This is a genomic window from Xanthomonas protegens (assembly GCF_038442435.1).
In the GTDB taxonomy this organism is placed as follows: domain Bacteria; phylum Pseudomonadota; class Gammaproteobacteria; order Xanthomonadales; family Xanthomonadaceae; genus Xanthomonas_A; species Xanthomonas_A sontii.
In genome coordinates this window covers 56,852-169,647 of the sequence record NZ_JAQJCQ010000004.1, presented here as the reverse complement: position 1 = coordinate 169,647, position 112,796 = coordinate 56,852, and the positions used below count along the sequence as shown (strand labels likewise).

General features: G+C 70.1%; 95 protein-coding genes, 1 other RNA gene and 1 riboswitch (1 of these 97 cut by a window edge). Of the genes, 50 read left to right on the top strand and 46 right to left on the bottom strand.

What is annotated here, in order from left to right:
• Positions 1-165 precede the first annotated feature (165 nt).
• On the bottom strand, positions 166-2,811 hold the full coding sequence (locus tag PIQ37_RS06950; RefSeq protein ID WP_342072892.1) for a hybrid sensor histidine kinase/response regulator: 2,646 nt from the start codon (positions 2,809-2,811) through the stop codon (positions 166-168).
• Between the two features lie 316 nt (positions 2,812-3,127).
• Positions 3,128-4,300: an OprO/OprP family phosphate-selective porin gene (locus PIQ37_RS06945; protein WP_342072891.1), complete on the bottom strand. Its 1,173-nt coding sequence runs from the start codon at positions 4,298-4,300 to the stop codon at positions 3,128-3,130.
• A 448-nt stretch (positions 4,301-4,748) separates the two neighbouring features.
• Here PIQ37_RS06945 and PIQ37_RS06940 point away from each other — a divergent pair, with 448 nt between their 5' ends.
• Both PIQ37_RS06940 and PIQ37_RS06935 read left to right on the top strand, forming a co-directional pair.
• Positions 4,749-6,113: a dicarboxylate/amino acid:cation symporter gene (locus PIQ37_RS06940; RefSeq protein WP_342072890.1), complete on the top strand. Its 1,365-nt coding sequence runs from the start codon at positions 4,749-4,751 to the stop codon at positions 6,111-6,113.
• A 148-nt stretch (positions 6,114-6,261) separates the two neighbouring features.
• Positions 6,262-8,547 (top strand): NADP-dependent malic enzyme, encoded by a 2,286-nt coding sequence (locus tag PIQ37_RS06935; RefSeq protein WP_048490875.1) that lies wholly within the window; start codon positions 6,262-6,264, stop codon positions 8,545-8,547.
• 464 nt (positions 8,548-9,011) lie between these two features.
• Here PIQ37_RS06935 and PIQ37_RS06930 read toward each other — a convergent pair whose 3' ends face one another.
• On the bottom strand, positions 9,012-9,260 hold the full coding sequence (locus PIQ37_RS06930; protein ID WP_255325562.1) for a helix-turn-helix domain-containing protein: 249 nt from the start codon (positions 9,258-9,260) through the stop codon (positions 9,012-9,014).
• Between the two features lie 194 nt (positions 9,261-9,454).
• Here PIQ37_RS06930 and PIQ37_RS06925 point away from each other — a divergent pair, with 194 nt between their 5' ends.
• Genes PIQ37_RS06925 through PIQ37_RS06915 form a run of 3 tightly spaced genes read left to right on the top strand, consistent with a single transcriptional unit; the run spans position 9,455 to position 12,111 of the window.
• Positions 9,455-9,652, top strand: a complete 198-nt coding sequence (locus PIQ37_RS06925; protein WP_010344507.1) for a zinc-finger domain-containing protein — start codon at positions 9,455-9,457, stop codon at positions 9,650-9,652.
• A gap of 10 nt (positions 9,653-9,662) precedes the next feature.
• Positions 9,663-10,775, top strand: coding sequence for a glycosyltransferase (locus PIQ37_RS06920; RefSeq protein ID WP_342072889.1), 1,113 nt, complete (start codon positions 9,663-9,665; stop codon positions 10,773-10,775).
• The gene (locus PIQ37_RS06915) at positions 10,756-12,111 is read left to right on the top strand and encodes an O-antigen ligase family protein (protein WP_342072888.1); all 1,356 of its coding nucleotides are present in this window, start codon (positions 10,756-10,758) and stop codon (positions 12,109-12,111) included. Before PIQ37_RS06920 ends, PIQ37_RS06915 begins: the two co-directional genes overlap by 20 nt.
• Positions 12,112-12,115: 4 nt before the next feature.
• Here the strand turns inward: PIQ37_RS06915 and PIQ37_RS06910 are convergent, their stop codons facing one another.
• Positions 12,116-13,057 (bottom strand): LpxL/LpxP family Kdo(2)-lipid IV(A) lauroyl/palmitoleoyl acyltransferase, encoded by a 942-nt coding sequence (locus PIQ37_RS06910; RefSeq protein ID WP_342072887.1) that lies wholly within the window; start codon positions 13,055-13,057, stop codon positions 12,116-12,118.
• A gap of 103 nt (positions 13,058-13,160) precedes the next feature.
• Between PIQ37_RS06910 and waaA the strand changes: the two genes are divergently transcribed.
• Entirely contained in the window at positions 13,161-14,480 is a 1,320-nt protein-coding gene (gene waaA, locus PIQ37_RS06905; RefSeq protein WP_342072886.1) for a lipid IV(A) 3-deoxy-D-manno-octulosonic acid transferase, read from the top strand.
• Positions 14,481-14,947: 467 nt separating this feature from the next.
• Here waaA and PIQ37_RS06900 read toward each other — a convergent pair whose 3' ends face one another.
• The 3 genes from PIQ37_RS06900 to PIQ37_RS06890 all read right to left on the bottom strand — a co-directional run bounded on the left by PIQ37_RS06900 (position 14,948) and on the right by PIQ37_RS06890 (position 17,718).
• Positions 14,948-16,315, bottom strand: coding sequence for a TolC family outer membrane protein (locus PIQ37_RS06900; RefSeq protein WP_342072885.1), 1,368 nt, complete (start codon positions 16,313-16,315; stop codon positions 14,948-14,950).
• An 18-nt stretch (positions 16,316-16,333) separates the two neighbouring features.
• The gene (locus PIQ37_RS06895; protein WP_010344493.1) at positions 16,334-16,993 is read right to left on the bottom strand and encodes a protein-L-isoaspartate O-methyltransferase family protein; all 660 of its coding nucleotides are present in this window, start codon (positions 16,991-16,993) and stop codon (positions 16,334-16,336) included.
• A 134-nt stretch (positions 16,994-17,127) separates the two neighbouring features.
• Positions 17,128-17,718 carry a TetR/AcrR family transcriptional regulator gene (locus PIQ37_RS06890; protein ID WP_017911136.1) on the bottom strand — a complete coding sequence of 197 codons (591 nt, stop codon included), beginning with the start codon at positions 17,716-17,718 and terminating at the stop codon, positions 17,128-17,130.
• Positions 17,719-18,029: 311 nt separating this feature from the next.
• On the opposite strand from PIQ37_RS06890, the gene PIQ37_RS06885 reads away from it, so the two are divergent.
• The 8 genes from PIQ37_RS06885 (at position 18,030) to PIQ37_RS06850 (ending at position 27,534) form a co-directional block, all read left to right on the top strand.
• On the top strand, positions 18,030-18,686 hold the full coding sequence (locus PIQ37_RS06885; protein ID WP_342072884.1) for a thermostable hemolysin: 657 nt from the start codon (positions 18,030-18,032) through the stop codon (positions 18,684-18,686).
• The gene (locus tag PIQ37_RS06880) at positions 18,683-20,176 is read left to right on the top strand and encodes an AMP-binding protein (protein ID WP_342072883.1); all 1,494 of its coding nucleotides are present in this window, start codon (positions 18,683-18,685) and stop codon (positions 20,174-20,176) included. Before PIQ37_RS06885 ends, PIQ37_RS06880 begins: the two co-directional genes overlap by 4 nt.
• Positions 20,173-20,850 (top strand): TenA family transcriptional regulator, encoded by a 678-nt coding sequence (locus PIQ37_RS06875; RefSeq protein WP_043094824.1) that lies wholly within the window; start codon positions 20,173-20,175, stop codon positions 20,848-20,850. Before PIQ37_RS06880 ends, PIQ37_RS06875 begins: the two co-directional genes overlap by 4 nt.
• Complete coding sequence (locus PIQ37_RS06870) at positions 20,850-21,668, top strand: SDR family oxidoreductase (RefSeq protein ID WP_342072970.1); 819 nt, start codon at positions 20,850-20,852, stop codon at positions 21,666-21,668. Before PIQ37_RS06875 ends, PIQ37_RS06870 begins: the two co-directional genes overlap by 1 nt.
• Positions 21,665-22,321, top strand: a complete 657-nt coding sequence (locus tag PIQ37_RS06865; protein WP_342072882.1) for a tetratricopeptide repeat protein — start codon at positions 21,665-21,667, stop codon at positions 22,319-22,321. Before PIQ37_RS06870 ends, PIQ37_RS06865 begins: the two co-directional genes overlap by 4 nt.
• A gap of 21 nt (positions 22,322-22,342) precedes the next feature.
• Positions 22,343-23,020 (top strand): response regulator transcription factor, encoded by a 678-nt coding sequence (locus tag PIQ37_RS06860; protein ID WP_209030847.1) that lies wholly within the window; start codon positions 22,343-22,345, stop codon positions 23,018-23,020.
• A gap of 17 nt (positions 23,021-23,037) precedes the next feature.
• A complete protein-coding gene (locus PIQ37_RS06855; RefSeq protein WP_407136747.1) occupies positions 23,038-24,414 on the top strand; it encodes an ATP-binding protein in 1,377 nt (458 codons plus the stop codon).
• Positions 24,415-24,528: 114 nt separating this feature from the next.
• A complete protein-coding gene (locus tag PIQ37_RS06850) occupies positions 24,529-27,534 on the top strand; it encodes a diguanylate cyclase (RefSeq protein ID WP_342072880.1) in 3,006 nt (1,001 codons plus the stop codon).
• Positions 27,535-27,712: 178 nt separating this feature from the next.
• Here the strand turns inward: PIQ37_RS06850 and leuB are convergent, their stop codons facing one another.
• The 9 genes from leuB to ilvC form a co-directional block, all read right to left on the bottom strand.
• Positions 27,713-28,774 (bottom strand): 3-isopropylmalate dehydrogenase, encoded by a 1,062-nt coding sequence (leuB, locus tag PIQ37_RS06845; protein ID WP_342072879.1) that lies wholly within the window; start codon positions 28,772-28,774, stop codon positions 27,713-27,715.
• Positions 28,764-29,342 carry a 3-isopropylmalate dehydratase small subunit gene (gene leuD / locus PIQ37_RS06840; protein ID WP_148828555.1) on the bottom strand — a complete coding sequence of 193 codons (579 nt, stop codon included), beginning with the start codon at positions 29,340-29,342 and terminating at the stop codon, positions 28,764-28,766. Before leuD ends, leuB begins: the two co-directional genes overlap by 11 nt.
• The gene (locus PIQ37_RS06835) at positions 29,342-29,521 is read right to left on the bottom strand and encodes a hypothetical protein (protein WP_267092772.1); all 180 of its coding nucleotides are present in this window, start codon (positions 29,519-29,521) and stop codon (positions 29,342-29,344) included. Before PIQ37_RS06835 ends, leuD begins: the two co-directional genes overlap by 1 nt.
• Positions 29,521-30,936, bottom strand: coding sequence for a 3-isopropylmalate dehydratase large subunit (leuC, locus tag PIQ37_RS06830; RefSeq protein WP_017910522.1), 1,416 nt, complete (start codon positions 30,934-30,936; stop codon positions 29,521-29,523). The genes PIQ37_RS06835 and leuC overlap by 1 nt, the downstream gene beginning before the upstream one ends.
• 84 nt (positions 30,937-31,020) lie before the next feature.
• Positions 31,021-32,577 (bottom strand): 2-isopropylmalate synthase, encoded by a 1,557-nt coding sequence (locus PIQ37_RS06825; protein WP_342072878.1) that lies wholly within the window; start codon positions 32,575-32,577, stop codon positions 31,021-31,023.
• Positions 32,574-33,680, bottom strand: coding sequence for a threonine dehydratase (locus PIQ37_RS06820; protein WP_342072877.1), 1,107 nt, complete (start codon positions 33,678-33,680; stop codon positions 32,574-32,576). The genes PIQ37_RS06825 and PIQ37_RS06820 overlap by 4 nt, the downstream gene beginning before the upstream one ends.
• Positions 33,681-33,875: 195 nt before the next feature.
• Complete coding sequence (locus tag PIQ37_RS06815; RefSeq protein WP_010343388.1) at positions 33,876-34,124, bottom strand: ACT domain-containing protein; 249 nt, start codon at positions 34,122-34,124, stop codon at positions 33,876-33,878.
• Positions 34,108-35,829, bottom strand: coding sequence for an acetolactate synthase 2 catalytic subunit (ilvG, locus tag PIQ37_RS06810; RefSeq protein WP_342072876.1), 1,722 nt, complete (start codon positions 35,827-35,829; stop codon positions 34,108-34,110). Before ilvG ends, PIQ37_RS06815 begins: the two co-directional genes overlap by 17 nt.
• A gap of 43 nt (positions 35,830-35,872) precedes the next feature.
• Entirely contained in the window at positions 35,873-36,880 is a 1,008-nt protein-coding gene (gene ilvC, locus PIQ37_RS06805; protein WP_010343386.1) for a ketol-acid reductoisomerase, read from the bottom strand.
• A gap of 490 nt (positions 36,881-37,370) precedes the next feature.
• Here ilvC and ggt point away from each other — a divergent pair, with 490 nt between their 5' ends.
• On the top strand, positions 37,371-39,092 hold the full coding sequence (gene ggt / locus PIQ37_RS06800) for a gamma-glutamyltransferase (protein ID WP_342072875.1): 1,722 nt from the start codon (positions 37,371-37,373) through the stop codon (positions 39,090-39,092).
• A 22-nt stretch (positions 39,093-39,114) separates the two neighbouring features.
• On the opposite strand, the gene PIQ37_RS06795 is transcribed toward ggt, so the two are convergent.
• Positions 39,115-40,686, bottom strand: a complete 1,572-nt coding sequence (locus tag PIQ37_RS06795; RefSeq protein ID WP_342072874.1) for a BCCT family transporter — start codon at positions 40,684-40,686, stop codon at positions 39,115-39,117.
• Between the two features lie 353 nt (positions 40,687-41,039).
• On the opposite strand from PIQ37_RS06795, the gene PIQ37_RS06790 reads away from it, so the two are divergent.
• The 6 genes from PIQ37_RS06790 (at position 41,040) to PIQ37_RS06765 (ending at position 52,515) form a co-directional block, all read left to right on the top strand.
• Positions 41,040-42,896 carry a methyl-accepting chemotaxis protein gene (locus PIQ37_RS06790; protein ID WP_342072873.1) on the top strand — a complete coding sequence of 619 codons (1,857 nt, stop codon included), beginning with the start codon at positions 41,040-41,042 and terminating at the stop codon, positions 42,894-42,896.
• Between the two features lie 212 nt (positions 42,897-43,108).
• Positions 43,109-43,209: riboswitch (TPP riboswitch) on the top strand.
• A 112-nt stretch (positions 43,210-43,321) separates the two neighbouring features.
• A complete protein-coding gene (gene thiC, locus PIQ37_RS06785; protein WP_342072872.1) occupies positions 43,322-45,199 on the top strand; it encodes a phosphomethylpyrimidine synthase ThiC in 1,878 nt (625 codons plus the stop codon).
• A 149-nt stretch (positions 45,200-45,348) separates the two neighbouring features.
• Positions 45,349-46,014 carry an ion channel gene (locus tag PIQ37_RS06780; protein ID WP_342072871.1) on the top strand — a complete coding sequence of 222 codons (666 nt, stop codon included), beginning with the start codon at positions 45,349-45,351 and terminating at the stop codon, positions 46,012-46,014.
• Between the two features lie 262 nt (positions 46,015-46,276).
• Positions 46,277-48,592: a winged helix-turn-helix domain-containing protein gene (locus PIQ37_RS06775; protein ID WP_342072870.1), complete on the top strand. Its 2,316-nt coding sequence runs from the start codon at positions 46,277-46,279 to the stop codon at positions 48,590-48,592.
• A 121-nt stretch (positions 48,593-48,713) separates the two neighbouring features.
• The gene (locus PIQ37_RS06770; RefSeq protein WP_026144680.1) at positions 48,714-49,610 is read left to right on the top strand and encodes a helix-turn-helix transcriptional regulator; all 897 of its coding nucleotides are present in this window, start codon (positions 48,714-48,716) and stop codon (positions 49,608-49,610) included.
• 49 nt (positions 49,611-49,659) lie between these two features.
• On the top strand, positions 49,660-52,515 hold the full coding sequence (locus PIQ37_RS06765) for a TonB-dependent receptor (RefSeq protein ID WP_342072869.1): 2,856 nt from the start codon (positions 49,660-49,662) through the stop codon (positions 52,513-52,515).
• A 597-nt stretch (positions 52,516-53,112) separates the two neighbouring features.
• On the opposite strand, the gene PIQ37_RS06760 is transcribed toward PIQ37_RS06765, so the two are convergent.
• Together PIQ37_RS06760 and ppa are read right to left on the bottom strand one after the other, a co-directional pair.
• Positions 53,113-54,228 (bottom strand): HDOD domain-containing protein, encoded by a 1,116-nt coding sequence (locus tag PIQ37_RS06760; RefSeq protein ID WP_342072868.1) that lies wholly within the window; start codon positions 54,226-54,228, stop codon positions 53,113-53,115.
• 158 nt (positions 54,229-54,386) lie between these two features.
• Positions 54,387-54,920: an inorganic diphosphatase gene (gene ppa, locus PIQ37_RS06755; RefSeq protein ID WP_010343376.1), complete on the bottom strand. Its 534-nt coding sequence runs from the start codon at positions 54,918-54,920 to the stop codon at positions 54,387-54,389.
• 198 nt (positions 54,921-55,118) lie between these two features.
• On the opposite strand from ppa, the gene PIQ37_RS06750 reads away from it, so the two are divergent.
• On the top strand, positions 55,119-55,607 hold the full coding sequence (locus PIQ37_RS06750; RefSeq protein WP_295928270.1) for a hypothetical protein: 489 nt from the start codon (positions 55,119-55,121) through the stop codon (positions 55,605-55,607).
• 56 nt (positions 55,608-55,663) lie between these two features.
• On the opposite strand, the gene PIQ37_RS06745 is transcribed toward PIQ37_RS06750, so the two are convergent.
• The gene (locus PIQ37_RS06745; protein ID WP_342072867.1) at positions 55,664-57,691 is read right to left on the bottom strand and encodes a sodium-translocating pyrophosphatase; all 2,028 of its coding nucleotides are present in this window, start codon (positions 57,689-57,691) and stop codon (positions 55,664-55,666) included.
• Positions 57,692-58,038: 347 nt separating this feature from the next.
• On the opposite strand from PIQ37_RS06745, the gene PIQ37_RS06740 reads away from it, so the two are divergent.
• Complete coding sequence (locus tag PIQ37_RS06740) at positions 58,039-58,494, top strand: hypothetical protein (RefSeq protein WP_342072969.1); 456 nt, start codon at positions 58,039-58,041, stop codon at positions 58,492-58,494.
• Positions 58,495-58,740: 246 nt separating this feature from the next.
• On the opposite strand, the gene PIQ37_RS06735 is transcribed toward PIQ37_RS06740, so the two are convergent.
• Positions 58,741-59,079, bottom strand: coding sequence for a DUF6434 domain-containing protein (locus PIQ37_RS06735; protein WP_342072866.1), 339 nt, complete (start codon positions 59,077-59,079; stop codon positions 58,741-58,743).
• A 112-nt stretch (positions 59,080-59,191) separates the two neighbouring features.
• Positions 59,192-60,448 carry a 6-phosphofructokinase gene (locus PIQ37_RS06730; RefSeq protein WP_267111350.1) on the bottom strand — a complete coding sequence of 419 codons (1,257 nt, stop codon included), beginning with the start codon at positions 60,446-60,448 and terminating at the stop codon, positions 59,192-59,194.
• 145 nt (positions 60,449-60,593) lie between these two features.
• Here PIQ37_RS06730 and PIQ37_RS06725 point away from each other — a divergent pair, with 145 nt between their 5' ends.
• From PIQ37_RS06725 to PIQ37_RS06710, 4 genes are all read left to right on the top strand, one after another.
• On the top strand, positions 60,594-61,157 hold the full coding sequence (locus PIQ37_RS06725; protein ID WP_342072865.1) for an adenylate kinase: 564 nt from the start codon (positions 60,594-60,596) through the stop codon (positions 61,155-61,157).
• A 551-nt stretch (positions 61,158-61,708) separates the two neighbouring features.
• Positions 61,709-63,148 (top strand): UDP-N-acetylmuramate:L-alanyl-gamma-D-glutamyl-meso-diaminopimelate ligase, encoded by a 1,440-nt coding sequence (gene mpl / locus PIQ37_RS06720; protein WP_342072864.1) that lies wholly within the window; start codon positions 61,709-61,711, stop codon positions 63,146-63,148.
• Positions 63,149-63,176: 28 nt separating this feature from the next.
• Positions 63,177-63,758, top strand: a complete 582-nt coding sequence (locus PIQ37_RS06715) for an LON peptidase substrate-binding domain-containing protein (protein WP_010343368.1) — start codon at positions 63,177-63,179, stop codon at positions 63,756-63,758.
• Between the two features lie 279 nt (positions 63,759-64,037).
• Positions 64,038-64,514, top strand: a complete 477-nt coding sequence (locus tag PIQ37_RS06710; RefSeq protein WP_342072863.1) for a protease inhibitor I42 family protein — start codon at positions 64,038-64,040, stop codon at positions 64,512-64,514.
• Positions 64,515-64,603: 89 nt separating this feature from the next.
• Here PIQ37_RS06710 and PIQ37_RS06705 read toward each other — a convergent pair whose 3' ends face one another.
• Complete coding sequence (locus PIQ37_RS06705) at positions 64,604-66,616, bottom strand: bifunctional DedA family/phosphatase PAP2 family protein (RefSeq protein WP_342072862.1); 2,013 nt, start codon at positions 66,614-66,616, stop codon at positions 64,604-64,606.
• A 329-nt stretch (positions 66,617-66,945) separates the two neighbouring features.
• Between PIQ37_RS06705 and PIQ37_RS06700 the strand changes: the two genes are divergently transcribed.
• The 4 genes from PIQ37_RS06700 to PIQ37_RS06685 all read left to right on the top strand — a co-directional run bounded on the left by PIQ37_RS06700 (position 66,946) and on the right by PIQ37_RS06685 (position 70,420).
• A complete protein-coding gene (locus tag PIQ37_RS06700) occupies positions 66,946-67,608 on the top strand; it encodes a serine/threonine-protein kinase (protein ID WP_295841114.1) in 663 nt (220 codons plus the stop codon).
• A gap of 125 nt (positions 67,609-67,733) precedes the next feature.
• Complete coding sequence (locus PIQ37_RS06695) at positions 67,734-68,549, top strand: SDR family oxidoreductase (protein ID WP_342072861.1); 816 nt, start codon at positions 67,734-67,736, stop codon at positions 68,547-68,549.
• Positions 68,550-68,719: 170 nt separating this feature from the next.
• Positions 68,720-69,880, top strand: coding sequence for an ROK family transcriptional regulator (locus PIQ37_RS06690; RefSeq protein WP_342072860.1), 1,161 nt, complete (start codon positions 68,720-68,722; stop codon positions 69,878-69,880).
• Between the two features lie 117 nt (positions 69,881-69,997).
• Positions 69,998-70,420: a VOC family protein gene (locus PIQ37_RS06685; RefSeq protein WP_342072859.1), complete on the top strand. Its 423-nt coding sequence runs from the start codon at positions 69,998-70,000 to the stop codon at positions 70,418-70,420.
• Positions 70,421-70,424: 4 nt separating this feature from the next.
• Here PIQ37_RS06685 and PIQ37_RS06680 read toward each other — a convergent pair whose 3' ends face one another.
• Positions 70,425-71,294 (bottom strand): ion transporter, encoded by an 870-nt coding sequence (locus tag PIQ37_RS06680; protein ID WP_342072858.1) that lies wholly within the window; start codon positions 71,292-71,294, stop codon positions 70,425-70,427.
• A gap of 284 nt (positions 71,295-71,578) precedes the next feature.
• Between PIQ37_RS06680 and PIQ37_RS06675 the strand changes: the two genes are divergently transcribed.
• On the top strand, positions 71,579-72,811 hold the full coding sequence (locus PIQ37_RS06675) for an acetylornithine transaminase (protein WP_342072857.1): 1,233 nt from the start codon (positions 71,579-71,581) through the stop codon (positions 72,809-72,811).
• Between the two features lie 9 nt (positions 72,812-72,820).
• On the opposite strand, the gene PIQ37_RS06670 is transcribed toward PIQ37_RS06675, so the two are convergent.
• Positions 72,821-73,438, bottom strand: a complete 618-nt coding sequence (locus PIQ37_RS06670; protein WP_342072968.1) for an HAD-IA family hydrolase — start codon at positions 73,436-73,438, stop codon at positions 72,821-72,823.
• A 249-nt stretch (positions 73,439-73,687) separates the two neighbouring features.
• On the opposite strand from PIQ37_RS06670, the gene azu reads away from it, so the two are divergent.
• Entirely contained in the window at positions 73,688-74,119 is a 432-nt protein-coding gene (gene azu, locus PIQ37_RS06665) for an azurin (RefSeq protein WP_407136745.1), read from the top strand.
• Positions 74,120-74,147: 28 nt separating this feature from the next.
• Here the strand turns inward: azu and hemL are convergent, their stop codons facing one another.
• Positions 74,148-75,440 (bottom strand): glutamate-1-semialdehyde 2,1-aminomutase, encoded by a 1,293-nt coding sequence (gene hemL / locus PIQ37_RS06660; protein WP_342072855.1) that lies wholly within the window; start codon positions 75,438-75,440, stop codon positions 74,148-74,150.
• Positions 75,441-76,314: 874 nt separating this feature from the next.
• Positions 76,315-76,938, bottom strand: a complete 624-nt coding sequence (gene thiE, locus PIQ37_RS06655) for a thiamine phosphate synthase (RefSeq protein ID WP_342072854.1) — start codon at positions 76,936-76,938, stop codon at positions 76,315-76,317.
• Positions 76,939-76,952: 14 nt separating this feature from the next.
• On the opposite strand from thiE, the gene PIQ37_RS06650 reads away from it, so the two are divergent.
• Positions 76,953-77,198, top strand: a complete 246-nt coding sequence (locus PIQ37_RS06650; protein WP_242004217.1) for a rubredoxin — start codon at positions 76,953-76,955, stop codon at positions 77,196-77,198.
• 189 nt (positions 77,199-77,387) lie between these two features.
• Here the strand turns inward: PIQ37_RS06650 and PIQ37_RS06645 are convergent, their stop codons facing one another.
• The 10 genes from PIQ37_RS06645 to PIQ37_RS06600 form a co-directional block, all read right to left on the bottom strand.
• Entirely contained in the window at positions 77,388-78,302 is a 915-nt protein-coding gene (locus PIQ37_RS06645) for a SirB1 family protein (RefSeq protein ID WP_407136743.1), read from the bottom strand.
• A gap of 50 nt (positions 78,303-78,352) precedes the next feature.
• Positions 78,353-78,805, bottom strand: coding sequence for a DUF192 domain-containing protein (locus PIQ37_RS06640; RefSeq protein WP_017910443.1), 453 nt, complete (start codon positions 78,803-78,805; stop codon positions 78,353-78,355).
• 174 nt (positions 78,806-78,979) lie between these two features.
• Positions 78,980-79,627, bottom strand: coding sequence for a ribose-5-phosphate isomerase RpiA (gene rpiA / locus PIQ37_RS06635; protein WP_152240005.1), 648 nt, complete (start codon positions 79,625-79,627; stop codon positions 78,980-78,982).
• 100 nt (positions 79,628-79,727) lie between these two features.
• Positions 79,728-80,198 carry an EVE domain-containing protein gene (locus PIQ37_RS06630; RefSeq protein ID WP_017915860.1) on the bottom strand — a complete coding sequence of 157 codons (471 nt, stop codon included), beginning with the start codon at positions 80,196-80,198 and terminating at the stop codon, positions 79,728-79,730.
• Positions 80,195-80,788, bottom strand: coding sequence for a 5-formyltetrahydrofolate cyclo-ligase (locus PIQ37_RS06625; protein WP_342072852.1), 594 nt, complete (start codon positions 80,786-80,788; stop codon positions 80,195-80,197). Before PIQ37_RS06625 ends, PIQ37_RS06630 begins: the two co-directional genes overlap by 4 nt.
• 79 nt (positions 80,789-80,867) lie before the next feature.
• A complete protein-coding gene (locus PIQ37_RS06620) occupies positions 80,868-81,647 on the bottom strand; it encodes an acyl-CoA thioesterase (protein WP_342072851.1) in 780 nt (259 codons plus the stop codon).
• 159 nt (positions 81,648-81,806) lie between these two features.
• A non-coding RNA gene (gene ssrS / locus PIQ37_RS06615) (6S RNA) lies at positions 81,807-81,991 on the bottom strand.
• A gap of 98 nt (positions 81,992-82,089) precedes the next feature.
• The gene (locus tag PIQ37_RS06610; RefSeq protein WP_342072850.1) at positions 82,090-82,383 is read right to left on the bottom strand and encodes a cell division protein ZapA; all 294 of its coding nucleotides are present in this window, start codon (positions 82,381-82,383) and stop codon (positions 82,090-82,092) included.
• Positions 82,380-82,601, bottom strand: coding sequence for a TIGR02449 family protein (locus PIQ37_RS06605; RefSeq protein WP_017910437.1), 222 nt, complete (start codon positions 82,599-82,601; stop codon positions 82,380-82,382). The genes PIQ37_RS06610 and PIQ37_RS06605 overlap by 4 nt, the downstream gene beginning before the upstream one ends.
• 67 nt (positions 82,602-82,668) lie before the next feature.
• Positions 82,669-84,852 (bottom strand): putative bifunctional diguanylate cyclase/phosphodiesterase, encoded by a 2,184-nt coding sequence (locus tag PIQ37_RS06600; protein ID WP_342072849.1) that lies wholly within the window; start codon positions 84,850-84,852, stop codon positions 82,669-82,671.
• Between the two features lie 209 nt (positions 84,853-85,061).
• Between PIQ37_RS06600 and PIQ37_RS06595 the strand changes: the two genes are divergently transcribed.
• Together PIQ37_RS06595 and PIQ37_RS06590 are read left to right on the top strand one after the other, a co-directional pair.
• Positions 85,062-85,607 carry a YecA/YgfB family protein gene (locus PIQ37_RS06595; protein ID WP_043094872.1) on the top strand — a complete coding sequence of 182 codons (546 nt, stop codon included), beginning with the start codon at positions 85,062-85,064 and terminating at the stop codon, positions 85,605-85,607.
• On the top strand, positions 85,607-86,953 hold the full coding sequence (locus PIQ37_RS06590; protein ID WP_342072848.1) for an aminopeptidase P N-terminal domain-containing protein: 1,347 nt from the start codon (positions 85,607-85,609) through the stop codon (positions 86,951-86,953). The genes PIQ37_RS06595 and PIQ37_RS06590 overlap by 1 nt, the downstream gene beginning before the upstream one ends.
• Positions 86,954-87,095: 142 nt before the next feature.
• Here the strand turns inward: PIQ37_RS06590 and pepQ are convergent, their stop codons facing one another.
• The 7 genes from pepQ to rph form a co-directional block, all read right to left on the bottom strand.
• Complete coding sequence (gene pepQ / locus PIQ37_RS06585) at positions 87,096-88,418, bottom strand: Xaa-Pro dipeptidase (protein WP_342072847.1); 1,323 nt, start codon at positions 88,416-88,418, stop codon at positions 87,096-87,098.
• A 289-nt stretch (positions 88,419-88,707) separates the two neighbouring features.
• Positions 88,708-89,049: a PilZ domain-containing protein gene (locus PIQ37_RS06580; protein ID WP_342072846.1), complete on the bottom strand. Its 342-nt coding sequence runs from the start codon at positions 89,047-89,049 to the stop codon at positions 88,708-88,710.
• Complete coding sequence (locus PIQ37_RS06575; RefSeq protein WP_342072845.1) at positions 89,046-91,427, bottom strand: DUF1631 domain-containing protein; 2,382 nt, start codon at positions 91,425-91,427, stop codon at positions 89,046-89,048. The genes PIQ37_RS06580 and PIQ37_RS06575 overlap by 4 nt, the downstream gene beginning before the upstream one ends.
• A gap of 75 nt (positions 91,428-91,502) precedes the next feature.
• Positions 91,503-92,732: a radical SAM family heme chaperone HemW gene (hemW, locus tag PIQ37_RS06570; protein WP_342072844.1), complete on the bottom strand. Its 1,230-nt coding sequence runs from the start codon at positions 92,730-92,732 to the stop codon at positions 91,503-91,505.
• A 131-nt stretch (positions 92,733-92,863) separates the two neighbouring features.
• Positions 92,864-93,475 carry an RdgB/HAM1 family non-canonical purine NTP pyrophosphatase gene (rdgB, locus tag PIQ37_RS06565; protein WP_342072843.1) on the bottom strand — a complete coding sequence of 204 codons (612 nt, stop codon included), beginning with the start codon at positions 93,473-93,475 and terminating at the stop codon, positions 92,864-92,866.
• A complete protein-coding gene (locus tag PIQ37_RS06560; protein WP_342072842.1) occupies positions 93,472-93,861 on the bottom strand; it encodes a VOC family protein in 390 nt (129 codons plus the stop codon). Before PIQ37_RS06560 ends, rdgB begins: the two co-directional genes overlap by 4 nt.
• The gene (gene rph / locus PIQ37_RS06555) at positions 93,858-94,583 is read right to left on the bottom strand and encodes a ribonuclease PH (protein ID WP_010343098.1); all 726 of its coding nucleotides are present in this window, start codon (positions 94,581-94,583) and stop codon (positions 93,858-93,860) included. Before rph ends, PIQ37_RS06560 begins: the two co-directional genes overlap by 4 nt.
• A 107-nt stretch (positions 94,584-94,690) precedes the next feature.
• On the opposite strand from rph, the gene PIQ37_RS06550 reads away from it, so the two are divergent.
• From PIQ37_RS06550 to PIQ37_RS06510, 9 genes are all read left to right on the top strand, one after another.
• Positions 94,691-95,551 carry a YicC/YloC family endoribonuclease gene (locus PIQ37_RS06550; protein ID WP_043094881.1) on the top strand — a complete coding sequence of 287 codons (861 nt, stop codon included), beginning with the start codon at positions 94,691-94,693 and terminating at the stop codon, positions 95,549-95,551.
• Positions 95,552-95,704: 153 nt separating this feature from the next.
• Positions 95,705-96,331 carry a guanylate kinase gene (gene gmk, locus PIQ37_RS06545; RefSeq protein WP_342072841.1) on the top strand — a complete coding sequence of 209 codons (627 nt, stop codon included), beginning with the start codon at positions 95,705-95,707 and terminating at the stop codon, positions 96,329-96,331.
• Between the two features lie 112 nt (positions 96,332-96,443).
• The gene (gene rpoZ, locus PIQ37_RS06540) at positions 96,444-96,743 is read left to right on the top strand and encodes a DNA-directed RNA polymerase subunit omega (RefSeq protein ID WP_010343101.1); all 300 of its coding nucleotides are present in this window, start codon (positions 96,444-96,446) and stop codon (positions 96,741-96,743) included.
• 101 nt (positions 96,744-96,844) lie between these two features.
• Positions 96,845-99,016, top strand: coding sequence for a RelA/SpoT family protein (locus PIQ37_RS06535; RefSeq protein WP_048491749.1), 2,172 nt, complete (start codon positions 96,845-96,847; stop codon positions 99,014-99,016).
• 279 nt (positions 99,017-99,295) lie between these two features.
• A complete protein-coding gene (locus PIQ37_RS06530; protein WP_010341827.1) occupies positions 99,296-99,679 on the top strand; it encodes a RidA family protein in 384 nt (127 codons plus the stop codon).
• 9 nt (positions 99,680-99,688) lie between these two features.
• A complete protein-coding gene (gene recG / locus PIQ37_RS06525; protein ID WP_342072840.1) occupies positions 99,689-101,836 on the top strand; it encodes an ATP-dependent DNA helicase RecG in 2,148 nt (715 codons plus the stop codon).
• A 201-nt stretch (positions 101,837-102,037) separates the two neighbouring features.
• Positions 102,038-102,976 carry a nucleoside hydrolase gene (locus PIQ37_RS06520; protein WP_342072839.1) on the top strand — a complete coding sequence of 313 codons (939 nt, stop codon included), beginning with the start codon at positions 102,038-102,040 and terminating at the stop codon, positions 102,974-102,976.
• A 152-nt stretch (positions 102,977-103,128) separates the two neighbouring features.
• The gene (locus tag PIQ37_RS06515) at positions 103,129-103,371 is read left to right on the top strand and encodes a type B 50S ribosomal protein L31 (RefSeq protein ID WP_010341537.1); all 243 of its coding nucleotides are present in this window, start codon (positions 103,129-103,131) and stop codon (positions 103,369-103,371) included.
• A 285-nt stretch (positions 103,372-103,656) separates the two neighbouring features.
• Entirely contained in the window at positions 103,657-104,946 is a 1,290-nt protein-coding gene (locus PIQ37_RS06510) for a citrate synthase (RefSeq protein ID WP_342072838.1), read from the top strand.
• A 170-nt stretch (positions 104,947-105,116) separates the two neighbouring features.
• Here PIQ37_RS06510 and PIQ37_RS06505 read toward each other — a convergent pair whose 3' ends face one another.
• On the bottom strand, positions 105,117-105,761 hold the full coding sequence (locus PIQ37_RS06505; RefSeq protein ID WP_148830003.1) for a hypothetical protein: 645 nt from the start codon (positions 105,759-105,761) through the stop codon (positions 105,117-105,119).
• A gap of 153 nt (positions 105,762-105,914) precedes the next feature.
• Positions 105,915-108,341: a penicillin-binding protein 1A gene (locus PIQ37_RS06500; RefSeq protein WP_342072837.1), complete on the bottom strand. Its 2,427-nt coding sequence runs from the start codon at positions 108,339-108,341 to the stop codon at positions 105,915-105,917.
• A 218-nt stretch (positions 108,342-108,559) separates the two neighbouring features.
• On the opposite strand from PIQ37_RS06500, the gene PIQ37_RS06495 reads away from it, so the two are divergent.
• The 5 genes in view from PIQ37_RS06495 to PIQ37_RS06475 are tightly spaced (at most 20 nt apart) and all read left to right on the top strand, a layout consistent with a single transcriptional unit that may run on beyond the window.
• Positions 108,560-109,618 carry a pilus assembly protein PilM gene (locus PIQ37_RS06495; RefSeq protein WP_017908825.1) on the top strand — a complete coding sequence of 353 codons (1,059 nt, stop codon included), beginning with the start codon at positions 108,560-108,562 and terminating at the stop codon, positions 109,616-109,618.
• Positions 109,618-110,409, top strand: a complete 792-nt coding sequence (locus PIQ37_RS06490; RefSeq protein ID WP_342072836.1) for a PilN domain-containing protein — start codon at positions 109,618-109,620, stop codon at positions 110,407-110,409. Before PIQ37_RS06495 ends, PIQ37_RS06490 begins: the two co-directional genes overlap by 1 nt.
• The gene (locus tag PIQ37_RS06485; RefSeq protein WP_342072835.1) at positions 110,406-111,080 is read left to right on the top strand and encodes a type IV pilus inner membrane component PilO; all 675 of its coding nucleotides are present in this window, start codon (positions 110,406-110,408) and stop codon (positions 111,078-111,080) included. The genes PIQ37_RS06490 and PIQ37_RS06485 overlap by 4 nt, the downstream gene beginning before the upstream one ends.
• Positions 111,077-111,616, top strand: coding sequence for a pilus assembly protein PilP (locus PIQ37_RS06480; protein WP_342072834.1), 540 nt, complete (start codon positions 111,077-111,079; stop codon positions 111,614-111,616). The genes PIQ37_RS06485 and PIQ37_RS06480 overlap by 4 nt, the downstream gene beginning before the upstream one ends.
• 20 nt (positions 111,617-111,636) lie before the next feature.
• Positions 111,637-112,796, top strand: partial view of a type IV pilus secretin PilQ gene (locus PIQ37_RS06475; RefSeq protein ID WP_342072833.1) — the 5' portion only. 754 nt of this gene lie beyond the right edge of the window; only the first 1,160 of its 1,914 coding nucleotides appear in the window; it begins with the start codon at positions 111,637-111,639; its stop codon lies off the right edge, out of view.

The window sequence follows — 112,796 nt, the reverse complement described above, 5'->3', positions numbered from 1 at the left end:
CCGGGAGAAGGTGCCCCGCAGGGGCGGATGAGGGTACGGCAGCTAGAGATCCCAATTCCCCAAAACCCAAAGCGAAAATCCACCTGCGCCGCGCGGTCACCGCGAATAGCTGGCCGACAGGGTGACGTTGGCGTAGCCACCGTTGCCGCCCACCAAGCGAACGCCTCAACCACGCCGCAGCAGCATCTGCGTCATCAGCGCGCGCAGGGCCGGGGCCCGTACCGGTTTGGCCAGGAAGCCCCAGCCGCGGTCCTGTGCCAAGGCGCGCAGCGCCGGATCGGCTTCGGCGGTGACCAGGATCACCCGCGGCTCGGCCTGCCAGCGCGCGCACAGTTGCGCGAACAGGGTTGGGCCGTGGCAGTCGCCCATGCGCACGTCCAGCAACACCAGTTCCGGCGCCTGCGCCGGCTGCGCTGCGGCCAGCGCCTGGTCCGGGCCGGCGGCCAGTTCCACCTGGCAGGCCCAGCGCGTCAGCAGGGTCCGGCTGGCCTCGCAGACGCGCGGGTCGTCGTCGATGCACCAGACCCGGCAGCCATGCAGGATCGGGTCGTCGCCGTTGTCGCTGGCCATCGCCGCCGGCACCTGGCGTTGCGCCGCGGCGGCATCGCCCAGCGGCACGGTCACCGAGAACACGCTGCCGCGGCCCAACTGCGAGCGCAGGCCGATGCGATGGCCGAGCAGGCGGCCGATGCGCTCCACGATCGCCAGGCCGAGGCCGGCGCCGCGGTCGTTGGCGACGCCATCGCCAAGCCGGCGGAATTCCTCGAAGATCTCCTGCTGCAGGGCGTCGGGAATACCCGGTCCCTGATCGTGTACTTCGATGCGCAGCTGCGCACCGTCGCGCCGGCAACCCAGCAGCACCCGCCCGCGCGGGGTGTAGCGCACCGCGTTGGACAGGAAGTTCTGCAGGATGCGCCGCAGCAGGGTCGCATCGCTGCGCACGGTGGCGCGGGTCGGTACGTAGTCCAGGCGCAGCCCACGGCCTTCGGCGACGATGCCGAACTCGCGTGCCAGGGTCTGCAGCAGCGGGTCCAGCGCCAGGTCCTGCACCTGCGTCTTCAACGTGCCCGCTTCCAGTCGCGAGATGTCCAGCAGGCTGTTGAGGATCGCGTCCTGCGCCGCCAGCGCGTTGTCGACGTGGTCGGCGATCTGCCGCGCATCGGCCTCGTGCAGCTTGCCGCGCAGCGCCGAGACGAACATGCGCGCGGCGTTGAGCGGCTGCAGCAGGTCGTGCACCGCCGAGGCCACGAAGCGGGTCTTGTAGCGGTTGGCGTTCTCGGCCTCGCGCTTGGCCTCGGCCAGATCGTGGGTGCGTTCGGCGACACGATGCTCCAGCGCGTCGGCCAGCGAGCGCAGTTCGCGCGCGGCGTTCTTGTAGCTGGTGATGTCGGCGTAGCTGGTGACGAAACCGCCGTCGGGCAGCGGATTGCCGCGGATCTCCAGCACCGTGCCGTCGTCCTTCTCGCTCTCGCGCATGTGCGGACGGCCGCTGCGCAGGTGATCCAGGCGGCGCTGGATCGCCGCTTCCACCGGGCCGGGGCCGAGCAGGCCGCGGCGCGCGTTGTAGCGGAACACATCCTCGATCGGGCGCCCGACCCGGATCAGTTCCGGCGGGAAGCGGAAGATTTCCAGATAGCGCGAATTCCACGCCACCAGACGCAGTTGCGCATCAATGATCACCACGCCCTGCGGCAGGTGCTCCAGGCTGCGGCTGAGGCCGGTGTCGGCCTGCTGCGCGGCCTGCACGATGCCGTCCTGGGCGGTACGCAGCTCCTGCGCATGCTGCTGCAGCAACGCCTCCAGTTCGCGCCGGCTGCGCTGGCGCAGCCGCGCCAGGCGCTGGCGCTGCTGGAACAGCAGGGCCAGGAACGCCAGCGCCAGCCAGATGCCGGCCGCGGCCAGCGCGGCGGCGCGGCCGGCCGCACGGCTGCCGCCGACGTCGTGCAGCAGGTGCAGGCGCCAGCCGCCCTCCGGCAGCGCCATGCTCTGCCACAGCAGCGGGGCGGGTTGTGCGGGCATGTCGATGCGCATTACCTGGCCGCCGTCGTCCAGCGTCTCCAGCACCCGCCGTCGCGCCGGCAACAGCGTCTGCTGCGCGTACTGGCGGGTGGCCAGCAGTTCGTCGCGCTCGTGCGCGCTGAGCGGTTGCAGCTGGCGATAGCGCCAGACGTCGCGGCTGGACAGGAACACCACGCCATGGCTGTCGCTGACCAGCACCACGTCGGGCACGCGCAGCCATTCGTGCTCCAGCGCGGCCAGTTCGATCTTGATCACGATCACCCCGAGTGGGCGCCCGCGTGCGTCGAGGATCGCCTGCGACAGGAAGTAGCCGGGCACGCCGGTGGTCATGCCGATGCCGTAGAAGCGGCCCTTGCCCTGCGCCAATGCCTGCTTCACGTAAGGGCGGAAGCTGTAGTCGGCGCCGACGTTGCTGCTGGCCAGGCGCCAGTTGCTGGCGGCCAGGGCCACGCCGTTGGCATCGATCAGGGTCAGGGTCGAGGAGCGGGTGACGTCGTTGGCGCGTTCCAGCTTCAGGTTCAACTGCTGCTGGGTGGCCGCGTCCAGCGGATGGGTCAGGGCATCGCGCAGTTCCGGATCCAGCGCCAGCACCTGCGGCAGAGTGCGGTAGCGGTCGATGCGCTGCTGCAGCGTCTGCGCATACAGCTCCAGCTGTTGCCGCAGTTGCACGCTCTCGGCGCGCAGCGCGCGCTGTTCGGCGACGTGTTGCGCCGACAGCATCGCCAGCACCATGCCGCCGACGATGACGACCAGCAGCAGGATCAGGCGACGATGGCGCAGGAGCGAGGGCATGCGGAAGAACGCGGCGACCGGGACCGCATCAGCTTAGAGGGTGCGCTGCCGTTTGCGGCATGCGGCGGTGATGGCTGGCGTCGCGGACCGCCAACGAGCGGAAACCGCCGGCAGGTGGAACGGCGATCGCATCAGGGAACGTCGCCGGTGTCGTCTTGCGGACGTGCCGCGAACACGTTGTGGGCGCCGAGGCCGCATCATGCAGGGGGCCTTGGCATCGCCGAGGCCCATTCTGCGGTTCGCTGCGCAGCCTTTGCGGCTGGCGCAGCGGGGCGCACGCCGGCCGATCGCGTCGGATCGGCCGGCGTGCGCAGGCTCAGAACTGGACCTGGGCGCGGACGTCCAGCGAGTTCGGCTTGACGTGCACGCCGGCGCGTTCGGCATCGGCGCGCACGTAGTTGACCTGGAACTTGAAGTGGCTGGTCAGGTACCAGTTGGCGCCGAAGGTCCAGTCGTGCTGGCGGCCGCCGAGCACCGTGCCGTCGTCCAGGTCCAGGCGGCTGTAGCGCGCCAGCAGTTCGACCGCGCCGTAGGCGTTGGCCGGCTTGATGTTGCCGACGTTGCCGGCGCTGTACGGCCGCGATTCGCCGGTCAGCACGTAGCTGGCGAACATGTACTGGCCGTCGGCGGTGTAGTCGGGGCGGCCGTTGTCGCGGGTGACGTCGGCGCGCAGCGCCTCGCCCTGCATCGAGAACGGTCCCTTGATCCAGATCGCCTCCAGGCCGGTGCGGCGCACCTGGTCGACGTCGACCAGCGTGCCCGAATCGATCAGGCGCACGTCGGTCAGGCCGGCTTCCGGACGCGCACGGAAGCGCGCGCGCGGGCTGAAGCTCACGTCCAGGCCATTGTGGTAGCCGCGCGGATTCTCCTGCGAGTACGCCAGGCCAAGGTGCAGCACGTCGCCGTCGGCCTTGAACGGGGTCCACACGCCGCGCACCGCCTGGGTGGTGCCGGGGTTGTCGCCCTGCAGGTCCTTGCCGCCGTAGGCGCCGGCCTGCAACAGGTATTGCGGACGCTCGAAGGTCCACTCCACACCGGTGCGACGGCCCTGGTAGATGGCCTGCACCGGCAGCGCCACTTCCATGAAGCTGTCCGCGCGCGAGCTGGTCACGCCTTCCAGGCCCACCGGCACCTTGATGTAGCCCAGGCGCACCTTGCCGTAGTCGGCACCGAACAGGGCCTTGGTCTCGAAGCGGAAGAACACGTCCAGCCACAGCTTGGACTCGAAGTCGAAGTACACCATCGCGTCGTACACGCCCTTCTTCTTCAGCGTGGCGCCGAACTCCTTGCGCCGGAACGCGTTGTCGTCCTCCAGGCGGCCGTCGTCGTTGGAGAAGTTGTTCCAGTCGTAGGCGTAGTTGCCGGTCACGGCCAGTTCGGTGCCGTCGTTGAAGGCGACCTTGGTCGGCCAGTCGTCGAAACCGTTGGCGGCGACGGCGGGAGCGGCGGCGGTCAGGCCCAGCGCAGCGAAGAGGAGAGTGTGGCGCATGATGGAGTCGTCTCGGTAAGGAATGAAGGCGCGGCAGTCCCCGGCCGGGCTGGTGGTGCCATGATGGCGCGGGCAGTGCGGCGGCGGACCGCACGCGAACGGCGAGGCCGCTGCGATGCGGACACGGTGCCGGACGTGATGCCCCCTGCATGCAATAGCGGACGCGCCCGGCCGTTCTTTACGGCGATGTTGCAGTCCTGCGGCGCCGTCTCCCCCTGAAGACGTGCGCTGCGATGGCGACGGCGCCGCCATCGGCCGCGAGGGGCGGCGTCTGCGTGCGGCGTTGCGTTAGCCCTTCCGTGAGCCTACCGCGCCACTGTAACCGCGTCGACACGGCGCGGCGCCGGGCCTAGTACCAATAGGTTATCTGCTTAGACGCTGGCGACGCGTACAAAGGCAGCATTCCGCGACCCGCGTCGGGTGGGCGGACCGTCCCGGAGTGCCTTCGATGCATATCTCAACTTCCCCGGCCAGCCCTGCGCCGCGGCCGGTGCCGTTTTACCGGCATACCTACGTCCAGGTGCTGGTGGCCATCGTCATCGGTGCCGTGCTCGGCCATCTGGAGCCGCAGATCGCCACGCAGCTCAAGCCGCTGGCCGATGCCTTCATCAAGCTGGTGAAGATGATCATCGCGCCGGTGATCTTCCTGACCATCGTCACCGGCATCGCCGGCATGACGCACCTGAAGACGGTGGGTCGGGTGTTCGGCAAGGCGATGGTGTACTTCCTGTTCTTCTCCACCCTGGCGCTGGTGGTGGGCATGATCGTCGCGCACGTGGTGCAGCCCGGCGCGGGCATGGACGTCAACCTGGCCACGCTGGACCAGAGCAAGGTCGCCAGCTACGTGCAGAAGTCGCACGACCTGACCCTGGTCGGCTTCCTGATGGACATCATCCCCAACTCGCTGGTCGGCGCGTTCACCGGCGACCAGGTGGTCAACGGCAAGCTGGTCGGGACCAACGTGCTGCAGGTGCTGTTCGTCGCCGTGCTGTTCGGCGTGTCGCTGGCCATGGTCGGCGAGCGCGGCAAGCCGGTCCTGAACTTCCTGGAGGCGCTGATCGCGCCGGTGTTCAAGCTGGTGCACATCCTGATGAAGGCCGCGCCGATCGGCGCGCTGGGCGCGATCGCCTACACCATCGGCGAGCACGGCCTGCACTCGCTGGTGCAGCTGGCCTGGCTGGTCGGTTCGTTTTACGTCACCTCGCTGCTGTTCGTGGTGGTGATCCTCGGCGCGGTCGCCTATCTGTGCGGCTTCTCGATCTTCAAGCTGATCCGCTACCTCAAGACGGAACTGTTGCTGGTGCTGGGCACGTCCTCGTCAGAATCGGCGCTGCCGTCGCTGATGGAGAAGATGGAGCGCGCCGGGTGCGAGAAGTCGGTGGTCGGCCTGGTGGTGCCCACCGGTTACTCGTTCAACCTCGACGGCACCAACATCTACATGACGCTCGCGGCGCTGTTCATCGCGCAGGCCACCAACACCGAACTGACCCTGGGTCATCAGATCACGCTGCTGCTGGTGGCGATGCTCAGCTCCAAGGGCGCGGCCGGCGTGACCGGCGCCGGCTTCATCACCCTGGCGGCGACGCTGGCGGTGGTGCCGGAAGTGCCGGTGGCCGGCATGGCGTTGATCCTGGGCGTGGACCGCTTCATGAGCGAATGCCGCTCGCTGACCAACTTCATGGGCAATGCGGTGGCCACCGTGGTGGTCTCGCGCTGGGAGAATGCGCTGGATCGCGACCGCCTGCGGCTGGCGCTGGATGGCGAGGCCGAGCCGCTGCCGGCGGTGGCGGCCGAACCGCTCGCCACGCGCTGATCCCTTGCATCACACGACGCGCCGGCCTTGCCGGCGCGTTGCTTTTTTCCTGCCCCCAAGGCCGTGGCGACAGCCGCCAGACAGGACCGCTCCTGCCGCTGGGGGTAGAATTCCGGGCCTCCGCGCCTTTCGACAAAAGAAGCCCTCGATGTCAAACGACGATTTCAAACAGGCCGCCCTCGACTATCACCGCCAACAACCGCCGGGCAAGATCAAGGTCTCCGCGACCAAGCCGATGCTGACCCAGCGCGATCTCTCCCTGGCCTATTCGCCGGGCGTGGCCTTCGCCTGCGAGGCCATCGTCGCCGATCCGAAGCAAGCCAGCGAGCTGACCGCGCGCGGCAACCTGGTGGCGGTGATCAGCAACGGCACCGCGGTGCTGGGCCTGGGCAACATCGGCCCACTGGCGTCCAAGCCGGTGATGGAAGGCAAGGGCGTGCTGTTCCAGAAGTTCGCCGGCATCGACGTGTTCGACATCGAGATCAACGAGAACGATCCGGACAAGCTGGTCGACATCATCGCCAGCCTCGAGCCGACCTTCGGCGGCATCAACCTGGAAGACATCAAGGCGCCGGAGTGCTTCATCGTCGAGCGCAAGTTGCGCGAGCGCATGAACATCCCGGTGTTCCACGACGACCAGCACGGCACCGCGATCATCGTCGGCGCGGCTGTGCTCAACGCACTGGTGGTCACCGGCAAGAAGATCGAAGAGGTCAAGCTGGCCACCACCGGCATGGGCGCGGCCGGCATCTCCTGCGTCAACATGCTGGTCTCGCTCGGCCTGAAGCCGGAGAACATCCTGGCCCTGGACCGCGACGGCGTGATCCATACCGGCCGCACCGACCTGGATCCGGACAAGGCGCGCTACGCGCGCGACACCGACAAGCGCACCCTGGCCGAGATCGTCGAGGGCGCGGACATCTTCCTCGGCCTGTCGGCCGCCGGCATCCTCAAGCCGGAGATGGTGGCGACGATGGCGCCACAGCCGGTGATCTTCGCCCTGGCCAACCCGAATCCGGAGATCACGCCGGAGGCGGCCAAGGCGGTGCGTCCGGACGCGATCATCGGCACCGGTCGTTCGGACTATCCGAACCAGATCAACAACGTGCTGTGCTTCCCCTACCTGTTCCGCGGCGCCATCGACGTCGGCGCCACCGGCATCAACGAGGAAATGAAGATCGCCTGCGTCAAGGCGATCGCGGCGATGGCGCGGCGCGAGGCCTCCGACCTCGGCGCGGCCTACGGCGGCGAGACGCCGAGCTTCGGCCCCGACTACCTGATTCCGCGGCCGCTGGATCCGCGCCTACTGGTCGAGCTGTCCTCGGCGGTGGCGCAGGCGGCGATGGATTCGGGCGTGGCCACGCGCCCGATCGCCGACATGGCCGCCTACCGCGACAAGCTCAGCCAGTTCGTCTACCGCACCAGCCTGATGATGAAGCCGGTGTACGACCGCGCCCGCGCCGACAAGCAGCGCGTGGTCTATGCCGAGGGCGAAGAGGAAGTGGTGCTGCGCGCGGTGCAGAGCGTGATCGACGAGGGCCTGGCATTCCCGATCCTGATCGGCCGTCCCGACGTGATCGAGGCGCGCATCCAGCGCCTGGGCCTGCGCATCACCGCCGGCGTGGATTTCGAGATCACCAACATCCACGACGATCCGCGCTTCAACGACTACTGGCAGTACTACCACGCGCTCACCGAGCGCCGCGGCGTCACCGTCACCGCGGCCAAGGAACTGATGCGCTCGCGACCGACGCTGATCGCGGCGGTGATGGTCGCGCGCGGCGAGGCCGATGCGCTGCTCACCGGTGTGGTCGGCCGTTTCCACAAGAAGCTCGGCTACGCGCGCAGCGTGATTCCGCTGGAGCCGAAGGTCAGCTCGACCTCGGCGATGACCGGCGTGATCAACCAGCAGGGCGCGTTCTTCTTCGTCGACACCCACGTGCAGGAAGATCCGAGCGTGGAGCAGATCGTCGAAGCCACGCTGCAGGCCGCCTATCGCCTGAAGCTGTTCGGCATCGAGCCGAACATCGCGCTGCTGTCGCATTCCAATTTCGGCAGCCACGATTCGCGCGACGCGCTGAAGATGCGCCAGGTGCGCGAGGCGCTGCTCAAGCGCAAGCCCGAACTCAACATCGACGGCGAGATGCAGGGCGACACCGCGTGGGACGAGGCGCTGCGCAAGCAGATCATGCCCAACAGCACGCTGAAGGGCCGCGCCAACCTGTTCGTGCTGCCGAACCTGGAAGCGGCCAACATCGCCTACAACCTGGTGCGCGTGTTCACCGACGGCGTGGCGATCGGCCCGATCCTGATGGGCATTTCCAAGGCGGTGCACATCCTCACCACCAGCGCCACCTCGCGCCGGGTGATGAACATGACCGCGATCGCCGCGGTCGACGCGCAGATCCGCAAGCAGCTCGAAGCGGAAAAATAAGCCGCCACGCGGCTTCCAGTGCGCACCGGCCCGCATGACTGCGGTGCCGGTGCGGCTGCATGTGCTCCCGCGGCGCCTCGGGCGTGCGCGAACGGCACGGCCGGCAGCATGGCTGCCACCCTCATGTCTTCAGCAGATCCGCTCGCGCGCTGCGCGCGCCTCAGGTGCGAGTCGTGCGCGAGGCCGTGCCTGAAGCGCGTGATGTTGCCGCAGACGGAATGACTGGCAGGGAGGCGCCGCGATTGCGCCAGGGGCAGTGAGGGACTGGCGCTGAAGCGGCCCGCGTGCCGCAACCGCTGCGCCGGATTGCGGCGAGATCAGCGAAAGGGCGGGGCTGGAAGCGGTTTCATATGGGGGCGACAGCCAGTGTCGCAGTGCGAGTCGCGTCTTCACGCGCAGCCGGCACCTGGGCTGCGCGGGGTCGAGCCGGGCACGGGGACGGCGCCAGCGGCGCCGCGCCGCGTTCAGGCCATGCGCTTGCCCACCGGCAACGGCAGGCTGTCGCTGTCGGTCTGGTTCAGCTTGGAAGGCTTGCCGGTGAGCAGCACATAGGCATCGACGCCGGTAAGTTCGGCGATCTTCAACAAATGCCGGGCATTGGGAACCGAACGGTTGTTCTCCCAATGACCCAGGGTGCTATGCGCCACGCCCAGCAAGGCGGCAAGCTCGCGCAGTGTGAAACCGGCATTTCGCCGCGCCTGCATCAAACGCACACCTATATCCACGAGACACCTCAAAGCGGCATGTCGGCGCCGCGTGACACCAGCATAGTGTCGCGTTCGCCCTGCATCAAGCAGATAGGAAAGGCGCGTGAAAGAAGGTCTCCCGCGACGGCCGTCCGGACCTGCGCCCGGCCCCGGGACGGGCTGCTAGAATCGTCTGTCCCCTTCGCCGTGTCCCCACCGCCATGAGCCATACCGCCACCGCGCCCGCCAATGCCCAGACGCGCTACGAGGTGCGCCGCGCCGACCTGCCGCTGAGCTGCCCGACCCCGGAAATGGCGCTGTGGAACTCGCATCCGCGGGTCTACCTGCCGATCGAGGACGAGCCGGGCCTGGAAGCCAAGTGCCCGTACTGCGGCGCGGTCTTCGTGTTGGTCGACTGATCCGGGTTCGATGCACCGCCTGACCGTGGTGCAGCTGCTGCCGGCGCTGGAGTCCGGCGGCGTCGAGCGGTCCACCCTGGAAATCGCCCAGGCCCTGGTCGAGGCCGGACATCGCGCCGTGGTCGTGTCGGCTGGCGGCCGGCTGCTGCCGGCCCTGGCCGCCACCGGCGCCGAACACATCGCCCTAGACATCGGCCGCAAATCCTTGCTGACCCTGCGCCACGCGCCGGCGCTGCGGCGCCTGTTCGCGCGCGAGCGCGCCGACATCGTGCACGCGCGCTCGCGGCTGCCGGCCTGGCTGGGCTGGCGCGCGCTGCAGGGCATGCCGGCGGCGCAGCGTCCGCGCCTGGTCACCACCGTGCACGGGCTCAACTCGCCGAGCCGCTACAGCGCGGTGATGACCCGCGGCGAGCGGGTCATCTGCGTGTCCAAGACGGTGCGCGACTACGTGCTGCAGCACTATCCGCAGACCGATCCGGCGCGCCTGCGGGTGGTGCCGCGCGGCATTGATCCGGCGCAGTTCCCGCGCCGTCCCTGGCCCGATGCGCAGGCGCGGGCGTGGGCCGTCAGCCAGGCGCCGGCGTTGGCCGGGGATGGGCCGCTGCTGTTGCTGCCGGGGCGCGGCACCCGCCTGAAGGGCCACGCCGATGCGCTGCGCCTGCTGGCGGCGCTGCGGGGCGAGGGAAGCGCCGCGCGGCTGTGGTTGCCGGGCGCGCGCGAGGCCGGGCGCGAGGCCTACATCCGCGAACTCGAAGCCGAGGCGGCGACCCTCGGCGTGGCCGACGCAGTGGCGTTCACGCCGCCGACCGCGCGCATCGCCGACGCCTACGCCGCCAGCGACCTGGTGCTGCAGCTGTCGCGCAAGCCCGAGGCCTTCGGCCGCACCGTGGTCGAGGCGCTGGCGGTCGGACGGCCGGTGCTGGGCTGGGCGCATGGCGGAGTCGGCGAATTGCTGGCGCAGCTGCAGCCCGCCGGCGCCGTGGCGACCTTCGACGCCGTGGCCCTGGTGGCGGCCGCGCGCGCACTGCTGGCCCAACCGCCGGCGCCGCCGGCGACGCTCCCCTATACGCTGCAGGCGATGCAGCGCAGCACTCTGGCGATCTATGACGAACTCCGGCCCTGACGGTTCCTTGTCCGCTTCTGCCTTGCCCGAGGTCCGCGAACGCTGGGCGCCGGTCTGGGTGCTGGTGTTCGTCGCGCTGTGGCCGGCGCCGGGCCTGGCCGCCGGGGTGCTGGCGCTGGGCGCCCTGGTGACCCTGGCGCGCCTGCTGCACAGCCGCTTCCGCGGCGGCGCGCGCCTGCTCAGCGGCCCGGCCTGGGCGCTGACCACACTGCTGTTCCTCACCTACTGGCTGCCGCAGCCGCTGTCGGCACTGGGCGCGGTGGACGTGCCGCTGGCGCTGCGCGAATCGGCGGTGGACCTGCGCTTCCTGCCGTTCCTGTGGCTGGTGGCGATGGCGGTGGCGACGCCGCGCGGTCGCCGCACCACTTTCAACGGCCTGGCGGTCATCGCCGCGCTCTGGACCGTGGATGCACTGGCGCAGGCGCTGTGCGGCACCAGCCCGCTGTTCTGGTCGATGGACCAGCTGAAGTGGGCGATCAGCCACCACGGCCTGTGCACGCCGCAGGAGATCGCCCTGGCCGATCGCCTCAGCGGCGTGTTCGGCCCGTGCAACCTGAAGTTCGGCCAGGTGCTGGCCAGCGTGTCGCCGTTCCTGCTGTGGCTGGCTGCGCGCCGCGGCGGTGCTTGGGGCTGGCTGATCGCGGCAGGGGCGGTCGGCGTGGTGCTGGTGCTGGCGGGATCGCGTGCGTCGTGGATCACCTTCGCGGTGCTGCTGGTGCTGTCGGGCTGGCGCCTGCTCGGCGCGCGCAAGCTGCTGGCACTGGGCGTGGCCGCGCTGCTGGTGGCGGGGGTGCTGGGCGTGGTGTCGCCGCAGGTGCACGACCGCTTCGAGCGCACCGCGCGCGCGCTCAGCGGACATCCGGCCGACCTCAACGCGGCGCTGACCGGGCGTGCGCAGATCTGGAGCGCGGCCTGGTGCATGATCCGCCAGCACCCGATCAACGGCGTCGGCGTGCGCGGCTTCCGCGAGGCCTATGTCGGGTGCGACCCGGATCCGACCCATGCCGGGGAATGGGGGCGCGAGCCGGCCTTCCATGCCCACCAGATCGTGCTCGAGGTGCTCGCCGAGACCGGCGTGATCGGCCTGCTGCTGTGGCTGGCCGGTGCCGCACAGGCGTGGCGCGCCTGGCGCTACGCCTCGGCGCAGGCGCGCGAGCGGGCGCGCCCGGCGATGCAGGCGCTGCTGATCACGGTGTTCCCGTTCAACACCCACCTGGCGTTCTATTCGTCGTTCTGGGGCGGGCTGACCATGCTGCTGATCGGCCTGTACGCCGGCGCCCTGCTGGCGAACGACCCCGAACCGGGCGAGCGCGCCGACGCCGCGACGCCGGCGTGAGCGCTCAGCCGCGCTCGTAGAAGTCGCTGCGGCCGCCGGGCTGGCGCTTGAAGCGGCGGTGGATCCACAGATACTGCGCCGGCGCTTCGCGCACCATCGCCTCGATGGCGGCGTTGACCCGCGCGGTGTCGGCGACCATGTCCTCCGACGGGAAGTCCTCCAGCGGCGGCGCGATGCGCAGCACGTAGTCGGCGCCTTCGCGGCGGTGGAAGTACGGCACCACCGCGCAGCCGGTCAGCCGCGCCAGCTGGTGGGTGGCGGTGATGGTGGCCGCGGGCATGCCGAAGAACGGCACGAACACCGTGTCCTTGCCGCGCATGTCCTGGTCCGGGGCGTACCACAGGAAGCCGCCGCGCTTGAGATGGCGCACGCTGCCGCGCAGGTCCTCGTTGGCGAACATCGCGGTGGCGTAGCGCAGGCGGCCGCGCTTGACCGCCCATTCGAACACCGGATTGCGGTGGCGCCGGTACATGCCGGCCAGCGGCACGTACTGGCACAGCAGGCGGCCGCAGATCTCCAGGGTCATGAAGTGGCCGGACACCAGCAGCACGCCGCGGCCTTGCGCCTGCAACGCCTGCAGGTGTTCCAGGCCCTCGATGCGGGTGCGCCGGCGGATCGCGCCGATGCCGCCCCACCAGGCGCGGGCGAATTCGAACACGCCCACGCCCAGCGCATCGAAGCTGTCGCGCAGCAGGCGCGCGCGCCAGGCCTCGCTCTGCTCCGGGAAGCACAGCTTCAGGTTCACCTCGGCGGCATGGCGGCGGGTGCCGGCCAGCCGCAGCGCCAGCCAGCCGATGCCGCGACCCAGGGCGCGCTGCAACAGCCAGGGCAGGCGCGCGGCGATCACTGCCAGGCCGAGCAGCAGCCAGGTGGGCCAGTGGTGGGGTGAGCGTGGTGGCGGTGCGGCCTGGGTGGCGGACGCGGGCGGAGTGGGGGCGGCAGACATGCGCCAAGTTTAGCCGGGCGCGCGCACGACCGCGTCGGCGTGCGCTGCGGCGCGCGTGGCGATCGTCTGCCGCCGCCTGCGCGCAACCGGCTATGCTGTCCGGATGCGCAACGATTTCATCGAGCGGCTGCTGCGCGGCCTGTACTCGGCCATCCTCTATCTGCTGCTGCCGGTCACCGTCTATCACCTGGTCTGGCGCGGTTTCCGCGTGCGCCAGTACTTCCAGCGCTGGGACGAGCGCTACGCCTCGTATTCGCAGGCGCGCGGGCGGCCGCGGGTGTGGCTGCATGCGGTCTCGGTGGGCGAGGTCAACGTCGCCGCGCCGGTGGTCAATGCGCTGCGCGCGCAGCGCCCGGACATCCGCTGGGTGATCACCACCATCACCCCGACCGGTTCGGAGCGGGTGCGCGCGCTGTGGGGCGACGCGCTCGATCATGTGTATCTGCCCTACGACGTGCCCGGCAGCGTCGGCCGTTTCCTGCAGCACTTCCGCCCGAGCCTGGCGCTGATCCTGGAAACCGAGCTGTGGCCGAACATGCTGTTCGGCTGCCGAGACCGCGGCATTCCGGTTTACGTGCTCAATGCGCGGCTGTCGGCGCGTTCGTTGCGCGGCTACCGGCTGCTGCGGCCTTTGATCGGGCGCGCGCTGCGCACCGTCACCTGCGTGGCGGCGCAGTCGCAGGAGGATGCCGAGCGCTTCGTGGCGCTGGGCGCGCGTGCCGAGCAGGTACGCGCGTTGGGCAACCTGAAGTTCGACATCGCGGCGCCTGCGCACTTGCCGGAGGTCGTCGCCGCGTTCCGCGAACGCGTGCCGGCGACGCGTCCGGTGTGGATCGCCGCCAGTACCCATGAGGGCGAGGAAGCGGCGGTGATCGAGATGCACCGGCAGCTGCGCCGGCAGTGGCCGGACCTGCTGCTGCTGTGGGCGCCGCGGCATCCGGAGCGCTTCGCCAAGGTCGAGGCGCTGGCGCGCGACCAGGGCTGGCGCGTGGCCACGCGCCGCCAGCAGCAGTGGCCCGGCGCCGAGGATGCGGTGTTCGTGATCGATACGCTGGGCGAGCTGATGGGGTTCTATGCCTGCGCCCAGGTGGCCTTCGTCGGCGGCAGCCTGCAGCCGATCGGCGGCCACAACCTGCTGGAGCCGGCGGCGGTCGGCACTCCGTCGGTGACCGGCCCGCACCTGCATAATTTCTCCGAGATTTCGCGGCGCATGCGCGAAGCCGGCGCGGTGGCCATCTGCGAGGATGCCGGCGCCGTGTGCGCGGCGCTGCAGACCCTGCTGGCCGATGCCGAGGCGCGCACGCGCATGGCCGAGGCCGGCTGCGCGCTGGTCGCGAACGGCCGTGGCGCGCTGCAACGGACCCTGCAGCTGATCGCGCCACACCTGCCGCCGCTGGCGGGCGATGCGGGCGTGGAGGACTGACGCGTCGTAGAGGCGCGCGCGTCTCCGTCGCAGCGGGTATCCATGACGTGCTTTCATGGGAAGGCCCGTCGCGGCTGAAGCCGCTCCTACGGCTCCTGCGACGTCAGCCTTTTCCGCGGTCCGGAAAGACCCGTTATGGGCGCAATTTCAGAAAGCCTCGGACAGCGCGCTTCGCCGCGGCTCAGTGACACGTGGTTGCCCTCGTAGGAGCGGCTTCAGCCGCGACGGGCATTCCCGGTAACGCCTGTCGCGGCTGAAGCCGCTCCTACAAATGTCCTTCGTCGTTACTCGGGGTGCCCTCCAAGTCGCGACGCATGGCACGCGCCGTCCCTCTCCTCCCATCGCGCAGCGCGTCGGGACTGAAGTCCCTCCCGCAGGAGGCTGCCGCATCTCGCCCCACGCCTCCATAAACAAGAACGGCGGACCCGAAGGCCCGCCGTTTCGGCGGCAAGCGCGTATGCGTGCGCTTACTGCGTGCTGTTGGCGGAGTTGAGCTTGGATTCGGCGCTCTGGGTCAGCAGCGCGTTGATCGACTGCACCTCGGCCACGTCCAGCGAGCCGAGCGCCTGGCTCAGCAGCAGGCGGTTCTGCAGGAAGTTGTAGCGCGCCTGCGCGTAGGCCAGCTGCGCCTGGTACAGGGTGCGCTGGTTCTGCACCACGTCCAGCACGGTGCGGGTACCCACCTCCAGGCCGACCTGCGAGGCATCGAACGCGGCCTGCGCCGAGACCACCGCCAGACGCCGCGCCTCGATCTCGCTGATCCCGGCCACCACCGTCTGGTACGCGTTGCGGGTGTTGCGGTCGAGTGCGCGCTTCTGCAGTTCGTAGGTGTCCTGGGCGATGTCGCGCTGCGCCAGCGCTTGGCGCACCGCCGACTGGGTGGCGCCGCCGGCGAAGATCGGGATGTTCAAGGTCAGGCCGATGGTGTTGCTGTCGGCGCGCGGGGTGCTGCCGCTGCCGGAGACGCTGTCGCCCCAGTTCGCATCGCGGCCGGCGCTGGCCGACAGGTTCAGCGTCGGCAGGTGCCCGGCGCGTGCCGCGGAGACGCTGGCCTCTGCCGCCTGCACCTGGTACTGGTAGGAGCGCAGCGAGGGATTCTTGTCCAGCGCCGAGGCGATCAGGCTGTCGATGTCGCCGCCGGTGGCCGGCAGCTGCGGACGGAAATCCTCCGGCAGGCCGCGCAGGTCGCGCACCGGCTGGCCGGTGATCTGGGTCAGCGCCTGGTACAGGTCCTGCAGCGAGTTGCGCGCGGTGATCGTGTCGGCGCGGGCCTGGTCGTACTCGGCGCGGGCTTCGTGCACGTCGGTGATCGGCGCCAGGCCCACTTCCAGGCGCTTGTCGGCATAGTCGAACTGCTTCTTGGCGGCGGCTTCGTTGGTCTCGGCGGCGACCAGCGATTCGATCGCCACCAGCACGTTGAAGTAGGCCGCCGAGGTGCGCACGATCAGGTCGTCGTTGGCCGAATCCAGGGTGTAGTCGGCGGCCAGGCTGCGCGCCTTCTGCGCGCGCAGGTTGGAGAACTGCGCGAAGTTGACCAGGGTCTGCTGGCCCTGCACGGCGTAGCTGCGGCTCTTGCCGGTGCCGGCCAATTCGCCGCCGCCGCGCTCGACTTCGCTATGGTTGCGCTGCAGCGAGGCGCTGCCGTTGATCTGCGGCAGCAGGGCGGCGCGCGCCTGCACTTCGCCTTCCTTGTCGTACAGCCGGGTCGATTCCGCGGAGGCCAACTGCGGGTCGCTGTTGCGGGCCATTTCGTAGACTTGCAGCAGGTCCGTGGCGTTGGCGGCCAACGGAAACAGCGCGGCGGCCAGCGCCAGGACGAGGGATCGGCGGATCATTGCGGCTTCCTTGATGGATCAGAATGTGAACTGGGGGACTGGCGCTGCGCCTCGCAGGTAGTACGCCAGGTCGGTTTCGAACAGCGATTCCGTGCGCGGCGCGCCGGCTTCGGCATGCACCAGCACCGCTTCCATGACCGGCGCGCGGCCGCGGATCGCGAACAGGCGGCCGCCGGGGCGCAGCCAGGCCAGGAACTGGGCCGGGATCTCGGTGACCGCGGCGGTGACGCAGACCACGTCGAAGCGGCGCTCGCTGTTCCAGGCGAAGGCGTCGGCGGTCTCGATGCGGACGTTGCTGCCCAGGCCGGCGGCGTCCAGGTTGGCGCGCGCGGCGGCGGCCAGGGCCGGCTCGATCTCCAGGCTGACCACTTCGCGGCCGAGCTCGCCCAGGCAGGCGCTGACGAAGCCGCTGCCGGTGCCGATCTCCAGCACGTCCTCGCCCGGCTGCAGGTCCAGGGCCTGCAGCATGCGGCCTTCGATGACCGGCTTCATCATGAACTGGCCGTGGCCCAGCGGAATCTCCAGGTCGGCGTAGGCCACGGCGCGGTGGGCCGGCGGCACGAAGGTCTCGCGCGGCAGCCGCGACAGCACGTCGAGCACGCGCAGGTCCAGCACGTCCCAGGGACGGACCTGCTGTTCCACCATCTTTTCGCGGGCTTGGGAGTAGTCGATCGTCATTTCGGGCATCCAACGCGGAGGGCCGGGCATTTTAGCCGGCACGGAGGCCGGGCGTATGCCGCAGCATCGCCGCCGGACGGTCCGGCGCGCAGTGCCGGAAGTCATCGGCCGTCGCGGACAGCCCCACGGCCGGGCTAGCGCGCCGCATAGGCACGCAGGAAGAAGTCGATGCTGGCCTCGACATGGGCGCGGATCCGCTCCTGGCTGGCGTCGCGGCACAGCCCGCACATCATCAGCGAGTACAGCTCGCCCTTGACCAGGCAGAAGAACTGCGAGGCGGCCAGGTCGAGGTCGGCGATGTCCAGCGCGCCGGCGGCGACGTGGGCCTGCAACAGCTGCGCCAGGTGCTGCTGGGTGCGCTTGGGACCGGCATTCCAGAACATCTCGCGGACGTGGTCGTCGCCGGTGCCCGGGGTCAGCATCATGCGGTGGGTGGCCATCGCCGCCTCGCTGCTGATCATGGCGAAGAAGGCCTGGCCGATGTCCAGCAACTGGGTGCGCAGCGGTCCTTTCAGGGCGTGCCCGAACAGGTCGTCGGGCAGCAGCGCCTGGCATTGCGCGCGCACCGCCTCGGCGAACAGGGTCTCCTTGTCGCCATAGTGGCTGTAGACGGTGAGCTTGGAGACGCCGGCGCGGGCGGCGATGCCGTCCATGCTGACCCCGCCGAAGCCCAGTTCGGTGAACATCTCCCGTGCCGCTTCCAGGATCGCGGCGCGTTTGCCCATGTCCTTGGGACGCCCGGGCCCGGCGGGACGCGAGGAGGATTTGGCGGAGGCGGCGGACGATTTGCTGACCATGGGTGGCAATACTAGACCAGTCGGTTCGATATTTATACTAGACCCCTTGGTTCATTATTGTGACGCTGCGTTCGGTGGGCGTGGCGGCCGGGCCTGGCAGCGCGTCGGCGGGCACGGGCGGGCACGGGCGGGCAGGGGCGGGCAGGGGCCGCGGCATCCAATGCTTTGCTTATGCGCGGCTTACATTTGCCTAACATCGGGCTCATGGTCGCCTAATCGACTGCCCCGACGATGCCGCCATGGCCATCGTCCCCCTCTCCGCTGCTTCCGGTTTCCGCTTCGCCGATCCTGTGCTGGTCGATGCCCTGCATCCCGATCGCGCGCAGGTGGAAGCCTTCATCGCCCGGGTCTACCGCGAGCGCTACGGCGCGGTCCTGCGCGGCTTTCTTCCGCACCTGCTCGCCTACCACGGCGCCGACGGTCGCCTGCAGGCCGCACTGGGGCTGCGCTGCGCCAGCGAGGGTCCGCTGTTCGTCGAGCAGTACCTGCTGCAGCCGGCGGAACTGGCAATCGCCGAGCGGATGCCGCGGCGGGTAGTGCGCACGGAGTTGGTGGAGGTGGGCAATTTCGCCGCCGAGCACGCCGGCGACGCGCGGGCGATGATCCGTGCGCTGACCGGCACCCTGCATGCCGCCGGCCTGCGCTGGGTGTTGTTCGTGGCGACCCGGCAACTGCGCAACGCCTTCGACCGTCTGCACCTGGCCACCGTTGAGCTCGGCGAGGCGCGCGGCCAGGACCTGCGCGACGATCCCAGCGACTGGGGCGACTACTACGCGGCGCAGCCGCGGCTGATGTTCGGCGACATCGCCGCCGGGCACGCCTTCCTGCAGCGCGAGACGGGGACACGCCAAGGCGTGCTGCCGGCATTCCGCGCCTGTCTGGCGGGTGCGCCGTGAGCGCGCCTGGCTTCGCCGAGCTGCTGGCCGGCCTGCGCGGCGACGACGCGCGCGTGCTCGTCGCCGACGGCGCGCTGCGCGAGCGCGATCTGGTCGAGCGTGCACAGCGCCTGGCCGATGCGCTGCAGCGGCAAGGGCTGCGCTGCGTGGCCAGCCGGCTGGACAACGGCCCCGAGTGGCTGCTGCTGGATCTGGCGATCCGCCTGAACGGCGGCGTGCACGTGCCGCTGCCGACCTTCTTCAGCCCGGCGCAGGCGCAGTACGCGCTGGCCAGCAGCGGTGCGCAGGGGCTGATCGCGGCGCCGGGCCCGGCCCTGGCCGACCTCGACGGCGAGGCGCTGCGCCTGCCGGAGCCGGGACTGGCCGGCCGGCGGCTGACGCAGGCGCCGGTGGCGCTGCCCGCGGACACCGGCTGCATCACCTACACCTCCGGCACCACTGGCCAGCCCAAGGGCGTGTGCCTGAGCGCCGACGCGTTGCTGCAGGTCGCCGGCTCGCTGGCCGACGCCGCCTCGGCGCTGGCGCCGCGCCGGCACCTGTGCCTGATGCCGCTGTCGACGCTGCTGGAGAACGTCGCCGGCCTCTATGCGCCGCTGCTGTCCGGTGCGCAGATCGCACTGCCGTCGCTGGCCGAGATCGGCTACAGCGGCGCCGCCGGCCTGGACATCCCGACCCTGATCGCTTGCCTGCACCGCTACCAGCCGCACAGCGTGATCCTGGTGCCGCAGTTGCTGCTGGCGCTGGTCATGGCTGCCGAGCGCGGCGTGCCGTTGCCCGCTTCGCTGCGCTACCTGGCGGTCGGCGGCGGTCGCGTCGGCCCGGGCCTGCTGCGCCGCGCGGCGGCGCTGCAACTGCCGGTGTTCGAAGGCTATGGCCTGACCGAATGCGCCTCGGTGGTGGCCTTGAACCGGCCCGAAGCGCAGCGCCTGGGCAGCGTCGGACGGCCGCTGCCGCATGCGCGGGTGCAGGCGGTCGACGGCGAACTGCAGGTCGAGGGCGTGCGCTGCCTGGGCTACCTGGGCGCGCCGGGTCCTGCACCGGGGCCGATCGCCACCGGCGACCTGGGCCATGTCGATGCCGACGGCTTCGTGCACATTACCGGCCGCCGCAAGCATGTGTTCATCACCGCGTTCGGCCGCAACGTCTCGCCGGAGTGGGTGGAAAGCGAACTGCTGCAGCATCCGCTGATCGCCCAGGCGGTGGTGTGCGGCGAGGCGCGTGCGCACAACCTGGCGGTGCTGTGGCCGCGCCGCGCCGGCGAAGACGACGCCGCGCTGCACGGCGCGCTGGCCGAGGTCAACGCCGGCCTGCCCGATTACGCCCGCGTCGCCGGCTTCGTGCGCGCCGCCGCGCCGTTCAGTGCCGCCGACGGCCTGCTCACCGGCAACGGCCGCCCGCGCCGCGACGCCATCCTGCAGCGCTACGCCGACGCCGTGGCGCAGCGCTATGCCGAACTCGAACCCGATCCCGCCCCAGGAGCCTTCCAATGAGTTTCCATGCCCGGCTGCTCGCCGAGACCCAGGCCGAACGCGCCGACCTGATCGCCATCCCGATCATCCAGACCGCCCTGGCCGGGCAGATCGCCGGCGCCGACTACGTCGCCTTCCTCGGCCAGGCCTATCACCACGTGCGCCATACCGTGCCCCTGCTGATGGCCTGCGGCGCGCGCCTGCCGGCACGGCTGGAGTGGCTGCGCAGCGCGGTGGCCGAGTACATCGAGGAAGAACTGGGCCACCAGGAGTGGATCCTCGACGACCTGGCCGCCTGCGGCGCCGACCGCGCCGCCGCCGCCGCCTCGATGCCATCGGCGGCGACCGAACTGATGGTGGCCTACGCCTACGACACCATCGCCCGCGGCAATCCGGTCGGTTTCTTCGGCATGGTGCTGGTGCTGGAAGGCACCAGCGTGGCGCTGGCCACGCGCGCCGCCGAGAGCATCGAGACCTCGCTGGGCCTGCCGCGCAACGCCTTCAGCTACCTGCGCTCGCACGGCGACCTGGACATCGAGCATGCCGGGTTCTTCGAAGGCCTGATGGACCGGCTCGACGACGCCGACGACCAGCGCGCCGTGGTGCATGCGGCCAAGCGCTTCTACGGCCTGTACGGCGACATTTTCCGCAGCCTGCGCGCACAGCCGGCGCTGCCCATGGCGGAGGCCGCATGATGGATCTCAACGGACGCAGTGTGATTCTCACCGGCGCCAGCGGCGGCATCGGCGCCGCCCTGTGCGACGAACTGGTGGCCGCCGGCGCCTGCGTGCTGGCGGTCGGCCGCGACCCGGTGCGCCTGGCGCAGGTCGCCGGCCGGCATCCGCAGGGGCGAGTGCTGCCGCTGCCGCTGGACCTGTCCACGCCGGCCGGGCGCGCGCAGTTGCTCGACGCCGCCGGGGCCTTGCCGATCCGGCCCTCGCTGCTGCTGATCGCGCATGCGCAGAGCGGCTTCGGCCTGTTCGCCGAGCAGTCCGAGCAGGATCTGCGGCAATTGCTCGACACCAACCTGATGGCGCCGATGTTGCTGGTGCGCGCGCTGCTGCCGTTGCTGCAGGCGCAGCCGCAGGCCACGGTGGTGGCGGTCGGTTCCACCTTCGGCAGCCTGGGTTTTCCCGGCTTTGCCGGCTACAGCGCCAGCAAGTTCGGCCTGCGCGGGCTGTTCGAGGCACTGGCGCGCGAATATGCCGACAGCCATGTGCGCTTCCAGTACCTGGCGCCGCGTGCCACCCGCACCGCGTTCAACACCGCGCAGGTGGATGCGATGAACCAGGAGCTGAAGGTCGGCGCCGACACCCCGGAGCGGGTGGCGCGTGCGCTGCGCCAGGCGATCGAACGCGGCGACCGCCGTCTGCAGATCGGTTGGCCGGAAAAACTCTTCGCCCGTCTCAATGGCGCCCTGCCGGGACTGGTGGACCGCAGCCTGAAAGCGCAGTTGCCGGTGGTACGCCGGCATGCCACACGCGTTCCTTCCCGACTTGGAGATGCCCGATGAAGCTGCGTCCGTGTGTGTTGTTGCTGTTGCTTGCGCTGTCGCCGCTGGGTGCGGCCGCCGCTGCCGCGCCGCTGACCCCGGCGGTGGTCGCGGTGCGCGACCAGTGGGCCCAGGTCGCCTACCAGACGCCGAAGCCGCAGCGCCTGCAGGCCTACGCCCGCCTCGCCACGCAGGCGGGCGTGGCCCGGCAGGCGGCGCCGCGGGATCCGGCGGCGCTGATCTGGGAGGGCATCGTGCTGTCCAGCGAGGCCAATGAACGCGGCGGGCTCGGCGCGCTCGCCCTGGTCAAGCGCGCCCGCAGCGATTTCGAGCAGGCGCTGGCGCTGGACCCGGCCGCCCTGAACGGCGCCGGCTGCACCAGCCTGGGCGCGCTGTACTACCAGGTGCCGGGCTGGCCGGTGGGCTTCGGCGACGACGCCAAGGCGCGCGCCCTGCTGCAGCAGGGCCTGCAGTACGACCCGGACGGCATCGACGCCAATTACTTCTACGGCGATTTCCTGCGCGCGCAGAAGGACTGGAGCGGCGCCGCGGCGGCGCTGCGCAAGGCCCTGGCGGCACCGCCGCGGCCCGGCCGCGAGGTGGCCGACCACGGCCGCCGCCAGCAGATCCAGGCGGCGCTACACGAGGTCGAAACGCATCTTGCCAGCCGCTGAGCGGCCGCCCACACTGCGGCCATGCGCATCCTGCTGGTGGAAGACGACCTGTCGCTGGGAGAGGGCATCCGCACCGCCCTGCGCCGCGCCGCCTATTCGGTGGACTGGGTGCAGGACGGTGCCGCCGCGCTGGCCGCGATCGGCGATGGCGACATCGACCTGGTGCTGCTGGACCTGGGGCTGCCGCGGATGGACGGGCTGGAGGTGATCCGGCGCACCCGCCAGCTCGGCGCCGATGTGCCGATCCTGGTGCTCAGCGCGCGCGAGCGGCCAGCCGATCGCGCGCTGGGCCTGGACGTGGGCGCCGACGATTACCTGGGCAAGCCCTTCGACACCACCGAACTGCTGGCGCGCACGCGTGCGCTGCTGCGGCGCAGCGCCGGCCGCGCCACGCCGCAGTTGGAGATCGGCGCGCTGCACCTGGACCCGGAGCGCCTGGCGGTGCGCTGGCGCGGCCGTGCCCTGGACCTGACCCGGCGCGAGTTCGCCCTGCTGTGGCTGCTGGCCGAGCGCCACGGCCGCGCCATCGCCCGCGATTCGATCCAGCAGCGGCTGTACGGCTGGGACGAGGACGTGGCCAGCAACGCAGTGGACGTGCATGTGCACCAGTTGCGGCGCAAGCTCGATCCGGCGCTGATCCGCACCGTGCGCGGGGTCGGCTACGCGCTCGACACCCAGGCCGCGACGGCGGCGCCATGAGTTCGATGCGGCGACGCTTGCTGGGCGGCCTGCTCGGCGTGGTGGTGCCGGTATTCGCGCTGACCGCGCTGCTGAGCTACCGCGCTGGCCTGCAGGAGGCGGGCGAGATGTTCGACGCCAAGCTGGTGCAGTCCTCGCGCGTGTTGCTGAGCCTGGTCGACGAGCCGCTGGACGATCTGTCGCGGCTGGGCCCGGCCGGCGACGCCATCGTGATCCGCGGCTGGCATGGCCAGGCACAGGGCGTGGGCGAGGCGCTGGCGTTCCGCACCGGGCACGCCTACGAAAGCAAACTCGCGTTCCAGGTGCGCGACCGCAATGGCCATCTGCTGCTGCGCTCGGACAGCGGGCCGACCCGGCAACTGGCGCCGCTGCGCGCCGGCTTCGCCGACGTGACCCTGGACGGCGACCGCTGGCGCACCTTCAGCCTGCGCTCGCCGGGCGGGCGCTGGTTCCAGACCGGCGAACAGGCCGATATCCGCGAGGAACTGGCCGAGGACATCGCGCTGGGCACGGCCTTGCCGTTGCTGCTGGCCCTGCCGGTGCTGGTGGTGCTGGTGTGGCTGGTGGTGAGCTGGGCCAGCGGCGCCCTGAGCCGGGTGTCGCAGGCGATCGGCGAGCGCGACCCGCAGCGGCTGGAACCGCTGCCGCTGCAGGGCGTGCCGCGCGAGATCCTTGGCCTGGTCGCCGCGGTCAACGGGCTGATGCGGCGCCTGCAGACCGCGCTGGAGCGCGAACGCCGCTTCATCGCCGATGCCGCGCACGAACTGCGCACTCCCATCGCCGCGCTGAAGGTGCACGCCGACAACCTGCGCCAGGCCCGCGACGCCGACGAGCGCAGCGAATCGCAGCGGCACCTGGACGCCAGCGTGCGCCGGGTGGAGCGGCTGGTCGCGCAGTTGCTGACCCTGAGCCGGGTCGAGCCGGGCGCGGCCGCCGCGGCGCTGTCGCCGCTGGCGCTGGACGCGCTGGTGGCATTGCAGGTGGAGGAGGCGCGCGACCAGGCGGCGCGCCGCGGCCAGCACCTGCACCTGCGCCGCAACGACCCGGCACGGCTGCCGGCCAACGAGGCGGCGCTGTCGGCGCTGGTGCGCAACCTGATCGACAACGCGCTGCGCTATGCGCCGCCGCAGGGCCAGGTCGAGGTGGCGCTGTGCGCCGGCCGTGACGGCGTCTGCTTCAGCGTCGAGGATTCCGGCCCCGGCATCCCGGCCGAGGCGCGCGAGCGGGTGTTCGCGCGCTTCCACCGCGAGCTGGGCAGTGGCGTGGAAGGCAGCGGCCTGGGCATGGCGATCGTGCGCGAGGTGGTGACCGCGCACGGCGGCGAGGTGACCCTGGACGCCTCGCCGACCCTGGGTGGCCTGCGCGTCTGCGTGACCCTGCCGCTGCCCCCGTGAGCCAGGCATGGGCGTCAGGAACACCCTGACATCGGCGCCGAACAGGCAGTGATAGATTAGCCATCTGCCCACAGGGGGTACCCGCGCGCCGTTGCAGGTGTGATTCGGAAAGGGATGGAACAGGGGGATCGGCGTCACGATAGTCGCGACGGCGCGCACGCGCTGTGTCGCCGCCTGGGCGTGGTGATATGCCTGCTGCTGGCGCTGTGCTGCGCCAGTGCCGCCGCGCGCGCCGAACCGGCCGCGCCGCTGACCGAGCGCACGGTGCTAGACCGCCCGGTGATCGCGCGCTGGACCATGGAAGAGGGGCTGCCGCACAACCTGGTGCACGCGCTGGCCCAGGACCGCGACGGCATGATCTGGGTGGGAACCTGGGAAGGCGTGGCCCGCTTCGACGGCCGCGCCTTCACCGTCTTCGATCGCCAGAACACGCCGGGCATGGAGTTGTCGGGGGTGTTCGCGCTGCTCGCCGAAACCGATGGCGGCATGCTGGTCGGCACCGCCTACGACGGCGTGTTCCGCTACGCCGCCGGGCGCTGGGAGCACCTGGGCGATGCGCGCGCGCAGCGCCTGCGGGTCACCGCGATGCTGCGCGATGCCGACGGCGCGCTGTGGGTGGGCAGCGAGGATGGCCTGTTCCGGATCGAGGCCGACGGCCGCCTGGTCGATGTCGGCTCCGCCGCGGGGCTGCGCCGGACCCGCATCGCCGCGCTGCTGTGCTACCGCGATGCGGTGCTGGTGGGCACCTCGCAGGGGCTGTTCCGCCTGACCGCGCACGGTACGCAGGCGCAACGCTGGGGCACGGCGGCGATGCGCACCGCCTCGATCCGGCGGCTGAGCCCCGACCGTCACGGTGGCCTGCTGGTGGCCAGCGACGAGGGCGTGTTCTGGCTCGGCGGCAACGGCGAGCTGCAATGGCTGCGGCGTGGCCAGCGCGTCGATGCCGCACTGCAGGACCAGGACGGCCAGCTGTGGATGAGCCTGTCCAGCGGGCAACTGTTGCGGCGCACCGCCAACGGCGCCAGCGACGAAGTCCTGTCGATCTCCGGCGTGGTCAGCCCCGCGCTGATCGAGGACCACGAGGGCCTGGTGTGGGCCGGCAGCACCGACGGGCTGTTCCGTGTCGCCAAGGGCGACGCCGGCGGCCTGACCCGCCAGGACGGGCTCGGCAGCGACTACGTGCGCGTGGTCGAGCAGAACGCCGATGGCACGATCTGGATCGGCCATGCCGCCGGCCTGGACCGCTGGGAGGGCGGCCGCATCCGCGCGGTTCGGCTGAGCGAGCGGCCGGGCCGCGATCCGTCGGTGCTGGCGCTGGCCGCTGCCCGCGACGGCGGCATGTGGGTGGGCACCTACGACCAGGGCGTGCTGCTGCTGTCGGCCGACGGCGCGATCCGGCAACGCCTGGGCGTGGCCGCGGGCGTGCCGCGGACCATGGTGCGCGCGCTGCTGGCCGATGCCGACGGCGGCCTGTGGATCGGCGGCAACGAGGGGCTGCTGTACCGCAAGGGCGATCGCACGCGGGCCTACGGCAGCGCCGACGGTCTGCCCGGGCGGCAGGTGCAGGCGCTGTACCGCGACCGCGGCGGCGTGCTGTGGATCGGCACCAATCAGGGCATCGCCACGCTCGCGGGCAACGGCACGCTGCAGGCGCGGCCAAGCGGACACGGCTTCCCGGCACAGAACGCCTTCGACTTCCTCGAAGATGCCGACGGCACCCTGTGGGTCGCCAGCGACCGCGGCCTGCTGCGGCTGCGCGGCGGGCAGTGGCGCATCTACGACCACGGCGTCGGTCTGCCGCGCGACAAGCTGTTCCGGCTGCTCGACGACGGCAACGGCAACCTGTGGGCGAACAGCAATCGCGGCGTGCTGCGCATCGCGCGTGCGCGGCTGGCGGAGCTGGACGCGGGCCAACGCAGCACCCTGGCGGTGGACGTGGTCGATCGCAGCGACGGCATGCCCGGCGGGCAGGGCAACGGCAGCAGCGCACCGGCCGGCTGGCGCAGCCGCGACGGTGTGCTGCTGATCCCGACCTCGGCCGGGCTGGCGCTGATCGATCCGGCCCTGCCGAGCCGGCGCAACGTGCGTGCGCCGCCGCTGGTGATTTCGCATGTGCAGGTGGATGGCGTGGCGCAGCCGCTGCGTGGCGATTACCGCCTGCACGGCGGTGTCGCCCGGCTCGCGGTCGGCTATGCCGGGCTGAGCTTCCGCTCGCCGGACAAGGTGCGCTACCGCTACCGCCTGCAGGGATTCGACCGGCAGTGGGTCGACGCCGGCAGCAACGAGGAAGCCGTCTACACCAACCTGCCGTCGGGCAGCTATCGCCTGGACGTGCAGGCGATGACCAGTCCGCTGGACTGGTCGCGCAGCGAACGCATCGGCAGCGCCTCGCTGCAGCTGCAACTGGTGCCGCCGTTCTGGGAGCGCTGGCCGTTCGTGGTGCTGGCGGCGCTGTGCGCGACCGGCCTGATCCTGTGGTGGTACCGCGGCCGCAGCCATCGCTACCGGCGCCGCCAGCGCCGGCTCAACACCATCATCGCCGAGCGCACCCACGAGCTGAAGGCCAAGAACCTGGCGTTGAAGCTGGCCAACCTCGAACGCGAGGACCTGGTGCGCAAGCTCGCCTACCAGGCCGGGCACGATGCGCTGACCGGCCTGCCCAACCGGCGCACCGGCGATCCCTATCTCAACACGGCGCTGGAGCGGGCGCTGGGCACGCGCACGCCGTTGTGCGTGGCGCTGCTGGACATCGACCACTTCAAGAAAATCAACGACGCCTACGGCCACGAGATCGGCGACGAGGTGCTGCGCCGGGTCGGCGAGGCGCTGCGCGACAGCCTCGGCGAGCAGGCGTTCGCTGCGCGCCATGGCGGCGAGGAATTCCTGCTGGTGCTGCCCGGCCTGGACCAGGAGCCGGCGCGCGCGCGCCTGGACGCGCTGCGCCTGCGCGTGGCCGACCTGGTGCTGTACGCCGACGACGGTCGCGCGGTGCGCTTCACCGCCAGCATCGGCTTCGCCTGCCTGTCGCCGGCCCTGCGCACCCGCCGCGACCTGCTGGTGAAGGCCGACAAGCACCTGTACCAGGCCAAGCGCGAAGGCCGCGATCGGGTGGTCGGCTAGGCCGCTGCCGCACCGCGGACGCAGCGCGTCGGTGTCGCAGCGACGAAAGTTGTGTGGGAAGCGCGCGCACGCGCCAGGCAGGCGTCGCGAAGAGCGCGGGGCGTTCCAGGGTTGCGGTCCGCACCGCCGCATCGCTGCGGCGGGCGGGAGACGGCCGGCGCGGGCGCGCCGCCGCGGATCAGGCCTGCAGGCGCTGCAGTACCGCCTGCGTGGCGGCTTCGGTGGAGATGCCCTGGCCGGGCGCGGCGAGATCGGCGGTGAACGCCTGCGCGTCGAGCGCGGCATCCACCGCCTGCTCGATCGCCGCCGCCTCGGCTTCCAGGCCAAGCGAGTGGCGCAGCAGCAGCGCCGCGCTGAGGATGGTCGCGTAGGGGTTGGCGATGCCCTTGCCGGCGATGTCCGGTGCCGACCCGTGGATCGGCTCGTACAGGCCGATGCGGCCATCGCCCAGCGAGGCCGACGGCAGCAGGCCCAGCGAGCCGGCCAGCATCGAGGCTTCGTCGGTGAGGATGTCGCCGAACATGTTCTCGGTGACGATCACGTCGTACTCGCGCGGCTTGGCCAGCAGGTGCATGGCCATCGAATCGACCAACTGGTGTTCCAGGCGCACGTCCGGGAACTCCTCGCGGCCGATGCGGGCGGCGACGTCGCGCCACAGCCGCGAGGTTTCCAGCACGTTGGCCTTGTCCACCGACACCACGTGGTTGCGGCGCTGCCGTGCCAGACGGAACGCGCTGCGCAGCACCCGTTCGATTTCCGCGACGGTGTAGCGGCACAGGTCGCTGGCGTCGCTGGCGCTGCGGGTCTTGTCGCCGAAGTAGATGCCGCCGGTCAGTTCGCGCACCACCACGATGTCCACGCCCTGCAGCAGGTGCGGCTTGATCGGCGAGGCGTCCAGCGCCGCCGGGTGCGGCTTGACCGGGCGCAGGTTGGCGAACAGGCCCAGGCCGCGGCGGATCGCCAGCAGGCCCTGTTCGGGACGCACCTTGGCGTTGGGGTCGGACCACTTCGGCCCGCCGACCGCGCCCAGCAGCACCGCGTCGGCACCCTGGCAGGCGGTCAGCGTCGCCGCCGGCAGCGGCTCGCCGTGGCGGTCGATGGCGATGCCGCCGATGTCGTGTTCGTGGAACTGGAAGTCGTGGCCGTGGCGTGCGGCGACGGCGCGCAGCACCGCGACCGCGGCGGCGGCGACTTCCGGACCGATGCCGTCGCCGGGCAGGACGACGATGTCAGCGTGCATGGGTGGCCTCGTAGCGTTCGATGTCGGGTTGGCGCAGCAACAGGTAGCCCATCTCGTCCACGCCCTCGAGCAGGCAGGTCTGCGAGAACGCATCGAGCGGGAAGGCGTAGACGCGGCCGTCGGGCGTGCGCAGCTCGCGCGCGGCTACGTCCACGGTCAGTGCGTCGTCCGGGCGCTGCATCAGCGTCTGCACGTCGTCCTCGGCCAGCACGATCGGCAGCAGGCCGTTCTTGAGGCTGTTGTTGCGGAAGATGTCGGCGATCTCGCTGCTGACGATGGCGCGCAGGCCCAGGTCGGTCAGCGCCCACGGCGCATGCTCGCGCGAGGAGCCGCAGCCGAAGTTGCGCCCGGCCAGCAGGATCTGGCGGCCGGCGTTGTGCGCCTGGTTGAAGGCGAACTCCGGGTTCGGCGTGCCGTCGGCCTGCCAGCGCCAGTCGTTGAAGGCGTGGCGGCCGAGGCCGGCGCGTTCGGTGGTGGACAGGAACCGCGCCGGGATGATCTGGTCGGTGTCGATGTTGGTCTGGCGCAGCACCACGCTGCGCGAGGTGAGGGTGGCGAAGCCGGCCATCACGGGGTCTCCTGGGAAGCGGCGGAGTCGGGGGCGGGCGCCGCGGCGTCGGCCACCGGCGGCAGCGCCGCGGGCGGCACGTGCGGCGGCAGCAGCGGCTGGTGGCGGTGCGCGAAGGCGCGGGTGGTGGTGGCGACGAAGGTCAGCGTGGCCGCGAACGCGGCGATGTGCGGCGCCATCACGCGACCTCCGCGAACAGCGCGCGCGGATCGCTGACCTGGCCGTTGACCGCCGCCCAGGCCGCGGTCAGCGGCGAGGCCAGCAGGGTGCGCGACCCCGGGCCCTGGCGGCCTTCGAAATTGCGGTTGCTGGTGCTCACCGCCAGTTGCCCCGGCGCCACCAGGTCGCCGTTCATGGCGATGCACATCGAGCAGCCGGATTCGCGCCATTCCGCACCGGCCGCGCGCACCACCTCGTGGATACCCTCGGCCTCGGCCTGGCGCTTGACGATCTCCGAGCCCGGCACCACCAACATGCGCACGTGCGGCGCCACCTTGCGCCCGCGCAGCACCTGCGCCACCTCGCGCATGTCGCTGAGCCGGCCGTTGGTGCAGGAGCCGACGAACACCACGTCCACCGGCGTGCCGATCAGCGCGTGCCCGGCTTCCAGGTGCATGTAGTGCAGGCCCTTCTGCGCCGCCGGATCCTGCGCGGCCGGGATCGGCACGTCCACCGCGATCGCGGTGCCGGGGTGGGTGCCCCAGGTCAGGGTCGGACGGATGTCGCGCGCGTCGATGCGCACCTCGGCGTCGAAGCGCGCGCCGGGATCGCTGCGCAGCTGCGACCAGCGCTGCACGGCGGCGTCGAAGTCGGCGCCCTTGGGACCGCGCGGAGTGTTGGCGACCCAGTCGAAGGTGACCTGGTCCGGCGCGACCATGCCGGCGCGCGCGCCGGCCTCGATCGACATGTTGCACAGGGTCATGCGCTGCTCCATGTCCATCGCTTCGATGGTGGAGCCGCGGTATTCCAGCACGTGGCCGGTGCCGCCGTTGACCCCGATCACGCCGATGATGTGCAGGATCACGTCCTTGGCGCCGACGCCCGGCGCCAGCGGCCCGTCGACGGTGATCGCCATGGTCCTGGCCTTGCGCTGCAGCAGGCACTGCGTGGCCAGCACGTGGCCGACCTCGCTGGTGCCGATGCCGAACGCCAGCGCGCCGAACGCGCCGTGCGTGGAGGTGTGGCTGTCGCCGCAGACGATGGTCATGCCGGGCTGGGTGAAGCCCTGCTCCGGTGCGATCACGTGGACGATGCCGCGGTTGTCCGAGCCCATGTCGAACAGTTCGATGCCGTAGTCGGCGCAGTTGCGCGCGAGCATGTCCACCTGCGCCTCGGACGCCGGGGTGTAGTACGGCAGCTTGCCGTCGGCGCCGCGCGGCAGGGTCGGCGTGGAATGGTCCATCGTCGCCTTGGTGCGGTCGGGCCGGCGCGGCGCCAGGCCGCGCGTCTTGAGTTCGGTGAAGGCCTGCGGCGAGGTCACTTCGTGGATCAGGTGCAGGTCGATGTACAGCACCGCCGGGGCGGCGGCGCTTTCGGGGACGACGACGTGCGCGTCCCACAGCTTGTCGTACAGGGTGCGGGGAGTGGCGGACATTGCGGAACTACCTGGCAGGAAAGCTGGGCGGGGAAGGGGAGCGAAGGCGAGCGTGCACGAGGACGATGACCGCGCTGTGGCCGCTCAGGCCAGTGCGTCGGCCGCGGCCGGCGCGCCCTGGCGCTGGCGCAGCACGCGGTTGGCCACGTCCAGCCAGGCCAGCGCGCTGGCCTCGATGATGTCGCGGCTGGTGCCGGTGCCGTCGTACTCGACCTCGCCGTGGCGCACGCTGAGGTTGGCTTCGCCGCGCGCGTCGGCGCCGATGCCGACGCTGTGCACCTGGTAGCTGTCCAGCACCAACTGCACGCCGGTGGCGGCCGACAGTGCGGCGAACAGGGCGTCCACCGGGCCGTCGCCCTCGGCGCGCTCGCTGACCCGCTGGCCGTCCGGATCGGACAGCTCGACCTGCGCGCTGGCGCGCTGGCCGCGGTCGCTGACGGTCATCGACGACAGGCGGTAGCCCTGGCTCTCCGGCGCGTCCTGCATCATCGCCTGCAGGTCGGCGTCGTTGACCACGCGCTGCTGTTCGCACAGCGCCTTGAACGCGTCGAAGGCGATGTTCAGTTCGGCCTCGTCCAGCACGTAGCCCAGCGCACGCAGGCGCTGTTCGACTGCGGCGCGGCCGCTGTGGCGGCCCAGTACCATCTGCGAGGACTCCCAGCCCACGTCTTCCGGGCGCATGATCTCGTAGGTGCCGCGGTGGCGCAGCATGCCGTGCTGGTGGATGCCCGACTCGTGGGCGAAGGCGTTGCCGCCGACGATCGCCTTGTTGCGCTGCACCGGCATGCCGACCAGGCGCTGCAGCAACTGCGAGGTGGCGACGATGCGCGGGGTGTGGATCGCGGTGTCCAGTTCGTAGAACGCGTTGCGCACCTTCAGCGCCATCGCGATCTCTTCCAGCGCGCAGTTGCCGGCGCGCTCGCCGATGCCGTTGATGGCGCATTCCACCTGCCGCGCGCCGCCTTCCACCGCGGCCAGCGAGTTGGCCACGGCCAAACCCAGGTCGTTGTGGCAGTGCGCGCTGAACACCACGCGGTCGGCGCCGGGGACGCTGGCGATGATCCGCGCGAACATGCCGCGGATCTCTTCCGGGGTGGTGAAGCCGACCGTGTCGGGCAGGTTGATGGTGGTGGCGCCGGCGGCGATCGCCACCCTGGCGACCTCGGCCAGGAAATCCTCCTCGGTGCGGGTGGCGTCCTCGGCCGAGAACTCCACGTCGTCCACGTACTGGCGCGCCAGCGCGACGTGCTTGCGGACCGACTCCAGCACCTGCTCGCGGGTCATGCGCAGCTTGTGCTCGCGGTGCAGCGGGCTGGTCGACAGGAACACGTGCAGGCGCGGATTGGCCGCCGCTTCCAGCGCCCGCGCCGAGGTCTCGATGTCGGCGGCCAGGCAGCGCGACAGCACCGCCAGGGTCGGGCCGCGCACTTCGCGGCCGATCAGCGCCATCGCCTCGCGGTCGGACTGCGAGCTGGCCGGGAAGCCGGTCTCGATGATGTCCACGCCCAGCTCGGCCAGGGCGCGCGCCATCACCAGCTTCTGCGGCGGGGTCATGCTGCAGCCGGGGGATTGCTCGCCGTCGCGCAGGGTGGTGTCGAAAATGCGGATGCGGGGGGTCTGGGAAGAAACGGAAGTGTTCACCAGATGGGTTCCTCTACGGCGGCGTTGGCTTGCGGATGGGGATGCGGGGAGGCGGCGATGCGGGCAGGAGCGGGCGGGGCGGGACGTTGGCTGCGAAGTCGCTCGGCGCTGCGGCGGCGCGGCTTGCGCGGCGGGCGCGGGCGCACCTCCGACAGCAGCGTCGCCAGCACGCCGGCGTCGATGTTGCCGCCGGACACCACCGCGCATTTGCGCTTGCCGGCGACGCGGCGCCCGGCCGCCAGGGCCAGCGCGCCGGCGCCCTCGGCGATGACGTGCTCCTCCAGCGCCAGGCGGACCAGCGTTTCGCGCAGTTCCGCCTCGCGCACGATCACCACGTCGTCGAGCAGGCTGGCGCACAGCCGGCGGGTGATGAACCCGGGGATTTTAACCTTGACGCCGTCGGCCAGGGTGGGCACCGGATCCACGGCGCGGACGTCGCCGCGGATCGCCCGCGCCATCGAGTCCACGCCCTCGACCTGCGCGCCGACCACGCGCACGCCCTGCGAGCGCAGCGCCAGGGCCACGCCCGACGCCAGGCCGCCGCCGCCGATCGGCACGATCACCACGTCCGGGGCGTGCGCGGCCAGCTCGATGCCGACCGTGCCCTGGCCGGCGATCACGTCCGGGTCGTCGAAGGCGGATAGGAAGCGGTAGCCGTTCTGCTCGGCCAGTTCGCGGGCGAAGGCGAAGGCCTCGTCGTAACTGTTGCCGTGCTGGCGCACGGTGGCGCCCCAGTGGGCGACGCCGGCGATCTTGGTCTGCGGCGCGCCATGCGGCATCACCGTGATCGCCTGCACGCCCAGGCGGTGCGCGGCCCAGGCCACGCCCTGCGCGTGGTTGCCGGCGGAGGCGCAGATCACCGCGCGCTCGTCGCCGCGTTCCAGCCCGGCCAGCAGCGCATTGAGCGCGCCGCGGACCTTGTAGGAGCCGGTGCGCTGCAGGTTTTCCAGTTTCAGCCAGACACCGAAGCGCTCGGCGTAATGCACCGGCGTCGGCGACAGATAGCGGCGCAGCCGCGCCTGCGCGGCCAGGACGTCGGCCACGCTGACCGCGACGTGGCCTACGTCCGGCTCCTGCGGGGCGGGGCGGCCGGCATCAGACATGGTGGCGCCGGGAGTCGGGATTCGGGAGTGGGGATTCGCAGCGGGAATCCGGGGGGGCGACGCGAAGAAGCGACCTCCGTGGAAGAAGATGCCTCCGCATGGCGGTACGGCGCTGGCGCGGCAGGACCGCCATGCACGCCGGGACGTTGGGATGCGCGCCCAATCCCGACTCCCCAATCCCCAATCCCGGCGCCATCACGCCACCCCATCCAGCGCGGTCACGCGCACCGATTCGCAGTCGTAGACCTTCTCCATCTGCAGGCGCAGGGTCTCGCCGGGACGGTTGCCGTCCACCACCAGCTGCAGGTGCCAGCGGCCGGCGTCCTCGGCCACCGGCGCGCCGCTGATCGAGATCGGCGCGAAGCCGCGGCGTTCGGCCATGCCGATCGCGCGCAGCAGGGCGCCGTCGATCGGTTTCAGCACCAGGTCAAGCTGGTAACGCATGTGTCGTCTCCTGGCGCTGGGCAGCGGGATTGCTTTCCAGCATGGTGCTGTTGGCGGTATTCGGCGGCACCAGCGGCCACACGTTGGCGCGTGCGTCGATGGCCACGTGCAGCAGCGCCGGGCCCGGCTGCGCCAACAATTCCGCCAGCGCGTCCTCGACCTGGCCGCGCGCGGTGATGCGCTTGGCCGGGATGCCGAAGACCTGCGCCAGCGCGGCGAAATCCGGGTTGTCCGACAGGTCGATCTCGCTGTAGCGCTCGGCGAAGAACAGTTCCTGCCATTGCCGCACCATGCCCAGCGAGCTGTTGTCCAGCAGCACGATCTTCACCGGCAGCTTGCAGCGGGCGATGGTGACCAGCTCCTGCACGTTCATCATGAAACTGCCGTCGCCGCTGACCAGCACCACGGTGCGGTCCGGGCAGGCGAACTGCGCGCCCATCGCCGCCGGCAGGCCGAAGCCCATGGTGCCCAGCGCGCCGCTGGTCAGGTGGTTGCGCGGGTGGTTGAAGCGGCAGTGCTGGGCGACCCACATCTGGTGCTGGCCGACGTCGCAGGCGATCACGGTGTCGGCCGGGGCCAGTTCGCTCAGCCGCTTCAGCAGGCCCGGCGCATAGATGTCCTGCCCGGGTGCGTCGTAGCGCGCGCCGAACTTCTCGCGGTGGCCGACGCAGCGCGCGTGCCAGGCCTCGCAGGTGCTGGTCGCCGCGGACAGCGCACGCAGCGCCTGCGCCACGTCGCCGGGCACGGCGATGTCGGCCTGGCGCAGCTTGGAGATCTCGCAGGCGTCGGCGTCCAGGTGGATGACCCGCGCGAACGGCGCGAACTCGGCCAGCTTGCCGGTGGCGCGGTCGTCGAAGCGCGCGCCGACCACGATCAGCAGGTCCGACTCCTGCACTGCCATGTTGGCGGCGCGGGTGCCGTGCATGCCGAGCATGCCCAGATAATGCGGATGCGCGTGCGGCAGCGCGCCCAGGCCGCGCAGGGTCAGCACGGTGGGGATGCGGGTGGCGTCGACGAACGCGCGGAACGCGTCCACCGCATCGCCCAGGGCGATGCCGCCGCCGCCGTAGATCACCGGCTTCTCGGCGCCGGCGATCGCCGCCAGCGCCTCGGCCAGCACCGCGTCCTGCGGCGCCGACGGTGTCGGCACCGCCGCCGGCACGTGCGCGGGCAGATGCGTGGCATCGGCCAGCTGCACGTCCTTGGGCAGGTCGATCAGCACCGGACCCGGGCGGCCTTCGCGGGCGATGCGGAACGCGTCGCGCAGCACCTGCGGCAGGTCGTCCACGTGCCGCACCAGGAAGCTGTGCTTGACGATCGGCAGGGTCAGCCCGAACACGTCCAGTTCCTGGAACGCGTCGGTGCCCAGCAGCGGCGTGGCGACCTGCCCGGTCAGGCAGATCATCGGCACCGAGTCGAGCATCGCATCGGCGATACCGGTGACCAGGTTGGACGCGCCCGGACCGGACGTGGCGACGCACACGCCGACCCGCCCGCTGGCGCGGGCGTAGCCGTTGGCGGCCAGCGCCGCGCCCTGCTCGTGGCGGACCAGGATGTGCTTGAGCTGGCTGTCTACCAGCGCGTCGTAGAACGGCATGATGGTGCCGCCCGGATAGCCGAACAGCGTGTCCACGCCTTCGGCTTCCAGGGCCTGCGTCAGCCAGCGCGCGCCGTTGCGGGGCGTGCCGTGAGCGGAGGAGTTCATACGGTGGCGACCTTTCGGTGGAAGCGGGTGGGGGAGCCGCGGATTACGCGGCCTTGGTGCCGCCGGCGGCCGGTGCGGCAGCGGCGTCGCCGTTGAGCCACACCATCTTGGCGCGCAGCTGCTTGCCGACTGTTTCGATGGGGTGGTCCAGATCGGCCTGCTTGAACTTCTTGTAGTTCGGCAGGCCGGCGTCGTATTCGGCCACCCAGTTCTTGGTGAAGGTGCCGTTCTGGATGTCGGTCAGCACGTCGCGCATGCGCTCCTTGGTCGCCGCGTCGATCACCCGCGGGCCGCTGACGTAGTCGCCGTACTGCGCGGTCTCGGAGACGAACTCGAGCATGCGGGTGATGCCGCCTTCGTAGAACAGGTCGACGATCAGCTTCAGTTCGTGCAGCACTTCGTAGTAGGCGATTTCCGGCTGATAACCGGCTTCCACCAGCACTTCGAAGCCGGCCTGCACCAGCGACGAGGCGCCGCCGCACAGCACCGCCTGCTCGCCGAACAGGTCGGTCTCGGTCTCTTCCTTGAAGGTGGTCTTGATCAGGTTGGCGCGCGCACCGCCCAGGCCGGCGGCGTACTCCAGCGCGAACTGCTCGGCCTTGCCGCTCTTGTCCTGGTACACCGCCCAGATGCACGGCACGCCGCGGCCGATCTCGTACTCGCGACGCACCAGCGCGCCCGGGCCCTTCGGCGCGACCAGCACCACGTCCAGGTCGGCGCGCGGCTTGATCATGTCGAAGTGCACGTTCAGGCCGTGCGCGAACAGCAGGCACGCGCCCTGCTTCATGTTGGGCGCCAGCACTTCTTCGTACAGCTTCTTCTGCACCATGTCCGGGGTCAGCACCGCGACCAGGTCGGCGTCCTTCACCGCCTCGGCGGGGCTCTTCACCACGAAGCCGTCGGCCTGCGCCTTGGCTTCGGTCGGGCCGCCGGCACGCAGGCCGATGGTGACGTCGAAGCCGGACTCGCGCAGGTTCAGCGCGTGCGCGCGGCCCTGGCTGCCGTAACCGACGATGGCGATCTTGGTGGTGGGCTGGGCGGAACTGGTCATGGGGCGGATGTCCTTGAACGGTGTTGGAGTGGAGAGGGGTCTTGCATTCGTGGTCACTGAAACGAAAAACCCCGCGCCGTTGCCGGTGCGGGGTCTGATCGAATCCTGGCTGCTTGTCGCTTACACGCCGGTTCGTCCCGCACTTGTGGGCGAGGTAATAAGCACGAGTACGAGGAGCGACGCAGCAGCGTCCGCGCGCAACGCGGCGGGCTGGCGGGTCGACTTCGGGCGGGTGTGGCGCTGCAACATGCAGCGAGATAACCATGGGCTTTGCGCGACTGTCAACTGTGTTGCGGGCCTCCGCGGGCGAATGTGCCGAAAGCCGCGCCAGCGCTGCATGGTTACGCATGAAACGGAGGTGGCGCAGGCGGCGAATGGGGCCAATTGCGCGGAAATCCGGCCTTTGCGATGGCGCGATGTGAGCGCCTGCGCGGCGGCATCTGCCGCACTCGGGTACGGTGGGCGTCCCCTGTTCTCCGGAGAGCCGCGCATGTCCGTTCCGCTTCCTTCCCTGGCGCGCCTGGCGCTCGCGCTGGCACTGGCGACGTCGGTGCCGGCGCAGGCCGCCGACCGCATCACCGGCCAGCCGTTCGCGACCCGCTCGGAAGTGATCGCCCCGCACGCCATGGCCGCCACCTCGCAGCCGCTGGCCACGCAGATCGCATTGGAAACCATGCGCGAGGGCGGCTCGGCGGTGGATGCGGCGATCGCCGCCAACGCCGCGCTGGGGCTGATGGAGCCGACCGGCAACGGCGTCGGCGGCGACCTGTTCGCCATCGTCTGGGATCCGAAGACGCAGAAGCTGTACGGCTACAACGGCTCCGGCCGCTCGCCGAAGGCGCTGACCCTGGCCGAGTTCCAGCGCCGCGGGTTGAAGGAGATCCCGGCCACCGGTCCGCTGCCGGTCTCGGTGCCCGGTGCGGTCGACGGCTGGTTCGCGCTGCACGAACGTTTCGGGCGCAGGACCATGGCGCAGAACCTGGCGCCGGCGATCCGCTACGCCCGCGACGGCCATCCGGTAGCCGAGACCATCGCCTACTACTGGGACCGCTCGGTGCCGCGGCTGTCGCAGTACCCCGGCTTCAAGGAGCAGTTCACCATCGACGGCCGCGCCCCGCGCAAGGGCGAGCTGTGGAAGAACCCGAACCTGGCCAACACCCTGCAGCAGATCGCCGACGGCGGCCGCGATGCGTTCTACAAGGGCTCGATCGCGCGCACCGTCGATGCCTACTTCAAGGCCAACGGCGGCTTCCTGCGCTACGAGGATCTGGCCAGCCACCACGGCGAATGGGTCGAGCCGGTGTCCACCAACTACCGCGGCTACGACGTGTGGGAACTGCCGCCCAACAGCCAGGGCATCGCCGCGCTGCAGATGCTCAACATCCTGGAAGGCTACGACTTCTCGAAGATTCCGTTCGGCTCGGCCGAGCACGTGCATCTGTTCACCGAAGCGAAGAAGCTGGCCTTCGCCGATCGTGCGCGCTTCTACGCCGACCCGGCATTCCAGCCGGCGCCGCTGGCGCGGCTGATCTCCAAGGACTACGCCGCGCAGCGGCGCGCGCTGATCTCGATGGACCGCGCGCTCAAGGAAGTGCAGCCGGGCACGCCGAAGCAGTTGGAAGAGGGCGACACGATTTACCTGACCGTCGCCGATGCCGACGGCATGATGGTGTCGCTGATCCAGTCCAACTACCGCGGCATGGGCAGCGGCATGGCCCCGCCGGGGCTGGGCTTCATCCTGCAGGACCGCGGCGAGATGTTCGTGCTGCAGAAGGACCACCCCAACGGCTATGCGCCGGGCAAGCGTCCGTTCCAGACGATCATCCCCGCGTTCGTGACCAAGGACGGCAAGCCATGGTTGAGCTTCGGCGTGATGGGCGGGGCGATGCAGCCGCAGGGCCACGTGCAGATCCTGATGAACCTGATCGACTTCCACATGAACCTGCAGGAGGCCGGCGACGCGCCGCGCATCCAGCACGACGGCTCCACCGAGCCGACCGGGCAGGCCACGGCGATGCGCGACGGCGGCGAACTGAACCTGGAAACCGGCTTCGCCTACGACACCATCCGCGAACTGATGCGCAAGGGCCATCGGGTGATCTTCGCCGACGGGCCGTACGGCGGTTACCAGGCGATCGCGCGCGATCCGGACAGCGGCGTGTACTACGGCGCCTCGGAAAGCCGCAAGGACGGGCAGGCCGCCGGTTACTGAGGTACGCCGCGCGCGGGGGCGTTCATTCCTGTGCGCGGGGCGCCGCCGCGTCTGCGTCGTCCCGCGCCGCCTGTTCGCGCGCGATCCAGGCCTCGATCATGTGCCGGGCGCGTTGCGCCTGGCGGCGTTGGCGGTTGGACTCGGCATCGAGCACGCGGTACAGCGACACGATCACCAGCACCATCAGCAAGGCGAACGGCAGCGCCGCGATGGTGATCACGCCCTGCAGCGCATCCAGGCCGCCGGCCAGCAACAGCACCGCGGCGATCAGCGCCACCGCCACGCCCCACACCAGCTTGCGCGCCAGCGGCGGGTCGCCGGCCTCGTCGGTGGACATGCTGGCCAGCACCAGCACCGCCGAATCGGCGGAACTGACGAAGAAGATCAGCAGCAGCAACAACGCCACGCTCGACAGCAGCAGCGACCCCGGCAGGCTGTCGAACAGGGTGAACAGCACCGTCTCGTAGCCGTTGTGCAGGGCCTGCAGCATGTCGACATGGCCGAACAGCTGCGACCACAGCGCGGTGCCGCCGAACACCGAGAACCACAGGAAGCCGAGCAGGGTCGGCGCCAGCACCACGCCGACGACGAATTCGCGCACGCTGCGGCCGCGCGAGACGCGGGCGATGAACGCGCCGACGAACGGCGCCCAGGCGATCCACCAGGCCCAGTAGAAGATGGTCCAGTCGGCCACCCAGCGGTCGCCGGAGAACGGCGACATGCGCAGGCTCATCGTCACCAACTGATTGAGGTAGGCGCCCAGCGTGGTGGTGAAGGTGTCGAAGATGAAGCCGGTGGGGCCGAGCACCAGCACCGCGGCCAGCAGCAGCGCGGCCAGCGCCAGGTTGATGTTGGACAGCCACTTGATGCCGCGTTCCACGCCGGTGCTGGTGGACACCATGTACAGCACGAAGGCCACGGCGATCACCGTCAGCTGCAACGGCACTCCGGCGTGCACGCCGAACACGCGCTGCACGCCGGCGGCGATCTGGATGGTGCCGAAGCCCAGCGTGGTCGCCACGCCGACCGCGGTGGCGACCACCGCAGCGATGTTCACGCTCTGCCCGATCCAGCCGCGGTGATGGCGGCCGATGACCGGCTGCAGGATGTCGCTGATCAGCCCGCGGCCGTTGCGGTTGTACTGGAACCAGGCCATCGCCAGGCCGATCAGCGCATACACCGCCCAGGGATGCAGGCCCCAGTGGAAGAAGGCGTAGCGCATCGACGCGCGTGCCGCCTGCATGCTCTCCGGCGCCAGCCCTTCCGGCGGCTTGAGGAAATGCGAGATCGGCTCGGCCGCACCCCAGAACACCAGGCCGATCCCCATGCCGGCGGCGAACAACATCGACAGCCAACTCCCGCGCGAGAAATCCGGCTCGGCGTCTTCGCCGCCGATGCGCAGGTTGCCGAAGCGGCCGAACGCCAGGTACAGCAGGAAGCTCAGGGTCAGGAACACGATCAGCAGGTACAGCCAGCCGGCGCTGCGGATCACGTCGGTCAGCGCGGTCTGCACCACGCCATTGAAGGGGCCGGGGGCAACGCCGGCGATCAGGACCAGCAGCGCCACCAAGGCGATGGAAATGCGGAACACCATGGTGGAGCGTCTCCAGTCGTGGAACGGATGCGGCGCCGCCGCTGGCGACACGCACGCAGGGCAAGCGGCGGGGAGACAGCGCGCCGCACCGGCGCCGGGTGCCGGCGCCGTCGCCTGGCGCATCGCGCTGTCACTGCGAGGCGAGGGCGCGCCACACCGTGCGCTTGGCGCCCAGGACCGGGTCGGTCGGGCTGCAAGGCAAGCATCTTCGCGAAGACGACGTCATCGCCGCGTCGTGGCCGTGTCGGTCGAGGTACGCCGCCGGGCATGATGGTGATCCCGGTTGCGGCGTCCGTCGCTGCGAGGGCGCGGCGGGAGCCGATACCATGGCCGCAGCACCGAGGGAGACGCCGATGGCCTTGTTCTCACGCAGTCCCGATGCCGACGCCGCGCCCGTTGCCGGTTTGCCGGATGCGCCGATCGCCCTGTTGCGGCTGGAGTCCGATGGTCGCGTGAGCGCCGCCAACCGCGCCGCCCTGGACCTGCTGGGGATGCCGGCCGAGACCTTGCTCGGCGCCACCAGCGAGGCGATCTGGGGCCTGCCGCTGACCGCCCTGGTGGACGCCGAAGGCAGTTGGCAGGCACCGGGAGCCGATCCCACGCGCCGCGTGCGCTACCAGCGCGACCGCGACCGTGGTGGCCAGGGCTGGCTGCTGTCGCTGCCGCATCCGGAAACCGCGGCCCTGTTGCGCGACGTCGCCATGCTCGGTGCCGGCCAGGCACAGGGCGCGATCAGCCCGGCGCTGCAGGCGGTGGCGCAGCGGATCCAGGAGGGCGTGGCGGCGCAGGCGCTGCTCGATCGGGTCGGCGAGCGGCTGACCGGCTGCGATCTGGATCTGGGGCTGCACACGCCGCTGTCGGCGCAGGAGGCCGAGGCGATGCCGGGGCGGCGCCTGTCGGCCGGTTTCGGCAACCTGGCCGAGGCGATCCGCCAGGCGGTGGCGCTGTCGCTGCAGATCGCCGCCGACGTGCCGCACGTGGTCGCCGAGAACGACGAACTGGCGCGGCAATCGCAGACCCAACTGGATGCCTTGCAGACGGTGCTCGCCACCACCCGGCAATTGCTGCAGAGCCTACACGAGATGGACCGCGACCTGCGCGCGGTGATCGCGGTGGCGGCCAGCGCAGACGACAGCGCCCGCCAGGGTGTGGAGGCGGCGCGCATCCTCGGCCAGGCGATGCAGGAGGTGGCGCGGCGTTCGGCGCGCGCCAACCAGGTCATCGAGGTGATTGATGCGGTCGCGTTCCAGACCAATATTCTCTCGATCAACGCCAGCATCGAGGCGGTGCACGCCGGCCCGGCCGGGCGCGGTTTCGCGGTGGTCGCCACCGAAATCCGGCAACTCGCCGAACGCGCCGCCACCGCGGCACGCGACGTGCGCAGCATCATCGGCGAGACCGGCGCCGCCCTGCAGGACAGTGCGGCCTCGGCGCAGCGCACCGAGCAGGTGCTGGGCGGCATCGGCGAATTGCTCGGTCGCGCCAGTGCGGCGATGGAGGCGGTGGCCGGCCGCATCGCCACGCAGAGCGGGGAGATCGGCGGCATCGACCGTGCCATCGAGCACGTGGTTGGGCTCAGCCGCAGCAATCTGCAGCACGCCGCGCAGGTGGTGCAGCGCAGCGCCGACCTGGCCGCGGGCAGCGATACCCTGCACGACTGCGTGAACCTGTTCCGCCTGCCCGCCGATCCGATGCGCCAGCCACGGCATGCGCGCGTGCGCGATCTGGCCCAGGCCGCTGCCGTCAGCGTCGGCCAGGCCTTCGAGGCAGCGCTGCTACGCGGGCGCATCGGCGAGGAGGCGCTGTTCTCCACCGAGTACGTGCCGATCCCCGGCATCGACCCGCCCAAGTACCGCACCGCGTTCGATGCGCTGTGCGACGAACTGTTGCCGCCGCTGCAGGAGCCGCTGCTGGCCGCGCATCCGTGGATCGTGTTCGCGATCTGCGCGAACGTCGACGGTTACGTGCCGACCCACAATCTGCGCTTCAGCCAGCCGCTCAGTGGCGACCGCGCGCGCGACCTGGTCGGCAACCGCAGCAAGCGCATCTTCGCCGACCGGGTCGGCCGCAATGTCGGCCGCCACACCGAGCCCTATCTGCTGCAGGTGTATCGGCGCGATACCGGCCAGATCCTGTTCGACCTGTCGGTGCCGGTGCACGTCCGCGGGCGCCACTGGGGCGGCCTGCGCGTGGCCTACATGCTGGAATGAGCCGACGCACGCGCGGGCAAAAAAATGCCGCCGGCAGTGCCGGCGGCGATGAGAGAGAGCTCTGATTCTTGTGCGCGCAGGCTAGGCCGGCCACGTGGCCGCGGTTTGTCGCCGGCGCCGCCGCGTGTGGCGGTGCTGACACATGCGCGCGGCGGCTGTGCCGGCGTTCAGCCGCAGCGGTTGGCGGCGAGTGGCGGAAACGGGTCTAATAGCCGCAGAAGCGGGGGTACCGCCGGCGCAGGCCGCGGTTGAGACAGTCCCTTCGAACCTGATCCGGTTGATACCGGCGTAGGGAAGCTTCGCAAGTCCGCTGCGGGGCACGTGCGCGTCCGTGGCGGGCCCGCGCCGCCGCTTCGTCCGAGATGCGAGTCCGCTCGCACCCGTCCCGCTTCCCCTGCGGGTCACTTGAACCAGGACGAACGCCGATGAACGCCGTACCCAATCCGCTGCAGCAGCAGACCGACACCTTGTCCGCGGCGGTGACCCGCCCGATCCCCGGTTCGCGCAAGATCTTCGTGCAGGGCTCGCGCGCCGATCTGCAGGTGCCGATGCGCGAGATCGCGCTGACCCGCACGCCCACCGTGTTCGGCGGCGAGGAAAATGCCCCGATCAGCGTCTACGACACGTCCGGGCCGTACACCGACCCGCAGGCGCGGATCGATCTCGGCGCCGGCCTGGTGCCGCTGCGCGCCGCCTGGATCGCCGAGCGCGGCGACAGCGTGGCGCTGGCCGGGCTCAGTTCGCAGTTCGGGCGTGCGCGCGAGGACGATGCGCGCCTGCAGGCGGTGCGCTTCCCGGCGCGGCGTCTGCCGCGACGCGCCCGCGACGGCGCCAACGTCACCCAGATGCATTACGCACGGCGCGGCATCGTCACCCCGGAAATGGAGTTCGTGGCGATCCGCGAGAACCAGCGCCTGCAGGACCTGCGCGATGCGCAACTGCGCGCGCAACATCCCGGCGAAGCGTTCGGTGCCGCCATCCCGCAGCAGATCACGCCCGAGTTCGTGCGCGACGAGATCGCCCGCGGCCGCGCCATCCTGCCGTGCAACATCAACCATCCGGAAAGCGAGCCGATGATCATCGGCCGCAACTTCCTGACCAAGATCAACGCCAACATCGGCAACAGCGCGGTCAGCTCCGGCATCGCCGAGGAAGTGGAGAAGCTGGTGTGGGCGATCCGCTGGGGCGGGGACACGGTGATGGACCTGTCCACCGGCAAGCACATCCACGAGACCCGCGAATGGATCGTGCGCAACTCGCCGGTGCCGATCGGCACCGTGCCGATCTACCAGGCGCTGGAGAAGGTGGATGGCCGCGCCGAGGAACTGACCTGGGAGATATTCCGCGACACCCTGATCGAGCAGGCCGAACAGGGCGTGGACTACTTCACGATCCACGCCGGCGTGCTGCTGCGCTACGTGCCGCTGACCGCCAAGCGCGTCACCGGCATCGTCTCGCGGGGCGGCTCGATCCTGGCCAAGTGGTGCCTGGCGCATCATCGCGAGAACTTCCTCTACACCCACTTCGAGGACATCTGCGAGATCATGAAGGCCTACGACGTGGCCTTTTCGCTGGGCGACGGCTTGCGCCCGGGCTGCATCGCCGACGCCAACGACGCCGCCCAGTTCGGCGAACTGGAAACGCTGGGCGAGTTGACCAAGGTCGCCTGGAAGCACGACGTGCAGACCATGATCGAGGGCCCCGGCCACGTGCCGATGCAGTTGATCAAGGAGAACATGGACAAGCAGCTGCGCGAGTGCGGCGAGGCGCCGTTCTACACGCTGGGGCCGCTGACCACCGACATCGCGCCCGGCTACGACCACATCACCTCGGCGATCGGCGCGGCGATGATCGGCTGGTTCGGCACCGCGATGCTGTGCTACGTCACGCCGAAGGAGCATCTGGGCCTGCCCAACCGCGCCGACGTGCGCGACGGCATCATGGCCTACAAGATCGCCGCGCACGCCGCGGACCTGGCCAAGGGCCACCCCGGCGCGCAGGTGCGCGACAACGCCTTGTCCAAGGCGCGTTTCGAGTTCCGCTGGGACGACCAGTTCCATCTCGGCCTGGATCCGGAGAAGGCGCGCGAGTTCCACGACGAGACCTTGCCCAAGGACGCGCACAAGCTGGCGCATTTCTGTTCGATGTGCGGACCGCACTTCTGTTCGATGAAGATCACCCAGGACGTGCGCGACTACGCCGCCGAACACGGGGTCGACGCGGAAGCGGCGCTGCAGGCCGGCATGGCCGAGAAGTCGGCGCAGTTCCTGGCGGCTGGCGCGCAGGTGTACCGCGCCGAGTGAGCGCACGGCGGTCGGCGCCGCAGGGCGCCGCCGCCGCTGCCGACATGAACCTGGCTGTGCGTGGGGGTGCGGTGTGCGCCGCGATCATGACGACGGCGTCATCCACGCGCGCGTCTATGATGCGCGCTGGTCGCCACAGGGAATGTCTCATGCTGCGCTATGCGTTCGCGCTGCGTCGCCATCCGTCCGCGCTGTTGCTCGCGGTGCAACTGCTGGGCGTGCTGTTGTATCCCTGGATGGAGGACACCGCGGCCGGGCGCGCGCTGTTCGGCGCGTTCGGCATCGTGGTGCTGGCGCTGGCCTTGTGGGTGGTCAACCGCGGACCCTCGGCGCTATGGATCGCCTGTTGCCTGGCGCTGCCGTCGGTGGCGCTGTCGATCGCCGCGGCGCTGCTCGGCAATCCGGCGATGACCGCCTGGGCGCAACTGCTGGAGAGCCTGCTGTACTTCTATACCGCCGGCAGCCTGATCGCCTACATGCTGCAGGACCACGTGGTCACCCGCGACGAACTCTATGCGGCCGGCGCCACCTTCACGCTGCTGGCCTGGGCCTTCGCGTTCGTCTTCGCGGTCTGCCAGCAATGGCTGCCGGGCAGCTTCACCGCGGCCGTGGACGCGGCCTCGCCGCGGACCTGGATGGAATTGCTGTATCTGAGCTTCAGCGTGCTTTCTGGTGTGGGCCTGAGCGACGTCGTGCCGGTGCAGCCGCTCGCCCGCGCGCTGGTGATGATCGAACAGTTCGCCGGCGTGATGTACATCGCCTTGGTGGTGTCGCGACTGATTGGGCTCAGCGTCACACGCCAGATGAAGACGTGAACGTGGCGTAAAAAAAGCGCGCCCAGGGGCGCGCAGTCATGGAGCGATTATGTGAATTTCGTCGGCGGAGAGAGAGCCTGAATGCGTCGTCGCGGTTGGCGGCGGCGATGACTAGAGTAGAATTCAGTGACAAGCCGCGCTTGGCGGCATCCGCTGCCTCGTTTTGCCGAGTTTGCTCGTTGGCCTCTGTCTCGGGGCCACGCGTGGCCGCGCAGCCGCCGCATTCGCGGCACCTTCCTCACGGCGTTCTTCGTTGTCCAACATGGTTTCCTCATCGTTCGCCACACCGACGCTTCCGCAACGGATGCAGGTCGGCGATTGCCTGGTGCTGCTGTCCTTGCGCGAGGTGCACGCCCCGCGCGCGCGCCGGCCGCAACGGCTCACGCCCAAGGCGATGGGCGTGCTGCGGGTATTGCTGGCGCAACCGGGCCAGGTGGTGGAGCGCGAGGCGCTGTTGGCGCAGGTCTGGCCGGACACGCAGCCGACCAACGATGTGGTGACGCAGGCCATCACCCAGTTGCGCAAGGCCTTCGCGGCCGGCGTGCGCGGCGAGGCGCCGGTGTACATCGAGACCCTGGCCAAGACCGGCTACCGCCTGGTGGCACCGGTGCAGGCCTTGCCGGATGTCGAGGCCGAGGCGGGCGCGGCGGCGGCTCCATTGCCGGACACGGACGACGCCGCGGAGGCGGCTGCAGCGCGTGTTCCGGCCATCGCCCCCGCGGCGCGGCGGCGCGCGCCGTCATGGCTCGCCGCCGCCGCCGGTGCGGCGTCGATGCTGGTGCTGGCGCTGGCCTGCTGGTGGTGGTTCGCGCGCCCCGAGGCCGTGCCCGCCGACTCCGCCGAGCAGGAACGCGTGCTGGGCAGCCCCAAGCGGCCGTACCGGCTGATCACCGCCATGTCCGGATTCAAGCTGGAGCCGGCGCTGTCTCCGGATGGCGCACAGGTGGCCTATGCCGCACGCACCACCGGCAGCGATGGCACCCAGCTGCTCATCCAGCCGACCAGCGGCGCCGCCGGCAGTACGCCCCCGCGTTCGCTGGGCGTCCCGGCCCGCGGCGCCTCCGACCGCCTGCCGGCCTGGTCGCCCGACGGCACGCACATCGCCTTCGCCCGGCTCGGCGCCGACCGCCAGTGCCGGGTGATGCTGGTGCAGGCCGACGGGCGTACGCCCGCGCGCGAGGTCGCGCGCTGCGACGACAGCGAATTGCTCAGCTTCGACTGGACGCCGGATGGCCGCGGTCTGGTGTTCGGCAGCATGAACGGGCGTCAGCCGGCGCGCGGCATCCGCGTGCTGGATCTGGGCAGCGGGCGCTGGACGGCGCTGGATTATCCGGTCGCTGCCGGCGATTTCGATTACGCGCCGCGCTACTCGCCGGACGGTAAATGGATCGCCTTCGTGCGCAATCCGCAGATGGGCGGGCTGTGGCGGATGCCGGCTGCCGGCGGCACCGCCGAGCCGTTGACCCACGAATTCGCCGAGATCCGCGGCTGGGACTGGGCGCGCGACGGGCAGGGCATCGTGTTCGGGCGCCGCGTCGATGGCGAGACCCGGCTGTACCGGCTGGACACGCAGACCCGGCGCCTGCGCGACCTGGGATTGAGCGATGCGCAGGCGCCGCGGCTGGCGCGCGACGGCGGCAGCCTGGCGTTCGTGCACCGGCGTCCGCAGTTCGCCGTGTACCGCATCCCGGCGCGAGCGGCGGATGTGCCGCGCGAGCGTCAGCGGCTGTTCGCCTCCACCGGCCGCGACGGCCAGCCGAGCATCGCGCCCGACGGGCGCCAACTCGCCTTCACCTCCGATCGCGACGGCAGTTATGCACTGTGGTGGGGCGATGTGAGCCAGCCGACCTCGTTGCGGTTGATCGAGGGCGTGCGGCCGGAGACCCGGCAGCCGCTGGCGTGGTCGGCCGACAGCCAGGCGCTGCTGGTCAGCGGCCGCGATGCGCAGGGGCATTCGGCGATCTATGAGGTCCGGCCGCAATCCGGCAGTGTGGCGGCCTTGCCGGTGCCGGCCGGCGAGCCGCTGCAGGCGTTGTATACCGCCGAACCCGGGCAACTGCTGGTCCTGCTGGGCGAGAACGGCCGCACCCGCCTGCAGTTGTACGACCGGCGCGCGGTGCCCTGGCGGCCCTTGGCGAGCTTGCCGGATGTTTCCCAGGTCCGCGCTGATCCTGCCACTGGGGAAATCCTGTTCACCCGGCTCGCGCGCAGCGGCCTGTGGCGCGTCGATGCCAGCCTGGACCTAGCCAGCGTGCGTGTCGTGGACGACAGTCTGCCGTCGCTGTGGCGCTACCGCAGTTGGGCGCTGGGCCCAGAGGGTGCGGTGCATTACCTGTTCCAGACCGGCGAATGCGCCAGCCGCATGGCGCGGATCGACGGTGGCCTCGCCGCCAGCGTGTGCCTGGACCGCGACCACTTCAGCGCGGTCAACGGCTTCAGCATCGATCCGCGCAGTGGCGACGCCTATGTGGCGCTGGCGGTCGAGGACGGCAGCGAAATCGGCTTCATGCGCATGCACGAGCAGCCGGAATGGTTCTCGACCATCTCGCACAACTGGTTGATCCGGAAAGAGAAATAGGCTTCGTAAGTTGTTCGTAAAGGGCATCGTGGCGATTTCGGACAACTATCGCCAAGACGTCCTGATTTGCCGCCACATTCGGCAAAGACTGCGCACCGGTTTACGTCAAACAGGTGCTCGGATGCGGCAATCTTTCCTGGTCGATCATGGACAACAACTGGTGCTGGACGCCGACGATGCGCCGGCGGGTCCGGCCTGCCTGGGCGCGGCGCGCCTGGCCAGCGTGCAGGCGTCGGCGAATGCCTTCACGGTCTGGCTGCAGTTGCGTGGCAGCGCCTGGATCGAGGCCAAGGAGGGGCGTTTCGCCCTGCGCCGCGGCCAGTGGCTGGCCTTCGAACGCGACTCGCGGCCGATGCTGCAGACCGATCGCGACGGCCTGTGCATCGGCCTGAGCCTGGACGGCGAGGCGCTGAAGGCCTTGGGCCGGATGGCCGACGAGACCTTGTATGCGGGGCGCGGCGAGCTGTCGCTGCGCGAGACGCGGACTGCCTTGCGCCTGTGGCGGCAGGCGGCGGCGCGGCCCGGCGATGCGTTGGCGATGCGGCCGGTGCTGCTGCATCTGGCCTCCATGCAGGGCGAGTTGTCGCGCCGCGTGCAGCGCTGTCCCGGGCGTTCGCGGATGCGCAAGCGCCAGGTGTTCGGGCGCATGCAGCGTGCGCGGCTGTATCTGGACGGCCATCGCGACCGCGTGGTGCGGATCAGCGAACTGGCCGAGCTGACCAACTTCTCCGGCTGGTACCTGTCCAAGACGTTCCAGAGCCTGTATGAGGAAAGCCCGCAGGCGTTGTCGGCGCGTCTGCGCCTGGAGCGCGCGGCGGACCTTTTGCGCGACACCACGATGATGATCGGCGAAGTGGCCGCCGCCAGCGGCTTCGACAACTGCTGCAGCTTCGCGCGGGCGTTCCGGGCACGCTTCGGTGTCTCCGCCTCGCAATATCGCCATGGCAGCACCGTGCCGCCAGAATCGGCAAAGTCTGCAGGCGACAGCGGCAAAGCAGCCGCGCTCACCGGAACGTAACGTGCCGAGGGCGTCTTAACACGCCCCTAACGTTACCCTGGAGAGATTGATGAACCTTCGCACTCCCGCAGTGCGGCTGGGCTTGCTGCCCGCCAGCATCGCGATCGCGTTGACGCCGGCGATTGCCGGCGCGCAAGAAGCCGCCGCCTCGTCCACCACCACGCTGGACCGGATCGAAATCACCGGTTCGCGCATCCGTAGCGCCGACGTCGAAACCCAGCAGCCGATCCTGACCCTGGACCGCCAGGCGCTGGAGCGCCAGGGCTACACCTCGGTCGCCGACGTGCTGCAGAACCTGACCTCGGCCGGTTCCCCGGCGATCTCGCGCGCCGATGCGCTGGCCTCCGGCGAAAACGTCGGCGGCTACTACGTCGACCTGCGCAACCTCGGTGCCGAGCGTACCCTGGTGCTGTTGAACGGCAAGCGCCTGGGCGCGACCACCTCCGGCCTGCAGGACCTGAGCCAGGTCCCGATGGCGGCGATCGAGCGCATCGAAGTGCTGAAGGACGGCGCCTCGTCGATCTACGGTTCCGACGCCATTGCCGGCGTGGTCAACATCATCACCCGCAAGCGCTTCGACGGCGCCGAAGTCTCGGCCGAGTTCGGCCAGTTTGGCGAAGGCGACGGCAAGACCTCGCAGTACTCCTTCACCATCGGCACCCAGGGCGAGCGCGGTGGCGTGGCGCTGACCGCCGAGTACTCCAAGCAGGATCCGGTGTTCGCCAAGAACCGTTGGTTCAGCCGCGACGGCAGCCGTGGTCCGAACTCCACCCCGAGCAGCTGGAGCCCGATCAGCCAGAACGGCAGCTGGTGCAACCCGCTGACCGTGGACTGCTCCGATCCGAACGTGGCGGTGTGGCAGACCCTGAACCAGGGCGGCAACCCGAACAATCCGGCCGACTACCACCCGCTGACGGCGGCCGAGCGCGCCAACTCCAACCAGCAGATGATGGTGCAGACCGGCATCGAGCGTAAGTCGGTGTTCGCCAACGCCAACTACGACCTGACCGACTCCATCGTCTTCAACGCCGACGTGCTCTACAACGAGCGCACCACCGATCAGCAGATCGCCGGCTACCCGTACCAGTCCGCTGCGTTCGGCACCCCGCTGGCCGGCGACAGCGCGTTCAACCCGATCGGCCAGGACATCGACTTCCGCCGCCGCCTCTGGGAAGTGCCGCGCACCACCGAGAGCAAGCTGAAGACCACGCGCTTCGCGCCGACCATCAGCGGCTCCTTCGAGTTCGCCGACAAGAGCTGGGACTGGGACGTCGGTGCGCTGTGGAACCGCAACGAGAGCACCAAGACCGGTCACGGCGACATGAGCCTGATCGCGGCGCGCCAGGCGCTGGGTTCGTCCTTCATCAACGCCAATGGCGTCGCCCAGTGCGGCACCGCCGCCGCGCCGGTGTCGCTGAGCGCATGCCGTCCGTGGAACCCGCTGCTGCCGTTCGGCGTGGCCGGCCCGGGCTCGCTGGCCGATGCGGACACCCAGGCCTTCCTGTTCCCGTACTTCACCGATACCGGCCTGACCAAGACCACCAGCTACACCGCCAACCTGAGCGGCACGCTGGCGACGCTGCCGGCGGGCGACCTCGGCATCGCGGTCGGCTACGAGCACCGCAAGGAAGAAGGCCGCTTCTCGCCGGACGCCTTCGCGCAGTCGGGTGAGAGCACCGGCCTGGGCGCCAAGACCACCGCCGGCAACTACGATCTGGACGAGTTCTACCTCGAGTTGAACGTGCCGATCCTGGCCGACATGGCGTTCGCCAAGCAGCTGACCCTGAACCTGGCCAGCCGCTACTCCGACTACAGCAACTTCGGCGATACGGTGAACTCCAAGTTCGGCTTCACCTGGAAGCCGATCGACGAGCTGCTGGTCCGCGGCACCTACGCCGAGGGCTTCCGCGCCCCGACGATCAGCGATCTGTACGGTGGCCTGAGCAGCAGCTTCGAGTCGTACGTCGATCCGTGCGGCGTGGGCGCGCCGAACAGCGTCAACGGCAATGCGGCGTGTTCCGCGGCCGGCGTGCCGGTCGGCTACACCCAGCTGGGCCAGGGCTACGTGCCGTGCACCACCTATCCGTGCCAGACCCCGGACGAGTTCATCAGCGGCTCCAACCCGAACCTGCGTCCGGAAACCTCCACCAGCAAGACCGCCGGTCTGGTGTGGAGCCCGCGCTGGGTGCAGGGCCTGGACATCTCGCTGGATTGGTACCGCTACGAGATCAAGGACATGATCATCGCCGATAGCGTCGACCGCATCCTGCGCGACTGCTACGTGCTGGGCAATGCCGAGCGCTGCGCCGGCGTGACCCGCGCCGCCGACGGCCACATCTCGGCGATGACCTACGGCGTGGCCAACCTCGGCCAGATGGAGACCGAAGGCTACGATCTGGGCATCCGCTACCGTCTGCCGGAAATGGCGTTTGGCAAGATCATGATCGACTGGCAGACCAGCTACGTCAGCAAGTACGACGAAGCCGGCCAGAACGCCGCGGGCGACAACATCACCATCGGCCGCGTGGGCGAGCCGGGCATCTTCCGCGTGCGCTCCAACCTGGGCGTGAACTGGACGATGGGCGACTTCGGTGTGAACTACACCCTGCGCTACTACTCGGGCATGAAGGAAAGCTGCATCTCGCTGGCCACGGACTACTGCGATGCGCCGGACCACTTAGCCAACGGCGAATCCGATCCGCTGCGTCACACCGGTTCCAACACCTTCCACGACCTGCAGGTCAACTGGAAGGCGCCGTGGGACGCGACGATCGCCATCGGTGCGAACAACGTGTTCGACCACCGCGGTCCGCTGATGTACTCGGCCCCGGACAGCAGCTTCGCCTACTACGGCGGCTTCGACATCGGTCGCTACGTGTACATGAAGTACACCCAGCGCTTCTGATCGAGCTGTTTGCGTGACACGAAGACGGGCCGCAAGGCCCGTCTTTTTTTGTGCCTGCGCGGCTTGAGTGACGGTGTGCCGGGCGGCGGGCAGGTGGTTGGCGAGCTGGGACGTGGCGCATGGCCGGTGCTTCCTCGCGTCCACGTCGCTGCTGGTGGTCCGGCGACCGGTGGCGATGCGACGCAAGGTGACCTGGCATCGCGTGCCGGCGCCATGAACTCGCTGTGGCCGGATGCAGTTGCTTTGCGGTAGGAGCGGCTTCAGCCGCGACAGGCTTTGCCGGGGTGCCTGTCGCGGCTGAAGCCGCTCCTACGACAGTGCGCTTCGCGTCGTCGTGGAGGACGCCCTGTCGTGGTTCCTCACGTGGCCACTACGCGCTCGCGGGGAACGGCTCTCACCGTGACGCGGGATGGCGCAATCGACGCACCACTGCAGGGGCGCTCGGCGGACCGTCGTAAGGATTGGGCGGCTGGCGAGCCGCGATGTCGGCGCGAGAGGCGCCGAAGGACGTGGGCCAACGGCAGCGAGGACGCCGGCGAAGGGCAGGAGGCACCATCCGGCGCACGCGGCGGCAGGCCGCGCGCGCCACGGTCGGGCTCAGGCCGAGGTCAGGCCCATCAGGTTCTCGGCGTGCTCGCGCCAGGTCGGCAGCTTGTTGAGCATGCCGGTCTTGGAGAGGTACTCCTCGTCGACCTCCGAGCCGCTGGCCAGCGCCATCGCCACGTGCACCGCGCCGGTGACCCAGAAGCTGCGGGTGCTGGAACGCTGCGGCTGGCGATGGAAGGCCACCGCCTCGATGATCGGCATCGGCAGGCCCCACAGGCCCAGCAGGTAGGCGCCGGCTTCGGCGTGGCCCGGCCGGGTGTCGTTGGCATCGGTGGGCGGCTCGCGCTCGTCGCGCACGCCCGGCAGCAGCAGGCCGATGTCGGCCAGCAGCGCCGCGGTCGAACCCAGTTCCACACTGGAGGCCGGCAGCATCTTCGCGGCCAGCTTGGACGCCAGCAGCGAGCGCTGCTGCAGCGCGTTGCGCTCGGCGTTGGACAGCGCCTGCACCGAGAACACTTCGCTGGCCAGGACCAGGTCGCGCAGGGTGGCGGTGCCCAGCCGGGTCACGGCGGTACGCAGGTCGGAAATGGTGCGGCCGTTGGAGAAGAACGCCGAATTGCACAGCTGCAGCACCTTGGCCGCGATCGCCGGGTCGGCCGAGACCAGCTTGGCCAGGTCGGCGGCGTTGCTGCCTTCGTCCTGCTCCAGCGCATGCATCAGGCTCAGGTACAGATGCGGCGGCGAGGGCAGCTTCTCGATGCGGCCGATGCTGGAACGCAGGCGTGGGTTGCCCAGCAGTTCCTGCAGTTCCTCCAGGCTGGTGACCGCCTCCAGCAGCATTTCCGGGGACAGCGGCAGCGGCAGGAACCGGTGGGCCACGCCGATGATCCGCGCCGGCGGCGCGCGATTGCTCTGTTCGGCCTCGATCAGCGCAATGCGGATGGTTTCCGGGCTCAGCGTGCGGATCTGGCCGAGCAGGGTGGCGGTGGTCAGGTCCGGCAGCGTCGGCGCGGCGATCACCGCATCCAGGCGCACCGTGGCCGCCGCGGCGATCGCGGCATTGCCGTCGGCAACGCTCTGGACCTGCCAGTCGTCGCCAAGATCGCGAATGTATTCAGTGACTTCGGACGGAAGGCTGGCTTCGTCGCCGACGAACAGGATGCGCAAGAGACTGTCCCCCAAGAAGAGCCGGGTCGCGGACGGACCGGGCTCGGTGATGCCATGGCGCAATGTACCGCAAACCCCGAAGGGCGGCGCCCCGGCAACGGCAAAACGTGAAACGGATCAGCCACGGCGGGGCGGCAGCGCCCCGCGGCGGCGGCGGCTCAGGCGCCGGCTTCGTAACGGGTCACGGACTCGCGCAGGATGCGCTTGGCTTCCTCGGCGTTGCCCCAGCCGTCGAGCTTGACCCACTTGCCCTTCTCCAGGTCCTTGTAGTGCTCGAAGAAGTGGCCGATGCGCTCCATCCAGTGGCCGGACACCTGGGTGATGTCCTCGATGTGCGCATAGCCCTGGAACACCTTGGCCACCGGCACCGCCAGGATCTTCTCGTCGCTGCCGGCCTCGTCGCTCATCTTCAGCACGCCGACCGGGCGGCAGCGCACCACGCAGCCGGGCACCAGCGGCAGCGGCAGCACCACCAGCACGTCGGCCGGGTCGCCGTCGCCGCAAAGGGTGTTGGGCACGTAGCCGTAGTTGCAGGGGTAGCGCATCGGGGTGGAGAGGATGCGGTCGACGAAGATGGCGCCGCTGGCCTTGTCCACTTCGTACTTGACCGGCTCGGAATCCTTGGGGATTTCGATGACGACGTTGATTTCTTCCGGCAGGTTCTTGCCGGAGGTGACCAGTTCCAGACCCATGCGCTAGCTCCAGTGGAGTGGCTTCTAAAGAGGCAGGCATTCTAGTCGGTTGGCTGTTGCAATGCAGCGCACGGCGGTTCGGAGGATTCCTACAGCGGTTTCGGACTCCATACCGGCCCGCATGGGGCGCATTCCGATGGTGCCGGAATCGGGTGGCGGCGACCCTGTGGCCACTGTCCCCACCCAAGGAGCAAGACGATGAACGGAATCCGGCAATCGATGCTGCCGCTGCTGGCGGTGCTGGTCCTGGCCTGCGGCGGTGCCCAGGCGCAGCAGGCGCAACCGGCCTACGTGGATGCGATGGACTATCCCGCCCCGGGCGAGGGCTGGGAGGCGTTCGCCGACCTGGAGCGACGGCTGGCGCACGACTTCGACCAGCTCTGCGGCGACACCTTCTGCGAAGGCGACTACAGCGACTACCGGCCGCTGCGCTATCGCTGCTCGGTGCGCCAGCGCGACGGGGTGATCGGGGAGTGCATCTGGAGCTTCGGCGCCAGCGAGGCCAGTATCGATGCGGACACCGGCCGGGTCGTGGTCGATGCGCGGCTGTGGCACTGCCGGACCCCGCTGCAGCCACAGACCCGGCTGCACGCGCTGTATGCGGCGCTGTCGGGCGAGCGGCCGCTGTTCGCGCCGCTGCCACGCAGCGAGCACAGCATCAACGATGGCCTGATCGACTGCCTGTAGCGGCAGAGGACGCGCAGCAGGCGCCGGCATGTCGCCGACGCCGGCTGCGCGTGTGGCTACAGCAGCGGCACCAGCAGCAACGCCACGATGTTGATGATCTTGATCAGCGGATTGATCGCCGGGCCGGCGGTGTCCTTGTACGGGTCGCCGACGGTGTCGCCGGTCACTGCGGCCTTGTGCGCCTCGCTGCCCTTGCCGCCGAAATGGCCGTCCTCGATGTACTTCTTGGCGTTGTCCCAGGCGCCGCCGCCGGTGGTCATGGAAATGGCCACGAACAGCCCGGTGACGATGGTGCCGATCAGCAGGCCGCCGAGCGCGCGCGGGCCCAGCAACCGGCCGACCACGATCGGCACCGCCACCGGCAGCAGCGAGGGCACGATCATTTCGCGGATCGCCGAGCGGGTCAGCATGTCGACTGCGCGGTCGTATTGCGGTTTGCCGGTGCCCTGCATGATGCCGGCGATCTCGCGGAACTGTCGCCGCACTTCCTCCACCACCGCGCCGGCGGCGCGGCCGACCGCCTCCATCGCCATCGCGCCGAACAGGTAGGGAATCAGGCCGCCGATCAGCAGGCCGATGATCACCGTGTGGTCGGACAGGTCGAAGGCGAAGGTTTCGGTGGGGTGCGCGGCACGCAGGTTGTGGGTGTAGTCGGCGAACAGCACCAGCGCCGCCAGCGCCGCCGAGCCGATCGCATAACCCTTGGTCACCGCCTTGGTGGTGTTGCCGACCGCGTCCAGCGGATCGGTGACCGCGCGTACCTCCGGCGGCAGTTCCGCCATTTCGGCGATGCCGCCGGCGTTGTCGGTGATCGGGCCGTAGGCATCCAGCGCCACGATCATGCCGGCCATCGACAGCATCGCGGTGGCGGCGATGGCGATGCCGTACAGGCCCGACAGCGCGAACGCGCCCCAGATCGCCGCGCACACCGCGATCACCGGCAGCGCGGTGGACTTCATCGAGATGCCCAGGCCGGCGATGATGTTGGTGCCGTGGCCGGTGGTGCTGGCCGCGGCCACGTGCTGCACCGGCTTGTACTGGGTGCCGGTGTAGTACTCGGTGATCCACACGATCAGCCCGGTCAACGCCAGCCCGATCAGCGCGCAGCCGTAGAGCTTGGCGGCACCGGCGGCGGTGTCGCCCATCAGTTGCTGGGTCACCGGCCAGAACGCCAGCGCCGCCAGCACCGCCGAGACCACCACGCCCTTGTACAGCGCGCCCATGATCGAGCCGCCCGGGCGCACGCGCACGAAGAAGGTGCCGGTGATCGAGGCGACGATCGACACCCCGCCCAGCACCAGCGGATACAGCACCGCGTTGCGCCCGGCCTCGGCGGCCATCAGCCCGCCCAGCAGCATCGTCGCGATCACCGTGACCGCGTAGGTCTCGAACAGGTCGGCGGCCATGCCGGCGCAGTCGCCGACGTTGTCGCCGACGTTGTCGGCGATCACCGCCGGGTTGCGCGGGTCATCCTCGGGGATGCCGGCCTCGACCTTGCCGACCAGGTCCGCGCCGACGTCGGCGCCCTTGGTGAAGATGCCGCCGCCCAGGCGCGCGAAGATCGAGATCAGCGAACTGCCGAAGGCCAGGCCGACCAGCGCATGCAGGCTGTCGCCCACGCTGTGCCCCAGCCATTGCAGCAGGCCGTAGTAGCCGGCCACGCCGATCAGGCCCAGCCCGACCACCAGCATGCCGGTGATCGCGCCGCCGCGGAACGCCACCGCCATGGCCGGCGCCAGCCCGCGCCGCGCCGCTTCGGCGGTACGCACGTTGGCGCGCACCGACAGGTTCATGCCGATGTAGCCGGCGACCCCGGACAGCACCGCGCCGATCGCGAAGCCGCCGGCGGTGTACCAGCTCAGGAACACCCCGACCAGCACCAGCAGGACCGCGCCGGCGATGGCGATGGTCAGGTACTGGCGGTTGAGGTAGGCGCGGGCGCCCTCCTGGATCGCATCGGCGATCTGCCGCATGCGTTCGTTGCCGGCGGGCTGCGCCAGGATCCAGCGCGTGGAGACGATGCCGTAGAGCACCGCCAGAGCCGCGCACGCCAGTGCCACGGTGACCGCATATCGTTCCAGCATGACCCCTCCCAAGGATGTGGATGGCGCCCAAGCGCTGGACATACCGGGGGATCACACCGTAGGAGCTGAAGCATGCAACGACTCCGCGGCCACAACGCGCGCCGCTGGTGCGTATCGCAATGTCATCTGGCCTGAACGTGGGCGAGTATGCGCCTGCCTCCGTGATGCCGCCAGCGACCTGGCAGGGCGTCTCACTTTTGGCGTGCGGTTCAGTCTGTGCGTGGCAGCGTGGCGCATCGCTTCCCAGGAGCCCTCCGATGCAGATGCAATCGACGATTTCCCCAAGGCTGCGCGCACGCGCCTCGATCCTGGCCCTCGGCCTGTGTGCGCTGGCGCCGCTGGCCGCCATGGCCGCCGACCCGACCCCGGAACTGCAGCGCCCGGCCAGCGCGCCGCAGGCGGTGGGCGTGGTGCACACCATCCGCCAGATCCCCGAGGCCTGCGTGCGCTTCGAGGGCGAGTACACCGGCGATGCGGCGCAGCCCTACCGCTTCTCCGCGGTACGCAGCAGCCCGACCTGCCAGCCGCGCGCCAGGCTGGTCGAGTTCGATCAGGCCAAGCCCAGCGAGGCCACCGGTTGGAAGTTCAACGATCTGATCCGCGTGCCCAGCGCCGCCTGTCCGTCGCAGCAGGCGGTGGTGCGGGTGTGGCGCAAGCCGGTGGCGCTGAACACCGAGCGCGATGGCCAGGGCCAGTCGCGGATCTATCTGGAAGAGGCCAAGCAGCAGGCGGCCGCCGGCAAGGTCCCACAGGTGCCGCAGTTCGCCGCGCAGATGACGATGGAAGGCAAGGCCTGCCGCTGAGCGGGAAGATTGCCGAGCCGCCTCGGCCGTCACGCCTGCATCGCGCAGGCAGGGCGGCCGCGGCCGGCGCTGCGGATGCGCGACGGTGATGTGGCTGTCGTGAGGCCGCACAGGCACGGCGCATGCGATCACTGGGCGCCTGCGTAAACCAGGATCCAAGACAGGCTTGGCGGCTTTGCGCGTTGCGTTGCTGTCGCACATCTTGACCGTTGCCGATCCGGCGCATGTGGCGCGTGGGGCGGTGTTTCAGGTCGGCACGGTGCCGGTGTGCCGTCGCCGCCATTCGTCGGCGACGTCGCCCATGGTCTTGGCGACGCCGTTCCTGATCCAGGCAATGAACGCGCGCTCGAAGGCGAAGCCGTCGCCGCACATGGTCACGAGGAAGCGGCGCACGTTCTGCGTGTTGCGATAGTGCTCGTCCACCGGCGTCGCACGGGTGATGGGGTCGCTGTGCCAATCGAAGCGCATGTGGCCGGACGCGCTGCTTGGGTCTTCGTGCGTGTCGCGCATCCTGGTGGCCTCGTCTTCTCTGAAGGTGCAGGCAATCCGACATCCATGGTGGATGCGCCAGGACCCGTGCAGCATCCTGTCGCGTCCCCCGATTGTCCGGCGCAGCCTGCAGAGGCTGGCGCCAACGGCGACATCCCGCGCGCGACGGCATGCGCCGATGACGCCATGCCGATCGTGTGCCGCGCTGTCAGCCCTCCCAGGCCGGCAGCTTCTTCTTCACTGCCACGTTCTTCAGCGCCACGTACTTGGGCAGGCCATCCGTGCCGTAGGGCAGCGGTGCTTCGCCGCGGATCAGCGGCTGCAGGTAGCGGCGCGCCTTGTCGGTGATGCCGAAGCCGTCCTTGCGCAGGAACCCGGCCGGCATCTTCTTCTCGTGGTTGGCGACCTTGGCCAGCGGCGCGGCCTCGATCTTCCAGCGGTACGGCGCGTCGCTGCTGCGCACGATCGCCGGCATCACCGCGTTCATGCCCTTCAGTGCGAACTGCACCGCCGCCTTGCCGACCGCCTGCGCCTGTTCCCAGTCGGTACGCGAGGCGAGGTGGCGGGCCGAACGCTGCAGGTAGTCGGGCAGGGTCCAGTGCACCTTGTAGCCGAGCTCGGCCTTGACCTTGCCGGCCAGGTAGGACGCCACGCCGCCGAGCTGGCTGTGCCCGAACGCATCGGTGCCGCCGCCGGCATCGGCGACGAAGCGCCCGTCGGCGGTCTGGATGCCTTCGCTGGCCACCACCACGCACCAGCCGACCTTGTCCACCACCTTGCGCACCTGCGCGAGGAAGGCGGCCTCGTCGTAGGCGCGTTCGGGGAACAGGATGATCTGTGGCGCGTCGTCCGGCGACTGCGCGGCCAGTCCGGCGGCGGCGGCCAGCCAGCCGGCATGGCGGCCCATGGCCTCGTAGACAAATACCTTGGTCGAGGTCTCGGCCATCGCGGCCACGTCCAGCGCCGCCTCGCGCACCGACACCGCGGTGTACTTGGCTGCCGAGCCGAAGCCCGGACAGGTGTCGGTGACCGCCAGATCGTTGTCGATGGTCTTGGGCACGCCGATGCAGTGCAGCGGGTAGCCGAACGCCTGAGCCAACTGCGACACCTTCCACGCGGTGTCGGCCGAATCGTTGCCGCCGTTGTAGAGGAAATAGCGCACGTCATGCGCCTGCAGCACCTGCAGCAGCCGCTCGTACTTGGCGCGGTCGGCCTCCAGCGACTTGAGCTTGTAGCGGCACGAGCCGAACGCGCCGCCGGGCGTGTGGGCCAGCGCGGCGATCGCCGCCGCCGATTCCTTGGAGGTGTCGATCAGGTCCTCGCGCAGCGCGCCGAGGATGCCGTTGCGCGCGGCCAGCACCTTGACCTTGCGCGCCCGCGCTTCGCCGATGACGGCGGCGGCGCTGGCGTTGATGACGGCGGTGACGCCGCCGGACTGGGCGTACAGCAGGGTGCCTTGGGCCATGGTCGGGGTTCGCTCCTGGGGTGGGGACATTGCCGGGACATTGCCTGGATGCGGTAAGCTGGGGCTCTTGCGGTGCAGCGCAGGCGTGGCCCCCGAGTCTAACGCCGCCGGCCGCGCACGGTACTTTCCTCGAGGAGTCAGGTTGATGCGATTGGTTCTGTTGGGACCGCCCGGATCGGGCAAGGGCACGCAGGCGGCCCGCCTGAAGGACAAGCTGCAGATCCCGCACATCTCCACCGGCGATCTGTTGCGCGCCGAAGTCGCCGCCGGCACCCCGCTGGGCGTGCAGGCCAAGGAAGTGATGGCGCGCGGCGACCTGGTCTCCGACGACATCCTGCTCGGCATGCTCGAATCGCGCCTCGGCCGCGACGACGTGCGCAACGGCTTCATCCTCGACGGCTACCCGCGCAACCTGGCCCAGGCCGGCGCGCTGGACGAACTGCTGGCCAAGCTCGGCCAGCCGCTGGACGCGGTGGTGCAGCTGGACGTGGCCAACGAACTGCTGGTCGAGCGCATCGCCGGCCGCGCCAAGGCCGAAGGCCGCGAGGACGACAACCCCGAGTCGGTGCGCAAGCGCCTGCAGGTCTATACCGATTCGACCGCGCCGGTGATCGGCTTCTACGACAAGCGCGGCACGCTCGCGCGCGTGGACGGCGTCGGCTCGCAGGACGACGTGCTCGCCCGCATCCTGGCGGCGATGGGCCGCTGAGGCGGCACGGCACGCCGGCGCCCGCAGCGGGTGCCGGTCGTGCAGACGGCGCCGCACCGGTGGTTGTGCGCCTCTCGTCATGACGCGCAACGCCCGCCCGCAGGAGCGGTTTCCGCCGCGACGCGCATTCCCGGGAAGGCCCGTCGCGGTTGAAGCCGCTCCTACGACGATAACGACACGTGGGGCATGTCCCGCTGCGCTACGCGCAGCGCGTGGCGGCCGTGGGCGCGTATCCCGCCTGCCAATGGAGGGCCGGGATCGGGGAAAGAAGGTGCCAGCGAACGGGCTTGCTCAGAGCCCCACGACATGAGCTCCCTTGGGGATGGTCTCTTGGGGAGTAGAACCACAGGGTGTCGAGGCTGGCCCGTTCATTCTCGGCGTCGGCTCCCGACTTGCCTATCGGGGACTTTACCCAGCCGATGTGGGGGATTCCCTACTTGACGGCGCGGCGAGACGGTTTCCCTCGGATCGGCCCCGCGGCACGCTCGTCCCGGCCAACGGCTGCCGCCTCGCAGGTTTGCGTGCGCCGGGGGATCGGCGACAATCCGGCCATGAGCAAGATCCATATTCTCGGCATCGCCGGTACGTTCATGGGCGGTGTCGCCGCGCTGGCGCGCGAACTCGGCCATGCGGTCGAGGGCAGCGACCAGGCGATCTATCCGCCGATGTCCACGCAACTGGAACACCTGGGCATCGCGCTGAAGCAGGGTTACCTGCCCGAACACATCGCCGCGGACTGCGACCAGGTGATCGTCGGCAACGCGCTGTCGCGCGGCAACGCCGCGGTCGAGGCGGTGCTCGACGCCGGGCGCGCCTACACCTCCGGGGCGCAATGGCTGAGCGAGCAGGTGCTGCCGGGGCGCGACACCCTGGCGGTGGCCGGCACCCATGGCAAGACCACCACCACCAGCATCCTGACCTGGCTGCTGCAGGCGGCCGGGCGCGAACCGGGCTTCCTGATCGGGGGGGTGGCCGAGGATTTCGGCGTGTCCGCGCGGCTGGGGTTGCCAGTCGCCGAACCCGCATCCGGCGCTGCGCGCCACCTTCTCCCGGAGGGAGAAGGACATCAGGGGCCGGCCCTGGCGGGCCGGCCGCTGTTTGTGGTCGAGGCCGACGAGTACGACACCGCGTTCTTCGACAAGCGCAGCAAGTTCGTGCACTACCGGCCGCTGGTGGCGATCCTCAACAACCTCGAATACGACCACGCCGACATCTTCCCCGACGTCGCCGCGATCCAGCGCCAGTTCCACCATCTGGTGCGGACCGTGCCGCGCCGCGGCCGGCTGATCGTCAACGGCGAGGACGCGCACCTGCGCGAGGTGCTGGCGATGGGCTGCTGGACTCCGGTGGAGCGCTTCGGCTTCGATCCGGCGTTCGAGTGGAGCGCACGCCTGCTCGCCGCCGACGGCAGCCGCTTCGTGGTGCTGCAGCAGGGCCGTGAACTGGGCGAGGTGGAATGGCCGCTGCTCGGCCGCCACAACGTGATGAACGCACTGGCCGCACTGGCCGCCGCCCACGCGGTGGGCGTGGTGCCGGCGCAGGTGATGCCGGCGCTGGCGCGCTTCCGCAGCGTCAAGCGGCGCCTGGAAGTGCTCGGCCAGGCGCAGGGCATCACCGTCTACGACGACTTCGCCCACCATCCCACCGCCATCCGCACCACGCTCGAAGGCCTGCGCGCCAGGGTCGGTGCCGCGCGCATCGTGGTGGCGATGGAGCCGCGCAGCAATTCGATGCGGCTGGGCGCGCATGCCGAGGCGCTGGCGCCGTCGCTGGAGGCCGCCGACGCGGTGGTGTTCCTGCAGCGGCCGGAACTGGCCTGGGATGCGGGCAAGGTGATCGCCGCGGTGCGCGGGGATGCCTGCGCGGCGCCCGACGTGGACGCCCTGCTGGCCGCGCTGCAGGCGCAGGCGCGCGCCGGCGACCATGTGGTGTTCATGTCCAACGGCGGCTTCGACGGCGCACCGCGGCGCTTCCTGGCGGCGCTGCAATGAGGTTCGCCGCGTACGGCGGAGCCGGCGCGTGAGCCCGCAGCGGACCACGCTGCCGCTGTTCCCGCTGCACGCGGTGCTGCTGCCCGGCGCCTCGATCAAGCTGCGGGTGTTCGAGCGCCGCTATCTGGACTTGGTCCGCGAATGCGGGCGCACCGACAGCGGCTTCGGCGTGTGCCTGATCCTGGACGGCAGCGAGACCGGCGCCCCGGCGGTGCCGGCGGCGTTCGGCACCGAGGCGCGCATCGTCGATTTCGATGTCGGCGCCGACGGCGTGCTGGTGCTGAGCCTGCGCGGCGCGCGGCGCTTCCACGTGCTGCGCAGCCGGGTCCGCGACAACGGCCTGGTGGTCGGCGACGTGGAATGGCGCGAGGCCGATGGCGACGACGAACTGCGTCCGCAGCATGCGCTGTTGGCGACGGTGCTCGACAGCATCCTCGACCAGGCCGCCGCGGTGTATCCGCTGGCCGGTCCGCGCCAGCTCGACCAAGCCGCCTGGGTCGGCTGGCGCATGGCCGAACTGCTGCCGCTGGACGAGCGCCAGCGCCTGTCGCTGCTGCAGGAAGACGACCCGCACGCGCGACTGGACCAGTTGCTGGCCTGGATTCCCTGAGCGAGGCAGGCGAGGGCGGTGTCGCCGCCCTGGTCTGACGTAGAGCACGGGCGGCCAATATCCGTGCGGCGCTGCGCCATCATCAGCCCCGATCGTCACCCGTTGTTCTCGATTGATCACGCCCCAGGCGGCCCTCGTGCGCGCCGCAGCCGGCATTCAGCGCGCCGCTAGCAGGCGCGGGCCACGCTTGGCAGCGATCGGCGGCCGCGCCCGGCCGCCGGCAACGGCATCCCGCCCTGGCGGCCTGACGTCCTATCCACGCACGATCGAGGACTTCGTATGAGGCGTTCCTTCCTGCTGTTGTTGCTGTCCGCCGGCGGCTGTCCGAGCCTGCCCGCCATCGCCGCCGAGACGGCCCCCGCGCCCGCTGCCGCAGCCGCTCAGACAGACTGCCCGCGCGGCTCCATCGCCCTGGTCACCGGCAATGCCGATCAAGTGTCGCCCAAGACCTGCCTGGCGCCGTCGATGAAGCCGTTCGCCCTGCAGCGCGGGCAACTGTTCGCGGTCACCCTCTCCGAGAACGGGTCGACCGGCAGCGCCTGGGCCTTGCGCAGCTTGCCCGCGCCGCTGGCGCTGCTCGACATCGAGCATGCACCCGGTACGGCCTGCGCCACCGGTCGCATGGGTTGCCCCAGCACTGTCACCTACACCTTCAAGGCCACTGATCACGGCAGCGGCGCGATCGAACTCGTCTACTCGCGGCATTGGGAGGATCGCGCCACCGACTCGCGTTCGATCCGGGTAGAGGTGAAGTAGCCGCCATCGCCACCCGCCGGCGGCTGCAGAGCAGCGCAACGCCGGCGCGGCGCCGATCGGTCAGAAGCTGAGGTGTGTACCGCCGCCGCTCAGGGCGACGGCGGCGCTTCGCCTTCGCTGCGTACCAGCAGCACCGGGATTTCGCTGCGGCGGTGCATGTCCTTGCGCGTGGGCAGCGCGTGCAGCGCCTCGGTCACGGCGTTGAGCGCCGGATCGGCGCCGCGCAGCGGCCGCCACAACCCGATGAGGTTGAAGTGGCGTTCGTAGCGCAGGCTCTGCGCGCTGCCCAGCCACAGCGGCACGTCGCCCGGCTGCAGGCGGGCCGGCGCCGGCCACAGGCGCAGCGCGTACAGCTCGTCCGGATTCGGGCCGGGGCGCAGCATTAGCAGCGATTCCACGCGCGTGTCCAGCGTCGCCGGCAGCACCGGCACCTGCGCCGGCGTGGCCTTGTAGTCGAGCAACTGCAGCGCCTGCTGCCAGCCGGCCTGCGGCTGCGCGCGCCAGCCGGCCGCTTCGAGCTGGCGCTGCAGCGGCGCCAGCGGCCCGGCCACCTGGATGTCCAGCGGCCAGCGCTGGTCGTCGTCGAACTCGTTGCGCCGCGACGGCAGGGTGCGCCAGTCGTGCTGCCACCAGGCCGCGTCCGCCAGTTGCGTCACCTGCGGCGGCGGCGGTTCGAACTTGGCCAGCTTGCGTTCCAACTGGCGCGGCGCGTACCACAGCGCGGCGATCGCGAAGCCGCCGTAGAACAGCCAGGCCAGCGGCTTCATCCAGAACCCGCGGTTGAAGCGACGGCGGTAGGCGATGCCCAGCACCAGCAGCCAGAAGATGCCGAACAGCATGCCGCCGACCACGTCGCTGAGCCAGTGCGCGCCCAGGTACAGGCGGGCGAAGCCGATCAGGGTCACCACCGCGCCGGACAGCAGGTACGGCCATACCCGCGAGCGTCCGGGCAACTCGCGCGCGATCAGCACCGCGAAGAAGCCGAAGCTGATCGTGGCCATGGTCACCGCCACCGAGGGGAAGCCGAAACCGCTGCTGGCCGCCGGCGGGCGTACCACGTGCACGGTGGTGCCGAGCAGCTTGGTCAGGGCCAGGCCGAAGGCCAGCGCCGCCAGCCAGTGCGCCGCGGCCATCCAGCGCCGGCGCCAGGCCAGGTAGAGCAGGCCCAGCGCGGTCGGCGGCACAAGCACCTGCCAGTTGCCGAGCGAGGCCAGTGCGGTCATCGGATAGTCGGCCAGCGGGTTGCGCAGGGCTAGCATCAGGTCGTGCACGGCCAGGTCCAGGCGCAGCGGCTCGCCGTGCGCCACCACCACCATCAGCAGCGCGAACCAGCCCCAGCCCAGCGCCAGCAGCATCACCGCCAGCATCGCCAGCGGCACCGATTCGCGCCGCTGCGGGTCGAACACCGCGATCGAGTAGCGGCCCAGCACCGGATGCCGGCGCGACCAGTCCAGGCCGCGCGCCAGCAGTGCGTCCATGTGCCCGGCCGACCAGCGGTAGCCGTACAGCACGATGGCCCACACCAGGCCCAGCGCCAGCGCCAGCAGGCCCACCACCAGGAACAGGCGCCCGGCGACCGCGGCCACCGCGTCGTAGGCCTGGCCCAGCAGCCAGCCCGGTCCCAGGAACAGCAGCGACCAGGTCACCGCGGCCACGCTGCTGGGCAGCAGATAGCGCCGCAGCGGCATCTTCATCATGCCCGCCACTGCCGGCACGAACGGACGGATGGCGCCGACGTAGCGCGCCACCAGGATGCTCTTGAAGGCGTTGCGGCGGAACATCGCCTCGCCACGGTCGAGCAACTGCGGATAGCGCTTGAACGGCCAGTAGGTGCGCAACCGGTCGCCCCAGCGGTAGCCGACCCAGTAGCTGAGCGCATCGCCGATCAGCGCGCCGAGCGCGGCGCTGACCACCGCGTACGGGCCGGAGATCTGGCCCAGGCCGATCAGCACGCCGATCGCGAACAGCAGCGGCAGCGCCGGTACCAGGGTGCCGAGGATGATGACCGCATCGCAGAACGCGATGGCGAAGATGACCGCGCCGGCCAGGATGGGGTGTGCTGCGATCCACTCCAGCGTGGCATCGGTCCATGAGGCATTCATCGGGCAAGTATAGAGGGAGCACGATGACGGTCCGTTAGCGTCGGGGTGCCGTGTCGGGCGACCGGCCTTGCGCAACCGGGCCGCCCGGCAGACCTGATCCGGCGTCGGGCACGTCGTGGTCGCCGTCCCGCGCCGGTGATGGCAGCGCCGCCGCGCCGAGGCCGGTGCGTGACGCCGCCGCTTCGCAAGGCGGCGGCGGATCCGCCGATGCGGTTTGCGTGGCGCCTGGCACGACGCCCAGGTGACCAGCACCGGACCAGGTGCCAGCCTGGCGTGACGGGCGACCGTGCAGACCCGTCAAACCGCGGCGCACGCTCTACACTGGCCGGATGCCTGCCCCCGCTTCCCGCACCGTCCAGATCCTCAAGGCCGACAGCTTCGGCCGCATCCTGCTGCTGGGCGAGGGCGACGCGCGCTTCGTCCGCCGCGACCTCACCGCCTCGCCGTGGTGGCTGCGGCTGCCCGCATGGTGGCTGGCACGGCGCGAGGCGCTCGCCTTGCGGCAGCTGAACGGCATGGCGGCGACGCCGCAGCTGCGCGGCTGGGACGGCACCTTCCTGGACCGCAGCTACCTGGACGGCGCGGCGATGTACCAGCGGCCGCCGCGCGGCGACCTGGCCTATTTCCGCGCTGCGCGGCGCCTGCTGCAACAGGTGCATCGGCGCGGGGTGGCGCACAACGACCTGGCAAAGGAGGCCAACTGGCTGGTGCTGGCCGACGGCAGCCCGGCGCTGATCGATTTCCAGCTGGCCGTGCGCGGCGCGCCGCGTTCGCGCTGGATGCGCCTGCTGGCGCGCGAAGACCTGCGCCATCTGCTCAAGCACAAGCGCATGTACTGCGCGCACGCCCTGACCCCGGTCGAGCGGCGCCTGCTCAAGCGCCATTCCTGGGTGCGCGAACTGTGGTTCGCCAGCGGCAAGCCGGTGTACCGCTTCGTGACCCGGCGCCTGCTCAAGTGGGAAGACAACGAGGGGCAGGGGCCGAAGCCCTGAAGGGCCGGGAGTGGGGATTCGGGATTGGGGATTGGTAACGGCGGATCGCTGCGTCTGCGAGTGCGCTGGCTGGGACGGCAAGGCGCTAAGCTTTGGCGAATCTCCAATCCCGACTCCCCAATCCCGTGACCTTACAAGGTAAAACCCTCTTCATCACCGGCGCCTCGCGCGGCATCGGGCTGGCGATCGCGCTGCGTGCGGCGCGCGATGGCGCCAATGTGGCGATCGCGGCGAAGTCGGCGGTGCCCAATCCCAAGCTGCCCGGCACCATCCACACCGCCGCGGCGGCGGTGGAGGCGGCCGGTGGGCGCGCGCTGGCACTGAAGTGCGACATCCGCGAAGAAGAGCAGGTGCGTGCGGCGGTGGCGGCGACGGTGGAGGCCTTCGGCGGCATCGACATCCTGGTCAACAACGCCAGCGCGATCTGGCTGCGCGGGACGCTGGAGACGCCGATGAAGCGCTTCGACCTGATGCAGCAGGTCAATGCGCGCGGCAGCTTCCTGTGCGCGCAGGCCTGCCTGCCGCACCTGCTGCGCAGCGCCAACCCGCACATCCTGACCCTGGCGCCGCCGCCGTCGCTGGACCCGAAGTGGTGGGCGCCGCATACCGGCTATACGCTGGCGAAGATGGGCATGAGTTTCGTCACCCTCGGCCTGGCCGGCGAGTTCGGCCCGCAGGGCGTTGCCGTCAATGCGCTGTGGCCGCGCACGCTGATCGCCACCGAGGCGCTGAACATGATCCCCGGCGTCGACGCCGGCAACGGCCGCCGCCCGGAGATCATGGCCGACGCCGCGCACGCCGTGCTCACCCGGCCGGCGGCTGGCTTCTACGGCCAGTTCCTGATCGACGACGCGGTGCTGGCCGAGGCCGGGGTGCACGAGTTGTCCGGCTACGCGCTGGATCCGTCGCAGCCGCTGCTGCCGGACCTGTTCCTGGACTGAGACCCGGCATGGCCGTGCGTGCCGTAGCCGCGCGGCCGGGCGTTGCGAGCCGCGATCGCAAGGGCGGCGACGCGTCGCAAAAACGCTCTGTTCCATCCGATCGCGTTCGCTGCCGCAATGACCACGCGCGGCGCGGCTATGCTGCCGGGGTCTTCACGCCACCGCCGCCCATGCCCGCTCCAGTCGCCGTCGCCCTGCCGCGTCTTCCCGAGTCCCGCCACGCCATCCATGCCGATCTCAGCGACAACGAGCGGCACATGCTCGATCGCCTGCGCCTGGCCGGCACCGCCACCCGCGCCGATCTCAGCCGCAGCACCGGGCTGACCGTGCAGTCGGCGGTGCGTCTGGTCGACGCGCTAGCCGAGCGCGGTCTGGTCGCGATCGGTGCCTCGCTGGCGCACGCGGGCCGCGGCAAGCCGGGCGCGGGCATCGCGCTCAATCCCGGCTACGGCCATACCGTCGGCTATGCGATCGCGACCGACGCGCTGTCGCTGGCGTTGCTGGATTTCAGCGGGCAGATCCGCGGCACCGCCGAGCATGCGCTGCGCTCGACCGAGCCGGCCGCACTGCTGGCGCAACTGCGCGAGGCCGACGCGGCGCTGACCGCGGCGGCCGGCGCCGGGCTCGGTCCGCGCCTGGGCGCGGGGGTGGCGATGACCGGCTTCTTCGTCGAGGACGGTGTGCATATGAATCCGCCCGAGCCGCTGCGCGCGCTGGGCGAGCTGTCGATCGGGGACTGGCTGGCCGAGGCGCTGGGCCTGCCGGTGTGGGTGGACAACGACGGCACGGTGGCGGCGGCGGGGGAGAGCCTGCTCGGCATCGGCCGCCAATACCGCGACTTCGCCTATCTGCACTTCAATTACGGCCTGGGCGGCGGCGTGGTGATCGACGGCACCTGCCTGCGCGGCGCGCACGGCAACGCCGGCGAATTCGCCGGCATGCTGCCGCAGCAGGGGCTGGAGCGCGGCACGCTGGAGCTGTTGCGGCAACTGCTGGCCGAAGACGGCATCGCGCTGCCCGACATCCGCGCGCTGCTGGCCGCCTACGATCCGGCGTGGCCGGCGATCGAGCGCTGGATCGCGCGGGTGGCGCCGGGCCTGTCGCTGATCGTGTCGGCGATCGTGGCGATCTTCGATCCGCAGGCGGTGGTGTTCGGCGGGCGCATGCCGCGCGAGCTGGCGACGCGGCTGATTCCGCACGTGCGCATCGACAACCAGCCGCGCCGCGGCCAGGCGCGGCCGTTGCCGCTGCTGCTGCCGGCCGCTGCCACCGCCGATGCCAGCGCGGTGGGCGCGGCGGTGCTGCCGTTGAAGGCCTGCTATTTCCGCTGAACCGGTCCTGCCGCGGCGTCGCCATGCCTGCACGCCGCCAGCGCTACCCTATGCGCCCTTTCCGCGCGCCATTGCGGTACGGCGCGCGTCCCATCCCCCACCCTCGGAGTTGTCACGATGAAATACCTGCACGCCATGATCCGCGTCCACGACCTGGAGAAGACCAGCAAGTTCTTCACCGAAGGGCTGGGCCTGCACGAAACCCGCCGCATTGAGAACGAAGCCGGCAAGTTCACCCTGGTGTACTTCGGCGCGCCGGAGAACCCGGAAGCCGAGGTCGAACTGACCTACAACTGGGGCTCGGACGAGGACTACGGCAGCGCCCGCAACTTCGGCCACCTGGCCTTCGAGGTCGACGACATCTACGCCCTCTGCGCGCACCTGCAGTCGCTCGGCGTGACCATCAACCGTCCGCCGCGCGACGGGCGCATGGCCTTCGTGCGCAGCCCGGACCTGATCTCGATCGAGCTGCTGCAGAAGGGCGAGGCGCTGGCGCCGGCCGAGCCGTGGACGTCGATGCCGAACACGGGCGTCTGGTAAGGGCTCAGGGCACCGTCTCGGGCAACGCCTGGCCGCAGCCCCGGCAATAGCCGGCGTTGCGGTCGTGGCCGTGCAGGCCGCAGTGCGCGCAGGTGCGTCGATCCGGCGCGCGGCTGCGGTCGGCATCGCGCAGGCTGTTGGCCAGTTCCGCGGTGTAGATGCCGGTGGGCACGGCAATGATGCTGTAGCCGATCAGGATCAGCACCGAGGTGATGGCGCGACCCAGCGGGGTGAGCGGGGCGATGTCGCCGAAGCCGACCGTGGCCATCGTCACCACCGCCCAGTACATCGCGGTAGGGATGCTGGTGAAGCCGTTGGCCGGGCCTTCGACCACGTACATCAACGCGCCGAAGATCACCACCAGGGTGATCACCGTGAACAGGAACACGAACACCTTGCGCCGGCTGCGCCACAGCGCATCGACCAGCAGGCTGCTTTCCTCGACGTAGCGGGTCAGCTTGAGGATGCGGAACAGCCGCAGCACCCGCAGCACGCGCACCACCAGCAGGGTCTGCGCGCCGGGCAGCAGAAACGAGATGTAGGTGGGCAGGATCGACAACAGGTCGATCACGCCCCAGAAGCTCAGCGCATAGCGCAGCGGCCGTTTCACCGTGGCCAGGCGCAGCGCGTACTCGGCGGTGAACAGCGCGGTGAAGCCCCACTCCAGCACGTACAGGGTGCTGCCGTGGCGGGTGTGCAGCGCCGGCACGCTGTCGGCCAGGATCACCGCGACGCTGGCCAGGATCGCCGCGACCAGCAACAGGTCGAAGTTGCGCGAAGGCTTGGTGTCGTGCCGGTAGATGATGTCGAACCAGCGGCGCCGCCAGCCGTGCTCGGTCGCCGGGGCGAGCTGGGAATCGAGGAAAAATCGCATGCGCCCATGCTACCCGAGCCGCCTTGCGGTCGCGGGCGCGCACGCCGCGGCAGGCGGCGTCCTGATCGGATGCGACGCGGCTGCTGCAGAACCCCTTGTGGGAGGGGCTTCAGCCCCGACGCCGTAGCGCTGAAGCGTCGGGACTGAAGTCCCTCCCACATGTCGAGCAACGGCGTGGTGGCACAGCAGCCTGCCGCCCCGTCGGTCCAGGCGGCGGCCGGCAGTCCCCGGCCGTGCGCTGCCGGCGGTCTTATAATCGGCGCTTTCCCCGCAGGACTGCCTCGATGACCGCTTCTTCCGCCGCGGAGCTGATCGCCCTCGGCCAACGCTACGCGCTGCCGATCTACCGTCCGCGCCAACTGGTGCTGGAGCGCGGCCAGGGCGCGCGGGTGTGGGACAGCGAGGGGCGCGACTACATCGACCTGTCCGCCGGCATCGCCGTGTGCGGGCTCGGCCACAACGATCCGGACCTGCAGGCGGCGCTGCTCGAACAGGCCGGCAAGCTGTGGCACACCAGCAACGTGTTCTACAGCGAGCCGCCGCTGCGCCTGGTCGAGGAGCTGGTGGTGGCCTCGCGCTTCGCGGAGAAGGCCTACCTGTGCAATTCCGGCGCCGAGGCCAACGAGGCGGCGATCAAGCTGGTGCGCAAGTGGGCCACCGCCCAGGGCCGGCCGCCGCAGCGGCGGGTGATCGTCACCTTCCGCGGCAGCTTCCACGGCCGCACCCTGGCCGCGGTGACCGCCACCGCGCAGCCCAAGTACCAGGAAGGCTACGAGCCGCTGCCCGGCGGTTTCCGCTACGTCGACTTCAACGACATCGTGCAGCTGGAAACGGCGATGGCCGCCGGCGACGTGGCCGCGGTGATGCTGGAGCCTGTGCAGGGCGAGGGCGGGGTGATGCCGGCGGCGCCGGGCTTCCTGGCGCAGGTGCGGGCGCTGTGCGACCACCACGGCGCGCTGCTGGTGCTGGACGAGATCCAGTGCGGCATGGGCCGCACCGGCACCCTGTTCGCGCACTGGCAGGACCAGGTCACCCCCGACATCGTGACCCTGGCCAAGGCGCTGGGCGGCGGCTTCCCGATCGGCGCGCTGCTGGCCGGGCCGAAGGTCGCCGAGACCATGCAGTTCGGCGCGCACGGCACCACCTTCGGCGGCAACCCGCTGGCCGCGGCGGTGGCGCGGGTGGCGCTGCGCAAGCTGGCCTCGACGGCGATCGCCGCCAACGTGTCGCGGCAATCGGCGGCGCTGCGTGCAGGCCTGGCGGCGCTCAACGACGAGTTCGCGTTGTTCTCGCAGGTTCGCGGCCGCGGGCTGATGCTGGGTGCGGTGCTAGCGCCGGCGCATGCCGGACAGGCCGGCGCCATCCTCGATCACGCCGCCGCGCATGGTTTGCTGACCCTGCAGGCGGGTCCGGACGTGCTGCGCTTCGTGCCCGCGCTCAACCTCACCGATGCCGAACTGAGCGAAGGCCTGGTGCGGTTGCGCAGCGCGCTGCGCGCCTACCTCGCTGCGCGCTGAGTCGGCGACTCAGCCCAGGCCGTGCCGCGCCAGCGCGCGGCGCAGGGCGCGCGCGCCGCTGGCGGTTTCCGCGGCCATGCCGATCGCGCGGGCGCCGCGCACGTTGACGAACAGGTCGTCGATGAACAGCGCCTGCCGCGGGGCGACATCGAAGTGCGTCAGCGCGTGCCGATACACCGTCGCGTCCGGCTTGCGCCCGCCCAGGCTGCCGCTGCACAGCACGCGCCCGTGCAGCAGCGGAAACAGCGCGGGCACGATCTGCGGCATCGCCTGCGCCATCAGCGCGCCGTTGTTGGTCAGCACGCCAATGGCCACGCGCTCGGCGAGTGCCAGCACCTGCGCGACCACGCCGGCGTCGGCGCGGCTGGCGGCTACCCGCGCGGCGATCCACGCATCCGCGTCCACCGTGGCGCCCAGGCCCGCACTCAATCGCTGCAGGTAGGCGGCGGTGTCGAGTTCGCCGCCGTCGTAGGCGGTCTCCAGTCCGGAGCCGAACAGCACCTCGCGCACCTGTGCGGCCTCGCAGCGGCAGTGCGCGGCCAGCGCGGCGATGCGGTCGGCACGCGTGTAGCGCGCCAGCACGCCGTCGAAATCGAGCAGCAGCAGCGCCGGCTGCGCGCGGGTCATTGCGGACATGAGGGAGCCTGGGAGAGTGGCGGTTGGCGTGGTGCTGGAGCAGCGAAGCTCACGCCTCTTTGCGGGGTCATCGCCATGCGCCACGGCGGGTGCCGATGATGCAATGCGCCATCGCTTGTCGTTGACAAGCCATCGCGGGCCGGCCGACAGTCGGGGCACGCCGCCGCGCGCGACCTGCCGTGGCGCAGTGTTGTCTTTCTTGCCGAGGAATCCGCCTTGAACACCAAGTTTCCATCCCTGCTGCTCGTCCTTGCCGGCCTCGCGTTCGCGCCTGCCGCCTGGTCCAAGACCTGCGCGGTGACCATCACCGGCACCGACCAGATGTCCTTCGACCAGACCCAGATCAAGGTCGCGGCCGATTGCACCGAGGTGGCGGTGACGCTCAAGCACAGCGGCAAGCTCGCCGCCGCGGTGATGGGCCACAACTGGGTGCTGACCAAGACCCCGGATTTCCAGGCGGTGGCCAATGCCGGCACCAGTTCCAGCCTGGCCGACAACTACCTGCCCAAGAACGATCCGCGGATCATCGCCCACACCAAGGTGATCGGCGCCGGGCAGTCGGACACGGTCAAGTTCTCCACCGCCAAGCTGAGCAAGGGCGGCGACTACACCTTCTTCTGCTCGTTCCCGGGGCACTGGGCGGTGATGAAGGGCAAGTTCGTGTTCGGCTGATCCAGCGCAGCGGCGCGGCGCCGGCATCTCAGCCGGCGGCGACCACCGCGAACGCCTCGCGCGCCGCGGCCAGGGTGGCCTCCAGCACGTCCTGGTCGTGCGCACTGGAGACGAAGCCGGCCTCGTAGGCCGACGGCGCCAGGAACACGCCGCGTTCCAGCATCGCGTGGAAGAAGCGGTTGAACGCGGCGGTATCGCAGGCGGTGGCCTGCGCATAGGTCTCCACCTTCTCGGTGGTGAAGAACAGCCCGAACATCGCCCCGACCTGGTTGGTGGTGACCGCTACGCCGGCCGCCGCCGCGGCGGCTTCCAGGCCGGCGCACAGTTGCGCGGTGGCCGTGTCCAGGCGCTGGTGGAAGCCCGGCTCTTGGATCAGTTCCAGCATCGCCAGCCCCGCGGCCATCGCCACCGGATTGCCGCTGAGCGTGCCGGCCTGGTAGATCGGCCCGGACGGCGCCACCTGCCGCATCAGGTCGGCGCGCCCGCCATAGGCACCCACCGGCATGCCGCCACCGATGATCTTGCCGAAGGTGGTCAGGTCCGGCGTGACCCCGTAGTGCGCCTGCGCGCCGCCCAGGGCGACGCGGAACCCGGTCATCACCTCGTCGAAGATCAGCAGCGCGCCGTGCTGCGTGCACAGGGCGCGCAGGTGCTGCAGATAGCCCGGGCGCGGGGGGATGCAGTTGGCGTTGCCGACGACGGGCTCAATGATGACCGCGGCGATGTCGTGGCCGATCTCCTCGAACAGCGCGGTGGCGCCCTCGGCATCGTTGTAGGCCAGGGTGGCGGTGAGTTCGCTCAAGCCGGCCGGCACGCCCGGCGAGGTCGGCACGCCCAGGGTCAGCATGCCGCTGCCGGCCTTGACCAGAAACGAATCGCCGTGGCCGTGGTAGCAGCCCTCGAACTTGACGATGCGGTTGCGTCCGGTGGCGCCGCGCGCCAGCCGCACCGCCGACAGCGTGGCTTCGGTGCCGGAGTTGACCATGCGCACCATCTCGCAGGACGGCACCAGCCGGGTGATGGTCTGCGCAATCGTCACCTCGGCCGGACACGGCGCGCCGAACGACAGCCCATCGCCGATCGCGCGCTGCACCGCTTCGCGCACCGCCGGATGGTTGTGCCCGGCGATCATCGGCCCCCACGAGCCCACGTAGTCGATGTAGCGGTGGCCGTCGACGTCGTACAGGTACGGGCCATCGGCGCGCTGCACGAAGAACGGCTCGCCGCCCACCGACTTGAAGGCGCGCACCGGCGAATTGACGCCGCCGGGAATCAGCGACTGCGCTTGGGCGAAAAGGGCATGCGAGCGGGAATGGGACATGAGCGGAAATCCTTGGCGATGCTGGCCAGGCCGACCGGCCGGGCGCGGAGCGAGGCCGTCTATTGTCGCGGCTGCTGACGGTGTGCGCCATGTTGCCGATTCGCTGCGGTCGGCGCCGCGCAGTGACAAACCCCTCTCCCATCGGGAGAGGGGTTGGGGTGAGGGGCCGGTGCGAAGCGACGCGCGGTGTTTGGGTGCACGAGGCTGCGCCCGTACCCTCATCCGCCCCTGCGGGGCACCTTCTCCCGAAAAGGGGGCCATGGTCCCGCAGGGAGAAGGAACAGCGCTAGCCCCTCTCCCGTCGGGAGAGGGGTTGGGGTGAGGGTCCGGCGCGGAGCGACGCGCGATGTTTGGGTGCACGAGGCTTCGCCCGCACCCTCATCCGCCCCTGCGGGGCACCTTCTCTCGAGGGGAGAAGGGAAAGGCCAAAGCCCCTCTCCCGTCGGGAGAGGGGTTGGGGTGAGGGTCCGGCGCGAAGCGAAGCGTGATGTTTGGGTGCATGAGGCTGCGCCCGCACCCTCATCCGCCCCTTTGGGGCACCTTCTCCCGGGGGGAGAAGGGAGCGGCTAGCCCCTCTCCCTCCGGGAGAGGGGGCGGGGTGAGGGCCCGGCGCGGAGCGGCGCGCGATGTTTGGGTGCACGAGGCTGCGCCCGTACCCTCATCCACCCCTGCGGGGCCCCTTCCCCCGAGGGGAGAAGGGAGAGGCCAAAGCCCCTCTCCCGTCGGGAGAGGGGTTGGGGTGAGGGTCCGGCGCGAAGCGACGCGCGGTGTTTGGGTGCACGAGGCTGCGCCCGCACCCTCATCCGCCCCTTCGGGGCACCTTCCCCCGAGAAGGGGGCCATGGTCCCGAGGGGAGAAGGGAAGCGCGAGTGCCTCAGTCGAAACACGCCCGGTACGCGGCCAGCGCCGCGCGCGGATCGGGCGCATCGAACACGCCGCTGATCACCGCCAGAAGATCGGCGCCGGCCGCGACCAGCGGACGCGCGTTGTCCGGCGTGAGGCCGCCGATCGCCACGCGCGGCAGGCCCAGCGCCGCCGCATCGCGCAGCAGGTCCGGCGTGGCGCGGCGCGTGGTGACCTTGCTGCGGGTGGGGAAGAATGCGCCGAAGGCGACGTAGCTGGCGCCGGCCGCCGCGGCGTTGCGGGCAAGGTTCAGATCGTCGTAGCAGGACGCTCCGATCAACGCGTGCGGCCCGAGCGCAGCGCGCGCGGCGGCCAGATCGCCATCGTCCTCGCCCAGATGCACGCCGACCGCGCCCACCGCCTGCGCCAGCGCGACGTCGTCGTTGACGAGCAGCGGCACGCCGGCCTGTGCGCAGAGCGATTGCAGCGCCGCGGCCTGCTCGCGCCGCTGCGCCGCGTCGGCGCGCTTGTTGCGGTACTGCAGCCAGGTCACGCCCTGGTCCAGCAGCGGCGCCACCCGCGCCAGCAGGTGCGCGCCGTCGGCTTCGTCGGGGGTGATCAGGTACACGCCGCGCGGCGCCGGGGATGCGTTCATTGCCAAGCCTTCCGATGCGTCGGCGGCGATGGGACAATGCCGTTCCGACTGTGACCTGCGATTATCCAATGAGCGACGCCAGCGCCACCACCTATCGCACCTGGATGTGCGTCGTCTGCGGGTTCATCTACAACGAGGCCGACGGCCTGCCGGAAGAAGGCATCGCCCCCGGCACCCGCTGGGACGACGTGCCCGACACCTGGACCTGCCCGGACTGCGGCGTGACCAAGGACGATTTCGAGATGGTGGAGATGGAGTGAGGGCTGGGATTGGGGAGTCGGGATTGGGGATTCGCAAGAGCGGCGATCCGTAATCTGCAAGCCATCCTGAGCGCCTTCAGCCCGGAAGCCCTCAAGAAAAAAGCCGCGTTGCTTAGCGACGCGTCAGATCACGCCGCAGCCGCTCTTGCGAATCCCCAATCCCCAATCCCCAATCTCGAATCCCCGCCCTCAATGCATCCGCTGCGCGCGCGCGCTCAGTTCCACCAGGCGCTCGCGGATCGGCAATGCGTCGGAGGCTTCGGGGTTCAGTTGCAGGTAACGTCCCAGGTCGCGGCGTGCGCCGGGGACGTAATCCATCTGCAGGTAGGCCATGCCGCGGTCGCGCAGGGCTTCGGGCTGGTCCGGCATCAGCTTGAGCACGCGGTCGGCGCTGCGTGCGGCGCGGTCCCACTCGTCGCGTTCGGCATACAGGCCATGCAGGTTGCGCAGGACCCGGGCGAGGATCGCGCGGTGCGGCGCCGGATCCAGGATCTGCAACAGGGCGCGGTCGTCCGGGCTTTCGCCGCCCATGTGCGGCCGCGCGCGCTCGCGCAGTTCCTCCACCGCCAGCGGACGCCCGCCGTTGAACGGGTCCATCACCAGCAGGCCGTCGTCCACCGGCAGGCGCACCAGGAAATGCCCGGGGAAGGACACGCCGTCGAGCGGGATGTCCAGGCGCCGCGCCACGTCCATCTGCACCAGCGCCAGCGAGATCGGGTTGCCCAGGCGCCGCTCGAACACCTGATTCATGTAGCTGTTGCGCGGGTCGTAATACTCGTCGTGGTTGCCGCTATAGCCCAGTTCTTCGAACAGGTGGCGATTGATCGCCGCCATCTTCAGCGGCCACTGCTCGATCATCGCCACCTCGTGCCGCAGGTGGTCGGCGTGGCTCTGCGCCAGGGTGTCGTAATGGGCGGCATCCAGTTCCGGATACTCGTCGCGGGCGATCAGCAGGGCGGTCGCCAGCAGCGGCAGGGCATCGTCGTCCAGCGCGGCCAGGGTATTCCAGCTCGGCAATGTCAATCGGGCGGCCATGGCCCAAGACTGGCGGCAAAGCCGGGCCCGATCAAGTCCGGCCGTTCCCGACAGCGGTGTCGGGTTCAGCGCCGTGGCGACGAGGCGTTTTCCCGACCCCGGCCGGGGCTGCGGGCGGCTCAGTGGCCCTGCGGAATGCCGGGGCCGAAGCGCAGTTCGGTGCCGTCCTGCAGCTTCAACTGCTCGGCCTGGCCGGCGTTGAGTTCGAGCACGTAGCGCGCCGGCGCGTTGCTGGGGTAGGGCGGGCAGGCGTCGCCGGCCGAGCACGGCGGCACGTCGCGCTGCTGCGCCACCAGCTTGCGCTGGTTGTCGAAGTACAGGATGTCCAGCGGGATCTTGGTGTTCTTCATCCAGTACGCCTGCGGTTCTTCGCGGTCGTGGATGAACAGCATGCCGTGGTCGGTTTCCATCTGGTCGCGGAACATCAGCCCGCGCGCGCGGGTCGCGTCGTTCTGCGCCAGCTCCACTTCGTAGCGATGTCCGCCCAGTTCCACCCAATGGTCCCCGCCGGCGCTGGCGCAGCCGCTGAGGGCGAGCAGGAGAAGGACGCAGAGCGCGCGGAAAAGGGACATGGGCGGACCAGGGCAGGGAGGACAGCGCGCACCTTGTTGCAAGGTGCGCGACGAGTCAAGAGAGCGGGGATTGGGGATTGGGGATTCGGGATTGGGGATTCGTAAAAGCTGGGATCCCCGCCGTTGCGAATCCCCAATCCCAAATCCCCAATCCCGCGCGCGCGCCAGCGCGCGTCAAAAGACGCGCGGCGGCTCGCCACCGACGATCACCACATCGGCCGGGCGGCGCGCGAACAGGCCGACGCAGACCACGCCCGGGATCTGGTTCAGTTCGCGCTCGAGCGCCACCGGGTCGGTAATCGACAGGTGGTGCACGTCCAGCACCACGTTGCCGTTGTCGGTGATCACGCCGTCGCGCCAGACCGGCTGGCCGCCGGTGCGCGCCAGGATCTCGCGGGCGACCAGGCTGCGCGCCATCGGGATCACTTCGATCGGCAGCGGGAACGCGCCCAGGGTCTGCACCTGCTTGCTCGGGTCGATGATGCAGATGAAGCGCTCGCTGGCCTCGGCGATGATCTTCTCGCGGGTCAGCGCGGCGCCGCCGCCCTTGATCAGGCACTTGTTCGGATCGCACTCGTCGGCGCCGTCCACGTACAGCGACAGGTTGCCGGTGTGGTTCAGCTCCAGCACCTCGATGCCGTGCTGGCGCAGGCGCGCGGTGCTCTGCTCGGAACTGGACACCGCACCCTTGATGCGGTGGCCGATGCGGCCGAGCGCGTCGATGAAATAGGCGACGGTGGAGCCGGTGCCGACGCCGACGATCATCCCGTCCTGGACGTAGTCGATGGCTTTCTCGGCGGCAAGACGTTTGGCTTCTGACATGGGAAGAGCTCGGGAGTGGGGATTCGGGATTGGGGATTCGTGAAAAGCGGGTCGGCGGATGGGACCGGGCGAATCCCCAATCCCCACTCCCGAATCCCGGCTATTCGAGAGAAAGCAGCAGCTTCCACTGCGCGGCGCTGACCGGGAACACCGACAGGCGGTTGCCGCGGGCGACCAGCGGGAAGCCCTCGCCCAGCGCGTCGGCGTGCTGCTTGATCTCGTCCAGGGCGATGGTGCGCGCCAGCTTGCGCTCGAACGCCACGTCCACCAGGTACCAGCGCGGTTGCTCCGGGGTGGCTTTGGGGTCGTGGTAGTCGGAGGACGGGTCGAACTGGGTGGCGTCGGGATAGGCCTGGCTGGCCACGCGCGCCACGCCGACGATGCCCGGCACCTTGCAGTTGGAGTGGTAGAACAGGATGCCGTCGCCGACCTTCATGCCGTCGCGCATGAAGTTGCGCGCCTGGTAGTTGCGCACGCCGTTCCAGGGTTCGGTGCCGACCCGCTGCAGGTCGTCGATCGAGAAGGCGTCCGGTTCGGACTTCATCAGCCAATAGCGGGTGCGTGCGGTCATGCGGGGGAATCGTGCGCGGTCGACAGGGTGAGGGATTCGGTGCAGACCGCGTCCAGCGCCACGTCCCAGGCCGCGAGCGGCAAGGCCGCGACCTGCTGTGCGTCGAAGGCGGCCCCGACCAGCCAGGGCGGCGGCGCCTGCCGCTGGCGGAAAGCGAAGCTGCGATCATACCAGCCGCCCCCCATGCCCAGGCGGCCGCCGGCGGCATCGAAGCCGACCAGCGGCGTCACCACCAGCGCCATCTGTGCCGGCGCCAGGGTCGTGGCCGGGTCGACGTCGGGCTCGGGAATGCCGTAGCGGTTGGCGCGCAGCGGCTGCCCGGGGCGCCACGGCGCGAAGCGCAGGGTATCGCCGCTGAGCATCGGCAGGCAGTACTGCACCGCCTCGGGCAACGACAGTTGCCAGCGGTGCAGCGCGATCTCCCCGTCCATCGCCCAGTAGCCGCCGACATGGCCCTGCTGCGGCGCGAACGGCAGGTCCAGCAATCGCTGCGCCAGCGCGTCGGCGGCGGCCAGGCGCACGGGCGCGGAGAGCGCGCGGCGGCGCGCGCGCAGGTCCTGGCGCAGGGAGTCGCGGTCGTCGGCAGTCATCGGGCAGGCGTGGCGAAAGAGGGCGCTATTGTCGGCGTCGGCGCGCGCACTGACCAGCAGGCGCGCGCCGCTGCGGCGATCACGCGTACAGCGCCACCGTCTGCCGGCCCCACAGCACCAGCCGCCCGGCCGTATCCCAGATCTGCATGTCCTGCAGCGAGTAGCCGTCCTCGGCATGGCGGCTGGCCGAGCGCAGCAGGAACCAGTCGCCGACGCTGGCCGGTTGCGGGAAGTCCAGGCTCCAGGTCATCGAACTGACCGGTGCCGGCTCGGTGAAGCAGGTCATCGCCGCCGGCGGCAGGCAGTCGCCCAGCGCGACCAGGGCCACGCTCGGGTCCACGCCGCCGGCGTGGCGATGGCGCGCCCACACCAGCAATTCCGGGTCGGCCGCGGCGGACAGTGGCAGCGCGCCGCCGGCCAGGCGCATGTCGAAGTTGGCGACGAAGGCCGGGGTCGCGGCGCTGTCGGCGATCAGCGTCGCTTCGTCGGGACCGACGACCGCCGGCCGCGCCGGCAGGAAGTCATGGGCGATGCGGCTGGGCCGCGGCTGCGCGAACAGCAAGGCCGCGCGCAGGGCGACCTGTCCGTCGGCGATGCAATCGACGCCCACCGAGGTGGCGGACTTGCCCTGGCGCAGCACCTGCGCATCGAAGCGCAGGATGCCGTCGGCGGGGCCGATGAACCCGATGTGCGCCGACTTCAGCGGCGGCAACGCGGACGGTGCCGTGCGCAGCGCGGTCTGCAGCGCCAGCGCCGCGGACAGTCCGCCGAAGGCGGTGCGGCCTTGCCGCCAACTGGCGGGGACGTCGAATCCCGCGGCGGGGTCGAAACGGTCGAGGATCTGGGCGAGCGTCGGCAATCCGGGATCTCCGTGGTGGGGAGACCAGTATCCTGGGTTTCGGCCGGTGCGAGAACGCGTGGTGCCCGTCATGCGCCGGCGACGACGGCGTGGTGAAGGCGCACGTTGCGGACGCACAAAAGGAAACGGCGCCTTGCGGCGCCGCTTCCTGGAAAAATTGCATTCTCCGCCGTGACGATGCGTGCGAAACGACCTTGAACCCGGGGTTCAAGTGGGATGGCTGGAGAATCATCGGGCTTCCCGCTACGAGGCGGACCTGCACTCCCGATTCCGTCGCCACCCCGTGGTCGTCATTAAGGGACAAGGCGAATGTTTGCACACGCTGTCGTTCACAGCAGAGAACGCAAGTGGAGTATAGCGCCGTGATCGCGCTTGGCTAGTCCGTTCGTTGGTCCTTCGGTACGTTGCAATTCACGTTGATGATCGCGGCGCCACGTGCGGATCAGCGCGTCGTATCGACCACGCTGTCCAGGCGCCGATTGAGATCGGCGAGTGTGCGCACCATCTCGCGTTCGTGCTTGGCCTGTTCGTCGCGCAGTTGCTGCAACTCGTGCGCCAGGTTCAGTGCCGCGAGGACGGCGACGCGGTCCACCGCGGCCATGCGGTTGCTGCCGCGCACCTCGCGCATCTTCGCGTCGAGCAGGCGCGCGGCGGCGAGCAGGCCGTCGCGTTCTTCGGCCTCGACGCCGACGGTGTATTCGCGGTCGAGGATGCGGACGCTGACCGGCTCGCTCACGTGTGCTGCTCCAGGGACTTCAGCCGGGCGATCATCGCTTCCACGCGCGAACGCGCCTGTTCGTTCTTGGTCAGCAACTGCGAGCGCTCGCCGATCAGGTGTTCCTGCTGCTGGCGCAGGCTGCGGTTCTCGTCGGACAGGCGCTGGCAGCGCTCGACCAGCGTTTCCACGCGTGCGGCAAGGGCGCGAAGCTCGGCGAGGGCGTCAGGGCTGTCCATGGCGCTCACGATAGGCATGCGCCCGAGGGGCGGTCAAGACGCCGCGCGGCGGCGCCATGGCCGGCGCTCAGGCAGGCAGCCGCAGCGGTTGCTGCAGCAGGCGCAGGCAGGCGTCCGGCTCCAGCGCCGGCGCCACCAGGTGGCCCTGGATCTCGTCGCAGCCGTGCGCGCGCAGGAACGCCAACTGCCCGGCGTCCTCGACGCCCTCGGCCACCACCTTCAGCGCCAGCGAGTGGCCCATCGCGATGATGGTGCTGGTGATCGCCTCGTCGTCCGGGTCGCGGGTGAGGTCGCCGATGAATTCCTGGTCGATCTTCAGGGTGTTGATCGGCAGCCGCTTCAGATAGGCCAGCGACGAATAGCCGGTGCCGAAGTCGTCGATGGCCAGGGTCAGCCCCAATTTGCGGCAGGCGCGCAGCAGTTCGGCGTTCTTGCCGACCTGCGACATCACCACGCTCTCGGTCAGTTCCAGTTCGATGTTGGCGGCCGGCACGCCGGTTTCGGCGAGGATCCCGGCCATCAGTTCCGGCAGGTTGCCGCGCTCGAGCTGGATCGCCGAGACGTTCACCGACATGCACAGGTCGGTCAGCCCCATCCGCCGCCAGTCGCGCAGCGCGCCGCAGGCCTGGCGCAGCACCCATTCGCCGATCTCCAGGATCAGCCCGGTCTCCTCGGCCAACGGGATGAACTGGCTCGGCGAGACCGGCCCGAAATCGGCGCTGTGCCAGCGCAGCAGCGCTTCCACGCCGACCACCCGCTGCGTGCGCAGCGAGTAGCGCGGCTGGTAGACCAGCTTCAGTTCCTGATCCAGCGGGATCTTGCGCAGCGTGCTGGCCAGGGTGGCGCGGTGGCGGGTGGCCTCGTCCATGCGCGCCGAGTACACCTGCGCGTTGCGGCGCCCGGCGGCCTTGGCCTGGTACATCGCGGTGTCGGCGTGCTTGAGCAACTCGCTCGGCAGCAACGCGTGCTGCGGGAACAGGGAGATGCCGATGGAGGTGGAGACCGCGACCTCGCGGCGTTCGTCCAGCCGCAGCGGCGCTTCGAACGCGGCCAGCACGCGGGCGGCCACCGCCTCGGCCTCGCCCTGGCTGACGATGTCCTCGACCACCACGGTGAACTCGTCGCCGGCCAGGCGCGCCACCGTGTGCTGCGGCCCCACCGCCTGCTGCAGGCGTTCGGCCACCGCGCGCAGCACGCGGTCGCCGACCGCGTGGCCGAGCGAATCGTTGATGTCCTTGAAGCGGTCCAGGTCCAGGAACAGCACCGCGACCGAGCCGGCCTGGCGCCGCGCCCGCACGATCGCCCGCGCCAGGCGTTCGGACAGCAGCGCACGGTTGGGCAGGCTGGTCAGCGTGTCGTAGTTGGCCAGGTAGCGCAGTTCCTGCTCGGCGCGCTTCTGTTCGGTGATGTCTTCCAGCACCACCACCTGGAAGCTCTGGCGGCCGTCGGCGTCGACCACGGTGTTGCGGCGCAGGTGGCAGAGGATCTCCTGGCCGTCCTTGCGCCGCTTCCAGGCCTCGCCACGCCAGTGCCGGCCGTGGTCGGCCACCGGGGCCGCCGGCGTTTCCGGCGCGTGGTCGATCAGCGCCATCGGCTGGCCCAGTACCTCGCGCTCGCTGTAGCCGGTGATGCGGGTGAAGGCCGGGTTGACCGAGATGAAGCGGCGGTCCTCGTCGAGCACGGCGACCGCCTCGCCCATGCTGCGCAGCACTTCGGCGGCGATGCGCCGCTCCAGGTCGGCCTGGCGGTGCGAGGTGATGTCGCGTGCAGTGCCGGCGAGCCGGCGCGGCGCGCCGCTGGCGTCGTAGTCGACCACGCGGCCGCGCACCCGCGCCCAGTGCCAGACCCCGTCGCCGGCCAGGTCCACCCGGTACTCGGCGGTGTAGATCGCGGTCAGGCCCTGCAGGTGCTCCTGCAGCACCTGCCGCGCCTGCTGCATGTCGTCGGGATGGATCCGCAGCGGCTCGTTCTCGCGGATCACCAGGCCGATGTCCTGCGCGTGCGGCGTGGCCTCGTCGGCGCGCATCAGCCGCAACCTGCGCTGTTGCAGGTCGTAATCCCAGAAGTGTTCGCCCGAGGCCCACAGCGCCAGCTTCAGGTGCTGGTCGCGTTGTTGCAGTTGCGCGTGCCGTTGCAGTTGCTCGCGCAGGCGCCGACGCGAACGCAGCGCGAACAGCGCCGCCACCCCGCCGGCGGCCAGCGCGGCGAGCGCGACCAGCGGCCATGCGGCCAGCAAGGTCTCGCCGAACAAGGCGAGGCCGGTTCTTTCCGCAGCTCCTGCAGCAACGTGCTCCAATGGCATGGCGGAAAGTGACTTCTGTCAAAGAACGGGTGGTGGAGTGTAGGCGCGTGCCGGAAGCCACCACAAGCGGCGGCGCACACGCGATTGCTACACTGCGCAGTCACGATTCCGCCGCAGGCCTCGACAGGCCCGCGGCCAGCGCCCGACAGGCTTGCTCCATGACCGAACTTCCCACTGCCGACCAGATCGCCGATGCCAGCCGGACGCTTGGCCTGGCTGCATCGGCGGCCGAACTGCACGGCGGCCTGTGCGGCTGGCTGGCCGGCGGCGGCGCCGAGTTGCCGGCATGGCCGGCGGCCGTGCTCGCCGACGCCAGCCTCGCCGCGCCGCGCCCCGGCGACGCGCTGGACCGCCTGCGCGAGGCCACGACTGCGCAACTGAACGACCGCGATTTCGGTTTCGACCTGGTGCTGGCCGATGCCGGCGCGCCGCTGCCCGAGCGCGCCGACGCGCTGTTCGACTGGTGTCGCGGCTTCCTCGGCGGCTTCGGCCTGGCCGCAGGGGCCGCGCCGCCGCTGTCCGAGGAAGGGCAGGAAGCGCTGCAGGACGTGGCGCGCCTGGCCCAGGCCAGCGCCGACGATTTCGACAGTGGCGACGAGGACGAGGACGCACTGGCCGAGATCGAGGAGTTCGTGCGCGTGGCGGTGCTGCTGCTGCACAGCGACTGCGTGCTCGGCCCGCGCCATCGGCAGCGCCTGAACTGATGAAGCGGCTCACCGGGATTTCCTCCGGCGAGTACGCGCGCCGGCGCCGGCAACTGATGGACATGGCCGGCGAACAGGCCATCCTGGTGCTGCCCAGTGCGCCGGAGCGGGTGCGCAGCCACGACACGCACTATCCGTACCGGCAGGATTCGGACTTCTGGTATCTGTGCGGCTTCCCCGAGCCGGACGCGGTGCTGGTGCTGGTCCCCGGCCGCCGCCACGGCGAGGCGCTGTTGTTCTGTCGCGAACGCGACCCCGAGCGCGAAGCCTGGGACGGCCCGCGGGCGGGCCAGGAAGGCGCGGTCGAGCGCTATGGCATGGACGATGCCTATCCGATCGACGACCTCGACGAGATCCTGCCCGGGCTGCTGGAAGGCCGCTCGCGGGTGTATTACCACTTCGGCCGCGACGTCGATTTCGACCTGAAGCTGATCGGCTGGGTCAAGCGCGTGCGCGAGCAGGTGCGGCACGGCGCGCAGCCGCCGCACGAGTTCCTGGAACTGGGCCATCTGCTGCACGAACAGCGCCTGTTCAAGTCGCGCGACGAGATCGCGCTGATGCAGGTGGCCGCCGACCTCAGCGTGGCCGGACATCGTGCGGCGATGCGGCTGGCGCGGCCGGGCGTGCACGAATACCAACTGCAGGCCGAGATCGAGCGCGAATTCCGCGCCGGCGACGCCTGGCCGGCCTACGGCAGCATCGTCGGCAGCGGCCACAACGCCTGCGTGCTGCATTACCGCGCCAACGCCGCGCGCCTGCGCGACGGCGACCTGGTGCTGGTCGACGCGGGCGCCGAATACCGCGGCTATGCCGCCGACATCACCCGCACCTTCCCGGCCAGCGGCCGCTTCAGCGCCGAACAACGCGCCCTGCACGACCTGGTCGGCGCCGCGCACGCCGCCGCGCTGGCGCAGGCGCGCCCGGGCGTGGCCTACGAGGCCGGACACCTGGCCGCGGTGCAGACCCTGACCGAAGGCCTGCTGCGGCTGGGCCTGCTCAAGGGCAGCCTGGAGCAGAACCTAGCCAGCGGCGACTACCGGCGCTTCTACCGGCACAAGACCGGGCACTGGCTGGGCCTGGACGTGCACGACGTCGGCGACTACCGGCTGGCCGGCGAATCGCGCCTGCTCGAGCCGGGCATGGTGTTCACCATCGAACCCGGCCTGTACGTGTCGCCGGACGACAAGGACGTGGATCCGAAGTGGCGGGGCATCGGCATCCGCACCGAGGACGACGTGCTGATCACCGACGATGGCCATCGCGTGCTCACTGATGCTCTGGCGCGCAGCGCCGAGGAGATCGAGGCCTTGATGGCTGGGGAGCCGGGATTGGGGATTCGGGATTAGGGATGAGGTAACCGCGACGGCCAGCGCGCGGCCCCATCCTCCTAGACGCAGAACGAGCCGGATCCCTGGCGTTTCTTGCCGGCGTGGCGCTGCCCGCTGTAGCCAATCCCCAATTCCGATTCCCCAATCCCAGCGGCGGCCGTCAGGCCGCCGCAAACACCGGCCGCGTCAGGTTCTCGGGTGCGTCCTCGGTGCACACCACTTCGTCCTCGATGCGGATGCCGCCGTAGGGCTTGAACTGCTCCACGCGCGCCCAGTCGACGCTGCCGCCGTGGCCGGCCTGCTTGAGCTCGTCGAGCAGCATGTCGATGAAGTACAGGCCCGGCTCGATCGTCACCACCATGCCCGGTTCCAGGGTGCGGGTCATGCGCAGGTAGGGGTGGCCGTCGGGGCGTTCGATGCGGCCGCCGCGGTCGCTGGCGGCGAAGCCGGCGACGTCGTGCACCTGCAGGCCGATCGGGTGGCCCAGGCCGTGCGGGAAGAACGCGGCGCTGACGCCGGTGGCCACGGCGGTTTCCGGCGACACGGTGAGCACGCCGGCGTCCTTCAGTACGCCCATCAGCGCCAGGTGCGCATCCAGGTGCAATTGCCGGTAGTCGACGCCGGCGCGCACCTGCTGGCCCATGCGCTGCTGCGCGGCGTCCACCGCGTCGATCAGCGCCTGGAACTCGCTGCCGGGATCGGCGGCGTAGGTGCGGGTGATGTCGCTGGCGTAGCCGTGCGCCGAGGCGCCGGCGTCGATCAGGAAGCTGCGCAGTGGCGTCGGCGCCTGCCGCTGCAGTTCGGTGTAGTGCAGCACGGCGCCGTGCTCGTTCAATGCCACGATGTTGCCGTACGGCAGTTCGTTCGCGTCCTGGCCGACGGCCGCGCAGTAGGCCATGTGGATCTCGAACTCGCTGCGGCCGTCGCGGAACGCGGCCTCGGCGGCGCGATGGCCGCGCACCGCCGAGTGTTGCGCCTGGCGCATCAGCGCCAGCTCGTACGGTGTCTTGTAGGCGCGATGGTATTCCAGGTACTCCAGCACGGCCGCCGGGTTGTTCGGCACGTAGGCGCCCAGCGCGCTCTGCGGCTCGCCGAGGATCGCGCTGCGCGCGGCATCCGGCAGCAGCGCCAGCGCCTCGTCCGGGGTGCGGATCAGGTGGATATCGCAGTGTTCCACCCACCAGCCGCTGGGCGCATCCGGCACCACGTGCCAGTAGTCGCGCGGCTGGTGGAAGATCACCTGCGGGCGGCGCCCCGGCGTGTACACCAGCCAACTGTGCGGCACCCGCGTCAGCGGCAGCCAGGCCTTGAACTGCGGGTTCACCGCGAACGGATAGTCGCGATCGTCGAACACCTGGTAGTGCAGGGTGCCGCTGGGAACCACCAGGTGATCGAAGCCGCCGCGCGCCAGCGCTTCGTCGGCGCGTCGGGTCAGGGTGCGCAGGTGGTCGGGATACAGGGCGCTTGGATCTTGCTGGGGCATGGCGGCGGACTCGTTCGGCGATGCGGAAACGGGGGCGCCAAGTGTGCCGGAAACGGTGCGGGCGTGCGGACGTGGTGCGCAGGGCACGCGGTGTCACGGCAGCCTTTGCGATCCCTCATGGCCTTCTTTTTGGTCGGGGCGCGCGCCGGATGTTGATCGCTGCCGTAGGAGCGGCTTCAGCCGCGACGGGCACTCCCGGTAACGCCCGTCGCGGCTGAAGCCGCTCCTACGAGGGCCACGACGTGTTCGTTAGAGAGGCCCTGAAGCCGCTCCTGCGGGATTGGCAGCGCTAGCCGCCGCTGGCAGCGTTGATCCACTGCCGCAACAGGTCGCGATGCGCAGGGGAAATGGTCAGGAAGCGGAAGCCGGCCCAGGCCTGGCCCGGTGCGTGCGAGGGTTCGCTCCACAACAGGTGCGCGCCGATATCGATCTGCACGTCGCGGTCGGCGTGCGGCATCGCGAAGCGCAACTGGTACAGCGCGTCCTCGTGCAGCGGCGCCGAGGCGAGCAACAGCATGCCGTGTTCGGAGACGTTGCCAAGGCGGCCGACCACGGCGTCTTCCATCAGGTCCAGCACCGGCACCATGTCCGGAACCTGCAGGCGCGGCGATCGGCGAGCGTCTGCGCTCATGCGCCCTCCATGGCATCGTCGGCGGCGGGAACGCCGGCCAGGGTGCGCAGCGCGCGCACCGCGGCCTGCCAGGCGCGGTCGATCAGGCGGGCGCGGTCCTCGCTGACGATGCGCGCCTGTGCCTGCGCCAGCAGCCGCGCCAATCCGTCGAGCGTGTGTTCGGCGGCCTTCTGCCCGCGCTGGTTGACGAACAACGCACGCTCGGTGATCGGGCTGTACCAGGACAGGCGTTGCCGCTTCAGGTCGCCTTGCTGGTTGACGACGAATTCGAACCAGGTGCCGAACGGCAGCGTGCGCAACCGCGCATACGCGGCCTGTTCGGCCTCGTTGCGCGGCGGCAGCGAGGGGCGCTCGCCGTCCTCGCCCTGCTCGCCGAGGCGGGTGCGCGCCTTCAGCCGCACGCTGAGTTCGGTGCGCGAGGTGGTGGCGTCGGTGCCGCCGGGCGTAGACAGGCGACGGGCGATGGCCTCGGCTTCCTGCTGGTGGTAGCCCACCTGCAGCAGCGCCTGGCCCACGCGCTCGGCCAGGACGGCATCGGAGGCGCCCTCGCTGCGGCAGGTGACCTCGGCGATGCGCTCGGCCAGGCCGATGCGCTCGCGCCAGGTCTCCGAGTCCTCGCCCTGACGCAGCAGGGTCAGCACCAGCACGTCGGACCAGGCCTGCTGCAGCAGGGTCTGCACGAAACCCGGCGGTTGCCGGGCGCTGCACAGCGCCTCCAGGGTGGCGGTCGCGGTCTGCTTGGCCAGCTCCAGCCGTTCCTTGCCGCGCGCGGCCTCGACGTGCCGGCGCTCGGCGATCTCGGCCTTGTGCGCCAGGCTGCGCTGCTGCGCCTGGATCTCCTGGTGGGCCTGTTCGAAGACGGTCTCGTCGCCTTCGTACTCCTCGATCACGCGGTCCACGGCCTGGTTGAGCTTGAGCAGCAGCGTCGGATCGCTGTCCTCTTCGCCCAGCCAGGTCGCGCCGGATTCGGCGACGGCATTGAGCAGTTCGCGCGCCGGGTGCCGGCTGCGCGCGAAGAACGCCGGATCCTGCAGCGCGGCGCGCACCAGCGGCACCTGCAGGCGTTCCAGCAGCGCCGCGGCCGGCGCGTCCGGGCGTACCTCGCGCTCGATCTCGCCGTACAGCAGGCCGAGCAGGTCGAAGGTGTCGGCCTGCTGCGCTGCCAGGGTCGCCTGCGCGCCGTGGGTGGCGCGCAGTGCCTGCAGCAGGGCGGTCTGCACGTCGCGCAGGTGGCGGCGTCCGCGCAGCCCGCCCAGGGTGCTGTGGGCCGGTGGTTGCGCCTGCAGTTCGCCCAGGGCTTCCAGCAGGCTGGCGGTCGGGACCGGGGCCGCACCAGTGGCGCTCGCCGGCCGCGCCGGAAGCGTGGCGGCACCTGCGGTCTCAGTAGTGGGCGCCGCCGCGGCGGGCGCGGCCTTGGCGCGCGCCGCGGTCAGCAATTGGCGCAGGGTGGCCAGGTCCGGGCCGCTGGCGGCTGGTTCCGCGGTGCCGGCCGCCGCGCCCGCCGGCGGCAGCGGCGCCGTCGCGGCAGGCATCGGCGGCACGCCCATGGCGGGCGCGGATTGACCAGGAGCGCTGGCGTTCCCGCGGGGGGCGCTGCCGGCAGGGGGCGGCGCCGCGGCGCCGGGCATGCGCGCCGCGCGGCGCGCGCTCGGGTCGACGCTGGTGCTGCGCGCCACGTAGGGCAGATAGATCAGGCCGGGCAGCACCCCGGCGTGGGTCAGCAGGACATTGGCCCGTTCCACGATCTCGCCGTAGCGCGCCAGCACCTGCCGTTCGAAGGCGCGATACAGCGCCAATTGCGTGTCCAGGCCCAGGGCCAACGCTTCGCCGGCGGTGCGCAGCAGCCGGCACAGCGCGTGCGGTCCCAGCGGCAACTGCTCGATCTCGAAGGCGGGCCGCGCCGCCAGCACGCCGAAGCGCTGGCCGAGCAATTGCAGCGGGATATTGCAGCGGATCGCCTCGCGGCGGGCGATCTCGTGCAGCACGATGTCGCGGTCGATATCCACGTCGGCGACCAGGGTCAGCATCTGCGCGGCACCCGCCTTGGCTGTGCGCGGCGCGGCGGCCGCTGCGGCGGGGCTACGGATCCCGGCCAGCCCGGCTTCCAGCTGCGCCTGGTAGAACGGCGCCAGGCGCCCGCGCTGCGCGCGCAGGCGTTGCGCCTCCTGGAACAGGTCCTGTTGCACCTGGCCATTGCGGGCGCGCCCGGCCTGCTCGAGCAGGTCCTGCTCCAGCTCGTCCAGGGTCGCCTGCAGCGGCAGCTCCAGGGCCTGCCACAGCAAGCCGTTCAAGGCCTGCAGGATGTCGCGCACGCGCGCCGGCAGGGCGGCGCTGGCAAGCGTCGCTGGCGGGGCCGACATGGTCGCAGACAGGGGCATCCTGTGATCGCCGTTATACTTTTCTGCGCGGTATGTAGCACGATCCGCCGCCGCAACCAAGGCGGGCGGCGCGGCTCAGGGCAGGAACAGGGCGATCACGTCGTTGGTGAACCGCCGTCCCAGCTCGGTCGGGACTGCGTGGCCGGCGTCCACCCGCAGCCAGTCGCGGGCCTGTGCGGTGGCCAGGGCCGGGGCGATCGCCTGCAGCGGCAGGCCGGTGCGCGCGCTGAAGTCGCGCAGCGCGAAGCCGTCGTTGAGGCGCAGTGCGTTGAGCATGTACTCGAACGGGCGCCGCTCCGGCGCGATCCATTCGTCGCCGCCGATCGCCGCCGGCGTCCCCGCCGCGTCCAGGAACGCCTGCGGGTGCTTGTGCTTCCAGCGGCGCAGGATGTTCTGCTCGGCGCCGGAGCTGATCTTGCCGTGGGCGCCGGCACCGATGCCGAGATAGTCGCCGAAGGTCCAGTAGTTGAGGTTGTGCGCGCAGCGGTAGCCGGCGCGCGCATAGGCGCTGACTTCGTACTGCGCGAAGCCGGCCTCGGCCAGCAGCGCCTGGCAGCGCTCCTGCATGTCCCAGGCGTCGTCGTCCTCGGGAATGCCCTGCGGCGGCCGCGCGGCGAACACGGTGTTCGGCTCCAGGGTGAGCTGGTAGTGGCTCATGTGGGTCGGCTGCAGCGCCAGCGCCCGCGCGATGTCGCGCTCGGCCTCGGCCAGGGTCTGCTGCGGCAGCGCGTACATCAGGTCCAGGTTGAAATTGGCATAGCCGGCGTCCTGCGCCAGCTTCACCGCGCGCTCGGCCTCGGCGCCGTCGTGGATGCGGCCGAGCCGCTGCAGGGCCGCGTCGTCGAAGCTCTGGATGCCGAAGCTGAGGCGATTGACCCCGGCCGCCAGGTAGCGATCGAAGCGGCCATGCTCGGCGGTGCCGGGGTTGGTCTCCAGCGTGATCTCCAGGCCCGGCGCGAAGCGCAGCCGGGCGCTGGCCGCCTGCAGGAAGCGGTCGATCGCCTCGGGCGGGAACAGACTGGGTGTGCCGCCGCCGAAGAACACGCTGTTGACCACGCGGCCCCAGATCAGCGGCAGGTCCTGGTCCAGGTCGCGGATCAGCGCATCCACGTAGGCGTCGAACGGCAGCGCGCCCTTGGCCGCGTGCGAATTGAAATCGCAGTACGGGCATTTGCGCACGCACCACGGCAGGTGCACGTAGAGCGACAGCGGTGGCGGCACCAGCGCCGGGGTGTCGGCGTGCGCGGACGGATCCGGGCAGGCGGTGCCGGGCGGATGCTGGCAATGGTCGTTGGCGTGCGGCATGGCGGGCGGGAATCTGGAAACGGAGATGCGGGCGGTGCGGGCGCTGGAGGCTCAGGGCTTGGCGCAGCGACGCCGGGTAGTCTGCGCTCGCCGCGGTGCCTGGACCGGCCCGGTGCCTGCGCGTGGCGCGGTCACTCGGCGGGATGCGCCGCAAGATGGTCCGCCAGGCGCTGTTTGAGCTGCTGCAGGGCGAGGGCGCGATGGCTGATGCGGTTCTTCAGCGCCAGCGGCATCTCGGCGGCGGTCTGGCCGTGGTCCGGATCCCGGAACACCGGGTCGTAACCATGCCCGCCGGTGCCGGCACGCGCATGCGCGATGCGGCCGCGCCAGCGGCCTTCCACCAGCAGCGGCTGCGGATCCTCGGCATGCCGCAGCAGCACCAGCACGCAGTAGAAATGCGCGCCGCGCTGCGCATCGGGGACATCGCGCAGCGCGTCCAGCAGCTTGTCGATGTTGGCCTGCGCATTGCCGTGTTCGCCGGCGTAGCGCGCCGAGTACAACCCCGGCGCGCCGTGCAGTGCGTCCACGCAGATGCCGGAGTCGTCGGCCAGCGCCGGCAGGCCGGTGACGCGGGCGGCGTGGCGCGCCTTGAGCAGCGCGTTCTCGACGAAGGTCAGGCCGGTCTCGTCGGCATCGCTGACGCCGAGCGTGGATTGCGCGATCAACTCGACCCCGACGTCGTCGAGCAAGGCGTGCAGTTCTTCGAGCTTGCCGGCGTTGCTGCTGGCCAGGACCAGTTTCATGCGATGGGCTCCAGGAGATCCCAGGTGTTGCCGTACAGATCGCGGAACACCGCGACCGTGGCGTAGGGTTCGTGACGCGGGGCTTCCAGGAATTCCACGCCGGCGGCCAGCATCGCCGCATGGTCGCGCTGGAAGTCGTCGGTGTGCAGGAAGAAGCCGACCCGGCCGCCGGTCTGGTCGCCGATGCGGCTGCGCTGTGCGTCGTCGCTGGCGCGCGCCAGCAGCAGCGCCGCGCCGCGCGCATCGCCGGGGCCGACCACGACCCAGCGCTTGTGGCCCTGGTCCACGTCTTCCAGCAACTGGAAGCCCAGCTTGCCGGTGTACCAGGCGATGGCCTCGTCGTAGTCGGCCACCACCAGGGTGACCAGGGCCAGGCGCCGGTTCATTGCGCCAGGGCGGCGCGCTGTGCCGCCAGCAGCTCGCCGATGCCGCGCTCGGCCAGGCCGAGCAGCGCGTCCAGTTCGTCGCGGCGGAAGGCGTGGCCCTCCGCGGTGCCCTGCAGCTCGATGAAGCCGCCGCCATCGTTCATCACCACGTTCATGTCGGTATCGCAGTCGCTGTCCTCGGCGTAGTCCAGGTCCAGCACCGGCACGCCGCGGTACACGCCCACCGAGACCGCGGCGACCGCGCCCAGCACCACCGGCTTCTTCAGGTCGCCGCGCTTCTGCAGCCAGTTCACCGCATCCACCAGGGCCACGTAGGCGCCGGTGATGGCGGCGGTGCGGGTGCCGCCGTCGGCCTGCAGCACGTCGCAGTCCAGGGTGATGGTGCGCTCGCCCAGCGCCGTGCGGTCGACGCAGGCGCGCAGCGCGCGGCCGATCAGGCGCTGGATCTCCAGCGTGCGTCCGCCCTGCTTGCCGCGTGCGGCTTCGCGATCGGAGCGCGAATGGGTGGCGCGCGGCAGCATGCCGTACTCGGCGGTCACCCAGCCTTCGCCCTTACCGCGCAAAAAGCCCGGCACGCGGTTCTCGACGCTGGCGTTGCACAGCACGCGGGTGTCGCCGAAGCTGACCAGGACCGAGCCTTCGGCATGGCGGGTGAAGGCGCGTTCGATGCGGACCGGGCGCAACTGATCGGCCGTGCGGCCGCTGGGACGGGAGAAGGACATGCAGGGGTTCCGGGAAGGGCGGGGCCGTGCGCGGCCTGTGACCGCGTCGGTGAGGCAGGAAAGGGCGCTAGGTTAACATTCGCCCCCTGTCCGCACCGGAACACCGCATGATCCGCAGCATGACCGCCTATGCCGGCGCCGAGCGCATCACTCCCTGGGGCACGCTGGGATGCGAGCTGCGCTCGGTCAACCATCGTTTCCTGGAAGTCGGCGTGCGCCTGCCGGAGGAACTGCGCGCGCTGGAGCCGCAACTGCGCGAACGCGTGGCGGCGCGGATCAGCCGCGGCAAGCTCGACCTGATGCTGCGCCTGCGCGCGCCGGAGGCAGCGCAGACCCTGGCGGTGAACGAGGCCCTGGTCGAGCAACTGGGTGTGCTTGCGCAACGGCTGGGGGTGCGTTTCCCGCAGATGCAGGTGCAGTTCGTCGACCTGCTGCAGCTGCCCGGCGTGCTGCAGGGGCAGACGGCCGATCCGGCGGCGCTGCAGGCGCAGGCGCTGGAACTGCTGGACGAGGTGCTGGCCGAGTTCGTCGCCGCGCGCGAGCGCGAGGGCGGCAAGCTGGCCGCGGCCATCGTCGAGCGGGTCGATGCGGTGGAACGCATCGCCGGCGAGGTGCGGACGCTGATCCCCGCCATCCGCGACGGTCAGCGCGCCAAGCTGGCGGCGCGCCTGGCCGACCTGCCGCATCCGGTCGATCCCGGCCGCGCCGAGCAGGAACTGGTGCTGTGGCTGCAGAAGCTCGATGTGGACGAGGAACTGGACCGGCTCGGCAGCCACATCAAGGAACTGCGCCGCGTCCTGCGCCAGCCGGAACCGGCCGGCCGGCGCCTGGACTTCCTGCTGCAGGAGTTCAACCGCGAGGCCAATACCCTGGGCTCGAAGTCGGTGGACAGCCGCACTTCCAACGCCGCGGTGGAACTGAAGGTGCTGATCGACCAGATCCGCGAGCAGGTGCAGAACCTCGAGTAGCCGGGATGGCGGGATTCGAGATTAGGGATTGGTACGGCAGATCCCGGCGTTGGCCGGGCCGGGCCCAATACCGGGTAGCATATCGACCCCGTGGGTGTTGGCCCGCGGCTTCGTTCGCGAATCCCGACTCCTCACTCCCGAATCCCTGATCCTATGCGCGGCACTCTCTACATCGTGGCGGCCCCGTCCGGCGCCGGCAAGAGCAGCATCGTCAACGCCACCCTGGCGCGCGACCCGCAGATCGCGCTGTCGATCTCGTTCACCTCGCGCGCGCCGCGCCCGGGCGAACGCCATGCCGAGCACTACCATTTCGTCTCCGCCGACGCGTTCCAGGAGATGATCGATGCCGGCGACTTCTTCGAGTACGCCCGCGTGCACGGCGACTGGAAGGGCACCGCGCGGCAGTCGGTGGAGCCGCAGCTGGCCGCCGGCCACGACGTGCTGCTGGAGATCGACTGGCAGGGCGCGCGCCAGGTGCGGGCCAAGGTGCCGGACGCGGTCAGCGTGTTCATCCTGCCGCCGTCGCGCGAGGCCCTGGAGCAGCGCATGCGCAAGCGCGGCCAGGACAGCGAGGCGGTGATCGCGCAGCGGCTGGCCGCCGCGCGCGAGGAGATGTCGCATTACGCCGACTTCGACTACGTGATCGTCAACGAGCATTTCGACACCGCGGTGGACGAGATGTGCGCGATCTTCGTCGCCAGCCGCCTGCGCCGGCCGCAGCAGCAGCAGCGCCATGCCGCGTTGATCGACACCCTCCTGCAGGAACAGCCAACTGGCTGATTCCAAAGGGAACTGAATGGGGTGGGGTTGATCTCGGGCGGTTGCCGCCCTACAATCCCCGCCCTTTCCCTCATTCGAACGCGTGGCCGCCGCCGGCCCGCCGGGAGCCCGCATGGCCCGCATCACCGTAGAAGATTGCCTGGAAGTCGTTAACAACCGTTTCGAACTGGTCATGATGGCGTCCAAGCGCGCTCGCCAGCTCGCCAACGGCGTGCAGGCCACCCTCGACAACACCGAGTCGGCCGACAAGCCGACCGTGCTGGCGCTGCGCGAGATCGCCGCGCGCAAGATCGACAACGCGCTGATCGACGAGGTCGAGAAGGCCGAACGCGAGCGCGCCGAGCGCGAAGCCCTGGAATGGGCCGCGGCCGAGGTCGTCGCCGACGAGGACATGTCCAAGAACGACGACTGATCGCGTCCCCGCGTCGCGATCGTCCTGCGAACAGCCCGCATCCGCGGGCTGTTTCGTTTTGCGGGTTTGCCGTCCACGCGCCGCTGGCATAGTCTTTCCGCATGAACCCAGGCCCTTCTGCCCAGGTCGCCCACGCCGCGCCATCGTCGGCCGACGAGGCGGTCCCCGACTACGTCCTGCAGCTCGAACGCAGCGCCAGCTATCTGCCCGCCGAGCAGATCCCGCTGCTGCGCCGTGCCTGGGAGGTCGGTGCGGCCGCGCACGCGGGGCAGACCCGCAAGTCCGGCGAGCCCTACATCACCCATCCGGTGGCCGTAGCCGGCGTACTGGCCGAGCTCGGCCTGGACGTGGAAGCGCTGATCGCCGCGATCCTGCACGACACCATCGAAGACACCCCGCTGACCCGCGCCGAGCTGGCCGCCGAGTTCGGCGAGGCGGTGGCGGAGCTGGTCGACGGCGTCACCAAGCTGGACAAGCTCAAGTTCCGCGACCGCCAGGAAGCGGCCGCCGAGAGCTTCCGCAAGATGCTGCTGGCGATGTCGCGCGACCTGCGCGTGATCATGATCAAGCTCGCCGACCGCCTGCACAACATGCGCACGCTGGGCGCGCAGAGCGCCGAGGCGCGCAGCCGCATCGCCCGCGAGACCCTGGAGATCTACGCGCCGATCGCTCAGCGCCTGGGCATGAGCCTGATGAAGTCCGAGCTGCAGAACCTCGGCTTCCGCGCGCTGCATCCGTGGCGGCACGCGATCATCGAAAAGCACATCCGCAGCCAGCCGGTGGTGCGCCGCGAGTCGATGGCGCAGGTGGAAGTGCAGTTGTCGCAGCGTCTGGCCAAGGAGGGGCTGGAGCACCGGCTGGTGAGCCGGATCAAGACGCCGTGGAGCATCTACAACAAGATGCGCGACGAGAACAAATCCTTCGACCAGGTGATGGATGTGTTCGGCTTCCGCCTGGTGGTGCGCGGCGTGCCCGACTGCTACCACGCGCTGGGCGCGGTGCATGCCACCTTCAAGCCGCTGGATGCGCGCTTCCGCGACTTCATCGCCATTCCCAAGGCCAACGGCTACCAGTCGTTGCACACGGTGCTGTTCGGGCCCTACGGCTCGCCGATCGAGGTGCAGATCCGCACCGAGGAAATGGACCTGATCGCCGAGCGCGGCGTCGCCGCGCACTGGACCTACAAGTTCGGCGGCGATTCGCCCAACAGCGCGCAGAGCCGCGCGCATGCGTGGATCGTCGAGCTGATCGAATCGCAGCGCGCCGCCGGCTCCTCGCTGGAGTTCCTGGACAACGTCAAGGTCGATCTGTTCCCGGACGAGGTCTACCTGTTCACGCCCAAGGGCAAGATCCTGGCGTTGCCACGCAACTCTACCGCGCTGGACTTCGCCTATGCGGTGCACACCGACGTCGGCAACCGCGCGGTGGCCTCGCGCGTGGACAAGAAGCTGGTGCCGCTGCGCACCAAGCTGGTCAGCGGACAGACGGTGGAAGTGATCACTGCGCGCTCGGCCACGCCCAAGCCGCAGTGGCTGGAGTTCGTGGTCAGCAGCAAGGCGCGCACCGCGATCCGCCATCAGCTCAAGCAGCTCGAACACGAGGACGCGGTGCAGCTCGGCCACCGCATGCTCGATCGCGCGCTGGAGGCGATGGACAGCTCGCTGGAGCGGCTGCCCAAGGGGCGCCTGGATTCGTTCCTCAGCGAGCACCGCTATCCGCGCCTGGAAGCGTTGCTAGCCGACGTGGCGCTGGGCAACTGGATGCCCAATCAGGCCGCGCAGGCGCTGATGGCGTATGCCGAACTGCGCGGCGGCGGCCATTCCAAGCACTCGCAGGAAAAGATCCTGATCAACGGCACCGAGCGCGGCGTGGTCAGCTTCGCCAACTGCTGCCAGCCGATTCCCGGCGACGAGATCATGGGCTACCACACCGCCGGCAAGGGCATCGTGGTGCATCGGCTGGACTGCCCGAACCTGGCCGAACTGCGCAAGTCGCCGGAGCGCTGGGTGCCGATCGGCTGGGACAGCAGCGTCATCGGCGACTACGACACCGCGCTGGTGGTGGACGTGGAGAACCGCACCGGCGTGCTCGCGCAACTGGCTGCGGCGATCGCGCAGAGCCAGTCCAACATCGAGCGCGTCGACTACCTGGACCGCGACTTCAACGCCGCGGTGCTGCGCTTCAACATCCAGGTGCGCGACCGCAACCACCTGGCCGAAGTGATGCGTCGGCTGCGGCGCCTGCATGCGGTGCAGAGCGTGCGCCGCCAGTAGGTGGTGCTGGGATTGGGGAGTCGGGATTGGGGATTCGGAGCGGGTCTGGTCCTGACGTCGTAGGAGCGGCTTTAGCCGCGACGCCTTACCGATAAAGCATCGCGGCTAAAGCCGCTCCCACGAAAAGCGGGCGAAGCGCATGGTCGGCATGCCTGGCGGGCACGCTGTTGCCGATTCCCGATTCCCGATTCCCGATTCCCCAATCCCCAATCCCCAATCCCCAATCCCCAGCCGCGCACGCCAGCTAAACTAGGCGGACATTCTTCCAACGGAGTCGCCATGTCCCGCCAGATCATCCATACCGACCGTGCCCCGGCCGCGATCGGCCCGTATTCGCAGGCCGTGCGTGCCGGCAACACCGTGTACTTCTCCGGGCAGATCCCGCTGGATCCGGCCACCGGCGAGATCGTCGCCGGCGACATCGCCGCGCAGGCGCGCCGCGCGTTCGACAACCTGCAGGCGGTGGCCGAGGCGGCCGGCGGTTCGCTGGACCGCATCGTGCGCCTGGGGCTGTACCTCACCGATCTGGCGCAGTTCGCGCAGGTCAATGCGGTGATGCAGGACTACTTCCAGGCGCCGTTCCCCGCGCGTTCCACCATCGAGGTCTCGGCGCTGCCCAAGGGCGCGGGCTTCGAAGTGGACGCGGTGATGGTGCTGGACTGATCCCCCGCCGTGCCGCGCGTGCAGGTTCCGGCGCCGGCGCTGTCGGCGGCAGGCGAGGTGCCGCTGACCACGCTGCCCGGCGTCGGTCCCAAGCTGGCGGAGAAATTCGCCGCGCGCGGCCTGTCCACCCTGCAGGACCTGTGGCTGCACCTGCCGCTGCGCTATGAGGACCGCACCCGCCTGACCACGGTGGCGGCGCTGCAGCCGGGCGTGCCGGCGCAGGTCGAGGGGCGGGTGCAGGCGGTGGATCGCGGCTTCCGCTACCGGCCGATGCTGCGCGTGGCGGTGGCCGACGACTCGCGCGGCACCCTGGTGTTGCGCTTCTTCCAGTTCCGTGCCGCGCAGGCGGCGCAGTTCGCGGTCGGCGCGCGCTTGCGCGCCTTCGGCACGCCCAAGCCTGGTCAGCACGGGCTGGAGTTCGTGCATCCCAGCTACCAGATCCTCGGCGAGGGCGACGACGCGGCGTTGGGCGATCGCCTGGATCCGGTGTACCCGGCGGTGGAGGGTGTCGGCCCGGCGACTGTGCGCCGGCTGATCGGCCAGGCGCTGGACCGGCTGCCGGAGGAGGCGGCGCTGGAACTGCTGCCGGCGTCGCTGCTGAGCAAGCTCGGCCTGCCGTCGCTGCGCAGTGCGTTGCTGGTCGCGCACCGGCCGCCGCCGCAGGCCGACCTGGCCGCGCTCGCCGCCGGCCTGCATCCGGCGCAGCAGCGACTGGCGCTGGAGGAACTGCTCGCGCATCACCTGAGCCTGCGGCGCCAGCGCATCGCCATGCAATCCCAGCCGGCGCCGTCGCTGCGCGGCCGCGGGCTGCTGGCCAAGCGCCTGCAGCAGTCGCTGCCGTTCAAACTCACCGGTGCACAGCAACGCGTGTTCGCGCAGATCCGCGCAGACCTGGAGCGGCCGGCGCCGATGCTGCGGCTGGTGCAGGGCGACGTCGGCAGCGGCAAGACCGTGGTCGCCGCGCTGGCGGCGATGCTGGCGGTGGACAAGCGCAAGCAGGCGGCGCTGGCGGCGCCCACCGAACTGCTTGCCGAACAGCATCTGGCCAACCTGCGTGGGTGGCTGGAGCCGCTGGGCGTGCGCGTGGCCTGGCTGGCCGGCAAGGTCACCGGCAAGGCGCGCAGCACGACCCTGGCGCAGATCGCCTCGGGCGAGGCGCAGGTGGTGGTCGGCACGCATGCGCTGATGCAGGAGGCGGTGCGCTTCCACGACCTGGCCCTGGCCATCGTCGACGAGCAGCACCGCTTCGGCGTGCACCAGCGGCTGGCATTGCGTGACAAGGGCGCTTCCGGCGCAGGCGTGCCGCATCAACTGGTGATGACCGCCACGCCGATCCCGCGCACCCTGGCGATGGCCGCCTATGCCGATCTGGACGTCTCCTCGATCGACGAACTGCCGCCGGGCCGCACCCCGGTGCAGACCATCGTGCTCAACGCCGAGCGCCGTCCCGAGCTGGTGCAGCGCATCCGCGTGGCCTGCGCCGAAGGTCGCCAGGCCTACTGGGTCTGCACCCTGATCGAAGAGGCCGAGGACAACGAAAAATCCGCGCAGGGCGGTGCCGGCAACCGGCTCGAGGCCAGCGCCGCGCAGGCCACCTTCGAGGCGCTGTCGGCACAGTTGCCGGAACTGCGCGTGGGCCTGGTCCACGGACGCATGAAGCCGGCGGAGAAGCAGGCGGCGATGCGCGCGTTCAAGCAGGGCGAGATCGACCTGCTGGTCGCCACCACGGTCATCGAGGTCGGCGTGGACGTGCCCAACGCTTCGCTGATGATCATCGAGAACGCCGAACGTCTGGGCCTGGCGCAGTTGCACCAGTTGCGCGGGCGGGTCGGGCGCGGCGCGGCGGCGTCGAGCTGCGTGCTGATGTACCAGGCGCCGCTGTCGGCGATGGCGCGGCAGCGCCTGGAAACCATGCGCCAGACCAACGACGGCTTCGTCATCGCCGAGAAGGATCTGGAACTGCGCGGTCCCGGCGAACTGCTCGGCACCCGCCAGACCGGCCTGGCCGCGTTCCGCGTGGCCGACCTGGCCCGCGATGCCGGCCTGCTGCCGCGCGTGCACGCCCTGGCCGACCGGCTGCTGGAGGAGGCGCCGGTTCTGGCCGATCGCATCGTCGCGCGCTGGGTCGGTGGGGCGGTGCGGTTCGCCGGGGCGTGATGGGGCGGGGATTCGGCATTTGGGATGACCAGCCATTCGGCTGTTGAAAGCGGGGATTCGCAAAGGCAACGCCGCCGCGTCTTCCTCGTAGGAGCGGCCGCTTCTAACGAATCCCTAATCCCGAATCCCCAATCCCCGCTCCTTCCCATGCCTGCGCCGCAGTGCCAGACTCGGCGGCCGAATGGACGAGCGAAGCGACGCATGAGCGACAAGATTCCCCTGTTGATCGATACCGACCCCGGCGTGGACGATGCGCTGGCGCTGCTGATGGCCTTCGCCGATCCGCGCCACGAGGTGGTCGGGCTGACCATCGCCGCCGGCAACGTCGGCCTGCGCCACACCGTGCGCAATGCGCTGAAGCTGTGCGAGGTGGCCGGGCGCGAGGACGTGCCGGTGTTCGCCGGCTGCGCCGATCCGCTGCTGCACCCGTCGGTGGACGCGGGGCACGTGCATGGCCAAGACGGTTTCGGCGACGTCGACCTGCCGCCGGCCGCGCGCGGCGCCGAGGCCGAGCATGCCGCGCTGGCGATCCTGCGCCTGTCGCACCAGTACGCCGGGCGCCTGCTGCTGGTCGCGCTGGGGCCGCTGACCAATATCGCGCTGGCGCTGAAGCTGGACCCGACCCTGCCGCAGCGCGTCGGCCGCTTCCTGGTGATGGGCGGGGCGATCACCTGCCACGGCAACATCACCCCGGCCGCCGAGTTCAACATCGCCTTCGACCCGGAAGCCGCGCACATCGTGTTCAAGGCGTTCCCGCACATCGAAGTGGCGGATTGGGAGGCGACCGTGGCGCACGGCCTGCCGCACCGCGAGGTCGAGCAGTGGCTGGCGGTGGATGCGCCGAAGGCGCGCTTCTACGAGCTGATCTCGCGCAAGACCCGGCTGTGGTCGGAGGACGCGCGCGGCGAGCACTGGTATGCCGCCGACGCGCTGGCGATGGCCTGGGCGCTGCAACCCGACGGCGCCCAGGAAGTGCAGTCGCGCCCGATGCAGATCGAGCTGTCCGGGGTGCATACCCGCGGCGCCACCCTGGTCGACTGGAACCGCCAGCTGGGCCTGGCGGACAACGCGACCATGCTCATCCGCTACGACCACGCGCGGTTCCTGGGCCTGGCCCGCACGGCAGTCGGCGCCGGCTGAGCCTGACGGTCCCGCCCGTTTCCGGGCGGGACAGCAGTGGTAGGGCAGCTCGTTTGCCGCCACCTCAATTGCCGTCACGTAAACGTTGCGTGCAGGGCGGGAGGGCTGTTATAGTTTCCCTCTTGTCCAGCAGCCACCTACGGTGCGAGCCCATGAAGGCCGACATCCATCCCCAGTACCGCGACGTCGTGTTCCACGATGTCACCTCCGATTTCAAGATCCTGACCCGTTCGACCATGTCCTCGAAAGAGACGGTCAAGTGGGAGGACGGCGAAGAGTATCCGCTGATCAAGGTCGAAATCTCCTCGGCTTCGCATCCGTTCTACACGGGCAAGCACAAGGTCATCGACACCAGCGGCCGCATCGACAAGTTCCAGAAGCGCTACGCGCGCTGATCGGAACCGTCGAACGGATGTAAAGCGACGGCCGCTTGCGCGGCCGTTCTGCTATCTGCTCTCCCCTCCCGGCGTTGACGCGCCGGTGTCATCCTTCCGTGAAAGTGCGGCGAGGATGCAACGCTGTGTCGCTTTCCTGCCGCCATCGTGCAGCGTGGGTGGTGAGCGACGACGCAAATGCTGCTGTGCGATAATGGCGCGATCCGTGGCGATTGCCGTGGACTTCCTTCACGCGTCTGTTCGCAACGTAATCGGACAGGCGCCTTCCATCGAGGAGCGCACACTGTGTCCGATCTTGATCAGGTCACGTTGAACGCCGGCGACAAGTCGGTCGTTCTTCCGGTACTCAAGCCCACCCTGGGCAACGATTGCGTCGACATTTCCAAGTTGACCAAGGAGACCGGTCTCTTCACCTACGACTCGGGCTTCACCGCGACCGCCAGCTGCAAGTCGGCGATCGCCTACATCGACGGCGACAACGGCGTGCTGCTGTACCGCGGCTACCCGATCGAGCAGCTGGCCGAGAAGTCCAACTTCCTCGAAGTGGCCTACCTGCTGATGAACGGCGAGCTGCCCACCGCCGACGAATTCAAGAAGTTCGACCACGAAGTGACGCATCACACGATGATGCACGAGTCGCTGAAGAACTTCCTCGGCGGCTTCCGCCACGACGCGCACCCGATGGCGATGATGGCCGGTACCGTGGCCTCGCTGTCGGCTTTCTACCACGACACCCTGGACCTCAACGATCCGGAGCAGCGCCGCCTGGCCGCGATCCGCCTGATCGCCAAGGTGCCGACCATTGCCGCCGCCGCCTATCGCTACTCGATCGGCTGGCCGATTCGCTATCCGCGCAACAACCTCGGCTACGTCGAGCGCTTCCTGCACATGATGTTCGAGGTGCCGAGCGAGCAATTGCAGATGAACCCGGTCGTGGCCAAGGCCCTGGACCTGCTGTTCATCCTGCACGCCGACCACGAGCAGAACGCCTCGACCTCGACCGTGCGTCTGGTCGGTTCCACCGGCGCCAACCCGTACGCCTCGGTCGCCGCGGGCATCACCGCGCTGTGGGGCCCGGCGCACGGCGGCGCCAACGAAGCCGTGCTGAAGATGCTGGAAGAGATCGGCACCGCCGACAACGTCGAGAGCGCCGTGGCCAAGGCCAAGGACAAGAACTCGAGCTTCCGCCTGATGGGCTTCGGCCATCGCGTGTACAAGAACTTCGACCCGCGCGCGAAGATCATCCGCGAGATGACCCACAAGGTGCTGGGCGAGCTGGGCGTCAACGACCCGCTGCTGGAAGTGGCGCTGAAGCTGGAAGAGGCCGCGCTGAAGGACGACTACTTCGTGCAGCGCAAGCTGTACCCGAACGTCGACTTCTACTCGGGCATCATCTACAAGGCGCTGAATATCCCGGTGGAGATGTTCACCGTGATGTTTGCCATTGCCCGTACCGCCGGCTGGGTCTCGCATTGGCTGGAGCAGCAGGTCGACCCGGAAATGAAGATCGGCCGTCCGCGCCAGATCTACACCGGCTACGACAAGCGCGACTACACCAGCGCCGACAAGCGCTGATCGACCGCCTCACGGCTGTCCGGAACGCCCCGCCTCGCGGGGCGTTTTTCGTTTTTGGCGGGGCCGAAGCGGGGGAGGGGGATTGGCAGCAGCCTGTCGCGCCGCTGCAGGCCATGACACGGGCGCCAGCCAGCTGCGCGCGCCCGCGACATCCTGATGCGGCGGTCTGCTCAGCCGGACTGGTAGTCGGCGATGTCCTGCTCGGTCAGCAGTTGCCGCAGTTGCGGCATCGAGGCGCGCCGCATCGGCTTTTCGTCCACCTGCGACAGCGGCGCCTGGCGCAGCGCGTCGTAGGGCAGCACGGTCAGGTCGAAGGTCAGCTCCTCGGCGGTGAACAGCCACACCGGGAAGTCCTCGCTACGCTCGCGGTCCAGGCGCAGGCGGCGGCTGCGCAGCTCGGCCGGGATCCGGTGTTCTTCGAGAAAACGTGCCACCGCCTCGGCGTCGTCGCTGTGCAGGTGCAATTGCACCGGGCTGTTGGCGTCGGCGGTGCCGTCGTGCACCGGTCCGGCCAGGCGTGGCGCGAAGGCATGCAGGAAGTCCATCGCGCGCAGCGCCGCCTCGCGGCGCCGGCGCAGTTCGCCGGCATGGTCGGGGCCGGCGAACAGCCGCTGGTATTCGCGCAGGGCGTCCTCGATCTCGCTGTTGCGCGGCAGCGAGGCGTCGTCGTGGATGCCGAGCCGGTCGGCGGCCTTGAGCTTGGCCTGGTGAAAATCGCGGATACCGCCTTCGGCCATCAGCCGGGCGGCTTCATGCGCCAGCCGGCGGCGGCGTTCGTGCGTGCGGGTCCGGGCGTGTTGCCGAGCGTGGTGCATGGTGCGCCTCCCCTCAAAGCCTGCCCCGACTGTACCGCAGCCTTGCGAAATTCAGGTGTAGCAGGCGCCGCTGCCTGAGGCGGCGTCCGCCGGGCGAGGCACGCCCGGCGGGAACTGCCCCGGCGAGCGCCGGGGCGGGGGAACGCGACGCGATCAGAAGATGTCGAATGCCGCGTCGTCGGTCTTCTGGTCCTGCAGGCTTTCGTCGAACTGCTGGATACGGTCCATGTCCTCGGTCTTGACCCATTCCGTGGCGCCGTTGAGGCTGACCTGGACCATGCCGCCCGGCGGATCGTTGCGGGCGATCGGCTGATCCTTCAGCGCGACCCGCATGTAGTCGATCCAGATCGGCAGCGCCGCCTTGCCGCCGTACTCGCGATAGCCGAGCGAGCGGTAGTCATCGCGACCGACCCACACGGTGGTCACGTACGGGCCGCCGAAGCCGGAGAACCAGGCGTCGCGATGGTCGTTGGTGGAGCCGGTCTTGCCGCCCACGTCCTCGCGGCCGAGCACCTTGGCCGCGGTGCCGGTGCCGCGCTGGACCACGTCGCGCATCATCGACACCAATTGATAGGCGGTGCGCTCGTCGATCGCGCGCGGCGCCACCTTGGCCTCGGGGTCGGCGGGCTTCTCGGCTGCAGCCGTCGTGGCCGCGGGCTCTGCCGGCTTGGCCGCCGGCGGCGGCGTGGCCGCGCCGAAGTTGAAGCCGTCCACCACCTGGCTGACCGGTGCGGCGTTGCCGCCGACGCTGCCGCAGCTGCGGCAGGCGGTCAGCGGATGCTCCTGGAACAGGACATTGCCGTCGCGGTCGGTAACCTTGTCGATGATCCAGGTGTTGACCAGCGAGCCGCCGTTGGCGAACACGGTGTACCCGCGCGCCACCGACAGCGGGGTCAGCGAGGCGGTGCCCAGCGACATCGACAGGTTCGGCGGCAGCTCGGCTTCCTGGAAGCCGAACTGGCTGATGTACTTGCGCGCGAAGTCGACGCCGATGGCGTCCAGCAGGCGCACCGAGACCAGGTTGCGCGACTGCACCAGCGCTTCGCGCAGGCGCATCGGGCCGCGGAAGCCGCCGCCGTCGTTCTGCGGCGACCAGGTCTTGCCACGGCGGTCGCGGAACACCACCGGCGCGTCGAGCACGATCGAGGCCGGGTTGAAGCCCTTCTCGAACGAGGCAGCGTACAGGAACGGCTTGAAGCTCGAGCCTGGCTGGCGGCGCGCCTGGGTGGCGCGGTTGAACTTGTTGCCGGCGTAGCTGAAGCCGCCGACCATGGCGCGCAGTGCGCCGTTGTTGGCGTCCAGCGACACCAGCGCGGCCTGGCCGCGCGGGATCTGGGTGATCTCCCATTCGCCCGGCTTGTCGCCTTCCTGGATGCGCACCAGGTCGCCGCGCTTGAGCAGGGTGGCCGGGCTGCGCCCGGTCCAGCGGCTGGCGGCCACCGGCAGCACCAGCTCGGTCTTGTTGGCGAGCACCACGGTGGCGCTGCCGTCGCTGCCGGTGCCGGCGACGATGCTGGGCAGCATCCCGCCCTGCGCGTAGACGCCGCTCAGGTGGCTGGCCAGGGCCGCCGCATCGGCAGTGGCCGGGACGTCGAAATGCTTTTCCACCCCATGCCAGCCGTGGCGGCGATCGTAGACGACCAAGCCCTGGCGCACGGCATGGTTGGCGGCGGCCTGCAGGGTCGCATCGATGCTGGTGTAGACGTGGTAGCCCTTGTCCAGCACGTCGCCGCCGAAGCGCGCGATCATCTCCTGGCGCACCAGCTCGGCCACGTACGGGGCCTCGACCTCGACCGGGCGCTCGTGCGGCGCGGCGTGCATCGGCACCGCCTTGGCCGCCTCGGCCTCGGCCGGGGTGATGAAGCCCAGTGCGGCCATGCGGCTGAGCACGTAGTTGTCGCGGCGCTGCTTGGCGCGCTCGGGGTTGCTGATCGGGTTGCCGCTGGAGGGGAACTTGGGGATGCCGGCCAGCGAGGCCATCTCGTCCAGGCTCAGCTCGTTGAGCTTCTTGCCGTAGTAGTACTCGGCGGCGGCGGCGACGCCGTAGGCGCGGTTGCCGAAGAAGCTCTTGTTGAGATACAGCTCGAAGATCTCGTCCTTGGTCAGCTCGGCCTCGATCTTGCGCGCCAGCAGGATCTCCGCCAGCTTGCGCGTGTAGCTGTATTCCGAGCTCAGGAAGAACTGGCGCGCCACCTGCTGGGTGATGGTGGAGCCGCCCGGCACGCGCTTGTCGTTGGTGGTGGCCAGCAGCCACACCGCGCGGGCGATGCCCTTGTAGTCGACCCCGCCATGCTCGTAGAACCGGGCATCCTCGGTGGCCAGGAAGGCCTGCTTGAGCCGCTCCGGCACGTCCTTCATGGTGATGGGGTAGCGCCGGGTCTCGCCGAACAGCGCCATCAGCTTGCCGTCGCTGGAGTAGACGTACATCGGCTCCTGCAGTTCGACCTTGCGCAGGGTCTGCACGTCCGGGAGCTTGGAGGAGACGACGTAGTAGAGCCCGCCTGCCACGGCGGCGCCGACCAGGCCAAGGAGGACGAACAAGACCAGCGCCCAGCGCAGCCAACGACGAAAACGGGGCATCGCGAGAGATTCCGATTGCAGATTTCTTGGGCGCAGAGTATAGAGTACGCCGGGGAACGGCTGGGGCCGGTTCCGGGGATGCGACGGGTTTGCTGCCGCAGGTCATGCCGTGACACGGATCGCGACATGCAACCGGGCGGTTGCCAATTGCAAAAAATTTGTTATTAATGCGCTGGCGCAACATTGGCGTCCAAGTGCCCGCCGGCAGGGGAAAATCCGTGGGGCTTATCCCAAAGAGTCAGCAACCGCTGATCGGCATCGACATCAGCTCGACCGCGGTCAAGCTGCTGCAGCTTTCGCGTAACGGCAACCGGTTCCGGGTCGAGCATTACGCCGTCGAACCCTTGCCGCCCAATGCCGTGGTCGAAAAGAACATCGTCGAGGTCGAGGCGGTGGGCGAGGCGATCCGCCGCGCCGTGACCCGTTCCGGCACCCGCGCCAAGCATGCCGCGGCCGCCGTGGCCGGTTCGGCGGTGATCACCAAGGTGATCCCGATGCCGGCCGAACTGGACGAGAGCGAGCTGGAAGCCCAGGTCGAGCTGGAGGCGGTGAACTACATCCCGTACCCGATCGACGAAGTGAACCTGGATTTCGAGGTGCTGGGCGTCATCCCCAACAACCCCGAGATGGTGCAGGTGCTGCTGGCCGCCTCGCGCTCGGAGAACGTGGAACTGCGCCAGTCGGCCCTGGAGCTGGGTGGGCTGGTGGCCAAGGTGATGGACGTGGAGGCCTTCGCGGTCGAGAACGCCTTCGCGCTGGTGGCCAGCGAGCTGCCGGTGGCCGCCGACGGCATCGTCGCCCTGGTCGACATCGGCGCCACCATGACCACCCTCAATGTCCTGCGTGGCGGGCGCAGCCTGTACAGCCGCGAGCAGGTGTTCGGCGGCAAGCAGCTGACCGACGAAGTGATGCGCCGCTACGGCCTGACCTACGAAGAAGCCGGCATGGCCAAGCGCCAGGGCGGGCTGCCGGAAAGCTACGAGGTCGAGGTGCTGGAGCCGTTCAAGGAAGCCACGGTGCAGCAGATCAGCCGCCTGCTGCAGTTCTTCTATGCCGGCAGCGAATTCAATCGGGTCGACCACATCGTCCTGGCCGGCGGCTGCGCCGCCCTGGCCGGATTGCCGGAGATGGTGGAGGAGCAACTGGGCGTGGCCACGGTGGTCGCCAACCCGTTGGCGCAGATGACCCTGGGGCCGAAGGTCCAGGCGCATGCGCTGGCCCAGGACGCGCCGGCGCTGATGATCGCCACCGGCCTGGCGCTGAGGAGCTTCGACTGATGGCGAAGATCAATCTGCTGCCCTGGCGGGCGGAACGGCGCAAGCAGCGCGAACGCGAGTTCTATTCGATGCTTGGCCTGGCCGCATTCGCCGGGGTGCTGCTGGCGGGACTGATCTGGTTCTACTACGACCTGCAGATCAGCGGCCAGAACGAGCGCAACGCGTATCTGCAGGCCGAGATCGAGAAGGTCCAGGCGCAGAACAAGGAAATCGACACCCTCGACGAGAAGAAGCGCCGCCTGCTGGCGCGCAAGCAGGTCATCGAGGAGCTGCAGGCCAAGCGCTCGCAGATGGTGCACCTGTTCGACTCGCTGGTGCGGACCATCCCCGACGGTGTGGTGCTGACCTCGGTGAAGCAGGAAGGCGACATGCTGACCCTGGAGGGCCGCTCGCAGTCCAACGCCCGGGTCAGTACCTACATGCGCAACCTCGAGGGCTCGGGCTGGATGACCAATCCGGAGCTGACGGTGATCGAGGCCAAGGCCCAGGAGAAGGAAGCCAAGGGGCCGATCGTCGATACAAAGGCGCTGCCGTACGTGTTCACGCTGCGGGTCAAGCTGCCGGTGCCGGGCGAGAGCTCCGATCCGGCCGCCGCCGGGACGGCACCTGCGGGTGCCGCTGCGCCCGGAACCCCCGGCGCAGCCCCCGCCGGCGGCGCGCCTGGCACGCCGCCGGCGCAGGCCCCGGGCGCTCCTGCGCCTGCACCTGCCGCGGGCAGCCCTGCCGCACCGGCGCCGGCCACCGCGCCGGCACCCGCCGCCACGCCAGCGAAACAGGGACCGGCGTCATGAGCAAGAAATTCAACATCAAAGAGCTGGATTTCAACAACATCGGCAATTGGCCGCAGCAGGCCAAGATCGTCTTCTGCGTGCTGGTGACCCTGTTCATCCTGACCCTGTCGTGGTTCCTGCTGATCAGCAGCAAGAGCGACGAGTTGCAGGCGCTGGAGCAGAAGGAAACCGACCTGCGCGCCTCCTTCGAGAAGGAGCAGAGCCGTGCGGTGAATCTGCAGCCGCTGAAGCAGCAACTGGTGCAGATGGAACAGGTGCTGCAGCAGATGCTGCGGCAGCTGCCGAGCAAGACCGAGATGCCGGACCTGATCATCGACATCTCGCAGACCGCGCTGTCCAGCGGCCTGACCAACGAGTTGTTCCAGCCGGGCCCGGAGTCGCCGAAGGAGTTCTACGCGGAGAAGCCGATCGCCCTGCGCATGGTCGGCAGCTACCACCAGTTCGGCGCCTTCGTGAGTGGCGTGGCCTCGCTGCCGCGGGTGGTGATCCTGACCATGCACGACATCAACCTGAAGCCGCGCGACAAGAGCAACGGCATCACCGCGCGCGGCGAGCTGGAGCTGTCCGGTACGGTCAAGACCTATCGCTACCTGGACGACAAGGAAATGGCCGAACAGGAACAGGCCGCGGCGGCCGCGAAGAAGGCCGGCAAGCAAGGCGGTGGCGCATGAGCCGGCGGCATCGGGTGGTCAGGATGCTCGTTGCGGGCGCGCTGGCGCTGGTGCTTGGCGCTTGCGGCCGCACCATCACCAGCACGCCGGGCGATGCGCCGAACCTGGAGAACTGGGTGAAGGAAGTGCGCGCGCGACCGGCGCAGCCGCTGGAGCCGTTGCCGGTGATGCAGCAGTTCGAAACCTTCGAGTATGCGGCGCAGGGCCTGCGCGATCCGTTCAGCGATGCCTGGGCCAGTCCCGACGGCAGCAGCGGCCTGCGCCCGGATCCGAACCGCCGCAAGGAACCGCTGGAACAGTTCCCGCTGGACAGCCTCAACATGGTCGGCACGCTGGGCAGCGGTGCGGGCCAGGTCGCGCTGGTGATGGCGCCGGACAAGGTGACCTACCGCGTGCGTCCGGGCGTGTACATGGGGCAGAGCGATGGCCGCGTGACCGGGGTGCACGAGGATCGCATCGATTTGATTGAACTGGTGCCGGATGGCGCCGGCGGCTGGCTGGAACGTCCCGCCTCCGTCGCGCTGGACGATCAATGATTGATTATGGGGATAGCACGATGACTTTTTCCAAAGCCCTGAGCCTGCGCCCCATCCGGCGTCACGCGACGATGCGGCTATGCGCGTTGGGGTTGGCGGCGATGCTCGGGAATGCGGTCGTCGCCAGTGCGGCGCCGCCCGCCGCGCCTGTTGCCGCGTCTCCCGCACCTGCGGCGGCGCCTGCCAAGCTCACGGTGTCGAAGATCGACTTCAAGCGCGGCGATGGCGGTGCGGGACGGCTGATCCTGTCCTTCAACGGCACCGGCGCCAGCCCGGACCTGCGCACCCAGGGCAACAGCGTGGTGGTCGATGTCGGCAACGCCACGCTGCCGCCTGAGTTGCAGCGTCCGCTCAACGTCACCGACTTCGCCACGCCGGTGCAGCGCATCGATGCCAAGCCGTACGCGGGCGGCGCCGAGCTGGTGCTGAACACCAATGGCGCGTTCGAATCGCTGGCCTACCAGTCGGGCAACGAATACGTGGTCGAGATCACCCCGCGTGCCGCCGCGCCGGCCGTGGGCGCGGTCACCGCGACCACGGTCAGCCAGGCCGCCGCGCAGGTGGCCGCCCGTGGCTACAGCGGCAAGCCGGTGACCTTCAACTTCCAGGACGTGCCGGTGCGCACGGTGCTGCAGTTGATCGCCGAGGAGTCCAATCTCAATATCGTCGCCTCCGATACCGTGCAGGGCAGCGTCACCCTGCGCCTGGTCAATGTGCCGTGGGACCAGGCACTGGACATCGTGCTGCGCGCCAAAGGCCTGGACAAGCGCCGCGACGGCAAGGTGATCTGGGTCGCGCCGCAGCAGGAACTGGCCAAGTTCGAGCAGGACAAGGAAGACGCGCGCATCGCGATCGAGAACCGCGAGGACCTGATCACCGACTACGTGCAGATCAACTATCACAGCGCCACGGCGATCTTCAAGGCGCTGACCGAGGCCAAGGGCATCGGTGGTGGTGGCGGCGGCGGCGGTGGAAACGGCGGCGGCAACGGCAACAGCCAGAACGACAATGGCTTCCTGTCGCCGCGCGGGCGTCTGGTCGCCGACGAGCGCACCAATACGCTGATGATCAGCGACATCCCGAAGAAGGTCGCGCAGATGCGCGAGCTGATCAACGTGATCGACCGCCCAGTCGACCAGGTGCTGATCGAGGGTCGCATCGTCATCGCCACCGATACCTT

What these genes read in the sequence shown, in the direction of transcription:
- PIQ37_RS06950 (WP_342072892.1), bottom strand. Translation starts at nt 2,811, where the DNA reads ATGCCCTCGCTCCTGCGCCATCGTCGCCTGATCCTGCTGCTGGTCGTC.
- PIQ37_RS06945 (WP_342072891.1), bottom strand. Translation starts at nt 4,300, where the DNA reads ATGCGCCACACTCTCCTCTTCGCTGCGCTGGGCCTGACCGCCGCCGCT.
- PIQ37_RS06940 (WP_342072890.1), top strand. Translation starts at nt 4,749, where the DNA reads ATGCATATCTCAACTTCCCCGGCCAGCCCTGCGCCGCGGCCGGTGCCG.
- PIQ37_RS06935 (WP_048490875.1), top strand. Translation starts at nt 6,262, where the DNA reads ATGTCAAACGACGATTTCAAACAGGCCGCCCTCGACTATCACCGCCAA.
- PIQ37_RS06925 (WP_010344507.1), top strand. Translation starts at nt 9,455, where the DNA reads ATGAGCCATACCGCCACCGCGCCCGCCAATGCCCAGACGCGCTACGAG.
- PIQ37_RS06920 (WP_342072889.1), top strand. Translation starts at nt 9,663, where the DNA reads ATGCACCGCCTGACCGTGGTGCAGCTGCTGCCGGCGCTGGAGTCCGGC.
- PIQ37_RS06915 (WP_342072888.1), top strand. Translation starts at nt 10,756, where the DNA reads ATGACGAACTCCGGCCCTGACGGTTCCTTGTCCGCTTCTGCCTTGCCC.
- PIQ37_RS06910 (WP_342072887.1), bottom strand. Translation starts at nt 13,057, where the DNA reads ATGTCTGCCGCCCCCACTCCGCCCGCGTCCGCCACCCAGGCCGCACCG.
- waaA (WP_342072886.1), top strand. Translation starts at nt 13,161, where the DNA reads ATGCGCAACGATTTCATCGAGCGGCTGCTGCGCGGCCTGTACTCGGCC.
- PIQ37_RS06900 (WP_342072885.1), bottom strand. Translation starts at nt 16,315, where the DNA reads ATGATCCGCCGATCCCTCGTCCTGGCGCTGGCCGCCGCGCTGTTTCCG.
- PIQ37_RS06895 (WP_010344493.1), bottom strand. Translation starts at nt 16,993, where the DNA reads ATGACGATCGACTACTCCCAAGCCCGCGAAAAGATGGTGGAACAGCAG.
- PIQ37_RS06890 (WP_017911136.1), bottom strand. Translation starts at nt 17,718, where the DNA reads ATGGGCAAACGCGCCGCGATCCTGGAAGCGGCACGGGAGATGTTCACC.
- PIQ37_RS06885 (WP_342072884.1), top strand. Translation starts at nt 18,030, where the DNA reads ATGGCCATCGTCCCCCTCTCCGCTGCTTCCGGTTTCCGCTTCGCCGAT.
- PIQ37_RS06875 (WP_043094824.1), top strand. Translation starts at nt 20,173, where the DNA reads ATGAGTTTCCATGCCCGGCTGCTCGCCGAGACCCAGGCCGAACGCGCC.
- PIQ37_RS06870 (WP_342072970.1), top strand. Translation starts at nt 20,850, where the DNA reads ATGGATCTCAACGGACGCAGTGTGATTCTCACCGGCGCCAGCGGCGGC.
- PIQ37_RS06865 (WP_342072882.1), top strand. Translation starts at nt 21,665, where the DNA reads ATGAAGCTGCGTCCGTGTGTGTTGTTGCTGTTGCTTGCGCTGTCGCCG.
- PIQ37_RS06860 (WP_209030847.1), top strand. Translation starts at nt 22,343, where the DNA reads ATGCGCATCCTGCTGGTGGAAGACGACCTGTCGCTGGGAGAGGGCATC.
- PIQ37_RS06850 (WP_342072880.1), top strand. Translation starts at nt 24,529, where the DNA reads ATGGAACAGGGGGATCGGCGTCACGATAGTCGCGACGGCGCGCACGCG.
- leuB (WP_342072879.1), bottom strand. Translation starts at nt 28,774, where the DNA reads ATGCACGCTGACATCGTCGTCCTGCCCGGCGACGGCATCGGTCCGGAA.
- leuD (WP_148828555.1), bottom strand. Translation starts at nt 29,342, where the DNA reads ATGGCCGGCTTCGCCACCCTCACCTCGCGCAGCGTGGTGCTGCGCCAG.
- PIQ37_RS06835 (WP_267092772.1), bottom strand. Translation starts at nt 29,521, where the DNA reads ATGGCGCCGCACATCGCCGCGTTCGCGGCCACGCTGACCTTCGTCGCC.
- leuC (WP_017910522.1), bottom strand. Translation starts at nt 30,936, where the DNA reads ATGTCCGCCACTCCCCGCACCCTGTACGACAAGCTGTGGGACGCGCAC.
- PIQ37_RS06820 (WP_342072877.1), bottom strand. Translation starts at nt 33,680, where the DNA reads ATGTCTGATGCCGGCCGCCCCGCCCCGCAGGAGCCGGACGTAGGCCAC.
- PIQ37_RS06815 (WP_010343388.1), bottom strand. Translation starts at nt 34,124, where the DNA reads ATGCGTTACCAGCTTGACCTGGTGCTGAAACCGATCGACGGCGCCCTG.
- ilvG (WP_342072876.1), bottom strand. Translation starts at nt 35,829, where the DNA reads ATGAACTCCTCCGCTCACGGCACGCCCCGCAACGGCGCGCGCTGGCTG.
- ilvC (WP_010343386.1), bottom strand. Translation starts at nt 36,880, where the DNA reads ATGACCAGTTCCGCCCAGCCCACCACCAAGATCGCCATCGTCGGTTAC.
- ggt (WP_342072875.1), top strand. Translation starts at nt 37,371, where the DNA reads ATGTCCGTTCCGCTTCCTTCCCTGGCGCGCCTGGCGCTCGCGCTGGCA.
- PIQ37_RS06795 (WP_342072874.1), bottom strand. Translation starts at nt 40,686, where the DNA reads ATGGTGTTCCGCATTTCCATCGCCTTGGTGGCGCTGCTGGTCCTGATC.
- PIQ37_RS06790 (WP_342072873.1), top strand. Translation starts at nt 41,040, where the DNA reads ATGGCCTTGTTCTCACGCAGTCCCGATGCCGACGCCGCGCCCGTTGCC.
- thiC (WP_342072872.1), top strand. Translation starts at nt 43,322, where the DNA reads ATGAACGCCGTACCCAATCCGCTGCAGCAGCAGACCGACACCTTGTCC.
- PIQ37_RS06780 (WP_342072871.1), top strand. Translation starts at nt 45,349, where the DNA reads ATGCTGCGCTATGCGTTCGCGCTGCGTCGCCATCCGTCCGCGCTGTTG.
- PIQ37_RS06775 (WP_342072870.1), top strand. Translation starts at nt 46,277, where the DNA reads ATGGTTTCCTCATCGTTCGCCACACCGACGCTTCCGCAACGGATGCAG.
- PIQ37_RS06770 (WP_026144680.1), top strand. Translation starts at nt 48,714, where the DNA reads ATGCGGCAATCTTTCCTGGTCGATCATGGACAACAACTGGTGCTGGAC.
- PIQ37_RS06765 (WP_342072869.1), top strand. Translation starts at nt 49,660, where the DNA reads ATGAACCTTCGCACTCCCGCAGTGCGGCTGGGCTTGCTGCCCGCCAGC.
- ppa (WP_010343376.1), bottom strand. Translation starts at nt 54,920, where the DNA reads ATGGGTCTGGAACTGGTCACCTCCGGCAAGAACCTGCCGGAAGAAATC.
- PIQ37_RS06750 (WP_295928270.1), top strand. Translation starts at nt 55,119, where the DNA reads ATGAACGGAATCCGGCAATCGATGCTGCCGCTGCTGGCGGTGCTGGTC.
- PIQ37_RS06745 (WP_342072867.1), bottom strand. Translation starts at nt 57,691, where the DNA reads ATGCTGGAACGATATGCGGTCACCGTGGCACTGGCGTGCGCGGCTCTG.
- PIQ37_RS06740 (WP_342072969.1), top strand. Translation starts at nt 58,039, where the DNA reads ATGGCCGCCGACCCGACCCCGGAACTGCAGCGCCCGGCCAGCGCGCCG.
- PIQ37_RS06735 (WP_342072866.1), bottom strand. Translation starts at nt 59,079, where the DNA reads ATGCTGCACGGGTCCTGGCGCATCCACCATGGATGTCGGATTGCCTGC.
- PIQ37_RS06730 (WP_267111350.1), bottom strand. Translation starts at nt 60,448, where the DNA reads ATGGCCCAAGGCACCCTGCTGTACGCCCAGTCCGGCGGCGTCACCGCC.
- PIQ37_RS06725 (WP_342072865.1), top strand. Translation starts at nt 60,594, where the DNA reads ATGCGATTGGTTCTGTTGGGACCGCCCGGATCGGGCAAGGGCACGCAG.
- mpl (WP_342072864.1), top strand. Translation starts at nt 61,709, where the DNA reads ATGAGCAAGATCCATATTCTCGGCATCGCCGGTACGTTCATGGGCGGT.
- PIQ37_RS06710 (WP_342072863.1), top strand. Translation starts at nt 64,038, where the DNA reads ATGAGGCGTTCCTTCCTGCTGTTGTTGCTGTCCGCCGGCGGCTGTCCG.
- PIQ37_RS06705 (WP_342072862.1), bottom strand. Translation starts at nt 66,616, where the DNA reads ATGAATGCCTCATGGACCGATGCCACGCTGGAGTGGATCGCAGCACAC.
- PIQ37_RS06700 (WP_295841114.1), top strand. Translation starts at nt 66,946, where the DNA reads ATGCCTGCCCCCGCTTCCCGCACCGTCCAGATCCTCAAGGCCGACAGC.
- PIQ37_RS06690 (WP_342072860.1), top strand. Translation starts at nt 68,720, where the DNA reads ATGCCCGCTCCAGTCGCCGTCGCCCTGCCGCGTCTTCCCGAGTCCCGC.
- PIQ37_RS06685 (WP_342072859.1), top strand. Translation starts at nt 69,998, where the DNA reads ATGAAATACCTGCACGCCATGATCCGCGTCCACGACCTGGAGAAGACC.
- PIQ37_RS06680 (WP_342072858.1), bottom strand. Translation starts at nt 71,294, where the DNA reads ATGCGATTTTTCCTCGATTCCCAGCTCGCCCCGGCGACCGAGCACGGC.
- PIQ37_RS06675 (WP_342072857.1), top strand. Translation starts at nt 71,579, where the DNA reads ATGACCGCTTCTTCCGCCGCGGAGCTGATCGCCCTCGGCCAACGCTAC.
- PIQ37_RS06670 (WP_342072968.1), bottom strand. Translation starts at nt 73,438, where the DNA reads ATGACCCGCGCGCAGCCGGCGCTGCTGCTGCTCGATTTCGACGGCGTG.
- hemL (WP_342072855.1), bottom strand. Translation starts at nt 75,440, where the DNA reads ATGTCCCATTCCCGCTCGCATGCCCTTTTCGCCCAAGCGCAGTCGCTG.
- thiE (WP_342072854.1), bottom strand. Translation starts at nt 76,938, where the DNA reads ATGAACGCATCCCCGGCGCCGCGCGGCGTGTACCTGATCACCCCCGAC.
- PIQ37_RS06650 (WP_242004217.1), top strand. Translation starts at nt 76,953, where the DNA reads ATGCGTCGGCGGCGATGGGACAATGCCGTTCCGACTGTGACCTGCGAT.
- PIQ37_RS06640 (WP_017910443.1), bottom strand. Translation starts at nt 78,805, where the DNA reads ATGTCCCTTTTCCGCGCGCTCTGCGTCCTTCTCCTGCTCGCCCTCAGC.
- rpiA (WP_152240005.1), bottom strand. Translation starts at nt 79,627, where the DNA reads ATGTCAGAAGCCAAACGTCTTGCCGCCGAGAAAGCCATCGACTACGTC.
- PIQ37_RS06630 (WP_017915860.1), bottom strand. Translation starts at nt 80,198, where the DNA reads ATGACCGCACGCACCCGCTATTGGCTGATGAAGTCCGAACCGGACGCC.
- PIQ37_RS06625 (WP_342072852.1), bottom strand. Translation starts at nt 80,788, where the DNA reads ATGACTGCCGACGACCGCGACTCCCTGCGCCAGGACCTGCGCGCGCGC.
- PIQ37_RS06605 (WP_017910437.1), bottom strand. Translation starts at nt 82,601, where the DNA reads ATGGACAGCCCTGACGCCCTCGCCGAGCTTCGCGCCCTTGCCGCACGC.
- PIQ37_RS06595 (WP_043094872.1), top strand. Translation starts at nt 85,062, where the DNA reads ATGACCGAACTTCCCACTGCCGACCAGATCGCCGATGCCAGCCGGACG.
- PIQ37_RS06590 (WP_342072848.1), top strand. Translation starts at nt 85,607, where the DNA reads ATGAAGCGGCTCACCGGGATTTCCTCCGGCGAGTACGCGCGCCGGCGC.
- pepQ (WP_342072847.1), bottom strand. Translation starts at nt 88,418, where the DNA reads ATGCCCCAGCAAGATCCAAGCGCCCTGTATCCCGACCACCTGCGCACC.
- PIQ37_RS06580 (WP_342072846.1), bottom strand. Translation starts at nt 89,049, where the DNA reads ATGAGCGCAGACGCTCGCCGATCGCCGCGCCTGCAGGTTCCGGACATG.
- PIQ37_RS06575 (WP_342072845.1), bottom strand. Translation starts at nt 91,427, where the DNA reads ATGCCCCTGTCTGCGACCATGTCGGCCCCGCCAGCGACGCTTGCCAGC.
- hemW (WP_342072844.1), bottom strand. Translation starts at nt 92,732, where the DNA reads ATGCCGCACGCCAACGACCATTGCCAGCATCCGCCCGGCACCGCCTGC.
- rdgB (WP_342072843.1), bottom strand. Translation starts at nt 93,475, where the DNA reads ATGAAACTGGTCCTGGCCAGCAGCAACGCCGGCAAGCTCGAAGAACTG.
- PIQ37_RS06560 (WP_342072842.1), bottom strand. Translation starts at nt 93,861, where the DNA reads ATGAACCGGCGCCTGGCCCTGGTCACCCTGGTGGTGGCCGACTACGAC.
- rph (WP_010343098.1), bottom strand. Translation starts at nt 94,583, where the DNA reads ATGTCCTTCTCCCGTCCCAGCGGCCGCACGGCCGATCAGTTGCGCCCG.
- PIQ37_RS06550 (WP_043094881.1), top strand. Translation starts at nt 94,691, where the DNA reads ATGATCCGCAGCATGACCGCCTATGCCGGCGCCGAGCGCATCACTCCC.
- gmk (WP_342072841.1), top strand. Translation starts at nt 95,705, where the DNA reads ATGCGCGGCACTCTCTACATCGTGGCGGCCCCGTCCGGCGCCGGCAAG.
- rpoZ (WP_010343101.1), top strand. Translation starts at nt 96,444, where the DNA reads ATGGCCCGCATCACCGTAGAAGATTGCCTGGAAGTCGTTAACAACCGT.
- PIQ37_RS06535 (WP_048491749.1), top strand. Translation starts at nt 96,845, where the DNA reads ATGAACCCAGGCCCTTCTGCCCAGGTCGCCCACGCCGCGCCATCGTCG.
- PIQ37_RS06530 (WP_010341827.1), top strand. Translation starts at nt 99,296, where the DNA reads ATGTCCCGCCAGATCATCCATACCGACCGTGCCCCGGCCGCGATCGGC.
- PIQ37_RS06520 (WP_342072839.1), top strand. Translation starts at nt 102,038, where the DNA reads ATGAGCGACAAGATTCCCCTGTTGATCGATACCGACCCCGGCGTGGAC.
- PIQ37_RS06515 (WP_010341537.1), top strand. Translation starts at nt 103,129, where the DNA reads ATGAAGGCCGACATCCATCCCCAGTACCGCGACGTCGTGTTCCACGAT.
- PIQ37_RS06505 (WP_148830003.1), bottom strand. Translation starts at nt 105,761, where the DNA reads ATGCACCACGCTCGGCAACACGCCCGGACCCGCACGCACGAACGCCGC.
- PIQ37_RS06500 (WP_342072837.1), bottom strand. Translation starts at nt 108,341, where the DNA reads ATGCCCCGTTTTCGTCGTTGGCTGCGCTGGGCGCTGGTCTTGTTCGTC.
- PIQ37_RS06490 (WP_342072836.1), top strand. Translation starts at nt 109,618, where the DNA reads ATGGCGAAGATCAATCTGCTGCCCTGGCGGGCGGAACGGCGCAAGCAG.
- PIQ37_RS06485 (WP_342072835.1), top strand. Translation starts at nt 110,406, where the DNA reads ATGAGCAAGAAATTCAACATCAAAGAGCTGGATTTCAACAACATCGGC.
- PIQ37_RS06480 (WP_342072834.1), top strand. Translation starts at nt 111,077, where the DNA reads ATGAGCCGGCGGCATCGGGTGGTCAGGATGCTCGTTGCGGGCGCGCTG.